General features: G+C 61.4%; 101 protein-coding genes, 2 tRNA genes and 2 pseudogenes. 53 read left to right on the top strand and 52 right to left on the bottom strand.

Features of this window, described 5'->3' with window-relative positions; all coding sequences use genetic code 11:
• Positions 1-117 precede the first annotated feature (117 nt).
• Positions 118-1,152, top strand: coding sequence for a hypothetical protein (locus RPF88_RS14000; RefSeq protein ID WP_063170191.1), 1,035 nt, complete (start codon positions 118-120; stop codon positions 1,150-1,152).
• On the opposite strand, the gene RPF88_RS14005 is transcribed toward RPF88_RS14000, so the two are convergent.
• From RPF88_RS14005 to RPF88_RS14015, 3 genes are all read right to left on the bottom strand, one after another.
• A complete protein-coding gene (locus tag RPF88_RS14005; protein ID WP_013532655.1) occupies positions 1,130-1,477 on the bottom strand; it encodes a DUF1491 family protein in 348 nt (115 codons plus the stop codon). The genes RPF88_RS14000 and RPF88_RS14005 overlap by 23 nt on opposite strands.
• A gap of 69 nt (positions 1,478-1,546) precedes the next feature.
• Positions 1,547-2,344: a peptidoglycan-binding domain-containing protein gene (locus RPF88_RS14010; RefSeq protein WP_013532656.1), complete on the bottom strand. Its 798-nt coding sequence runs from the start codon at positions 2,342-2,344 to the stop codon at positions 1,547-1,549.
• Positions 2,319-4,052: a sensor histidine kinase gene (locus RPF88_RS14015; protein ID WP_013532657.1), complete on the bottom strand. Its 1,734-nt coding sequence runs from the start codon at positions 4,050-4,052 to the stop codon at positions 2,319-2,321. The genes RPF88_RS14010 and RPF88_RS14015 overlap by 26 nt, the downstream gene beginning before the upstream one ends.
• A 535-nt stretch (positions 4,053-4,587) precedes the next feature.
• Between RPF88_RS14015 and RPF88_RS14020 the strand changes: the two genes are divergently transcribed.
• Positions 4,588-4,941, top strand: a complete 354-nt coding sequence (locus RPF88_RS14020; protein WP_013532658.1) for a DUF5330 domain-containing protein — start codon at positions 4,588-4,590, stop codon at positions 4,939-4,941.
• A 100-nt stretch (positions 4,942-5,041) separates the two neighbouring features.
• Positions 5,042-5,470 (top strand): SufE family protein, encoded by a 429-nt coding sequence (locus RPF88_RS14025; protein WP_013532659.1) that lies wholly within the window; start codon positions 5,042-5,044, stop codon positions 5,468-5,470.
• Positions 5,471-5,562: 92 nt separating this feature from the next.
• Here the strand turns inward: RPF88_RS14025 and RPF88_RS14030 are convergent, their stop codons facing one another.
• Together RPF88_RS14030 and RPF88_RS14035 are read right to left on the bottom strand one after the other, a co-directional pair.
• Positions 5,563-5,988 carry a MucR family transcriptional regulator gene (locus RPF88_RS14030; protein ID WP_013532660.1) on the bottom strand — a complete coding sequence of 142 codons (426 nt, stop codon included), beginning with the start codon at positions 5,986-5,988 and terminating at the stop codon, positions 5,563-5,565.
• 444 nt (positions 5,989-6,432) lie between these two features.
• Positions 6,433-6,801, bottom strand: coding sequence for a hypothetical protein (locus RPF88_RS14035; protein ID WP_013532661.1), 369 nt, complete (start codon positions 6,799-6,801; stop codon positions 6,433-6,435).
• A gap of 163 nt (positions 6,802-6,964) precedes the next feature.
• On the opposite strand from RPF88_RS14035, the gene RPF88_RS14040 reads away from it, so the two are divergent.
• From RPF88_RS14040 to RPF88_RS14050, 3 genes are all read left to right on the top strand, one after another.
• Complete coding sequence (locus RPF88_RS14040) at positions 6,965-9,088, top strand: S9 family peptidase (RefSeq protein ID WP_013532662.1); 2,124 nt, start codon at positions 6,965-6,967, stop codon at positions 9,086-9,088.
• On the top strand, positions 9,085-9,711 hold the full coding sequence (locus tag RPF88_RS14045) for a LysE family translocator (protein ID WP_013532663.1): 627 nt from the start codon (positions 9,085-9,087) through the stop codon (positions 9,709-9,711). The genes RPF88_RS14040 and RPF88_RS14045 overlap by 4 nt, the downstream gene beginning before the upstream one ends.
• A gap of 157 nt (positions 9,712-9,868) precedes the next feature.
• Positions 9,869-10,276 carry an SET domain-containing protein gene (locus RPF88_RS14050; protein ID WP_013532664.1) on the top strand — a complete coding sequence of 136 codons (408 nt, stop codon included), beginning with the start codon at positions 9,869-9,871 and terminating at the stop codon, positions 10,274-10,276.
• Between the two features lies 1 nt (position 10,277).
• Here RPF88_RS14050 and RPF88_RS14055 read toward each other — a convergent pair whose 3' ends face one another.
• The 4 genes from RPF88_RS14055 to RPF88_RS14070 all read right to left on the bottom strand — a co-directional run bounded on the left by RPF88_RS14055 (position 10,278) and on the right by RPF88_RS14070 (position 13,416).
• The gene (locus RPF88_RS14055; RefSeq protein ID WP_013532665.1) at positions 10,278-11,225 is read right to left on the bottom strand and encodes a cytochrome c; all 948 of its coding nucleotides are present in this window, start codon (positions 11,223-11,225) and stop codon (positions 10,278-10,280) included.
• A 9-nt stretch (positions 11,226-11,234) separates the two neighbouring features.
• Positions 11,235-11,675, bottom strand: a complete 441-nt coding sequence (locus tag RPF88_RS14060; protein WP_013532666.1) for a c-type cytochrome — start codon at positions 11,673-11,675, stop codon at positions 11,235-11,237.
• A gap of 156 nt (positions 11,676-11,831) precedes the next feature.
• Positions 11,832-12,431 (bottom strand): superoxide dismutase, encoded by a 600-nt coding sequence (locus tag RPF88_RS14065; RefSeq protein WP_013532667.1) that lies wholly within the window; start codon positions 12,429-12,431, stop codon positions 11,832-11,834.
• A 106-nt stretch (positions 12,432-12,537) separates the two neighbouring features.
• Positions 12,538-13,416, bottom strand: coding sequence for a branched-chain amino acid aminotransferase (locus tag RPF88_RS14070; RefSeq protein ID WP_024505546.1), 879 nt, complete (start codon positions 13,414-13,416; stop codon positions 12,538-12,540).
• 157 nt (positions 13,417-13,573) lie between these two features.
• Here RPF88_RS14070 and RPF88_RS14075 point away from each other — a divergent pair, with 157 nt between their 5' ends.
• Both RPF88_RS14075 and RPF88_RS14080 read left to right on the top strand, forming a co-directional pair.
• Positions 13,574-14,236 carry a haloacid dehalogenase type II gene (locus tag RPF88_RS14075; protein WP_013532669.1) on the top strand — a complete coding sequence of 221 codons (663 nt, stop codon included), beginning with the start codon at positions 13,574-13,576 and terminating at the stop codon, positions 14,234-14,236.
• Between the two features lie 170 nt (positions 14,237-14,406).
• A complete protein-coding gene (locus RPF88_RS14080) occupies positions 14,407-15,231 on the top strand; it encodes a L,D-transpeptidase (RefSeq protein WP_013532670.1) in 825 nt (274 codons plus the stop codon).
• A gap of 32 nt (positions 15,232-15,263) precedes the next feature.
• Here RPF88_RS14080 and RPF88_RS14085 read toward each other — a convergent pair whose 3' ends face one another.
• Positions 15,264-16,811: a helicase HerA-like C-terminal domain-containing protein gene (locus tag RPF88_RS14085; protein ID WP_013532671.1), complete on the bottom strand. Its 1,548-nt coding sequence runs from the start codon at positions 16,809-16,811 to the stop codon at positions 15,264-15,266.
• A gap of 329 nt (positions 16,812-17,140) precedes the next feature.
• Between RPF88_RS14085 and RPF88_RS14090 the strand changes: the two genes are divergently transcribed.
• The 3 genes from RPF88_RS14090 (at position 17,141) to RPF88_RS14100 (ending at position 20,987) form a co-directional block, all read left to right on the top strand.
• Positions 17,141-18,583 (top strand): methylmalonyl-CoA mutase subunit beta, encoded by a 1,443-nt coding sequence (locus RPF88_RS14090; protein ID WP_013532672.1) that lies wholly within the window; start codon positions 17,141-17,143, stop codon positions 18,581-18,583.
• Positions 18,580-20,703, top strand: coding sequence for a methylmalonyl-CoA mutase (gene scpA / locus RPF88_RS14095; protein WP_013532673.1), 2,124 nt, complete (start codon positions 18,580-18,582; stop codon positions 20,701-20,703). The genes RPF88_RS14090 and scpA overlap by 4 nt, the downstream gene beginning before the upstream one ends.
• Positions 20,704-20,834: 131 nt before the next feature.
• The gene (locus RPF88_RS14100) at positions 20,835-20,987 is read left to right on the top strand and encodes a hypothetical protein (RefSeq protein ID WP_244514279.1); all 153 of its coding nucleotides are present in this window, start codon (positions 20,835-20,837) and stop codon (positions 20,985-20,987) included.
• A 32-nt stretch (positions 20,988-21,019) separates the two neighbouring features.
• On the opposite strand, the gene greA is transcribed toward RPF88_RS14100, so the two are convergent.
• Positions 21,020-21,493, bottom strand: coding sequence for a transcription elongation factor GreA (gene greA / locus RPF88_RS14105; RefSeq protein ID WP_013532674.1), 474 nt, complete (start codon positions 21,491-21,493; stop codon positions 21,020-21,022).
• Between the two features lie 121 nt (positions 21,494-21,614).
• Between greA and RPF88_RS14110 the strand changes: the two genes are divergently transcribed.
• Positions 21,615-22,991 carry a TIGR03808 family TAT-translocated repetitive protein gene (locus RPF88_RS14110; protein WP_013532675.1) on the top strand — a complete coding sequence of 459 codons (1,377 nt, stop codon included), beginning with the start codon at positions 21,615-21,617 and terminating at the stop codon, positions 22,989-22,991.
• On the opposite strand, the gene RPF88_RS14115 is transcribed toward RPF88_RS14110, so the two are convergent.
• Both RPF88_RS14115 and RPF88_RS14120 read right to left on the bottom strand, forming a co-directional pair.
• On the bottom strand, positions 22,984-23,988 hold the full coding sequence (locus tag RPF88_RS14115) for an asparaginase (RefSeq protein ID WP_013532676.1): 1,005 nt from the start codon (positions 23,986-23,988) through the stop codon (positions 22,984-22,986). The genes RPF88_RS14110 and RPF88_RS14115 overlap by 8 nt on opposite strands.
• A 25-nt stretch (positions 23,989-24,013) precedes the next feature.
• Entirely contained in the window at positions 24,014-25,180 is a 1,167-nt protein-coding gene (locus RPF88_RS14120) for an acetyl-CoA acetyltransferase (protein ID WP_013532677.1), read from the bottom strand.
• A 203-nt stretch (positions 25,181-25,383) separates the two neighbouring features.
• On the opposite strand from RPF88_RS14120, the pseudogene betI reads away from it, so the two are divergent.
• The 5 genes and pseudogenes from betI to betB all read left to right on the top strand — a co-directional run bounded on the left by betI (position 25,384) and on the right by betB (position 31,666).
• Positions 25,384-25,973: pseudogene (gene betI / locus RPF88_RS14125) on the top strand (choline-binding transcriptional repressor BetI).
• Positions 25,970-27,499, top strand: a complete 1,530-nt coding sequence (betC, locus tag RPF88_RS14130) for a choline-sulfatase (RefSeq protein WP_063167696.1) — start codon at positions 25,970-25,972, stop codon at positions 27,497-27,499. The pseudogene betI and the gene betC overlap by 4 nt, the downstream one beginning before the upstream one ends.
• The gene (locus tag RPF88_RS14135) at positions 27,499-28,500 is read left to right on the top strand and encodes a threonine/serine dehydratase (RefSeq protein WP_013532680.1); all 1,002 of its coding nucleotides are present in this window, start codon (positions 27,499-27,501) and stop codon (positions 28,498-28,500) included. Before betC ends, RPF88_RS14135 begins: the two co-directional genes overlap by 1 nt.
• Entirely contained in the window at positions 28,493-30,145 is a 1,653-nt protein-coding gene (gene betA, locus RPF88_RS14140) for a choline dehydrogenase (RefSeq protein WP_013532681.1), read from the top strand. Before RPF88_RS14135 ends, betA begins: the two co-directional genes overlap by 8 nt.
• A gap of 57 nt (positions 30,146-30,202) precedes the next feature.
• Positions 30,203-31,666, top strand: coding sequence for a betaine-aldehyde dehydrogenase (betB, locus tag RPF88_RS14145; RefSeq protein WP_013532682.1), 1,464 nt, complete (start codon positions 30,203-30,205; stop codon positions 31,664-31,666).
• Positions 31,667-31,674: 8 nt separating this feature from the next.
• Here betB and RPF88_RS14150 read toward each other — a convergent pair whose 3' ends face one another.
• Together RPF88_RS14150 and RPF88_RS14155 are read right to left on the bottom strand one after the other, a co-directional pair.
• Positions 31,675-33,915: a mannose-1-phosphate guanylyltransferase/mannose-6-phosphate isomerase gene (locus RPF88_RS14150; RefSeq protein WP_013532683.1), complete on the bottom strand. Its 2,241-nt coding sequence runs from the start codon at positions 33,913-33,915 to the stop codon at positions 31,675-31,677.
• Positions 33,916-33,926: 11 nt separating this feature from the next.
• The gene (locus tag RPF88_RS14155) at positions 33,927-35,447 is read right to left on the bottom strand and encodes a phosphomannomutase/phosphoglucomutase (protein ID WP_013532684.1); all 1,521 of its coding nucleotides are present in this window, start codon (positions 35,445-35,447) and stop codon (positions 33,927-33,929) included.
• Positions 35,448-35,648: 201 nt separating this feature from the next.
• Between RPF88_RS14155 and RPF88_RS14160 the strand changes: the two genes are divergently transcribed.
• From RPF88_RS14160 to RPF88_RS14180, 5 genes are all read left to right on the top strand, one after another.
• Positions 35,649-35,725, top strand: a tRNA-Pro gene (locus RPF88_RS14160).
• 538 nt (positions 35,726-36,263) lie between these two features.
• Positions 36,264-36,554, top strand: a complete 291-nt coding sequence (locus tag RPF88_RS14165; protein ID WP_013532685.1) for a hypothetical protein — start codon at positions 36,264-36,266, stop codon at positions 36,552-36,554.
• Positions 36,555-36,761: 207 nt separating this feature from the next.
• Positions 36,762-36,977: a hypothetical protein gene (locus RPF88_RS14170; protein ID WP_024503705.1), complete on the top strand. Its 216-nt coding sequence runs from the start codon at positions 36,762-36,764 to the stop codon at positions 36,975-36,977.
• Positions 36,978-36,983: 6 nt separating this feature from the next.
• Positions 36,984-37,424, top strand: coding sequence for a hypothetical protein (locus tag RPF88_RS14175; protein ID WP_063167694.1), 441 nt, complete (start codon positions 36,984-36,986; stop codon positions 37,422-37,424).
• Between the two features lie 223 nt (positions 37,425-37,647).
• The gene (locus RPF88_RS14180) at positions 37,648-37,992 is read left to right on the top strand and encodes a hypothetical protein (RefSeq protein ID WP_013532688.1); all 345 of its coding nucleotides are present in this window, start codon (positions 37,648-37,650) and stop codon (positions 37,990-37,992) included.
• Between the two features lie 33 nt (positions 37,993-38,025).
• Here RPF88_RS14180 and RPF88_RS14185 read toward each other — a convergent pair whose 3' ends face one another.
• The 4 genes from RPF88_RS14185 to RPF88_RS14200 form a co-directional block, all read right to left on the bottom strand.
• Positions 38,026-39,645 carry an ABC transporter ATP-binding protein gene (locus RPF88_RS14185; protein ID WP_013532689.1) on the bottom strand — a complete coding sequence of 540 codons (1,620 nt, stop codon included), beginning with the start codon at positions 39,643-39,645 and terminating at the stop codon, positions 38,026-38,028.
• 47 nt (positions 39,646-39,692) lie between these two features.
• Positions 39,693-40,817 (bottom strand): ABC transporter permease, encoded by a 1,125-nt coding sequence (locus RPF88_RS14190; protein WP_013532690.1) that lies wholly within the window; start codon positions 40,815-40,817, stop codon positions 39,693-39,695.
• Positions 40,810-41,733 (bottom strand): ABC transporter permease subunit, encoded by a 924-nt coding sequence (locus RPF88_RS14195; RefSeq protein WP_013532691.1) that lies wholly within the window; start codon positions 41,731-41,733, stop codon positions 40,810-40,812. The genes RPF88_RS14190 and RPF88_RS14195 overlap by 8 nt, the downstream gene beginning before the upstream one ends.
• Positions 41,734-41,897: 164 nt before the next feature.
• Positions 41,898-43,490, bottom strand: coding sequence for a peptide ABC transporter substrate-binding protein (locus tag RPF88_RS14200; protein WP_013532692.1), 1,593 nt, complete (start codon positions 43,488-43,490; stop codon positions 41,898-41,900).
• Positions 43,491-43,902: 412 nt separating this feature from the next.
• Between RPF88_RS14200 and RPF88_RS14205 the strand changes: the two genes are divergently transcribed.
• Positions 43,903-44,316 carry a TadE family protein gene (locus RPF88_RS14205; protein ID WP_174299092.1) on the top strand — a complete coding sequence of 138 codons (414 nt, stop codon included), beginning with the start codon at positions 43,903-43,905 and terminating at the stop codon, positions 44,314-44,316.
• Positions 44,317-46,098 (top strand): TadG family pilus assembly protein, encoded by a 1,782-nt coding sequence (locus RPF88_RS14210; protein WP_013532694.1) that lies wholly within the window; start codon positions 44,317-44,319, stop codon positions 46,096-46,098.
• A 10-nt stretch (positions 46,099-46,108) separates the two neighbouring features.
• Here the strand turns inward: RPF88_RS14210 and bglA are convergent, their stop codons facing one another.
• The 10 genes from bglA to RPF88_RS14260 all read right to left on the bottom strand — a co-directional run bounded on the left by bglA (position 46,109) and on the right by RPF88_RS14260 (position 62,337).
• Positions 46,109-47,731 (bottom strand): beta-galactosidase BglA, encoded by a 1,623-nt coding sequence (gene bglA, locus RPF88_RS14215; RefSeq protein WP_013532695.1) that lies wholly within the window; start codon positions 47,729-47,731, stop codon positions 46,109-46,111.
• Positions 47,718-49,733 carry a glycogen debranching protein GlgX gene (gene glgX / locus RPF88_RS14220; RefSeq protein WP_013532696.1) on the bottom strand — a complete coding sequence of 672 codons (2,016 nt, stop codon included), beginning with the start codon at positions 49,731-49,733 and terminating at the stop codon, positions 47,718-47,720. Before glgX ends, bglA begins: the two co-directional genes overlap by 14 nt.
• A gap of 199 nt (positions 49,734-49,932) precedes the next feature.
• A complete protein-coding gene (locus RPF88_RS14225; RefSeq protein ID WP_013532697.1) occupies positions 49,933-51,561 on the bottom strand; it encodes an alpha-D-glucose phosphate-specific phosphoglucomutase in 1,629 nt (542 codons plus the stop codon).
• A gap of 3 nt (positions 51,562-51,564) precedes the next feature.
• Complete coding sequence (gene glgA, locus RPF88_RS14230; RefSeq protein WP_013532698.1) at positions 51,565-53,010, bottom strand: glycogen synthase GlgA; 1,446 nt, start codon at positions 53,008-53,010, stop codon at positions 51,565-51,567.
• 3 nt (positions 53,011-53,013) lie between these two features.
• Entirely contained in the window at positions 53,014-54,279 is a 1,266-nt protein-coding gene (gene glgC / locus RPF88_RS14235; protein WP_013532699.1) for a glucose-1-phosphate adenylyltransferase, read from the bottom strand.
• 51 nt (positions 54,280-54,330) lie between these two features.
• Entirely contained in the window at positions 54,331-56,544 is a 2,214-nt protein-coding gene (glgB, locus tag RPF88_RS14240) for a 1,4-alpha-glucan branching protein GlgB (protein ID WP_337122645.1), read from the bottom strand.
• 108 nt (positions 56,545-56,652) lie between these two features.
• Positions 56,653-59,121 (bottom strand): glycogen/starch/alpha-glucan phosphorylase, encoded by a 2,469-nt coding sequence (locus RPF88_RS14245; RefSeq protein ID WP_013532701.1) that lies wholly within the window; start codon positions 59,119-59,121, stop codon positions 56,653-56,655.
• 232 nt (positions 59,122-59,353) lie between these two features.
• Positions 59,354-60,136: an ATP-binding cassette domain-containing protein gene (locus tag RPF88_RS14250; RefSeq protein ID WP_023760533.1), complete on the bottom strand. Its 783-nt coding sequence runs from the start codon at positions 60,134-60,136 to the stop codon at positions 59,354-59,356.
• Positions 60,137-60,138: 2 nt separating this feature from the next.
• The gene (locus RPF88_RS14255) at positions 60,139-61,200 is read right to left on the bottom strand and encodes an ABC transporter permease (RefSeq protein ID WP_013532703.1); all 1,062 of its coding nucleotides are present in this window, start codon (positions 61,198-61,200) and stop codon (positions 60,139-60,141) included.
• Positions 61,201-61,359: 159 nt separating this feature from the next.
• Positions 61,360-62,337, bottom strand: coding sequence for a sugar ABC transporter substrate-binding protein (locus RPF88_RS14260; RefSeq protein WP_442921303.1), 978 nt, complete (start codon positions 62,335-62,337; stop codon positions 61,360-61,362).
• 267 nt (positions 62,338-62,604) lie between these two features.
• Between RPF88_RS14260 and RPF88_RS14265 the strand changes: the two genes are divergently transcribed.
• The 4 genes from RPF88_RS14265 (at position 62,605) to RPF88_RS14280 (ending at position 66,587) form a co-directional block, all read left to right on the top strand.
• On the top strand, positions 62,605-63,831 hold the full coding sequence (locus RPF88_RS14265) for an ROK family transcriptional regulator (RefSeq protein WP_013532705.1): 1,227 nt from the start codon (positions 62,605-62,607) through the stop codon (positions 63,829-63,831).
• The gene (locus RPF88_RS14270) at positions 63,831-64,277 is read left to right on the top strand and encodes an RbsD/FucU family protein (protein ID WP_013532706.1); all 447 of its coding nucleotides are present in this window, start codon (positions 63,831-63,833) and stop codon (positions 64,275-64,277) included. Before RPF88_RS14265 ends, RPF88_RS14270 begins: the two co-directional genes overlap by 1 nt.
• Positions 64,274-65,197 (top strand): carbohydrate kinase family protein, encoded by a 924-nt coding sequence (locus tag RPF88_RS14275; RefSeq protein ID WP_013532707.1) that lies wholly within the window; start codon positions 64,274-64,276, stop codon positions 65,195-65,197. Before RPF88_RS14270 ends, RPF88_RS14275 begins: the two co-directional genes overlap by 4 nt.
• Positions 65,198-65,444: 247 nt before the next feature.
• Positions 65,445-66,587: a DegT/DnrJ/EryC1/StrS family aminotransferase gene (locus tag RPF88_RS14280; protein WP_013532708.1), complete on the top strand. Its 1,143-nt coding sequence runs from the start codon at positions 65,445-65,447 to the stop codon at positions 66,585-66,587.
• A gap of 14 nt (positions 66,588-66,601) precedes the next feature.
• Here the strand turns inward: RPF88_RS14280 and cysQ are convergent, their stop codons facing one another.
• The 3 genes from cysQ to cysD are packed head-to-tail and all read right to left on the bottom strand — an operon-like array spanning position 66,602 to position 70,249.
• Complete coding sequence (gene cysQ / locus RPF88_RS14285) at positions 66,602-67,393, bottom strand: 3'(2'),5'-bisphosphate nucleotidase CysQ (RefSeq protein ID WP_063170189.1); 792 nt, start codon at positions 67,391-67,393, stop codon at positions 66,602-66,604.
• 10 nt (positions 67,394-67,403) lie between these two features.
• Positions 67,404-69,341 (bottom strand): sulfate adenylyltransferase subunit CysN, encoded by a 1,938-nt coding sequence (gene cysN / locus RPF88_RS14290; RefSeq protein WP_024503688.1) that lies wholly within the window; start codon positions 69,339-69,341, stop codon positions 67,404-67,406.
• A gap of 2 nt (positions 69,342-69,343) precedes the next feature.
• Positions 69,344-70,249, bottom strand: coding sequence for a sulfate adenylyltransferase subunit CysD (gene cysD, locus RPF88_RS14295; RefSeq protein WP_013532711.1), 906 nt, complete (start codon positions 70,247-70,249; stop codon positions 69,344-69,346).
• Between cysD and RPF88_RS14300 the strand changes: the two genes are divergently transcribed.
• From RPF88_RS14300 to RPF88_RS14310, 3 genes are read left to right on the top strand one after another with little or no spacing between them, the layout of a single operon-like run.
• Positions 70,248-70,736, top strand: a complete 489-nt coding sequence (locus tag RPF88_RS14300) for a hypothetical protein (RefSeq protein WP_127224166.1) — start codon at positions 70,248-70,250, stop codon at positions 70,734-70,736. The genes cysD and RPF88_RS14300 overlap by 2 nt on opposite strands.
• The gene (locus RPF88_RS14305) at positions 70,733-72,031 is read left to right on the top strand and encodes an O-antigen ligase family protein (RefSeq protein WP_013532712.1); all 1,299 of its coding nucleotides are present in this window, start codon (positions 70,733-70,735) and stop codon (positions 72,029-72,031) included. Before RPF88_RS14300 ends, RPF88_RS14305 begins: the two co-directional genes overlap by 4 nt.
• Positions 72,028-72,963 carry an NAD-dependent epimerase/dehydratase family protein gene (locus tag RPF88_RS14310; protein WP_337122653.1) on the top strand — a complete coding sequence of 312 codons (936 nt, stop codon included), beginning with the start codon at positions 72,028-72,030 and terminating at the stop codon, positions 72,961-72,963. The genes RPF88_RS14305 and RPF88_RS14310 overlap by 4 nt, the downstream gene beginning before the upstream one ends.
• Positions 72,964-72,998: 35 nt before the next feature.
• Here the strand turns inward: RPF88_RS14310 and RPF88_RS14315 are convergent, their stop codons facing one another.
• From RPF88_RS14315 to RPF88_RS14325, 3 genes are all read right to left on the bottom strand, one after another.
• On the bottom strand, positions 72,999-73,535 hold the full coding sequence (locus RPF88_RS14315; protein ID WP_013532714.1) for a sugar transferase: 537 nt from the start codon (positions 73,533-73,535) through the stop codon (positions 72,999-73,001).
• A gap of 122 nt (positions 73,536-73,657) precedes the next feature.
• Positions 73,658-74,593 (bottom strand): glycosyltransferase family 2 protein, encoded by a 936-nt coding sequence (locus tag RPF88_RS14320; protein ID WP_013532715.1) that lies wholly within the window; start codon positions 74,591-74,593, stop codon positions 73,658-73,660.
• A 93-nt stretch (positions 74,594-74,686) separates the two neighbouring features.
• Complete coding sequence (locus tag RPF88_RS14325; RefSeq protein WP_063167692.1) at positions 74,687-76,672, bottom strand: nucleoside-diphosphate sugar epimerase/dehydratase; 1,986 nt, start codon at positions 76,670-76,672, stop codon at positions 74,687-74,689.
• A gap of 565 nt (positions 76,673-77,237) precedes the next feature.
• Here RPF88_RS14325 and RPF88_RS14330 point away from each other — a divergent pair.
• From RPF88_RS14330 to RPF88_RS14355, 6 genes are read left to right on the top strand one after another with little or no spacing between them, the layout of a single operon-like run.
• A complete protein-coding gene (locus RPF88_RS14330) occupies positions 77,238-78,956 on the top strand; it encodes a sulfotransferase family protein (RefSeq protein ID WP_013532717.1) in 1,719 nt (572 codons plus the stop codon).
• On the top strand, positions 78,953-79,837 hold the full coding sequence (locus RPF88_RS14335; protein ID WP_013532718.1) for a class I SAM-dependent methyltransferase: 885 nt from the start codon (positions 78,953-78,955) through the stop codon (positions 79,835-79,837). The genes RPF88_RS14330 and RPF88_RS14335 overlap by 4 nt, the downstream gene beginning before the upstream one ends.
• A complete protein-coding gene (locus RPF88_RS14340; RefSeq protein ID WP_013532719.1) occupies positions 79,837-82,647 on the top strand; it encodes a glycoside hydrolase family 99-like domain-containing protein in 2,811 nt (936 codons plus the stop codon). The genes RPF88_RS14335 and RPF88_RS14340 overlap by 1 nt, the downstream gene beginning before the upstream one ends.
• Positions 82,644-83,438, top strand: a complete 795-nt coding sequence (locus RPF88_RS14345; protein ID WP_013532720.1) for an ABC transporter permease — start codon at positions 82,644-82,646, stop codon at positions 83,436-83,438. The genes RPF88_RS14340 and RPF88_RS14345 overlap by 4 nt, the downstream gene beginning before the upstream one ends.
• Complete coding sequence (locus tag RPF88_RS14350) at positions 83,428-84,879, top strand: ABC transporter ATP-binding protein (protein ID WP_013532721.1); 1,452 nt, start codon at positions 83,428-83,430, stop codon at positions 84,877-84,879. The genes RPF88_RS14345 and RPF88_RS14350 overlap by 11 nt, the downstream gene beginning before the upstream one ends.
• 32 nt (positions 84,880-84,911) lie before the next feature.
• On the top strand, positions 84,912-85,607 hold the full coding sequence (locus tag RPF88_RS14355; protein ID WP_013532722.1) for a class I SAM-dependent methyltransferase: 696 nt from the start codon (positions 84,912-84,914) through the stop codon (positions 85,605-85,607).
• On the opposite strand, the gene RPF88_RS14360 is transcribed toward RPF88_RS14355, so the two are convergent.
• The 8 genes from RPF88_RS14360 to RPF88_RS14395 all read right to left on the bottom strand — a co-directional run bounded on the left by RPF88_RS14360 (position 85,593) and on the right by RPF88_RS14395 (position 92,179).
• On the bottom strand, positions 85,593-86,375 hold the full coding sequence (locus RPF88_RS14360) for a sulfotransferase family 2 domain-containing protein (protein WP_064995165.1): 783 nt from the start codon (positions 86,373-86,375) through the stop codon (positions 85,593-85,595). The genes RPF88_RS14355 and RPF88_RS14360 overlap by 15 nt on opposite strands.
• Positions 86,376-86,547: 172 nt before the next feature.
• Positions 86,548-87,297, bottom strand: a complete 750-nt coding sequence (locus RPF88_RS14365) for a class I SAM-dependent methyltransferase (RefSeq protein ID WP_063167689.1) — start codon at positions 87,295-87,297, stop codon at positions 86,548-86,550.
• A gap of 94 nt (positions 87,298-87,391) precedes the next feature.
• Positions 87,392-88,279 carry a dTDP-4-dehydrorhamnose reductase gene (rfbD, locus tag RPF88_RS14370; protein WP_013532724.1) on the bottom strand — a complete coding sequence of 296 codons (888 nt, stop codon included), beginning with the start codon at positions 88,277-88,279 and terminating at the stop codon, positions 87,392-87,394.
• Positions 88,276-89,346 (bottom strand): dTDP-glucose 4,6-dehydratase, encoded by a 1,071-nt coding sequence (rfbB, locus tag RPF88_RS14375; protein WP_013532725.1) that lies wholly within the window; start codon positions 89,344-89,346, stop codon positions 88,276-88,278. Before rfbB ends, rfbD begins: the two co-directional genes overlap by 4 nt.
• A gap of 22 nt (positions 89,347-89,368) precedes the next feature.
• Positions 89,369-89,923, bottom strand: coding sequence for a dTDP-4-dehydrorhamnose 3,5-epimerase (gene rfbC / locus RPF88_RS14380; protein WP_013532726.1), 555 nt, complete (start codon positions 89,921-89,923; stop codon positions 89,369-89,371).
• Positions 89,924-90,805, bottom strand: a complete 882-nt coding sequence (rfbA, locus tag RPF88_RS14385) for a glucose-1-phosphate thymidylyltransferase RfbA (protein WP_013532727.1) — start codon at positions 90,803-90,805, stop codon at positions 89,924-89,926.
• A gap of 143 nt (positions 90,806-90,948) precedes the next feature.
• On the bottom strand, positions 90,949-91,437 hold the full coding sequence (locus RPF88_RS14390) for an O-antigen ligase family protein (RefSeq protein ID WP_244514278.1): 489 nt from the start codon (positions 91,435-91,437) through the stop codon (positions 90,949-90,951).
• On the bottom strand, positions 91,430-92,179 hold the full coding sequence (locus RPF88_RS14395) for a hypothetical protein (protein ID WP_244514277.1): 750 nt from the start codon (positions 92,177-92,179) through the stop codon (positions 91,430-91,432). The genes RPF88_RS14390 and RPF88_RS14395 overlap by 8 nt, the downstream gene beginning before the upstream one ends.
• Before the next feature lie 77 nt (positions 92,180-92,256).
• On the opposite strand from RPF88_RS14395, the gene RPF88_RS14400 reads away from it, so the two are divergent.
• From RPF88_RS14400 to RPF88_RS14425, 6 genes are all read left to right on the top strand, one after another.
• Positions 92,257-92,682, top strand: a complete 426-nt coding sequence (locus tag RPF88_RS14400; RefSeq protein WP_224674090.1) for a calcium-binding protein — start codon at positions 92,257-92,259, stop codon at positions 92,680-92,682.
• 49 nt (positions 92,683-92,731) lie between these two features.
• Positions 92,732-93,511: a thermonuclease family protein gene (locus tag RPF88_RS14405; RefSeq protein WP_244514276.1), complete on the top strand. Its 780-nt coding sequence runs from the start codon at positions 92,732-92,734 to the stop codon at positions 93,509-93,511.
• Positions 93,512-93,703: 192 nt separating this feature from the next.
• Entirely contained in the window at positions 93,704-94,414 is a 711-nt protein-coding gene (locus RPF88_RS14410; protein WP_013532730.1) for an SOS response-associated peptidase, read from the top strand.
• Positions 94,415-94,972: 558 nt separating this feature from the next.
• Positions 94,973-95,152: a hypothetical protein gene (locus RPF88_RS14415; RefSeq protein ID WP_013532732.1), complete on the top strand. Its 180-nt coding sequence runs from the start codon at positions 94,973-94,975 to the stop codon at positions 95,150-95,152.
• 11 nt (positions 95,153-95,163) lie between these two features.
• Positions 95,164-95,373, top strand: coding sequence for a hypothetical protein (locus RPF88_RS14420; protein ID WP_013532733.1), 210 nt, complete (start codon positions 95,164-95,166; stop codon positions 95,371-95,373).
• Positions 95,374-95,379: 6 nt separating this feature from the next.
• Positions 95,380-95,673 (top strand): hypothetical protein, encoded by a 294-nt coding sequence (locus tag RPF88_RS14425; RefSeq protein ID WP_013532734.1) that lies wholly within the window; start codon positions 95,380-95,382, stop codon positions 95,671-95,673.
• A gap of 22 nt (positions 95,674-95,695) precedes the next feature.
• Here the strand turns inward: RPF88_RS14425 and RPF88_RS14430 are convergent, their stop codons facing one another.
• Together RPF88_RS14430 and RPF88_RS14435 are read right to left on the bottom strand one after the other, a co-directional pair.
• Positions 95,696-96,721, bottom strand: a complete 1,026-nt coding sequence (locus RPF88_RS14430) for an NAD-dependent epimerase (RefSeq protein ID WP_063167688.1) — start codon at positions 96,719-96,721, stop codon at positions 95,696-95,698.
• Complete coding sequence (locus RPF88_RS14435; RefSeq protein WP_158515784.1) at positions 96,721-96,873, bottom strand: hypothetical protein; 153 nt, start codon at positions 96,871-96,873, stop codon at positions 96,721-96,723. Before RPF88_RS14435 ends, RPF88_RS14430 begins: the two co-directional genes overlap by 1 nt.
• Positions 96,874-97,356: 483 nt before the next feature.
• On the opposite strand from RPF88_RS14435, the pseudogene RPF88_RS14440 reads away from it, so the two are divergent.
• A pseudogene (locus RPF88_RS14440) lies at positions 97,357-97,413 on the top strand (Fic family protein); the annotation flags it as partial.
• Between the two features lie 3 nt (positions 97,414-97,416).
• Entirely contained in the window at positions 97,417-97,929 is a 513-nt protein-coding gene (locus RPF88_RS14445) for a hypothetical protein (RefSeq protein ID WP_244514275.1), read from the top strand.
• Positions 97,930-98,021: 92 nt separating this feature from the next.
• Here RPF88_RS14445 and RPF88_RS14450 read toward each other — a convergent pair whose 3' ends face one another.
• On the bottom strand, positions 98,022-98,612 hold the full coding sequence (locus RPF88_RS14450) for a biotin transporter BioY (protein ID WP_027164125.1): 591 nt from the start codon (positions 98,610-98,612) through the stop codon (positions 98,022-98,024).
• A 117-nt stretch (positions 98,613-98,729) separates the two neighbouring features.
• Between RPF88_RS14450 and RPF88_RS14455 the strand changes: the two genes are divergently transcribed.
• Positions 98,730-99,638, top strand: a complete 909-nt coding sequence (locus RPF88_RS14455) for an MBL fold metallo-hydrolase (RefSeq protein ID WP_013532737.1) — start codon at positions 98,730-98,732, stop codon at positions 99,636-99,638.
• Between the two features lie 31 nt (positions 99,639-99,669).
• Here the strand turns inward: RPF88_RS14455 and RPF88_RS14460 are convergent, their stop codons facing one another.
• Together RPF88_RS14460 and RPF88_RS14465 are read right to left on the bottom strand one after the other, a co-directional pair.
• Positions 99,670-100,455, bottom strand: a complete 786-nt coding sequence (locus RPF88_RS14460) for a DUF1499 domain-containing protein (protein ID WP_013532738.1) — start codon at positions 100,453-100,455, stop codon at positions 99,670-99,672.
• Positions 100,456-100,535: 80 nt separating this feature from the next.
• Positions 100,536-102,164: a fatty-acid--CoA ligase gene (locus RPF88_RS14465; RefSeq protein WP_063167687.1), complete on the bottom strand. Its 1,629-nt coding sequence runs from the start codon at positions 102,162-102,164 to the stop codon at positions 100,536-100,538.
• A 182-nt stretch (positions 102,165-102,346) separates the two neighbouring features.
• Between RPF88_RS14465 and RPF88_RS14470 the strand changes: the two genes are divergently transcribed.
• Positions 102,347-102,703, top strand: coding sequence for a hypothetical protein (locus RPF88_RS14470; protein WP_013532740.1), 357 nt, complete (start codon positions 102,347-102,349; stop codon positions 102,701-102,703).
• Positions 102,704-102,850: 147 nt separating this feature from the next.
• Positions 102,851-103,240, top strand: a complete 390-nt coding sequence (locus tag RPF88_RS14475; RefSeq protein WP_013532741.1) for a DUF427 domain-containing protein — start codon at positions 102,851-102,853, stop codon at positions 103,238-103,240.
• Positions 103,241-103,275: 35 nt separating this feature from the next.
• Here RPF88_RS14475 and RPF88_RS14480 read toward each other — a convergent pair whose 3' ends face one another.
• From RPF88_RS14480 to ppdK, 3 genes are all read right to left on the bottom strand, one after another.
• A complete protein-coding gene (locus RPF88_RS14480; RefSeq protein WP_013532742.1) occupies positions 103,276-104,016 on the bottom strand; it encodes a polysaccharide deacetylase family protein in 741 nt (246 codons plus the stop codon).
• A 168-nt stretch (positions 104,017-104,184) separates the two neighbouring features.
• Positions 104,185-105,288 (bottom strand): glycosyltransferase family 9 protein, encoded by a 1,104-nt coding sequence (locus RPF88_RS14485; protein WP_013532743.1) that lies wholly within the window; start codon positions 105,286-105,288, stop codon positions 104,185-104,187.
• Between the two features lie 118 nt (positions 105,289-105,406).
• A complete protein-coding gene (ppdK, locus tag RPF88_RS14490) occupies positions 105,407-108,085 on the bottom strand; it encodes a pyruvate, phosphate dikinase (protein ID WP_013532744.1) in 2,679 nt (892 codons plus the stop codon).
• Positions 108,086-108,307: 222 nt separating this feature from the next.
• On the opposite strand from ppdK, the gene RPF88_RS14495 reads away from it, so the two are divergent.
• The 4 genes from RPF88_RS14495 (at position 108,308) to RPF88_RS14510 (ending at position 112,207) form a co-directional block, all read left to right on the top strand.
• Complete coding sequence (locus tag RPF88_RS14495; protein ID WP_013532745.1) at positions 108,308-108,652, top strand: VOC family protein; 345 nt, start codon at positions 108,308-108,310, stop codon at positions 108,650-108,652.
• 127 nt (positions 108,653-108,779) lie between these two features.
• A tRNA-Gln gene (locus RPF88_RS14500) sits at positions 108,780-108,854 on the top strand.
• A 221-nt stretch (positions 108,855-109,075) separates the two neighbouring features.
• A complete protein-coding gene (locus RPF88_RS14505) occupies positions 109,076-111,166 on the top strand; it encodes a glycosyltransferase family 25 protein (RefSeq protein ID WP_013532746.1) in 2,091 nt (696 codons plus the stop codon).
• A 168-nt stretch (positions 111,167-111,334) separates the two neighbouring features.
• A complete protein-coding gene (locus RPF88_RS14510) occupies positions 111,335-112,207 on the top strand; it encodes a phytanoyl-CoA dioxygenase family protein (RefSeq protein ID WP_164745819.1) in 873 nt (290 codons plus the stop codon).
• Positions 112,208-112,294: 87 nt separating this feature from the next.
• Here the strand turns inward: RPF88_RS14510 and RPF88_RS14515 are convergent, their stop codons facing one another.
• A complete protein-coding gene (locus RPF88_RS14515) occupies positions 112,295-113,194 on the bottom strand; it encodes a LysR family transcriptional regulator (RefSeq protein ID WP_013532748.1) in 900 nt (299 codons plus the stop codon).
• Positions 113,195-113,322: 128 nt separating this feature from the next.
• On the opposite strand from RPF88_RS14515, the gene RPF88_RS14520 reads away from it, so the two are divergent.
• Complete coding sequence (locus RPF88_RS14520; RefSeq protein ID WP_013532749.1) at positions 113,323-114,960, top strand: ABC transporter substrate-binding protein; 1,638 nt, start codon at positions 113,323-113,325, stop codon at positions 114,958-114,960.
• Positions 114,961-115,343: the final 383 nt, after the last annotated feature.

Raw genomic sequence — 115,343 nt, forward strand, 5'->3', positions numbered from 1 at the left:
GGGTTAACGGAACGCTAACGGATCGTCGCTAACTTGATCTTTGTTCTTGGTGCTCGCGAAACCGACACAATCCCGGTCGAGCGCGCCAAGCTTGTGTCGAGTACGGGCGTATCCTTCGTGTCATCTTCGGACTTCAGGCAAATCGCGGTACGAAAAGACTCGGGAAAGGCCGAAAGGCTGTTCCGCGCCGCAGTGTCGGCGTTCTGCTCGCTCACCCGCCCTTCACGCCGCGAGATCGGCCAGCTCGAAGACCTGACGCTGCCGCTGTTCAATGACGTGTCCGTCGAATCCCGCCGTTACGTGGCAGCCGCCCTTTCCGAATGCGAATACGCACCCGCCGCCCTGGTGCGCCGTCTTTGCGAGGAACCGGTCGACATTGCCGCGCCGTTGCTCATCCGCTCACGCGCCGTCAGCGACATCGATCTCATCGCCCTGATCGGGCGACATGGCCTGCCGCATGCGCGTGCCATTGCGCGCCGCAAGGGCTTGAACCCGACCATTGCTGACCTGATCAGGGCCCTCGAGAGGCCAACCCTGGTGCGCGCGCCGGACCCGGATGCGAACGCCGCTGGGGCAGACAAGATCGCGCCAGCGAGCGCGGATACCGCCTCCGGCGAGCCAGCCCGGGAACAGACACTCGGCATCGCGGCCGAGAATGCACGGCGCAGGCTGCGCTCGATGATGCGCACCGGCGACGAGAAGACAGCGACCGCCGAGCCTTTCAAGGGCGCCGACACCTATATGAAATTGCGCGAGACAGCGCTGACGGGAAACGCCGCGTTCTTCCAGACCGCGCTCGCCGATGCGCTCGACATCGATTTCGAGACCGCGCGATCGCTCACCGCCAACCAGAATTATGCCTCGCTGCTTGTCGCCTTGCGCTCGCTCGACCTCAGCGAAGACAGGGCCTTCCTGGTCACGGTTGCCGTCTATCCCAGCCAGTTCCCGCACCCGCAGGCTATCCGGACTTTCCTCGACCGCTACCGGCTGCTGCATCGCGAGGCGGCCCAGGACAAGATGCGGTCGTGGAGAGCGGAAATCCTTTCAAGGGTGGTTCGCGGCGCAGCACCTGCCAACAGCGATACACGCACCGCTTCGAACAGCGACGATGCGGCGGCTTCTTCCGGCCTCAGGGCGTCTTCACGGAAATAAGCTCCTCGACGGGCACGGCACCGGCCTCGATTTCGACCACCCAGATGTCGGGATCGAATTTTTTCTCCCGTTCCAGCCTGGCTTCGAGCACCGCGGGATCGTCACCAGCTCCGAGCAGAGTGAAAAACCGGTCGTCGGGCTTGGCCGAATCATAGCTTGTCTGCGGCGCCGGCCCGAACAGGGCAACCTCACCCAGCCTGCCCCGCGCCAGCACGAACACAGCGCCGGCCTCGGTCGCGCCACGCTTGACCACGGCGGCAAATCCACCGGCGCCGAAAATCCGGCGCAACAGGGCCGAAACCCACAGATCCGATGTGACGCGCATGAGAGAGCTCCCGAAACTGCCGGTTCTCTATCGATATTTCCGCCGCTCGGCGAGCCGTCGTTTCGGCCGTCAGTTGGTCAGGCCGATCTCGCGCATCTTGACATAGACGATCTCATCGGGCTCGCCGGTCTGCGGCAGCCCGAACAGCGACTGGAATTCCTTGATCGCCGCCTTTGTGCGCGCGCCGACGACACCATCCAGCTGCATGTCGTCATTGCCGAACGCCTTGAGCCCGGCCTGGATCTTGACGATGCGGGCATCGGGCGCTTGCGTCGCGGCATCCGCCTGCCCGGAATTTGTCTGTCCCGAACCTGTCTGCAAAGACACCGGAACGGCGGCCGGCATATCCGGGCGCGGCTGCGGTCTGGGCACGACGGAAGCTGTCTTCGGCGTCGCGCCCAGTTGATCGAGCAGAAGCGCGTCGATCTCGCCGGACGTGTTGAGCCCGACCTTCTGCTGATAGTCCTGGATGGCCTTGCGGGTGTTGGGTCCGGAAATGCCGTCGACCGTCCCGGAATAGAAATCGAGATCCTTCAATATGCCTTGCACCTGCTCGACAACCGGATCGCCCTTGATCGGTGCCGGCGCGCCGGATGGCCGCACGATGTTGAATGTCGTCTCCGGTTCGTCGGGCGTCGCGTGCGGAAAGCCCGCAATGCTGCGGGTCGCAAAAAATGCGCCGGCATGCGGGAAAGGTTGGTACCACAAGGCATTGGCCGAGACATAGAACAGCGTCACCAGGAACGCCGTCGAGCCGCCCACCAGGACAGGATTGCGCGAGATCATGCCGCCGACGGCGACAGCGCCGTCCTGAAAGGCATTGCTGCGGCGCTTGACCGCCTTAGCCGGTTTTGCGGAGCGAGCCATCTCTGTCCCCTTTCGCCATCGCCACAGGCATGGTCAGCACGCCGGTCTTCTCCGCCTGATGTCCCTTCGGTCCGTTCACCGGCAGGCTGATGGTCACCGTGGTGCCCTCGCCTGGCATGCTTTCGATGGACATCGTGCCCTCGTGCAGCGCCACCAGGCCCTTGACCAGTGAAAGGCCAAGACCAGTCCCCTCGAAACGGCGGGTATAGTCGTTCTGGATCTGCATGAAGGGCTTGCCGAGATTGGCGAAATCCTCCTCGGCGATGCCGATGCCGGTGTCCCTGACCCAGAAATGCAGGCGCGAACCGATCCGCTTGGCGCCGACGACGACGTCGCCGCCGTCGGGAGTGAACTTGATCGCGTTGGAGACCAGGTTGATGAGCATCTGCTGCACGGCGCGCTGATCGGCATTGATGTCGCCGGCGTCCGGCGCGATCTGCGCCTGCAGATCGATGTTCTTGGCCTGCGCCTGCAGTTGCATCATCGACTGGCACATATCGACCGCCTCCGCGAACCGGAACGGCTCGGGTTCGGTCGCATAGACGCCCGATTCAATCCTGGACACGTCGAGTATCGAGGTTACGACGGCGAGCAGATGCTGGCCCGAATCCCGTACCAAGCCGACATATTCTTTCTGGCGCGGATCCTTGAAGGCGCCGAACATCTCATGCAGCAGCATATCCGAGAAGCCGATAATGGCATTTAACGGCGTGCGCAGTTCGTGGCTGACCACCGCCAGGAAGCGTCCCTTCGCCACCTCGGCGGACGCGGCCGCCTCATTGGCTGCCGCCAGATCCTCGCGCAACCGGGCGATCTCGTCATTCTGCCTCAGGACGAACGTAAAGACATCACCCTGTTCCTCACCACGCACGAGATCAAGCGAGAACGGCCGGTAATTGTCGGCCGTCAGGCCATTGCCATTCTGAGGCAGCCGGATGCGCAATTCGAGCCGGCGCGACAGTGCGCCGTCGCGCATGTCGGCCATTGCGCTGAGATAGGAAACGCGATCCGACAGATGGACGCGATCGAAGAGGCCGTTTCCGGACAGCAGTTCGGGCGGCAGTTTCAAAAGCGTGCGCGCTTTTGGCGACGCGTCCAGGACCTCGCCATGACGGGCGACGCGCAAGACCACCGCATCGATGATGTCTTCGAGCCGGTCGGCAGTGTCGAGCACATCAGCCGCATCGGCCGTGTTTTGAAATGCCGATGCGCGCGGGATCAGTGTGAGCGTCCAGGCCAACGGCACCAACCAGTGCCACGCCGCGATCTGCGCTCCTGCGAACGGGAATACGGTTCCAGCCAAAGGCTGAGCCAAGATGGCGACAGCGGCCGACACGGCTCCCCACAGCGCCGCCCGCCGCGAAGCGCCGATCCACCAGGCTTCAAAAGGCAGCGCCACGACAAGCATGGCGACAGGCGAACTCAGCCCGCCCGCGGCGGCAATGAGACTGCCGAGAGAAATGCCGGCCAGCACCAGGGCGACCCAACTCGCTATCGCCATCTTGCCGGTCGCCGCCACCAGCAAGGCGACGAACCAGCACAGGCCAAAGGCGGCGAAAATGGCGGCCATGGTGACGGCGACGCCCATGCCTGAAGTAACCAGCGTGACCGCGGCACCGGCGACAAAGAAAGGAGCGGCGAGCATGACGCCGATAAAGCGGCGCTGGCGCTCGCGGTCGCTCCGCCCAAGGATGGACGGATGGACCATACGTTCGCAACCGGCCGAAATCGCGCCAGGCAATTCAACGTATCTGGCCTTGATTGAACTCAACTCAACGCACTCGCACTTGTCGTGGACAGCTCTGCTTTGCAGATGGTTCTGGTTGGCTTTGAAACTCGCATCCAGCGTTTAAGGAATGGATAAGGCAGGGCCGACCAGGGCCCGGCCTGCGGCAAATATCGGGATGCCGGCGGCCGAAAGCACGGACAAATGCAGCCATAGTAAACGGAGAGTTATCCGCCGACTGCACCCATCGGCCGGGCGCACTCGGCACCTGGACTTCCCTATTTCAAGAAAAACACAGGGAAATCATGGGGATATATGGTTATTTGTTGTTAAGGAAAATTGCTCGGATTTGAGACAAGTCGATTGCAGAACGGTTCGTTTCGAATTTGCCTAAAATTTGAGGAAAATTCTCTCTTTGCCCGCAAGCCGTCCTTTGCGCCTGTGTGCCAAAATCCTGCCTACAAAAGAGGTCATGCCATATGGATGCATGATCCGGTCACGACGAGAGGGCAAGGGCATGGTCTTCCTCATAAGAATGGCTTTCTGGTTTTCGCTGGTGCTGCTGGCGCTGCCATTGAGTGTCGGCCCCGATGAAGCGGGGCATGAAAGCGTCGGACCGATCCAAGCCTTGTTTGCGGCACGCGAAGCGGTTGGCGATATCGCCGGCATTTGCGAACGCAAACCCGATGTCTGCGAGACCGGCAAGTCGGCGATGCACACCATTACCGCCCGCGCCAAAGAGACCGCCAAGATCGCGGCAGCGATGATGGACGACAAGTCCGCCGCCGGCCCCGACACGTCGACGATGACCGGCAGCGTGCCCGAAGGAATCGTCTTGCCCGAGACCGTCAACCTGCCGCCTCAGAATTAAGCCGTTTCGACGGCGCACCGCGGGCTGTCTGCCCTCTCGACGCCCGCGGTGTCCTTGTTTTTTCCGTGACGCGGAGCCGCCGCGTGACTATATCCCAGACATGACCACGACGATCCAGACGATCCGCGACGACTTCTCGTTCCTCGAGGAATGGGAAGACCGCTATCGTTATGTCATCGAACTCGGCGAGGCGCTGCCGCCGTTTCCGGACGAGCAGCGCAGCCCCGCCAACAAGGTGCCGGGATGCGTCAGCCAGGTCTGGCTGACCACTGAACGCGGAGCTGGAGCCGATCCTGTCATCACCTTCTCCGGCGATTCGGACGCTCATATCGTGCGTGGGCTGGTCGCGATCATGCTGGCGCTGTTTTCCGGCAGGACCGCCAGCGAAATCCAGAAGACCGATGCGGAAGCGACATTGAAAGAACTCGGCCTCGACGAACATCTGTCGCCGCAGCGCGCCAACGGCCTTCGCTCGATGGTCAAGCGCATCAAGCGCGACGCCGAGGCAGCGCTCAAGCAGACCGCCTGACGCTTCCCGACCCGATCCGCGCGTCGCGGCTCGCAAAAATCAAACGGCGCCCGAAGGCGCCGTTGATGTCGATCCGATCTGGCTGGCAGCAATTACCGCGCTTTGCGCTTGCGGCCGAGACCCATCTTCTTGGCGAGTTGGGACCGGGCAGCTGCATAGTTGGGTGCAACCATCGGATAGGTAGGGTCGAGGTTCCACTTTTCGCGATACTGGTCCGGCGTCAGGTCATAGTGGGTCATCAGGTGGCGCTTCAGCGACTTGAACTTCTTGCCGTCTTCAAGGCAGACGATGTAGTCGTCATGAACCGACCGCTTCGGGTTGACCGCCGGCTTCTGCTTGTCGGCAGGCGGCTGTTCGGCGGTTCCGCCCACACGCCCGAGTGCGGCATGGACATCGGATATCAGGTTCGGCAGTTCGCCGACCGGCACGGGATTGTTGCTGACATAGGCGGCCACCACATCGGCGGTCAATTCGATCAGCGCATCGCTGTTTCTGGAAGGTGTTTCGACAATATCCATGGTCTTCGGTCCCCAACAAGAGTTACATCGATCTGCGCCCTTTTTTACAAGCAGGGCATCGCACGAATTTTGTGCAGGTAGAGTTTCTACGATTCGTGTCGCGGGCACATCAATGAGCGTGCAGACCAAGTAAGTCAATTCACCCCTCGCGCTATATTGAACGATATTGATCAAATGTTCCGCGATCAGCTTCAATCTTTCGTGCATTGTGTAATTTATCGATATTTCGCGTTCCCGTCGGCGGCAGCTGACGCAACGTCAGATCGCCGTTACATTCGTGGCAACTCACGAAACGGGTTTTAATGTTTGATCTTGCTTGGCTATCGCTCGAGAAATATTGGTTGTTCGCATTTGCCCACAAAACCACAGGTTGCCGTGGTCATACACAAGCAATCAGGCGACATGCCAGTCATCCGACCGATCGGCTGATTGCTGCCGCGTCAATCAATGCGGGATGATGTATTTGCCATAGGCCCAGCCGGTGACGAAATTGCCGTTCTGGACCGGATCATGCCAGACTTCGCACCAGCGATAGCGAATCTTTTGTGCCTGCTTCCATGCCGGCTGGTTGGCGATGTCGAGCAGGTTTATTCCGCCGGTGCATCGCCCGGTCATCTGCAGAACGGTACCGTTCGGATATCCCGCCTGCTTTTGGGATGTGCCCGAAGGGTATTTGCGTACATTGAGCGTGTCGCCGAACGGGACATTGGCCACTTGCCAAGCCGCGAATACGGTCGCATGAGACTGGCCGGCAAAGCCCAGAGTTAGCGAAGCAACGGCGAAAGCCGCAGCAGTCCGAGACCAAATAGTCATCATCTCTCCTCCCGGCTCATCTCCTGGAGCCGACACAACCCATACGCTCCGGCTCTTGAACCTGCCCTGATCGGCGTGTTCATTTGCCATTCAAGATACTTCTCCATTCGAGATGGCCCTTCAAGATACTGGCCCATTGAAGATACTGGCAAAGCGAGATGCAATGACCAAGACATCCATATTTCCGATCGTCAGCCCGCCAACGCCCGAGAAGCGGCCGGTTTCCGACACGCATCACGGCATCACGCGAACCGACGACTATGCCTGGCTACGGGCCGACAACTGGCAGGAGATGTTCCGCGACCCGTCATTGCTCGATGCGGGGATCCGCGCAGAACTCGAGGCGGAGAATGCCTACCAGTCGAAGCTGATGGCCGACACGGTCGAACTGCAAAAGCAGCTTTTCAAGGAGATGAAGGGCCGTATCAAGGAAGACGATTCTTCCGTGCCGATGAAGGATGGGCCCTATGCCTACGGCTCGTCCTTTAAACTTGGTGGCGAGCAGCCGCGCTATTTCCGCATGTCGCGCGACGGCGGCGCCGAGCATATCCTGCTCGACGGCGATGCGGAGGCCGCGGGCAAGGCCTATTTCCGTCTTGGCGGTGTCGACCATTCGGCCGACCACGCCAAGCTGCTATGGGCATTCGACGACAAGGGCTCCGAATTCTACACGCTTCGCGTGCGTGACCTTGCCGATGGCAAGGAGCTTGCCGACCAGATCCCCGACACCGGCGGTTCAGGCGTCTGGAACGCAGGCAATGACGGCTTCTTCTACACCCGTCTCGATCCCAACCATCGCCCGTCCAAGGTACTCTTCCATGCGCTGGGCGACAGCCCGGACAGCGACCGGCTGATCTATGAGGAAACCGATCCCGGCTTCTTCATGAATGTCGACGGCACCCGCAACAACGAATGGATCATGATCGGCATCAACGATCACGAGACTTCGGAATACCGCCTGATGCGCGCCGACGATCCGTTTGCCGAACCGAAACTGGTGTCGCCGCGCGAGGTTGGCCTTCAATACGAGCTGGAAGAAGGCGGCGATATCTTCTTCATCCTGACCAATGCCGACGGCGCCAAGGACTTCAAGATCATGACGGCGCCGGCGAGCGATCCCGTGCGCGCCAACTGGCAGGAACTGGTGCCGCACGAGCCCGGCCGGCTGATCCTGTCGGTGATCGGCTTCAGGGACCACATGGTCCGGCTCGAACGCAAGGAAGGCCTGCCGCGCATTGTGGTGCGCGACCGTATCAGCGGCGAGGAGCATCTTCTGTCCCTCGACGAGGAGGCCTTCTCGCTCGGCCTGTCGGGTTCCTATGAGTACGACACCGAGATCATGCGCTTTTCCTACTCGTCGATGACGACGCCCGCGCAGGTGTTCGACTATAACATGCGCACCCGCGAGCGGGTGCTGCTGAAGACCCAGGAAGTGCCGTCCGGCCATGATGCGGACCATTATGTCACGCGGCGGCTGATGGCGCCGGCCAGCGATGGCGAACTGGTGCCGATCTCGCTTTTGCATCATCGCGACACGCCGCTGGACGGATCCGCACCTTGCCTGCTTTACGGCTACGGCTCCTATGGCATCACCGTGCCGGCCGCCTTCAACACCAACTGGTTCTCGCTGGTCGACCGCGGCTTTGTCTTCGCCATTGCTCACGTTCGCGGCGGCAAGGACAAGGGCTATGGCTGGTACGATGACGGCAAGCGGGAGAACAAGATGAACACGTTCACCGATTTCATCGCCGTCGCGCGCCATCTGGTCACCGAGCGTTACACGGCGCATGACCGTATCGTCGCGCAAGGCGGTTCGGCCGGCGGCATGCTGATGGGTGCCGTCGCCAACATGGCGCCGGATTGTTTTGGCGGCATCGTCGCCGAGGTTCCCTTCGTCGATGTGCTCACCACCATGCTCGATGCGACCCTGCCACTGACGCCGCCGGAATGGCCCGAATGGGGCAACCCGATCGCGTCCGCCGACGACTATCGGACGATCGCTGCCTATTCGCCCTACGACAATGTCTCTGATCACGACTATCCGCCGATCCTGGCGCTGGCCGGTCTCACCGATCCGCGCGTCACCTATTGGGAACCGGCCAAATGGGTGGCCCGGCTGCGCGACCGCAAGAGCGGCGACAATCCGGTTCTGTTCAAGATCAATATGGATTCCGGCCATGCAGGCGCTTCCGGCCGGTTTTCGCGGCTGGAAGAGATCGCCTACACCTACTCCTTCGCGCTGAAAGTGATGGGCAAGGCGCAGCTTACGGGAGCAACCAACAAATGATCGACCTGACCACCCTGATCGCCTACATCGCGGTCGTGCTCGGCTTCGTCTTCATTCCAGGCCCCGCCACCCTGCTGACGATCGCCCGGGCAACGAGTTCCGGAACCAGGGTCGGCATCGCGACGGGCGCCGGGATCGCTGCCGGCGACGTCTTTCATACCGTCATGGCCATGATCGGCATCTCGGCGATCATCGCCGCGTCGGCGACGCTGTTCAGCGTCATCAAGTACATCGGCGCGGCCTACCTGGTTTATCTCGGCATTCGCGCGATCATCGAGAAAACACCGGCCAACCCGGCGGCCGGTGCGCTCGCGATCTCCGCCGGCAAGGCGTTTCGACAGGCTGTCCTGACCGAAGTGCTCAACCCCAAGACCGCTCTGTTCTTCCTCGCTTTTCTGCCTCAGTTCGTGCGGCCTGAAAACGGATCGGTGATGCTTCAGATGGCCGCGTTGGGGGTCATCTTCGTCATACTGGGCCTTTTCAGCACGGTCGTCTTTGCCGTGAGCGCTGGCCGGCTCGGCACGTTCCTGCGCCGAAATCCGTCGGTGTTACGATTGCAGGGCAAAGTTGTCGGCGGCATCTACTGCGCTTTGGGCGTCCGTCTGGCGCTGCAGCAACGCTGACTCTGGACGATAATCGACGCACCCTTTCCAGAGGGCTGGGTGTCAGGACTTTTTGAAGCTCCCGTCGCTCATTTTCACTCGCAATTGCGACGACCGCGCGCTACCCAGTGCGCGGCTTTTCCCGGCCTGACAGCCTCCAATCGCGTAAAGGTTCATTATGCTGCTCGTCGACGTCTATCTCGACAAATCACCCATCCAGGGAATCGGCGTCTTTGCCAAGAACCACATTCCTCGCGGTACTCTGATCTGGAAGTTAGACCCAAGGTTCGATCGGCTCATCGAGGTCGAGACTTATGAGCGGGCGGCCGGCCCGGTGAAGAGCTATCTCGACCGCTACTCCTATCCTGACCGCCGCGATCCGAACTACATCGTCTTCGAAGCCGACGACGCGCGCTACATGAACCATGCCGACGAGCCTAATTGCGACGTCTCCTCACCCGAGGAGAGTTTTGCGCTGCGCGACATCGCGCCTGGCGAAGAGTTGACCTGCAACTACAACCATTTTTTCGAAACGGGCTTCGATTTTCTCGGTGACCGCCACCTGTCATCCGCAGACTCGATCTAGACTAGTTCGCCCTCTTGCGGGCCGGATAGCCGTTTGGATGCGCGGGTATCGCCTTGAGATAGGCGGCGATGGCAGCACGGTCCTGCGGCGCCAGCTCGGCCATGTTTCGCTGCACGTCGACCATGGCGCCGCCGACGGAATCAAAATCGGGCGTGAAGCCGGTTTCGAGGTAGTTGGCGATGTCGGCTTCCGACCAATCGCCTATACCGCCCTCGCCCGATGTGATGTTCGGCACGACGCCGCTGCCTTCGGCAGCCACCGCACCGGCCAGCCACACGTTCTTTTTCGTACCACCTGCGAGGTCGCGCGGCGTGTGGCATTCGCCGCAATGACCCGGCCCCTCGACCAGATAGCGGCCGGCCATGACCGGATCGGGCGTGGCAGCGGGAAATGGAACGACAGGCTGGTCGCTAAGATAGAGCAATTTCCACAGGCCGATGCCGCGACGAATGTTGAAGGGAAAACCGAGCGAATTTGCAGGCGCCTTGCCGGCGACGGCCGGCAGCGTCTTGAGGAAGGCATAGAGATCGCCAATGTCGACCGGATTCATGCGCGCGTAGGACGCATAGGGAAACGCCGGATAGAAGTGTCGGCCCGAAGGCGACACGCCCTTCAGCATGGCATTGGCGAGGTCCTCGACCGACCATGCGCCGATGCCGTCCTTGGCGTCTTGCGAAATGTTGGGCGGCACGAAGGTTCCGAACGGCGTCTTGAGCTCGAGACCGCCCGCGAGTTGAAGCCGCGCATCGCCCTGTGAGCCCGGCTTTGCATGGCAGGATGTACAACCGCCGGCAAAAAAAATGCGCTTGCCCCTGGCTGCGTCGCCAGGACCGAGCTTGGCCAGGGTCTCCCTGTCGAGCCTCACCGGCGCCGACCCGACCCACCCGGCAACCGCGCCGACGCCGCCGAGGATGACGATGGCGCCGACGAGTTTCTTTAGCCAGGGCATCGCCCGCTATCAGCCTTTTTTCACCCGGTAGGTCTGGTGGCAGGTGCCGCAATCGGAGCCGATGGCGCCGAATTGCGCCTTCAACGCATCGACGTCGGCAGGAGCGGCAGCGGCCGCTGCCTTGACGTCGGCGACATATTTGGCGTTGGTGGCCTTGAAGCCGGCCATGTCTTCCCAGATCTTCGGCGACGCAGTGGTATCGCCGCCTGTGTCGCTGCCCGCCGGAAACAGCGCGTCGACGTCGACTTTCTCGGCATTCGCATGCAGCGCCTGCAGCGCCGTCAGCACCGCGGCGGCATCAAACGGCTCCTCGCCCTTGACCACTTTCGACAGGCCGCCGACGATCTTTCCACGTTCCTTCATCAGTGCCTGCCGGTCGAGGATCGGGTCGGCAAAGGCCGCCGAAGCCGCGAGTGCGAGCATAGAGATGGCGATAACAAGCTTTCTCATTCAATTGGCTCCATGATGAAGGCATTTCGGGACAGGACGTCAACGGATGTTACAGAGGGAAAATTCCCTTCCCCCTGATGATTTTTGCCGGACCTTTGCTCTTGCGGGACGCAGAAAAGAAAAGCCCCGGGTGATACCGGGGCTTCTGGAAATCGATCACTTCGCCTTTTCGTACAATTCCAGGACATGGTCCCAGTTGATCAGGCTGTCGACGAACGCCTCGAGATATTTCGGCCGGGCGTTGCGGTAGTCGATGTAGTAGGAGTGCTCCCAGACATCGACGCCGAGGATCGGCGACGCGCCATGGACGAGCGGGTTTTCGCCGTTCGGTGTCTTGGAGATCGCCAGCTTGCCATCCTTGACCGAGACCCAGGCCCAGCCGGAGCCGAACTGTGTCGTGCCAGCGGCAATGAAGTCGGCCTTGAACTTGTCGTAGCCGCCGAGATCGCTATCGACTGCCTTCTGCAAGGCGCCCGGCAGCTTGTTGCCGCCGCCGCCTTTCTTCATCCACTTCCAGAAATGGATGTGGTTGTAATGCTGGGCGGCATTGTTGAAGAGGCCGGCATTCTTGCCGAACGACTGCTTGACCACCTCTTCGACCGACAGATCGCCCAAGCCGGCCTCGGCGGCGAGTTTGTTGCCGTTATCGACATACGCCTTGTGGTGCTTGTCGTGGTGATATTCCAGCGTCTCTTTCGACATGTAAGGCTGCAAGGCCTCATAGTCGTAAGGCAGAGCGGGCAATTCAAAGGCCATGGATAGTACTCCCTCGTGGAAAAATCCGGTGTCGATACCGGAGTAAGATAGGTCTGGAATGGGTTGGGACAACTCCGGATGAAGCGTCGATCGCCTTTTTATCCGCTCAAACAGCAGAAGTCGAATGCGCCCAATCCCAATAGAGTTCGCGCGCTTTTTTGGCCACCGGCCCGGGTTGCAGATTGCGATCCTCGATGCGCGTGATCGGCACCACCTTGGAATGGTTCCCGGTCGAAAAAATTTCGTCTGCTTCGAGGAAATCGCGCACCGACAGCGTCTTTTCCGTGGTCCTGAAGCCATATTCGCCGAGCAGCGCTATCGTGCGCGAGCGGGTGATGCCGGATAGGAAGGTGCCGTTCGGCGCAGGCGTAAAGACGTGGCCATCCTTGACCAGGAAGATGTTCGAGGTTCCGGTCTCGGCGACGTTGCCCAGCATATCGAGCACCATTGCGTTGTCGAAGCCGCGCATCTTGGCTTCGAGAATGGCCCTACCGTTGTTGGGGTAAAGGCAGCCGGCCTTGGCGTTGGTCGGCATGGTTTCAATGGTCGGACGCCGGAACGGCGACACGGTCACCGAAAAGCCAGTCGCCGGAATCATCGGTGATTCATAGAGGCAAAGGCAAAAGCGCGTCGAGGCGGGATCGGCCGGCACGCCCATATAGCCGCCATGCTCGGCCCAGTACATCGGCCTGATATAGACCGCCGTCTTGCCGTCGAACTTCTTCAACCCATCCCATGTCAGCCCGACGATCTTGTCGGCGCTCATGTTCGGCTTCAGGCCGAGCGCAATCGCCGAGGAATTCACCCTGGCTGCGTGGAAGTCGAGATCCGGCGCCACGCCTTCGAACCAGCGGCCGCCGTCAAAAACGCTGGTGCCGAGCCACATGGCGTGGCTGCGCGGCCCCAGAATGGCGACGTTGCCTTCGTGCCAATCACCATCGACGAAAGTCCATGTCGTGGATTGCGCCGCAGCCGCCAGTGTCATCATCTCGTCCCGTCTCAATCGGTCTCGTGTGACAGCCATTGGAAGATGCTTTGGCGGGCGCCGTCAACCGGCATCATGGAGTTTTGTTGAGGCCAGTGCCGGGGCGCAATGCAATCAAAGCTTGCACCTTGTCGCGCCTGCCCTCAAAACTGCTGTCATGCAATACGCCGCCTATGTCTTCGACGCCTATGGCACGCTGTTCGACGTGCATGCCGCCGTACGCCGTCATGCCGACCGGATCGGGCCGGACGGCCAATTGCTGTCCGAGATCTGGCGCGCCAAACAGCTCGAATATTCCTGGGTGCGCACGCTGATGGGCGCCTATGCCGATTTCTGGCAACTGACCGAACAGGCGCTCGATTTCGCCTTGCGCAAGGTTCCCTCGGCCGACCCCGGTCTCAAGGCGATATTGCTGGATGCCTATTGGCGGCTCGATTGCTATCCGGAAGTGCCGGCCGTGCTCAAGGCGCTCAAGGCTTCGGGAGCGAGGCTGGCGATCCTGTCCAACGGCTCGCCCGAAATGCTGCAGGCGGCGGTCAAATCCGCCGCGCTCGACCAGGTTCTGGACGATATCTATTCCGTCGATACGGTGCGGCGCTTCAAGACCGATCCCGCGGTCTACGACATGGTCGCCACCGGCCGGCGCCTCTACCCCGGCGCGGTTTCCTTCCAGTCGTCCAATCGCTGGGACATTGCAGGCGCCACCAAATTCGGCTTTCGCACGGTGTGGATCAACCGCTCCAACCAGCCCGAAGAATACCGGGACTTCCCACCGGCCCTGATCCTGCCGTCGCTCGAAGCCCTTGTGCCCGGCAGCTAAGAGACCTGTGTCTCTGGCGCCACAGTAGCAGCCTGGTCACAGCTTCGCCTTTCTTTGCCCACGTTCGGGCCAGAATCGGAACCGCCTATCGCCCCAGGTGTTGTCAGGCACCCGCGTAACTGTCGGCGAATTCACGCTTTGTTGCGATTTGAGACTTAAAGAAGGCAACCATGTCCATAACCGAAATCGAATCTTTTCGCCTGAGCCGTCGCGGCTTTCTCAATGCCGCAGCCCTGGGCGCCGCTTCGATCGCGGTTTCCGCATGCGCCACCACCGGGCCGGGTCCGGTCGAGCCGCCGCCACCAACCTATGTCGAGCCGCCTCTGGCGGACTATGTGACGATGTATGCAGCAGTCAGCGACGGCGGCTTCGATTTGCCGGCCATCCCAGTCGACAAGATCGATCCGCAATTCCTGCGTCAGATCGTTCCCGACCCGACGGGACAGAAGCCGGGAACCATAGTCGTCGATACGACCGGCCACTTCCTTTATCTGGTTCGTCCAGGCGGTCAGGCGATACGCTACGGTGTCGGCCTTGGCCGCGCCGGCTTCGAATGGTCCGGCGACGCCGTCGTTCAGTGGAAGCAGAAATGGCCAAAATGGACGCCGCCGGACGAAATGATAGCCCGCCAGCCGGAACTGAAACCCTACAGCGCCGACAATGGCGGCATGCCCGGCGGCCTGAAGAATCCGCTCGGTGCACGCGCGCTCTATCTGTTCCAGGGCAATGTCGACACGCTCTACCGTCTGCACGGCTCGCCGGAGTGGCGCTCGATCGGCAAGTCGGTGTCGTCAGGCTGCGTGCGTCTGATGAACCAGGACATTATCGACCTCTATGATCGCGTGCCCTCGAAGACGCCGGTCATCGTGACCAGCGACGCCAGCCAACCCATGGTGGCGACGGCCAACCGACAGGCGATCCCGATCGATGCCGGCGTGCCGGACGGTTCGGTGCTGCTTGGACCGGTCAAGGCGATCACGAATTCGATTTTCTGAGCTGACTAGGCAGCGGCGCCCGCTGCCTCCAGTCACCGCCCGCGCGACAAGCTCCCCAGAATGCCGCGCACGATTGCCCGACCGACCGAGGAGCCGACCGAGCGCACCACCGACTTGATCGCCGCCTCTGCGACCGTCTGGCGGTTGGACGGGCGCGGTGCAGATGTGCGCCTGCCACCGGATTGCGGCGCGGGATCGTCATTGCCGAAGCCCGGAATGGTCCAGCGCGAGCCGCCGCTGCCGGCCTGCTGGGCCTGCTCTTCGGCATCCTGCGCGTCCTTGGCCTTTTTCTGCAGCATTTCGAAAGCCGATTCGCGATCGACGGCCTGATCGTACTGGCCGGCGACCGGGCTTTCCTGGATCAGCTTTTGCCGCTCAGCGGCCGTTATGGGCCCAAGCCGCGAGGATGGCGGGCGGATCAGTGTCCGCTGCACCATGGACGGAACACCCTTGGCTTCCAACGTCGAGACCAGCGCCTCGCCAGTGGCAAGCTGTGTAATGGCGGTCATGCAGTCGAAATCGGGATTTGGCCGGAACGTTTCGGCCGCCGTCCGGACTGCCTGCTGCTCGCGCGGTGTATAGGCGCGCAGCGCGTGCTGGACGCGATTGCCGAGCTGGGCCAGGACTTTTTCAGGGATATCCAAAGGGTTCTGGGTGACGAAATAGACGCCGACGCCTTTCGAGCGGATCAGTCGGACGACCTGTTCGACGCGATCGATGAGCACCTTGGGTGCTTCGTCGAACAGAAGATGGGCCTCGTCGAAGAAGAACACCAGCTTCGGCTTGTCGGGGTCGCCGACTTCCGGCAGCACCTCGAACAGCTCCGACATCAGCCATAGCAGGAAGGTCGCGTAGAGCCGCGGATTCATCATCAGCTTGTCGGCGGCAAGCACGCTGATGGCGCCGCGTCCGTCGCGGGTGGTGCGCATGATATCGGCGATACGCAGTGCCGGTTCGCCGAAGAAGTTTGCGGCCCCCTGCTGTTCGAGGACCAGCAGCGTGCGCTGGATAGCCCCGACCGATGGCTTCGTCACGTTGCCATAGCGCGAGCCGATCTCGTCGGCGCGCTCGGCGATGTTGGCGAGCAGCGCCTGCAGATCCTTCATGTCGAGCAGCAGCAAGCCTTCCTCGTCCGCCAGGCGGAAGGCGATGTTCATGATGCCTTCCTGCGCCTCGGTCAGGTTCATCAGGCGCGACAGCAACAACGGCCCCATTTCCGAGACCGTGGCGCGGATCGGATGACCCTGCTCGCCGAACAAGTCCCAGAAGATAACGGGAAATTCCTGGAAGTCATACGGATCGAGCTTGACCTGTTCGGCCCGCTTGACGAGGAAATCCTGTGCCGTGCCCATCATCGCGATGCCCGACAGATCACCCTTGATGTCCGCGCAGAACACCGGCACGCCGGCGTTGGAAAATCCTTCGGCCAGGATCTGCAAGGTGACGGTCTTGCCGGTGCCGGTGGCGCCGGTCACCAGGCCGTGACGATTCCCATATCGCAGCAACAACTGCTCGGCACGCTGATAGCTGTCGTCGGGCTTTCGGCTGGCGCCGATGAAAATACTGGTCTCGTCAGCCATATGTCCGGTCTCCGCAAACTGATGTGTCTAAAGCCAGTGGCCTTGCCGCAGGTATAGTGAGGCCATTGCACAGCGACAATGCCATTCGTCCAAATCGGGGCCATTCGTCCAAATCCGGGCCATTCGCCCAAATCGGCCCCATTCGTTCAGATCGGGTTTTTGGAGCTTGCGGATTTTGCCGCTGTTTGGCAATCGTCGTCCACGCGGACTGACCTATATCTGATGGATCGAATCCGGTCTCTGAAAGCGCATTGCATTGCGATATCGGACCGGGGACCGTAGACTGAACCGCTCCCGGCTGGTGCGGCCGCATGAAACGAGGAGGACGGATGGGCGCCGGAGCCTTGATCCAGGACGTGGAACCCGAGAACGCCGAGCGTCAGCGATGGCTCGCCTTGGCGGAAAAGGCATTGGCAGGCGCTTCCTTCGAGGAAAAGCTGGTCTCGCACAGCGATGACAACATCCGTATCGAACCGCTCTACGACCGCAGCACCGCGGCGGAACCGATCGTGCGTACAAACCCGAAATCGCCATGGATCGTCAGCCAGCGCATCGACGATCCGGACATCGACCGTGCCAGAAGCCAAGCGCTGGAGGATGTTGCACAGGGTGCCACGGGATTGTCGCTGGTCTTCGAAGGGGCGCCCAACGCGTTCGGCTACGGCTTGCCGAGAACGGCGGAGGCGCTGGAGGCGGTGCTGGACGGCATACCGCTCAACCGCATCCAGGTTCGCATCGACGCCCATCCCTGGAGCCGCGCCGTGGCCGACTGGCTGGTCGCGTTCCTGAGCAAGCGGCGATCGGACCCGGCAAAGCTCAACCTCTCCTTCGGCATCGATCCAGCGGCGATCTTCGCGGGAACCGGTCGGCTGCGCATGTCGATCGAGGCGCTGCAGGCCTCTATGCCACAGTCGCTGGCGCACTTCTTCGCGATGGGCGTTCCGGGCGTGCTGCTGGAAGCTGACGGGCGCGTGTTCCACAATGCCGGCGCCACGGAAGCGCAGGAACTTGGCATCATGCTGGCTTCGGCTGTCTCCTATCTCAGAATGTTCGAGACGGCGCGGCAGCCGCTTGTCTATGCCGCACCCCATATCGGTTTTGCGCTCAGCGTCGACCAGGACCAGTTGCTGTCGACGGCCAAGATGCGAGCACTGCGCAGGCTATGGGCGCGGGTGCAGGAGGCTTGTTCGATCCCGACATCCACCGCCAATATCCATGCCGAGACGTCGTTTCGCATGATGACGGCGATGGATCCGGAGACCAACATCCTGCGCACCACCATTGCATGCTTTGCCGCGGCGTGCGGCGGCGCCGATTCGATCTCCATCCTGCCGCACACGATCGCGCATGGTCTGCCGGCGGGTTTTGCCCGTCGTGTTGCCCGCAACACGCAGCTGATCATGGCCAATGAAAGCCATATCGATCATGTCACCGATCCCGCCTATGGTTCCGGCGCCGTCGAGGCGTTGACCGCGGAGTTGTGCGAGTTGGCGTGGACGGAATTGCAGACGATCGAAGCCGAGGGCGGTGTCCTGTCCAGCCTTCAGGACGGACGCATCCAGAAGCGCGTCCACGCAGCTGCGGAGCAGCGCAATGCAGCCTACCGCACAGGCCAACGGGCCATCATCGGCACCACGCTCTATCCATCGAAAGACGAACGTCCGGTCGAGACGCTGGCGGCGGAACGGCGGCCGGCCTTCACCGAAGGCGTTGCCGTCTGCGAGGCGCTGTTTCCAGTCCGCATCGACCAATCGATCGGAGCCGGCTCTTGATCCCGGACTTCGGCCAGATCGGCTGGGTCCCGCCACGCCGCGCTCCCGTCGAGGTCAAAGGCCAGCGGACCACGCCGGAAGGGCTCGTCGCCAAGCATCTGTACAATCAAAGCGACCTCAAGGGGTTGCCGCATCTCGACACCTATCCCGGCCTGCCGCCCTTCGTGCGCGGCCCCTACCCGACCATGTATGTCCAGCAGCCCTGGACCATCCGGCAATATGCCGGCTTCTCGACGGCCGAAGAATCCAATGCATTTTACCGACGCAACCTTGCCGCCGGCCAGAAGGGCCTGTCGGTCGCCTTCGATCTCGCCACGCATCGCGGCTATGACAGCGATCATCCGCGCGTTGCCGGCGATGTCGGCATGGCTGGCGTCGCCATCGATTCCATTCTCGACATGCGGCAGCTCTTCGACGGCATTCCGCTCGGCGAGATGACGGTATCGATGACGATGAACGGCGCGGTGCTGCCGATCATGGCGCTCTACATTGTCGCGGCGGAAGAACAGGGCGTTGCGCAGAAAGATCTCGCCGGCACCATTCAGAACGACATTCTGAAAGAGTTCATGGTCCGCAACACCTACATCTATCCGCCGAAACCCTCGATGCGGATCGTGTCGGACATCTTCTCGTACACATCGAAGAACATGCCGAAGTTCAATTCGATATCGATCTCCGGCTATCACATGCAGGAGGCCGGCGCGACGGCCGACCTTGAACTCGCCTATACGATCGCCGATGGCATCGAGTATGCCCGCGCCGGCGTCGCGGCGGGCCTCGACATTGACCGCTTTGCGCCGCGCCTGTCCTTCTTCTGGGCCATCGGCATGAATTTCTTCATGGAAGTCGCCAAGCTGCGGGCCGCGCGCCTGTTGTGGGCGACCCTGATGCAGAAGAATTTTTCGCCCAAGGACGAGCGCTCGTTGTCGCTGCGCACCCATTGCCAGACTTCTGGCTGGTCGCTGACGGCGCAGGATCCCTACAACAACATTGTCCGCACCATGATCGAGGCAATGGCTGCAACGCAGGGCCACACCCAATCGCTGCACACCAATTCCTTCGACGAGGCGATGGCGCTGCCGACCGACCATTCGGCGCGGATCGCCCGCAACACCCAGCTCATCCTGCAAAAGGAATCCGGCACCACGCGCATCATCGACCCGTGGGGCGGTTCGGCCTATCTTGAACGGCTGACGCATGATCTGGCGGCGCGCGCGCTTGCTCATATCGAGGAGGTCGAGGCGCTCGGCGGCATGGCGGCGGCGACCGAACAGGGCATTCCCAAGCTGCGCATCGAGGAAGCTGCCGCGCGCACGCAGGCGCGGATCGATTCCGGCGAGCAGATGCTGGTCGGCGTCAACGCCCATCGGCCCGAGACCGACATCGAGGTCGACGTGCTGAAGATCGACAATGCCGAGGTCAGGGCCCGGCAATTGTCGAAGCTGCAACGGCTGAAGGGCACGCGCGATGTCGCCGCCGTCGAAAGCGCACTCGATGCGCTGACCCGTGCCGCGCAAGGCAATGAAAACCTGCTGGAATTCGCCATCCGAGCCGCGCGCGCCAATGCAACGGTCGGCGAGATTTCATTCGCGTTGGAAAGGGCGTTTGGGCGCCACGTCGCTACGGTGCAGACCATTTCCGGCATCTATCGCAAGGCGCTTGGCGATCATCCCGTGGTCGACGGGCTGCAGGACAAGCTTGACGCCTTCGAGAAGAAGACCGGCGGCAAGCCGCGCATTCTCGTCGCCAAGATGGGCCAGGACGGCCACGACCGTGGCCAGAAGGTCATCGCTACGGCCTTCGCCGATCTCGGCTTCGACGTCACCGTCGGCGCGATGTTCCAGACACCGGATGAGATCGCCAGGCTGGCGGTCGCACAGGACGTCCACATCGTCGGCGCCTCGTCGCTGGCGGCGGGACATTTGACGCTGATCCCGGAACTGCGCGACGCGCTTAAAAAGCTCGGCCGCGGCGACATGCTGATCGTCGCCGGCGGCGTCATCCCACCGCAGGACTATGACGCGGTGCGGCAAGCCGGCGCTGCGGAAATCTTCCCGCCGGGCACAGTCATTCCAGAGGCAGCGGATCGCCTGCTGGACCGCCTGCTGGCCACGGACTAGGACTGCTGCATCTCTGAAAAGGTTGTGCTAGACTGACACTGCAACCAAGGTGCGGTAACCGTGAAGACGACCATCCACAAGCTCGACGACGGATCAGATGCCCTGATCTTGCCACGGGAATGCTGGACAGCTTGAATCTGCAATCGGGCGATCAGCTCCAGATCATCGAAACTGATCACGGCATCATTTTAAGACCGGTGGCCGACAGGTTCGAACGGCAGATGAAGGCCGCGCGCGAGGTCATGGACAAATATCGGGTCGGGCTTCAGAAACTCGCCAAATGACGCGCCAATCAGTGCGGCGGATTTGAGACGTCCTAGCTCTCGGAGAGCTTGACGATTTCCCATTCCTTGCCGTTGACGCTGGCCAAGTCGCCGATCTTCTTGCCGAACAGGGCGACAGCCATTGGCGAAACATGCGAAATGCTGCCCTTGGTGGGATCAGCCTCGTCCTCGCCGACGATCTTCCAATGCACCTTCTTGCCGTCATCGCTCTCGATCGTGACGCCCATGCCGAAGCGCACAACGTCACTGCCCGGCTCCGGCACCGAGAGTTCGGCGCTTTCGCGCCGGGCGGTCCAGTAACGCAGATCGCGCGACACGACCGCTATGCGCTCGCGGTCGGCTTTGCGTTCGGCCTTCGCCAGTATGTCGCGCAGATCGGCCAGATTTTCCTCGATCTGCGCCAGGCCGCGTTCCGTCACCAGATTGCGATGCTGGCTGACCGGCCGCTCACCGACACCGGCGATGGCATTTTCGCTGTCTTCCTCGCGGGTGAAAGCTCTGCTCATTTCCTGAACTTAGGCCCGCAGAGGCTGCTCGACAAGCCATTGTCGTTTCCGTCCAGAGGAGAGGCAAACCGTCTGGCACGATTCCTGCGACGCCAAGGTTGAACGCTGGGATTCTGTGCCGATGTTGAACAGACGAACGCTGCTGACTGGAACCGCCGGCTTTGCCGTCATGGGCCTTGCGCTCGGCAAGGCGGTAGCCGCAAGCTTGAGCGGCATCGAGAAAGCCTCGATGCGCGGCTCGATCAATGCCACCGAACTCGGCGTGCAGCCCGGCACATCAGACGATCAGAGCAAGGCCTTCGCCAAACTGCTGCGTGACGCAAACAGCCGCGACATGCCGGTGTTCCTGCCGCCCGGCACCTATGTCGTCTCCAATCTTTCGCTGCCCGGCCGCGTACGTCTTTCCGGCGTGCCGGGCGCGACGCGCATCGTTTACGGCGGTGACGGCCACCTGTTCATGGCCGAACAGGCCGACCATATCGAACTTAGCGGACTGGTCTTCGATGGTGCGAACCGTGCGATGGGCGATTACACGCAAGGGCTGCTCGATCTGCGCCGTGTCGCGCACCTCGCCATCGACAATTGCCAGATCACCGGCAGCGGCAAGAACGGGCTGGCGCTGGAACACGCGATCGGCCGGATCGAGCGCTGTGAGATATCGGGCGCCGCCGATGCCGGCATCTATTCGGTCGAAGCCGGCGGGCTGGCCATCACGGGCAACACCGTTTCCGACTGCGCCAATGGCGGCATCCTCGTACACCGCTGGCAGGTGGCCGAAGACGGCACCATGGTCACCGGCAACCGCGTCCAAGGGATCCAGGCACGCAGCGGCGGAACCGGGCAGAACGGCAACGGCATCAATGCCTTTCGCGCCGGCAATGTCGTCATCTCGGGCAACATCGTCTCGGACTGCGCCTTCTCGGCCATCCGCGCCAACAGCGCCAGCAACCTGCAGATATCGGGCAACACCTGCTCGCGCTCTGGCGAAACGGCGATCTATTCCGAGTTCTCGTTCGAAGGCGCCATCATCAGCAACAACATCGTCGACGGCGCCGCCAACGGCATCTCGATCGTCAATTTCAACGAAGGCGGCCGCATGGGCGTCTGTTCCGGCAACATCGTGCGCAATCTGTCGACCAGCGGCCCCTACCCCGCCGACTCGCCGGGATTTGGCGTCGGCATCGGCGTTGAGGCCGACACCACCGTTTCCAACAATGTCATCGAGAACGCGCCACTCTATGGCATGCAGATCGGCTGGGGCCCGTACCTGCGCAATGTCGTCGCCACCGGCAACATCATCCGCAAGGCAGGAACCGGGATCGTCGTATCCGTGGTCGAGGGCGCCGGTACGGCCGTCATTTCAGACAATGTCATCGACGGCGCGCTGAACGGTGCGGTTGTCGGCCAGCGCTGGGCGGAGCCCGCGACAGGCGATCTCGCCTCGTCAAACGGTAGCGGCTACGCGCATCTGACCGTCGAGCGCAATCACGTCACTTGAGAGTTGCCGTCGGCCTCAGCGCTCCGACTTTGGCACCGTTGCGATTTTCGATGGGCGTGTTTGCCAATTCGAGCAGCTTCGCCGCCAAGGCCTCGTCGGCACGCAACAGTTTGGCAAGGACGGCGGCAACCATGGCTTCGCCGGCGCGGCCGGCGCCATCATCGCATTTGAGTGCGATGCCGAGGCCAAGTTCCGGAATTGCGGCACAATGGACGCCTTCGGCGCCGCCCTTCGTGAAAATCCGCCCTGGTGCGGCCTCCATCAACGCGACGTCTTCGCGGCCGCTGCCGGAAACGAAGAAGGGCTCGGCCATGCAGGCGGAAAGCAGCCGCTTTGCAGCCTTGGCTCGCTCTGGGCCAAAACCTGATGTCGTGGCCATGCGGGCAAAGCCGAGCGCGAAGCTCCTGAGCGGCACCGCGTAGGTCGGGATCGAACAGCCGTCGATGGCACGCTGGTCCTCACCATGGACAGCGCCCGTCACCGACTGCATGGCGTCGCGCACCATGTCCTGCAGGCCGTGTCCCGGCTTGACATAGCCGCGATGCGCAATGCCGGCGTGGACGCAGGTGCAGAGGAAGCCGGAATGTTTGCCGGAACAATTGTTGTGCAAGGCGTTCGGCGAGCCGCCGGCGCGGGCGAGCGCAATCTCGGCGTCATGATTGGATGGCCAATGCGTGCCGCATTCGAGCGCCGATCCGTCCAGCCCAGCCTTGGCCAGCATGGATCGCGCAAGGTCGACATGTGCCGGCTCGCCCGAGTGGGAGGCGCAGGCGAGCGCCAGTTCGCGGTTGCCGAAACCATAGGCATCCGCCGCCCCGCTTTCGACCAACGGCAAGGCCTGGATCGCCTTGACCGCCGAGCGCGGAAACACCGGCTTGGCCGTATCGCCGATCTCCCACACGGGCTTGCCGTCGCCATCGAAGACCGCGACTGAGCCGCGATGCGCGCTCTCGACGATCGCGCCGCGCAAGACTTCGATCAGAACCGGATTTGTCATGTCACCTCCCGCAAATGCGGGCGGTTTATCTGATCCGGTCGAGAATGGAAACGTAGTTGGCGACCGCCGCACCGCCCATATTGAAGATGCCGCCCAGTTTTGCGCCCGGCACCTGGATGCCGCTGGCCTCACCGACAAGCTGCATGGCGGTCAAGACATGCATGGACACGCCAGTGGCGCCGATCGGATGGCCCTTGGCCTTCAGCCCGCCGGACGGATTGACCGGCAGGCGACCATCCTTGGCCGTTGTGCCGTCCAACGCCAGCTTCGCCCCCTCTCCCGGCTTGGCAAGGCCCATCGCCTCGTACTCGATCAGTTCGGCAATGGTGAAGCAGTCATGCGTTTCGACGAAGGACAGATCGTCGAGCGTCACGCCGGCCGATTTCAGCGCCCGGTTCCAGGCCTGCTCGCAGCCTTCGAAGGTCAGAATGTCGCGCTTCGACATCGGCAGGAAATCCTGCACATGTTCGTTGGCGCGGAAGGCAACGGCACGGCGCATCTTCAGTGCCGTGGCGGTGTCGGCAAGGATAAGGGCGGCGGCGCCGTCGGAGACCAGCGAGCAGTCGGTGCGCTTCAGAGGACCGGCAACGAAGGGGTTCTTCTCGCTCTCTTGGCGGCAGAACTCATAGCCGAAATCCTTGCGCATCTGCGCATAGGGATTGTCGACGCCGTTCTTGTGGTTCTTGGCGGCAATCATGGCCAGCGCATCCGACTGATCGCCATAACGCTGGAAATAGGCCTGCGCGATCTTGCCGAAGACGCCGGCGAAACCCGCGGGTGTCTCGCCGTCCTCGGGCAGATAGGACGCCTTGAGCAGGTTTTTGCCGATCTCCGGCCCCGGCGTCGTCGTCATCTGCTCCGCGCCGACCACCAGCACGATGCGAGCGGCATTCGCGTCGATGGCGCGGATGCCTTGGCGGACCGCCGCCGATCCGGTGGCGCAAGCGTTCTCGACACGCGTCGCCGGCTTGAAGCGCAGCCGGTCGTCGGCCTGAAGCACCAGACTGGCGGTGAAATCCTGCGCCGAAAAACCGGCGTTGAAGTGGCCGAGCACGATCTCGTCGACCTCGTCGGGACCGATGCCGGCATGGTCGAGCGCGTCCGTTGCCACCTTGACGATGAGGTTTTCGAGCGTTTCGCCCTCAAGCTTGCCGAAGCGCGAATGCGTCCATCCGACGATGCATGCGGTCATGGCGGTCTCCATCCTTGGCGCCGGCCTGGCATGTCGGCTCACGGCGCATTTCGCATCTATTGTTCAAAGATAAACAATCGTGCCGGTTTCGTGAAGGGCTGGAGGCGTACAATCGCTTGGTACAGCCGAGATCGCGGCCGATTTTTTTGTTGATTGACGCGTCAATAAAAAATAATCCTGTTCTCTCAAAGGATCATGGCGAGATGCCGAAAATCGGAATGGAACCGCTGCGCCGCAAGGCGCTGATCGACGCGACGATCTCGGCGATCGGCGAGCGCGGTTCGCTCGACGTGACCATGTCCGAGATCGCCGGACGCGCCGGCGTGTCGTCCGCCCTTGCCCATCATTATTTTGGTGCCAAGGACGAGCTGCTCTTGGCGACGATGCGGCACATACTGGCGGAGCTTACAGCCGATACGTTGCGCGCCCTTGGCTCGGCCAATAGCGCGCGCGAAAGGGTCTCGGCGGTGGTCGCTGTCAATTTCTCCGACATCCAGTTCCAGCCGGAAACCATCGCCGCCTGGCTCGCCTTCTATGTCGAGGCGCAGAAATCATCGGCCTTGCGCCGGCTGCTCAAGGTCTACGCGCGGCGGCTGCACTCGAACCTGATGAGCGGCTGACCGGGATCTTGCCCAGAGCCGAAGCCGACCGCGCCGCCGAAGCGACCGCGGCGATGATCGACGGGCTCTACATCAGGCGGGCGCTGAAAGACGGCGTGCCCGATGCCGCGACCGCGATCGCGCTGGTCGAGGACTATCTCGAAACCAAACTTGGCGAGCGGCGCAAACAGTGACAATGAAGCGAACCAATTTCCTGATCGTCATGGTCGACCAGCTCAACGGAACCCTGTTTCCGGACGGACCGGCGGAGTTTCTGCATACACCGCATCTGAAAGCGTTGGCCGCGCGTTCGGCGCGCTTTGCCAACAACTACACGGCCTCGCCGCTCTGCGCGCCGGGCCGTGCCTCGTTCATGAGCGGGCAATTGCCGTCGCGCACCGGCGTCTATGACAATGCCGCCGAATTCGCCTCATCGATCCCGACCTTTGCCCATCATTTGCGCGCCGCCGGCTACTACACCTGCCTGTCGGGCAAGATGCATTTCGTTGGGCCGGACCAGTTGCATGGTTTCGAGGAGCGGCTGACGACCGACATTTATCCAGCCGATTTCGGCTGGACGCCGGATTACCGCAAGCCCGGCGAGCGTATCGACTGGTGGTATCACAATCTGGGCTCGGTGACCGGTGCAGGCGTCGCCGAGATCACCAACCAGATGGAGTATGACGACGAGGTCGTGTTCCTGGCCACGCAGAAGCTCTATCAGCTTTCGCGCGAACAGGACGATGCGAACCATCGGCCTTGGTGCCTCACTGTCTCGCTGTCGCATCCGCACGATCCCTATGTCGCGCGCAAGCAGTATTGGGATCTCTATGAGCATTGCCGGGCGCTGGACCCGGAAACCGGGTTCATCGCGTATGACCAGCAGGATACGCATTCCCGGCGGCTGTACCACGCCAGCGACTATCCCTCTTTCGAGATCACACCGGAGCAGGTGCGTCGTTCGCGGCAGGGCTATTTCGCCAACATCTCCTATGTCGACGACAAGCTGGGCGAGATCCTGGACGTTCTCGAGCGTACACGCATGGCGGACGACACAATCATCCTGTTCTGCTCGGATCACGGCGACATGCTCGGCGAGCGCGGCCTGTGGTTCAAGATGAGCTTCTTCGAGGGTTCGGCGCGGGTGCCGCTGATGATTGCCGGCAAGGGCGTTCGCGCCGGGCTGATCGAGACGCCGGTCTCCAATCTCGACGTGGCGCCGACGCTTTGCGATCTCGCCGGCATCGACATCGCTGCGATCGCGCCGTGGACCGACGGCCAGTCGCTGCTGCCGCTCACCGAGGGCATCGAGCGCACCGCGCCGGTGTTGATGGAGTATGCCGCCGAAGGGTCCAATGCGCCTTTGGTGGCGATCCGCGACGGCAGATACAAATTCGTCCATTGCGAGCTCGATCCGCCGCAACTGTTCGATCTCGAAGCCGATCCGCTCGAACGGGACAATCTGGCCGACGACGCGGCCAATGCGGGCCTGGTGGCGGCATTCATGGACAAGGTCCAGACACGCTGGGACATGGCCGGCTTCGACGCCGCTGTCCGCGAAAGCCAGGCGCGCCGCTGGGTCGTCTATCCGGCGCTGCGCAACGGCGCCTATTACCCCTGGGATTTCCAACCCCTGCAAAAGGCGTCCGAGCGTTACATGCGCAATCACATGAACCTCGACAATCTCGAAGAGAGCAAACGGTATCCGCGAGGCGAATGATGTCAGACCTTCTCGTCCCCTCCCTTGACCATCTCAAGCAGGCCTATGCCGTCACCTCCAGGGCGACGCAGATCACGCCGCTGCTGGAATCGACGGCACTAGCCCGCGAGACCGGCGCCGCCCGCGTCTTCATCAAGCCGGAATCGCTGCAATGGGCCGGCTCATTCAAGGTGCGCGGCGCCTATTGGCGCCTGAAGCAGCTTTCAGTTGACGAAGCGAAGAAGGGCGTCGTCGCCTACTCCTCCGGCAATTTCGCGCAAGGGCTGGCGGCTGCCGGCCAGGCGCTTGGCGTTCCCGTCACCATCGTCATGCCGATCGACGCACCGGCCGCCAAGCGTGATGCCACGGCGGGCTATGGCGCCCGCGTCGTGCTGACCGACCATGGCGAGCGCGCGCGGGAGGAAGTCGCCGCCGCCAAGGCGCGCGAGATCGCCGAGACAGAGGGCCTGGCGCTGCTGCATCCATTCGACGATCCGGAGATCGTCGCCGGCCAGGCGGGCGCCGGCCTCGAAGCGCTTGACCAACTCGAAGCCAAAGGTGCCAGCGCCGACCTCTTGTTCTGCTCGGTCGGTGGCGGTGGGTTGATCGGCGGCGTTTCGCTCGCCTTCCATTATCTGTCGCCCGCCACAGAGATCATCGGCGTCGAGCCGGAAGGTTTCAATGGCATGGGCTCGTCGCTGGCGCATGGCAGCATCGAGACGATGCCGATCGGGCCGAAATCGATCTGCGACGGTTTGATGTCGCGACGGCCGGGCGATGCTCCGTTTGCCGCGGTCAAGACGGCGGGTGTTCACGGCATCACCGTCGACGACCAATCGGTGCGGCGCGCGATGCGGATCGCCTTCGAGCGCATGAAGCTGGTGCTCGAACCGTCGGGGGCGGCGTCGATCGCGGCATTGCTCGGCGGCAAGGTGGATGTGAAGGACAAGACCGTCCTTGTTGTGGCTACCGGCGGCAATGTCTCGCTCGCCGATTTCATGGCGCATATGAACCATGCTTGAAGCGGATTTCGTCATCATCGGCTCCGGCTCGGCCGGCTCGGCCATGGCCTATCGCCTGTCGGAAGACGGCAAGCATTCGGTCATCGTCATCGAATTCGGCGGCAGCGATATCGGGCCGCTGATCCAGATGCCGTCGGCGCTGTCGATCCCGCTCAACATGAGCCTCTACGACTGGGGCTTTGCCAGCGAGCCGGAGCCGCATCTCGGCGGCCGTGTGCTGGCGACACCGCGCGGCAAGGTTATCGGCGGCTCGTCCTCGATCAACGGCATGGTCTATGTGCGCGGCCACGCCCGCGACTTCGACCATTGGGCCGAAGAGGGTGCGGCCGGCTGGGGCTTCGCCGACGTGCTCCCCTATTTCAAGCGCATGGAGGATTCGGATGGCGGCGAGGATGGCTGGCGCGGGCACGGCGGGCCGCTGCATGTGCAGCGCGGCTCGCGTAAAAATCCGCTCTATGGCGCCTTCGTCGAGGCTGGCCGCCAGGCCGGGTTCGAACTGACGGAGGACTATAACGGTTCCAAGCAGGAAGGTTTTGGGCCGATGGAGCAGACCATCAGCGGCGGCCGCCGATGGTCGGCGGCATCAGCCTATCTGAAGCCGGCGCTGAAGCGCAAAAACGTCAGTCTGGTCAAGGGCTTTGCGCGGCGGGTGATCATCGAGAATCAGCGCGCCATCGGCGTCGAGATCGAAGCTCACAAACAGATTCAGGTCGTTAAGGCGCGACGTGAGGTAATCGTCGCCGCATCGTCGATCAATTCGCCCAAGATCCTGATGCTGTCCGGCATCGGTCCGGCCGAGCATCTGCGCGAAAACGGCATTCCGGTGGTGGCCGACAGGCCCGGCGTCGGCCGCAACCTGCAGGACCATATGGAGCTCTACATCCAGCAGGAATCATTGCTGCCGATCACGCTCAATTCGGTGCTGAATCCGTTCTCGAAAGCGCTCATCGGGGCGCAGTGGCTGTTCCTCAAGAACGGGCTAGGCGCCACCAACCATTTCGAAGCGGCGGCCTTCGTGCGATCGCGTGCCGGCGTCGACTACCCCGACATCCAGTACCATTTCATCCCCGCGGCAGTCCGCTATGACGGCAAGGCGGCGGCCAAGTCGCACGGCTTCCAGGCGCATGTCGGACCGATGCGCTCGAAGTCGCGGGGGTCGGTGACGCTGCGCTCGCCGGACCCGAAATCGAAACCGATGATCCACTTCAACTACATGTCGCATCCAGACGACTGGGCGGAGTTCCGCCACTGCATCCGGCTGACCCGCGAGATCTTCGGCCAGTCGGCGTTCGATCCCTATCGAGGCAAGGAGATATCGCCGGGCAGCCACGTGCAGTCGGACGACGATCTCGACATCTTCATCCGGGATCACGCGGAGAGCGCCTACCATCCTTGCGGCACCTGCAAGATGGGCCGCGCCGACGACGTGATGAGCGTCGTCGATCCGGAGTGCCGGGTCATCGGCGTCGAAGGATTGCGGGTCGCCGATTCCTCGATCTTCCCGCGCGTCACCAACGGCAATCTCAATGCGCCGTCGATCATGACCGGCGAGAAGGCATCCGATCACATCCTTGGCCGCACGCCGCTGGCGCCGTCCAACCAGGAACCATGGATCAATCCGCGCTGGCAGGCGTCGGACAGATAGAGCATGATCGTGTGACTGCACGATCCGCATGCCGCGAAAGACAATCTGGAGACTTCCATGCGCGCTCAGCCCACGGCATCGCACTATGTCAACGGACGCTACATCGAGGACGAAGGCGGCGCCCCGCTGCCGGTCATCTATCCGGCAACCGGCGAGACCATCGCCATGCTGCGTTCGGCAACGCCGAACGTGCTGGAACTCGCCGTCGAGGCCGCGCGGGCGGCGCAGCCCGCCTGGGCGCGGCTGAAGCCGGTCGAGCGCGGGCGCATCCTGCGCCGCGCCGCCGACATATTACGCGCCCGCAACGCCGACCTCGCTCGCATCGAGACGCTGGACACCGGCAAGGCGATCCAGGAAACGTTGGTGGCGGATGCGCCCTCGGCTGCGGACTGCCTTGAATATTTCGGCGGTGCCGTTGCCGCCTACAACGGCGAGTCGGTCGATCTCGGCGGACCCTTCGCCTACACAAGGCGCGAAGCGCTCGGCGTCTGTGTCGGCATCGGCGCATGGAACTACCCGATCCAGATCGCCGGCTGGAAATCGGCACCGGCGCTCGCCATGGGCAATGCCATGGTGTTCAAGCCGTCGGAAAACACGCCGCTGTCGGCGCTGGCACTGGCCGAGATCTACAGCGAAGCGGGGCTACCCGACGGCTTGTTCAACGTTGTGCAGGGCTATGGCGATGTCGGCGCCGGGCTTGTCGGCCACGATGTCGTCGCCAAGGTCTCGGTGACCGGTTCGGTGCCGACCGGCCGCAAGGTGCTGTCGCTTGCCGGCTCGAAGATGAAGCACGCGACGATGGAACTCGGGGGCAAGTCGCCGCTGATCGTGTTCGACGATGCCGACATCGAGAACGCCATTGGCGGCGCCATGCTCGGCAATTTCTATTCGACCGGACAGATCTGCTCCAACGGCACGCGCGTCTTCGTGCAGAGCGGCATCCACGACCGCTTTGTCGACCGTCTGATAGAGCGGACCAAGAAAATCCGCATCGGCGACCCGCTCGATCCCGAAACCCAGATGGGACCGCTGGTCTCCAAGGCGCAGCACGACAAGGTGGCCGGCTATATCGAGATCGGCAAGCAGGATGGAGCGACGCTTGCTTGCGGCGGCAATGTGCCTTCGCTGCAGGGCTTTCAGGGCGGCTTCTTCGTCGAGCCGACGGTGTTCACCGGCGTGACCGATGGCATGCGCATCGCCCGTGAAGAAATTTTCGGACCAGTGATGAGCGTGTTGAAATTCGACGGCGAGGACGAGGTGATCGACCGCGCCAACGACACCGAATTCGGCCTCGCTGCCGGCGTCTTCACGCGCGACCTGCCGCGCGCCCACCGCGTCATCGCCGAACTGCAGGCCGGCACCTGCTGGATCAACGCGTATAATCTGACGCCGGTGGAAATCCCGTTCGGCGGCTTCAAACAGTCAGGCATCGGGCGTGAGAATTCACTGGCCGCACTGGCGCTCTATTCGCAGCTGAAGTCGATCTATGTCGAGACCGGGGATGTGGCGAGCCCGTACTGAGGCTGCCCTTACGCCTTCAGGTCGGCCGTGCTGTCCAGATACTGGGTCAGCGCGCAGACCAGATGATAGAAGATGCTGGCCGGAACGTCCGATGCCAGTGAGCGGCCGCGCTCGTCGATGCGGTCGATCCACAGGCCGAGCGGCGCCGGGTCGATGTGCCAGCGGAACAGCCGGCCGACGCGCGCTTCGATCTCGGGCTTCAGATCGGGGCCGCCCGAGCCATCCAGTGCGATCGCCGCCTTCACGGCTTCGGCCTGCGGCCAGCTGCGCGATATCAGGTCGAGCGGCAGGCCCTGCCGCGAGACGGCGCCATAGGCAAGCCCGGTGGCGCGGTTGAGGCCATTGGCGATGGCCGAGGCGTAGAGTTTCCTGGCAAAGCCGCTCAACTCGGCCTGGCCGCTGCGCCCGGCGAAATCGACCAACAAAGAGGCCCATTCGAAATGGTGGCCAGGCTCGGTCCACGAGCCTTTCTCGCCGGCGGATGGTTTCCATTCGGCATCGAAATACTCGCCAAGCGTCCAGCTTTCCGGATCGAAGAAATGACTGCGGAAGAGGTCGATGATGCGCGCTGCGCGGCGCAGATGGGCGCGCTCGCCGGTCGCCTGGTGCCAGGCGAGGAAGGCCTCAAGCAGGTGCATATGCGGGTTGGAGCGGCGCTCGCCTTTGCCATCCGATGTCTCAAGGAAGCCGGTCATGCGGCTGTCTTCGAGATGCGCATCGAGAAAGGCGAAGGTTTCCTCGCCGAGGCGCAAGGCGTCGGGATTGCCAGACATATGCGCATGCGCCAGTGCCAGGAGCACGCAGGAATGATCGTAGGCATCCTCGGTGGCGTCGGCAACCGAACCGTCAACATTCAGCGTCCGAACCCAGCCGCCCTTGTCGGTGCGGCCCTTGCCGGCCATGAAGGCGATGCCGTGGCTGATCAGCCGGTCGGCCGGACCGTCCCAGCCGCGCGCCCGGGCAACGGCGAAGGCATAGACCTGCCTCGCCGTGGTGCGCATGCGCTTGGGCTTCATCAACGGCGAAGCGTCCAGGCCAAGCGCTTCGTGAAAGCCGCCATGGCGTTCGTCGACGCCCGATGTCGACCACAGCGGCAAGGTCTCCTGAAACAGCCAGTGATGCACGCGCCGCCGCCAGGCGCCGCTTTCGATGACGCGGTCATGCGCCGGCGTGAACCTGGTTTCCAGGCGACCCGATTTTTCGAGCTGCTCGACGATCTTCTTGACGTGTTGGCTGTGGCTGACCGGAGCGACGAAGGTGGCATCCGATGTCGAAACGATGGCGATGTCCTTCATGCCGATCGCCGACAGCAGGCGGCCGTCACTGCGAATGTAGGAATTCTCGCAATCGATGGCGACGACGTCGCCGATGATGACATTGCCCCGGTCGTCGGCGGGGCCGACATCGAGCAGCGACTGCCATGAGCCGAGATCGTTCCAGCGGAAGCCGGCCGGCACCATCGCGATGTCTTTTGCCCGCTCCATGATGGCGTAGTCGATCGAGTTCGACGGAATGGCGGCGTAGAGTTCTAGCGGCATGTAAAGGCCGGACAAATCCGATGTCGCTGCCTTGTACGCTGCTTCGGTGGCCTGCCAGATATCCGGCTGGAACGCTATGAAGGCATCACGCATGGCGCTGGCGCGAAAAAGGAAGATACCGGTGTTCCAGTAGAAATTTCCGGCCTTGAGATAGCTTTGCGCAGTCGCAAGATCCGGCTTTTCGACGAAGCGCGACACGTCGAAGATGCCGCCGCTTTCGGCCGCAACCTCGATATAGCCGTAGCCGGTCTCGGGCTGTGTCGGCCTGATGCCGAACACCACCAGCCGGCCGCTACGCGCTGCCTCGGTGCCGGCTTCGACGCTCTGCCAGAACTGGCGCGGGGTCGATATCTCATGGTCCGACGGCACCACCAGCACCAGGCTGTCGCCGAACTCGGACAGTGTGCGCAGCGTCGCCAGTGCGACGGCGGCGGCTGTGTTGCGCCCGGTCGGCTCGAACAGCGGCCCGCCGCCGGCGAGGTCGAGGCCGGCAAGATCGGCGTGAACGCGGTCGGCATGGCGCTCCGCGGCAATCAGGAAGATCGGCGTTTCGCCTTCCGGCCGGGCCGTCAGCCGGCGCAAGGTCTTGGCCAGCATCGAGCCGTCGCCGGACAGATCGTGGAACTGCTTGGGATTGTCCTCGCGCGACAGCGGCCACAACCGCGAGCCGACCCCGCCGCTCATGACAAAACTGACAATCCGCTCGGTCATTCAACCACCATTCAAAAGGTCTGGTTGTAGGCGCCCACCTCGGGGCTGCGGCGCAGCACGGTGTCGACAGCCTCGAACATCTCCCGTCGACGCTGCGACGACACCGGGCTTTCGACGACCACGACCAGTTCCGGCTTGTTCGACGAGGCGCGCACCAGTCCCCAGGTGCCGTCGTCCGCGACAACGCGCGCACCGTTGACGGTGATGAGGTCGGCGATCTTCTGGCCCGCAAAAACCGTTCCATCCCGCTTCATGGCCTGAAAGTCGGCAACCACCCGCTCGACAACGCCATACTTCACATCGTCCGCGCAGTGCGACGACATGGTCGGCGTGCCGAAGGTCAGCGGCAGCGCGCGGTATAGATCGGCCATCGAACTGCCGGGGCTGCGGTCCAGCATCTGGCAGATGGCAATGGCGGTGACCAGCCCATCGTCATAACCCCGCCCGATCGGCGGGTTGAAGAAGAAATGGCCCGACTTTTCGAAACCGGCGACGGCGCCAAGCTCGGCGACGCGGCGCTTGATGTAGGAGTGGCCGGTCTTCCAGTAGTCGGTGACGGCGCTGTTGGCGCGCAGCACGCTGTCTGTGTTGAACAGGCCGGTCGACTTGACGTCGACGACGAAGGTCGAGCCCGGATGCTGGCTGGAGATATCGCGCGCCAGCATCACACCGACCTTGTCGGCAAAAATCTCATTGCCCTCATTGTCGACGACGCCGCAGCGGTCGCCGTCACCGTCGAAGCCAAGGCCGACATCGGCTCCAGTCTCAAGCACCTTGTCCCTGATGGCATGCAGCATCTGCATATCCTCGGGATTGGGATTGTAGCGCGGAAAGGTGTGGTCGAGTTCGACATCGAGCGGGATGACCTCGCAGCCGATGCGCTGCAGCGCTTGCGGCGCGAAGGCGCCGGCGGTGCCGTTGCCGCAGGCGGCGACCACTTTCAGCTTTCGGGTGATGCGCTTGTCCTCGGTCAGATCGTCGAGATAAGTAGCGCGAAAATCGCGAACGAAATCGTAGGAGCCGCCGCCGACGAGATCGAAATCGCCGGCCAGTACAATCTGCTTCAGCGCGCTCATCTCTTCCGGCCCGAAAGTCAGCGGCCGCGCCGCACCCATCTTGACGCCGGTCCAGCCATTCTCGTTATGCGAGGCGGTGACCATAGCGACCGAAGGCACGTCCAGTGCGAACTGGGCGAAATAGGCCATCGGCGACAACGCCAGTCCGATGTCCCTCACCCGAGCGCCTGCAGCCATCAAACCGGACACCAGCGCCAGCTTGATGCCAAGCGAATAGGAGCGGAAATCGTGCCCGGTGACGATATCGGGACCGGCACCGACACGGCGGATCAGCGTGCCAAGCCCCATTCCGAGCGCCTGGACGCCATTCAGATTGAGCTCCGGCAGTTGCGCGGAGCCGGGATGGCCAAACCACCAGCGCGCATCATATTCTCGAAAGCCGGATGGCTTGATCAGCGCTTCGGTTTCGAACTCGAAACTGTTGGGCCGGGCGTCGCCAACGATGCTGAAGGACAAGACTGGAAAACTCCGAGTGGCGGAAATTACGAGTTGTCGAGGACTGCGGCTTAGCACAGAAGGCTTTAAGCCACGTTTATCCCAGGAGGGAATCCGAGCCTTTCGGGCTATGCTCGACGAAAGCCGATGAAATGCGACAGAAGTGCTGCCATGCCGCTTGCAGGAACGAAGTGTGGCGGCTATAAGCCCGCGGTCTGGTCACGGAGTGTAGCGCAGCCTGGTAGCGCACCTCGTTCGGGACGAGGGGGTCGCAGGTTCAAATCCTGCCACTCCGACCAGAAAAAACAAAGAGTTAGCGCATCCCGACTTCGGCGCTCCACCTGCCCCTCAAGCGAGATTACTCGCGTCTCCCCGCCGGCCGACAGCGATGCCTGTTGCACTGGACAGCAACCAGACGGTCAACCGGCCGCTTTATGCCTTCATACGTGCGCTCGCGGACAGATTCCGGAAAACATCTCAACTGGCACGCGCGTCCGGCTAGCGGAGGCCAAAAAAGCTCAAGATCGCTATCACGATGACCACAGCTCCAACGAGCCAAATGATATTGTTCATGATCTCTCTCCTGTTGCCTGGGGGAAGCCCGCGCCTCTGGCGGAGAACGCGGGCCGACCAGTCTTTGCCGACTGATCCGCAGCAGACACCAAATCGTGATCCCGGCTGCGAGAAATAAAACCATCAGGCACGTCTAATGTTCCGTCGTTGACGAGATCCGGCGATGACCAGTGAACGTTCGGGCCGATGCCGGACCACCGGAACCAAAGTGATCAGGGGCAGTTAATCCAATGAAGGGCTAATTAAGAAAATGGAGAAATTGCAATGAAAACAATGATCATGTGCGCGTTGGCGATTTCCATTGGACTGCCCGTCGTGGCTTCGGCAGCCGAAGCCGATGTGGTTGTTAGAACCCATCATCGACATCACGGCAGCGTCAAGATCATCAACGAAGACGGTCAGCGCTTGCACCACCGCCGCCATGGTACTGTGGCGTTCTACGACCATGGGCGCCGGCATCATCACCGCGATACCGTTGTCGTGACAGGTTCCGTTTCCACCCATCGCCACCACCATCGGCACCATCCCGTGGTGATCGAGAACGACGGGTACTGACCACAGATCTCCGGCCCGATTCTTGAAGGAATCGGGCCACGAGAGGCCCTTTGATCATGCTTTTGGCAGCACCGTCGGCAAGACAATTGCCCCTAGCCAGACTTAGGTCTGACCCCTGCCCGACCGAAGTCCAGGTTGGAAACGCATGCGCTTGCCCCAAATTCGGGGTGGCGGGCAAAAATGATCGATGAAACCAAGAGCAGCAGCATGTCGAACCGTGAGACCAAACGATCCGATGCCCTGAGCACGCGAGTAACAGAGATCAAGGCCAGGATGCAGCAAGCCCAGATTACCGAAGACGAGATGAAGACCTTCCAGAAGGTCGCGGCCATCATGGAGGGCGGCGAGGGCCGAATCGAGGTTGACGACCTGATTGCCGCGTCATTCCTCACCGACACGCTGCTGAACAGCCCGAAGCGTTAAGCGACCATGCCGACGATTAGCAGACTTTTTGATTCCCACGCCGATGCGACGCGGGTCGCTAGCGACTTGGTGGCGGCCGGAATTCCTCGCGTACAGATCGCGATCATCGGGCCTTACAATGACGAGACAGGATCTGTTTGGGTTTCCGCTTTGGGATCGGTACTGGGCGCTGCTGCCGGCGGGTTGGCATGTCTGAGCGTCGTTGCGGCAGTTGGCATCAATCCTGTTGCTGCGAGCGTATTGCCAACAGCGGTGGCTGGCGCGGTCTGTGGCGGCGTTGCCGGCGGTCTGTTTGGAACATTCGCCCTGCACGCCATGAAGGCGGATGATCAGGACGTGGCCGAGGGCGTCGTCCTGGTGACGGCGCATGTCGATGAAAATGACGCCGAGATCGCTCAGACAGTGCTCGGCGGTCCCCCGTCGACGTTGGTGGCCGAAGCAGCTTAGGAAAGCCGCCTCGACGTCGCCGGAACCGGCACTCTCCGTTTGCCAGCGATTGAACTCCACACCCGGCAGATAGCAATTCAGACTGGGGATGTTCCTGCCGTCGGCCCGCATGGCCGAACCCTGTGGCAGGTTGCTTCGCGGCCGCATATTTTGACGAAAAGGCCCGTCGGCTCTAGGGTCGATGGACCTGATGGAATGAGTGAAACGGCGGGCCGAGTGCGACATGAATTTGAATTCAACCACAGCCCCGCCCTTGATTCTTGTGATGACGCTGGTTCTCGTCGCTGGCTGTTCATCGCTCGGCAGAACCGTCGATCCGGCGAAATACGATTCAATGACGTGCACCGACCTCAACAGTGCGATGGGAGACGTCGCCCGTGACATCTCGCAAACGGCAATCACGCGCGGCAAGGTCGCCAACACCAATGTTCCACGCTGGCTGCTCGGCGGCTCACGCGTGAAGACCGCGGTAGCCAACCGTGAAACAGCCAGGATCGACCGGCTTAAGCAGCAACAGGATGCCATTGCCGCCGTGCGAGCGCGCAAGTGCCAGAGGTCCGCGAATTGAGCGGACAGCCAACGCCTCGGTGCAGAGCCCGGTTCAGGCGCTCAGGCGAAATCGCGTCACGTCGATCGCGGCGGCCATCAGCGTCTGTGTGTAGGCGTGCTGCGGATTGCTGAAGATCGCCTCGGTCGGCCCTTCCTCGACGATCTTGCCCTGTTTCATGACGATGATGTAGTCGGCCATGGCGCGCACGACCGACAGATCGTGGCTGATGAAGAGATAGGACAATTCGTGGTCCGCCTGCAGCTTGCGCAGCAGTTCGACGATCTGTTTCTGCACAGAGCGATCGAGCGCCGAAGTCGGCTCATCCAATACCACCAGCCTGGGCTTCAGGATCATGGCGCGGGCAATGGCGATGCGCTGCCGCTGACCGCCGGAGAATTCGTGCGGGTAGCGGTTGCGGGCGTTGGGGTCGAGGCCGACCTCGCGCAAGGCCTCGACCGCGCGTTGATCACGCTGCTTGCCCGAAAGGTCAGGCTCATGCACCAGAAGTCCTTCGGTGATGACCTGGCCGACAGTCATGCGCGGCGACAACGAGCCGAACGGGTCCTGGAAGACGAGCTGCATCTGGCGCCGCAGCGGCCGCATCGCCTGCCTGTCGGCTTGGGAAATGTCGCGATCGCCGAAACGGATGAGCCCGTCACTCGGCAACAGCCGCAGCAAGGCGCGGCCAAGAGTCGATTTGCCCGAGCCGGATTCACCAACGATGCCGATGGTCTGGTTGCGCTGCAGCCGGATCGAGATGTGATCGACTGCACGCAGCATCAGCGGTTCGCCAGCAAGAAACCCGCCGCCGATCCTGAACGTCACTTCGACATTCCTGCCTTCGAGCAGCACTGGGGCGTTGGCGGGCGGCGGCGCCTTGCTGCCGGTCGGCTCGGCCGCCAGCAGCATTTTCGTGTAGGCATGCTGTGGGTTGACGAAGATGGCCTCCGCCTCCCCCTCCTCGACAACCTCGCCCTGGCGCATGACATAGACCCGATCGGCAAAGCGGCGGACGATGCCAAGATCGTGGGTGATGAAGACGATCGCCATGCCGAGCTTGCGCTGCAATTCGGCCAGAAGCATCAGGATCTGCGCCTGTATGGTCACATCGAGCGCCGTCGTCGGCTCGTCGGCGATCAATATGTCAGGGTCGTTGGCGAGAGCCATCGCGATCATCACACGCTGGCGCTGGCCACCCGACATTTCGTGCGGATAGGATTTCATCCGCCGCTCGGGATCGGGAATATGCACCAGCCGCAGCAGTTTGAGCGCTTCTTCACGCGCCTCGGCGACATTCAGGCCCCGATGCCGGCGGATCGGTTCGATCAACTGGTTGCCGATTGAATAGAGCGGATCGAGCGAAGTCATCGGCTCCTGGAAGATCATGCTGATCTTGCGGCCACGGACCTTGTTGAGCTCGGATTTGCTGAGTGTTAGAAGATTGCGGCCACGATAGTCGACGCTGCCTGTCGCTTCGCCATTCGACGCCAGCAGGCTCATCGCCGCCATCATCGTCTGGCTTTTGCCGGAGCCGGATTCGCCGACCACGGCAACGGTCTCGCCCGATTTGACATGGATGTTTATGCCCTTGACCGCCTCGACGGCGCCGTCGAGCGTGCGGAAGCGGACACGCAAATCCTTGACGCTGAGGATCGTTTCGGAAGCAGCCATCTCAGCGGTCCCCCTCTTTATCGACCCGCATCTTAGCGATCCCCATCTTAGCGATCCCTCGGGTCGAGTGCGTCGCGCAGGCCGTCGCCGACGAAGTTCAGCGCAAACAGCGTCGAGACGAGGAAGAAGGCGGGGAACAGGAGCAGCCAGTTGGCGGTGCCGATGTTCTTGGCGCCGACCGAGATCAGAACGCCCCAGCTGGTCATCGGCTCCTGCACGCCGAGGCCGAGAAACGATAGGAAGCTTTCCAGGATGATCACCTGCGGCACCAGCAGCGTCATGTAGATGACCACCGGGCCGAGCAGGTTGGGGATGACGTGGCGCAGCAGGATGCCGCGCTGGCCGACGCCCATGGCTTCCGCCGCCTGGACATATTCCTGGCGGCGGATCGACAGTGCCTGGCCGCGCACGATGCGCGCCATGTCGAGCCACAGCACGGCGCCGACGGCCAGGAACATCAGCACGAAGTTGCGGCCGAAGAACACCACCAGCATGATGACGAAGAAGATGAAGGGCAAGGAATAGAGCACGTCGACGATGCGCATCATCACCTCGTCGACCTTGCCTCCGGCAAAACCGGCAGCGGCCCCGTAGACCACGCCGATGACCACCGCCACGACGCCCGCGAGCAGGCCGATGGCCAGCGATATACGCCCGGCCATCAGCGTGCGCGACAACAGGTCCCGTCCGGTGTTGTCGGTGCCGAACAGGAAATATTGCTGCTTGATCGAGGCGCTCATCGTCACTTCGAGACCGTCCGGCGACTTGCTCTCGATCTTGGTGTCGTCAAAGGCATCGGATCGGTCAAGATAGCGGATGTTGCGATCGTCGATCGGCCTGGTCGACTTGACGGTGACGAAGACCTGGTTGCCTTCCTGCCGCCATTCCTTGATGTCGACCCGCATGCGCTTGATCGCTTCGGTGAGCGCCGTCTCGATCATGTCGGCCTTCGGATAGGCTGACAGGCTTGGCGGCATGCGCACATAGTCGGCATAGATGGTGGTGTATTGATGCGGCACGAACCACGGCCCGAACACGCTGACGACACCGATCAGGGCAAGGTAATACAGGCTGAACATGGCGGCGCGATTGGCCTTGAGCCGCGCCCAGGCATCCCCCCAGAGCGAACGGCCGATGACGGTGGGGGCGACTGTGGCCGCGATGTCAGTCATAGCGCACCCTCGGATCGACGACCGCGTACATGACGTCGACGATCAGGTTGAAGACAATGGTAAAGATGGCGATCACCACCACCGTTCCCATCACCAGCGTGTAGTCACGATTGAGCGCGGCATCGACGAAATAGCGGCCGACGCCTGGGATGGAGAAGATCGTCTCGACGATGACCGAGCCGGTCAGCAGTGCCGCCGCCGCCGGACCGGTGAAGGAGACGATCGGCAGGATGGCGCCGCGCAAAGCATGCTTGACCACCACCGACCAGTCGGACAGGCCCAGCGCGCGCGCCGTGCGGATGTGGTGGGACCGCAAGGATTCGATCATCGAGCCACGCATCAGCCGGGCGACGATGGCGATCTGCGGCAGGGCGAGCGTCAGCACCGGACCGACCTTGTTGATGAAAGCGCCATCGCCCCACCCACCGATCGGCAGCAGCCTCCAGGTCAGCCCGAACAGGAGTTGGATCACCGGCGCGATGACGAAGGTTGGGATGGTGCTGCCGGCCGTCGCCAGCGCGATCACCGTATAGTCGCCAAGCTTGTTCTGATTGAGCGCCGCAATGGTGCCGAGCACGGAACCGAGCAGCAGCGCCAGGACAAGCGCCGAGGCGCCGAGCTGGACCGAAATCGGCAGCCCCTTGGCGAACAGTTCGGTGACGGTGAAATCCGGCATGTTGTAGCTCGGGCCGAAATTGCCGCGCAACAGATTGCCGAGATAGTGGACGAATTGCAGCCAGAGCGGGTCGTTGAGGCCAAACTGGGCTTCGAGATTGGCCCTGATCTCGGGACTGAGCCCCCGCTCCTGGTTGAATGGACCGCCCGGCGCGACGCGCATCAGGAAAAACGCCATTGTCACGATGACGAACAGCGTTGGAATGGCGGTCAGAAGCCGCCGTAATACGTATCGCAGCATCGGTGCCCCGCTTGATCCAGAGCCGCGCGCGTCCAGTTGGACGGCCGCGCTCCAGCTTTCAAATCTTCGCACCGACATTTGCCGAAATCGAATTCCGGTACCCGGGCCGATGCGATGGCAAACCATCGCCACCGCGCCTGGAAGGCGCGGTGGCTTGGCCAGGGTTAGTCCTTGCTGACGAAGCGCGACGGATGCACGTCCATCACGTTGTCGACGAAGCCATGCAGCTTCGAGGAGACGATATCGTGGTAGCTGTAATAGAGGAGCGGTATCTGGCCGACGTCGTCGACCAGGATGCGTTCGGCGTCGGCCAGTTCCTTCATGCGCTGTTCGGGGTTGCCCCCGGCGGCGGCCGCCTTGTCCATGGCCGCTTCATAGGCCGGGCTGTTGTAGTCCGAATAATTGTTGCCGCTGGCCTTGCGCGAGATGCCGAGGAAGGTTTCCGGATCCTTGTAATCGGCGATCCAGGCGGCACGTGCCAGATCATAGTTGCCCTTCTGCTCGAGGAAGGAGTAGTGGGTCTTGGTGTCGGTGTTGAGCAGCGTGACGTCGACGCCAAGCGGCTTCAGCTGTTCCTGGATCGCCACCGCAGTGTTCTTGTGGTTTTCCGACGTGTTATAGCGGATTTCCATCTTCAGCGGCTTTTCGGGCGTATAGCCGAGTTTCTCGAGGATCTTCTTGGCCGCATCCTCGCGGTCGATCTGCGGCATGTCCGCATATTTGGCCATTGCCGGCGTGTAGCCTTCGATGCCGGGAGGCACCATTGAATAGCCGGGCAGCATCGAGTTCTGCCAGACTTTTTCGGCGAGGAAGTCGCGGTCGATCGCCATCGAGATGGCATTGCGCAGCTCTACATTATCCCACGGCGCCTTGTCGGTCTTGATCGCATAATAATAGGTGCCGAGATACGGTCCAACGTGGATCTGGTCGCCAAACTTGGTCTTGAGATCGGCGAGCTGTTCAGTCGGAAGGTCGTCGTAGCTGTCCAGTTCGCCTGCCTCGAAGCGCTTCATCGCCGAAGAGCGGTCCTCGGTCGGGATGTAGTTGACGACGTCGAACTTGACGGTCGCCGCATCCCAGAATTTCGGGTTCTTGACCAGCTTCATATGATCGTTGGGAACCCATTCGGCCAGCGTATAGGCGCCGTTCGAAACGAGATTGCCGGGCTTGATCCAATCGGCGCCGAGCTTTTCGATGGAGGCCTTGCTCACCGGATAGGTCGCCTGGTGGGTCAGCATCTCCAGGAAGTAGGGCGTCGGCGCCTTCAGCGTGACCTCCAGCGTATTTGCGTCAATCGCCTTGACGCCCATGTCCTCAGGCTTGCCCTTCTTGGTGTTGACGTCCTCCGCACCCTTTACCGGATACAGCATCGAGGCGTATTCGGCGCCGGTCGCCGGATCCTCCAGCCGGTGGAAGGCATAGACGAAATCGTCAGCCGTAACCGGGCTGCCATCCGACCACATGCCGTCCTTGCGCAGCTTGAACGTATAGACGGTTCCGTCGTCCGAAACCGTCCAGCTCTCGGCGGCACCAGGAATGAGATTGGCCTTCTGGTCCTGCATGACCAAGCCCTGGAACAGGTCGCGCAGGACATTGGCTTCGTAAACCGTCGAGGTCTTGTGCGGATCGACCGACTCCGATTCAGCGGCGGTGCCCCTGTTATAGACGGTCTCGGCAAAGGCCTGCGTGTAGAACGTCCCGGCGGCCAGCGTCATCGTCGTGGCGAACACAGTCGCCTTCAGCATGTTTTTCAGCATGAAGTTCTCCCTGTCGGCGCCGCCGTTGGCGCGCCTATTAAGTGTTGACGCCCTGGAGCCGATATCTGACCCCTTTGAGCGCGCCGCTGGTTCCCGTCCTGCGGCTCGTGCCCAGACACTAACGCGGAGAATTTTTATTTCAACAGACTCTCTGGGTCACCCAAAGTAAGGCGGACGAAAGCTATGGTGTGGCCGCTGAAACACCAGCCGAAACCAAAAGCTTGACTTGGTTTCTTCACCTCGACGCTATTTTTCACCGCGAATCGGGAGCCATGCCAGTTTGCCGGAATGTCTTAATGCGTTCTTAAGCAACCTGAGGTTACATTACGAGTACCTTCTATACGGTTCGAGCTTCAGACGCGCGGCGGCTATGAGTAACGGAGCAAGTAAATTGCCCAAAATCCGTCAACTAATGCGGAACTTTCAAGAAGAGCGCGGTACCTCTGCGGTTGAATTTGCCTTGCTTTCACCGATTTTCATTCTTCTTCTACTCGGAATGGTTGCATACGGTATATACTTCGGCGCCGCCAACTCGATCCAGCAGATCGCAGCGGATGCCGCCCGCACGGCAATTGCCGGGTTGAACCAGACCGAACGTCAAACGCTCGTAACCAGCTTCGTCACCAACAATGCCGGCGGATATCCCTTCGTGGATGTCAGCAAGTTGACCTACCAGGCCAACGACAGCACGGCCGATGGAAGCCAGTTCGTGGTGTCCATCCAATACGACGCCCGCAACCTGCCGATCTGGAACCTTTTCCCGGGCATAGCCATGCCCGGGACCACGATCAGGCGCCAGTCAACGATCAGGGTCGGGGGCATTTGAATGCTGCTGCATGCGTGCAATGGGATCGGTCGGCTTGCCCGGTTGATGCTGAGTGACAGGAAAGCGAACTTCACCGTCATGGCGGCATTGAGCGCGCCGGTGGCGCTGGCGCTGGCCGCAGTGGCCATCGACGAAGCCTCGATCTACACCGAGCGCCGCGAAGCGCAGGCAATGGTGGATCTGGCGGCGATCACCGCCGCCTCGAACATGACCAATGTCAATACAGCGGTCGTTACCACGCTGACCGACAACGGCATGCCAGGGGTTGTCGTTCAAAGCTCGGGACAGACGATCGAGCCGGCGGTCGGCAAAACCGTCGTGACGGTCACGCCCGGGCGATATGTGGCATCCGGGGCCAATGTGGGCCAGCGTTTCCAGGCCAGCATAACCCCCTACAATGCCGTCCGTGTCACCCTGAAGAAGATCCCCGCCCGCTATTTCGCGAGTTCCCTGATCCCCACTCCCGTCATCGGCACCCAAGCCACCGCCAGCATGACGCCACAGGCGACATTCTCGGTCGGATCGAGGCTCGCCAGCCTCGATGGCGGTATCCTCAACGCGCTTCTCGGCGGACTGCTCGGCAGCAACATCTCGCTCAGTGTCATGGACTACAACGCGCTGATCTCCGCGGATGTGAGCGTGCTCTCCTTCGTGGACGGCCTTGCCACACAGCTGAACCTGACCGGCGTCTCGTATTCGGATGTGCTGGCATCGAAGGCGACCGTCGGCCAGATCGCCACGGCCATGGCCAATGTGCCTGGGCTTGGCAACACGGCCAAGGTCGCCCTGCAGACGATCGCGTCCAAGTCGACCAGCACGGTCCAGATCCCGCTCAGTCATCTGGTCGATCTCGGCTCCGTCGGCAAGTTGGGCCTCGGCCAAAGGCCCGCCGGCCTCGGCGTCGACGCCAGCGCCTTGGGAATGCTGACGGCCGCCGCCGGACTGGCAAACGGTTCAAAACAGGTCGACGTCGCCCTCGGAGCCACCATTCCCGGGGTGCTGTCGACCACGCTCGCCATCGCCATCGGCGAACCACCGCAATCCTCGCCATGGCTGGCGGTTGGAGAAGCCGGCACCGTGGTTCGCACCGCGCAAACGCGCATTAAGCTGCTTGTCACGGTCGGCGTCGGCAACCCAAACCTGGGCGGCGGTATCAGCCTGCTGTCGGTCAAGCTGCCGCTGAATGTCGAAGTAGCCTACGCCGAGGCCAAGCTGACCGACATCAACTGCCCGACCGGCCCCGACAGCCTGAAGGTTACCATTGCCGCGAAGCCCGGCATCGCGGCGGTGAACCTTGCCGCCAGCGATGCCGATAACAGCCCCACCGCCTTCGCGGATTTCAGCAACCCGCAGTCGTTCTCCGACGCCAACATCGCGGATGTCAGCCTCAATCTGCTGCTGCTAAAAATCCCGCTAATACTGGTGAAGGGTTCGGCGGGTGCCGACATCACCAACGTCAGCCCGACCAACCTGGTCTTCAACAAAACCGAGATCGCCGCCAAAACCATCAAGACGACGCCGACACGGGACATTACCCAGACGCTGACAACGTCACTGGTCGACAAGTTGTCGCTTTCCGTCAATGCGCTTGGTATCCTCGGGCTTGACGTAACGGCGTTGCTCGGCACCGTGAAGCCAGCTGTGACGACGCTTCTGAAAACCGTGACCGCACCAGTCGACACATTGCTTTACAATCTACTCGATACGCTCGGCGTGCATCTCGGCGTGGCCGATGTCCGGGTCACCGGCGCGACATGCGGACGTGCCGTGCTGGTGCAGTAACGTCGGGATATCAGTCGAGCCTGCCCAAAAAGGCTCCGAGCGCTGGCAGCAAAAGCTCAGTCTCGACGACCGCGGCATTGCCATCCAGCTGCGCAACCGCTCCGATGTCCCCCGGCAACGGCCAATTGGCCGGTCCTCCGGCGAAATTGAAGACACAGAGCAGTCTTTCACCGCCGCCGTCGCGGATGAAAGCGAGCAGGTCACCCTTGGCGTCGAGAAAGCGGATCGAGCCGGATATCAGCGCCTCATGCTCCCCGCGCAAGGCCAGCGCAGCCCGGTAGGACGCGAGCACAGAGACCGTGTCGGCATTCTGGACGTCAACGGCGCGAGCGCGATGGCTGGCCGGTATCGGCAGCCAGGGCCTGGCCGTGGAGAAGCCTGCATTGTCGGCGCCGGCCTCCCACACCATCGGCGTGCGGCACCCATCCCTGCCCTTGACGCCTGGCCAGAAGCGGATGCCGACGGGATCGCGCAGATCTTCATAGGCCAGCTCCGCCTCCTCCAGCCCGAGTTCCTCGCCCTCGTAGAGGCAGATCGAGCCGCGCAGGCAGGCGAGCAGCATGATCGAGAATCTTGCGACCGCGTCGGGCTCGCTGTCCGGCCTTGTCCAGCGGCTGACATGGCGCGCCACGTCATGGTTGGAGAAGGCCCAGCAGACCCAGCCGTCGGAGACGGCCGCCTCGAAGGCTTCGACGCAGCCACGCACATGCGCAGCCGAGAACTGCGGACCGAGCAGGTCGAAGGTGTAACACATATGCAGCTTGTCGCCGCCTGAAGTGTAGGCCGCGAGCGTCTGCAGCGAGCGGCCTTCATCGCCGATCTCGCCGACGGCGGCGCGGTCGTCATATTCGTCGAGCAGCGCCCTGAAGCGGCGCAGGAACGCCAGGTTTTCCGGCTGCGTCTTGTCGAACAGGTGCTCCTGGTAAAGGTAGGTGTTGGTCTCGCTGTTGGTGCCGGCGACGCTTGATGCCAAGGGTGGATTGCTGCGCAACCAGCGGTCGTGGACATAGTAATTGACCGTATCGAGCCGAAAACCGTCGACGCCGCGCTCCAGCCAGAAGCGCACAGTTTCCAGAAGCGCGTCCTGAACCTCCGGATTGTGGAAATTCAGATCGGGCTGCGAGGGGAGGAAATTGTGCATGTAATACTGCCGGCGGGTAGAATCCCATTCCCAGGCCGGGCCACCGAAGACGGAGAGCCAGTTGTTTGGCGCGCTGCCATCTGGCTTGGTATCGGCCCAGACATACCAGTCGGCTTTGGGGTTATCGCGGCTGGCGCGGCTTTCGACAAACCAGTCGTGCTTGTCGGATGAATGCGACAGCACCTGGTCGATGATGATCTTCAGGCCGAGACGATGCGCCTCGGCGACCAGCGCATCGAAATCCTCGAGCGTGCCGAACATCGGATCGACATCGCAGTAGTCCGACACGTCGTAGCCCATATCGGCCATCGGCGACTTGAAGAAAGGCGACAGCCAGATGGCGCCGACACCGAGCGAGGCGACATGGGCGAGCCTCGATGTGATACCGGCGAGATCGCCGCTGCCATCGCCGGTCGTGTCCTGGAAGGAGCGCGGATAGATCTGGTAGATGGCGCAACCGCGCCACCATCCCTTCTTGTCACTCGCCGCCATTGCGCTTCTCCCTTGTGCCGGCCTGCGCTCGTTCGATCATGAAGATCATCGTCCGCCCGGATATTGGCCGCGAGATATCCGCCGCATCCGGCGCTTCGATAGCTGGGGCCCAGAAGAATCCGTCTCGTTCAGGCAAGGTGAACATGCAGGCCCGGCGATCGCCGTTGACAAGCACCGCAAGACGGCGGTCGTCATCGCTGGCGCCACTCAGGACCATGACAAGACGGTGCCGCTGCGGATCCTGCCAGCTCTGTTCATCGAGCGGCGCGCCCGTCTCAGCAAGCCATGCGACGTCCGGTATCTCCGAACCTGCCGGCGGCTGGCCAGTGAGGAAGCTTGTGTCGGAAAGCGCCGGCATCGATCGGCGCAGCCTCGAGAGTTCCGCCGTGTAGCGCTCCAGCGCCTGGTCGCGGCCGGCCCAGTCGAGCCAGGTGATCTCGTTGTCCTGGGCATAGGCGTTGTTGTTGCCTTGCTGGGTGCGGCCGAATTCGTCGCCCGCGGTCAGCATGATGGTGCCGCGCGAGGCAAACAGCGCGGCGAGCAGAGCGCGCTGGTCGTTCTGGCGAGCCGCTGCCACGGCCGGGTTGTCCGCATCACCTTCCACGCCGTTGTTCCAGGACAGGTTTTCATTGTGGCCGTCGCGGTTCTGCTCGCCATTGGCTTCGTTGTGCTTGCGCTCGTAGCGCACGATGTCGGCGAGCGTCATGCCGTCATGGGCGGCGATGAAATTGACACTGCGGCTGGCGCCTTGCCCGTTCGCGGCAAACACATCTGACGAACCGGCGAGCCGGGTCGCCAGGGCGCCGACCATGCCGGCGTCGCCACGCCAGAACCGTCTTACATCGTCGCGATACTTGTCGTTCCATTCGAGGAAGGGCGCTGGAAAATTGCCGAGCTGATAGCCGTCGGGGCCGATGTCCCACGGCTCGGCGATCAACACGCGATCGGCCAGCAGTGCGTCATCGCGCATCGCTCTCAGCAGCGGCGCCTCGGCATCGAATGTGCCCTCGACCCGCCCCAGAATGGGAGCGAGGTCGAAGCGGAAGCCATCGACACCGGCATCCCTGACGAAATGGCGAAGCGTGTCGAGGACCATCTCCTGGACCACAGGATGGTCGCAAGCGACTGTGTTGCCGGTACCGGTGTCGTTGGCCAGCCTGCCATCAGGTGTGTGCCGGTAGTAGGCCTGGTTGTCGAAGCCGCGCAGCGACAGCGTGGGACCAAGCCTGTCGCTCTCGCCGGTGTGGTTGAAGACGAGGTCGAGGATGACGCCGATACCAGCCTGGCGCAGCACAGCGACCGTGTTTCGCAGTTCCATGATGCCGCCCGGCGCAAGGCGCGGATCGAGGGCCATGAACGTCACGGGATTGTAGCCCCAGGCGTTGCGCAGCCCGAGCGGCGGCAGATGCCGTTCGTCGATCGACGCGGTCACCGGGATCAATTCGACCGCGCCAACGCCGAGTTTTTTCAGGTGCTCGACGATCGCCGGTTGAGCAAGTGCGGCGACTGTTCCGCGCAATTTTTCGGGAACGTCCGAATGCAGCATGGTGAAGGCGCGCACCGGAATTTCGTAGACCAGGCCGCCGGCGCGGAAGAGCGGCGGCGCAGCCTGCACAGGCTTCGGTAGCGCAGCCGCGATCGCCTTCGGCATCAGCGACGCGGTATCGCCCCCCTCGCCCCGGCGATCGGCCAGCCGCCAGTCATAGGCATAAGGCCTGTCAATCTCGACGGCGTAGGGATCGGTCAGCAATTTGTCGGGGTCGAACCACAGTCCATGCTCCGGCGCATAGTCCCCGTCGGCGCGGAAACCGTAGCGGGTTCCGGAGCCAAGACCTGCAACGAACAGCGCGTGGACGCCCTCGCCTTCCCGCTGCAGTTCGAGCCGTTCGATTTCCCGCATGCCCTGCTCGTCGAAGATCGAGACCCAAAGCCGACGGGCGGCCTGCGACCAGGCGGCAAAGCGGATGCCTTCGCGGGTGACTGTGGCGCCGAGCTGGGTCATGCCCGCGCCTCACCTTCTCCCCTCGCGGGAGAAGGTGGATCGGCGCGCAGCGCCGAGACGGATGAGGGGTGTTGAAAGGAACGCGGCGTTAGTGATCTGGACATCGGTTTGCGCCAAGCTGGAGCACCCCTCATCCGACCGAGCTTCGCTCGGCCACCTTCTCCCACAAGGGGAGAAGGTGAAACGCGCGCAGCCACTCTCAAGTGATCACGCTCGGCTTGGGGCGGCCGGTATGGCTGTGAATCCCGGCAATATCGTCAGCCGCGGCAATCAGATCGGCAAGGGCGGCCTGGGTGTCGAGATCGTGCCGAGACTTGTCCGGCTCGTAGCGCTCGATGTAGACGCGCAACGTCGCGCCCGACGTGCCGGTGCCGGACAGCCGAAAGACGACCCGCGAACCACCTTCGAACAGAACCCTGATGCCCTGATGCTCGCTGATCGAACCGTCGACCGGATCGTGATAGGCAAAATCGTCGGCACTGGCGATTTTCAGGCCGCGCACGCTGGTGCCAGGCAGCGAGCCGAGCTTGGCACGCAGTTCGTCGACCAGCGCGTTGGCGCGGTCGCTCTCGACCTCTTCATAATCATGCCGCGAATAGTAGTTGCGACCGTAGGTCGCCCAGTGCTCGGTGACGATCTGCTTGCAGCTTTCGCCACGCGCGGCGAGGATGTTGAGCCACAAAAGCACCGCCCACAGGCCGTCCTTTTCGCGGACATGGTTGGAGCCGGTGCCGGCACTCTCTTCACCGCAGATCGTCGCCATGTCGGCATCGAGCAGATTGCCGAAGAATTTCCAGCCGGTCGGAGTCTCATAGATGCCGACGCCGAGTTTTTCAGCAACGCGATCGGCCGCGCCACTGGTCGGCATCGAGCGTGCAATGCCTTTCAAACCGGCCTTGTAGCCGGGCGCCAGACGCGCATTGGCGGCGAGCATGGCGACCGAATCCGACGGGGTGACGAAAATGCCCTTGCCGATGATCAGATTGCGGTCGCCATCGCCATCCGAGGCGGCGCCGAAATCCGGTGCGTCCGGTCCCATCATCTCGTCATAGAGGTGCTTGGCATGGACGAGGTTAGGGTCCGGGTGATGGCCGCCGAAATCCGGCAGCGGCTTGAAATTGCGGCAGGTGCCATTGGGCGCGCCGAGCCGGTTTTCCAGGATCTCCTTGGCGTAGGGACCGGTCACCGCGTGCATGGCGTCGAAGCGCATGCGGAAGCCGGACTTGAAGAGTTTGCGCAGGGCGTCGAAATCGAACAGGCTTTCCATCAGCGCGGCATAGTCCACGACCGGATCGATGATCTCGACCGTCATGCCGGCGGCCTTGACCGTGCCTGTTGTGTCGATGTCGATCGGATCGATATCGGCGATCTTGAAGCTCGAAATCGCCTTGGTCTTTTCGAAGATCGCGTCGGTGAGCTTTTCCGGCGCCGGGCCGCCATTGCCGGCATTGTACTTGATGCCGAAATCCTCATGCGGGCCGCCCGGATTGTGGCTGGCCGACAGGATGATGCCGCCGAAGGTCTTGTATTTGCGGATGACATGCGAAGCGGCTGGCGTCGACAGGATGCCGCCCTGCCCGACCATCACCTTGCCGAAGCCGTTGGCGGCTGCGATGGCGATGGCCTTCTGGATGACCTCGCGGTTGTAGAAGCGGCCGTCGCCACCGATCACCAGGGTCTTGCCCTTGAAACCGTCGAGCGCGTCGAAGATCGACTGGATGAAATTCTCGGCATAGTGCTCCTGCTGAAAGACAGGCACCTTCTTGCGCAGGCCCGACGTGCCGGGCTTCTGGTCGGAATAAGGCTTGGTGGGAACGGTCCGTATCATGCTTCAGGCAACCCTTTTCGAAAGCAGCGAACGATAGAGTTCGACGTATTTTTCCGCGCTCTTGTCCCACGACACATCGGCTTTCATGCCCTGGCGCTGCAGTGATTCCCAGACCGTCGGACTGGCATGGGCGTCGACGAGGCGGCGGATAGCGTGCAGCAAGGCGCCGCCATTGTTGGGCGCGAACTGGAAGCCGGTGGCGACGCCGGCAGAGACGGCAGCCTCATTGGCGTCGATGACCGTGTCGGCGAGGCCGCCGGTGCGCGCGACCACCGGCACGCAGCCATAGCGCAGGCCGTAAAGCTGCGTCAGCCCGCACGGTTCGAAGCGCGAGGGGATGACGATGGCGTCGCAGCCGCCCTGCATGATGTGCGACAGCCCCTCGTCGTAGCCGACGACGACGCCGATGCGGCCGCGATGCCTGGCGGCGGCGGCAAGCAGCGCGCCTTCGAGACCGGCATCGCCCGATCCCAGGATGGCGAGCCGCGCACCCGTCGCGACAATGCCGTCGACCACCAGCGCCAATATGTCCATGCCCTTTTGCCAGGTCAGGCGGCTGACCACGCAGACGATCGGGCTGTCATCGCGCTCAAGGCTGAAGCGATCCTCCACGGCAGCCCTGTTGGGTGCGCGCGCCTTCAGCGTGCTGCCCGTGTAGTTGGACACCAGATGCTTGTCGGTTTCCGGATCCCAGATGCCGGTGTCGATGCCGTTGACGATGCCATGGAGATCGCTGGAGCGCATGTTGATGAGGCCGTCGAGGCCCATGCCGAATTCGGGCGAGCGGATTTCCTGCGCGTAGGTCGGACTGACCGTGGTGATCGCCCAGGCGGCCTGCAGGCCCGCCTTGAGGAAGCCGACACCACCATAATATTCGACGCCGTCGAGCGCCATCGCCGCCGCCGGCAAGCCAAGCTCGCCGAAAATGCCGGCGCCGAACTGGCCCTGGAAGGCGAGGTTGTGGACGGTCATCATCGAAGGCACGCCGACCGCCTTGCCATAGCGCATATAGGCCAGCGTCATCGCCGACTGCCAGTCATGGGCGTGCACGATGTCGGGCTGGTAGCCCGAGATGGCGCCGCCGGCGATGTCGCCGCCGACCTGGCTCAACGCCGCGAAACGCCGCCAATTGTCTGGCCAGTCGACGCCGGTCGCATTGCCATAGGGGCCGCCGGGACGGTCGAACAGATGCGGCGCATCGAGCACGAACAGTTCGAGCCCGGCGAGTTGGACGGAATGGACAGAGGCCTTGCCGCCCTGCAGCAAGGGGTATTGCAGAACCGCCCGCTTTTTCTTGAAGGCAGCCATGACGGTCGGAAAGCCGGGCATGAGCGTGCGCACGGTCACGCCCTTGGCCGCCAAGGCAATGGGCAGCGCGCCGGTCACGTCGGCAAGCCCACCGGTCTTGATGAGCGGGAAAATTTCCGGCGTGACCGACAGAACCTGCATGCGTCAGAGCCCCAGCTTGTCGATCATGTCCTGGGTGACCAGGCAGATGCCCTTTTCGGAAACGCGGAAGCGCTTGGCGTCGAGAATAGGATCTTCGCCGACCACCAGCCCTTCCGGTATCCTAACACCATGGTCGATGACCACGCGCTTCAACTTTGCGTTCCGGCCGACATGAACGTCGGGCAGCATGACGACTTCTTCGAGCGTCGAATAGGAATTGATGCGCGCGCCGGTGAAGATCAGGCTTTTTTTCAGCGAAGCCCCCGAGACGATGCAATCGCCCGAAACCAGCGAAGACACAGCCGAACCGCGGCGGCCATCCTCGTCATGCACGAACTTTGCCGGCGGCTTCAATTCGGCATAGGTCCAGATCGGCCAGTCGCGGTCGTAGAGGTCGAGTTCCGGCGTGATATCGGTCAGGTCGATATTGGCTTCCCAATAGGCGTCGACCGTTCCGACGTCGCGCCAGTAGGCCTCGTTCTCGGCGGTCGAACGGACGCAGGACTTGGCGAAGCGGTGCGCGATCGCCTTACCGTGCTGGACGATATAGGGGATGATGTCCTTGCCGAAGTCGCGGCTCGAGCCCGGCTCGGCCGCATCGCGGCGCAACTGCTCCATCAGAAACTTGGTCTTGAAGACGTAAATGCCCATCGAGGCCAAGGCAAACTCCGGCTTATCGGGAATGCCGGGCGGATCGGCGGGCTTTTCGACGAAGGCGATGATGTTGTCCTTGCCATCGACATGCATGACGCCGAAGCCGGTGGCTTCCATGCGCGGCACTTCGAGGCAGCCAACGGTGACGTCGGCATTGGCGTCGACGTGCTGGCGAAGCATCATCTCGTAGTCCATCTTGTAGATGTGGTCGCCAGCCAGGATGACCATGTATTCGGGTCCGTAGGCCTCGATGATGTCGATGTTCTGATAGACGGCGTCAGCCGTGCCCTCATACCACTGCGTTTCCGAGACGCGCTGGCTGGCCGGCAGGATGTCGAAGCTTTCGTTTCGCTCTGGGCGCAGGAAGTTCCAGCCGCGCTGCAAATGACGGATCAGCGAATGTGCCTTGTACTGGGTGGCAACGCCGAGGCGTCGAATGCCGGAGTTAAGCGCGTTGGAGAGCGCGAAGTCGATGATGCGCGTCTTGCCGCCGAAATAGACGGCCGGCTTGGCACGCCGGTCGGTCAGTTCCTTGAGGCGGCTGCCACGGCCGCCGGCCAATACATAGGCCATGGCATCGCGCGCCAGCGGCTGGGTCCGTTTCAAGTCTGCCATTTCTACCCTCCCAAGTACTCGATCTCGACATGTTACTCAGTGTCGATGGGTTCAGTCGGCGACGAGCTCGAGCATGATCGTGGACAGCGGCGGCAAGAGCATCGTCGCGGCGATGCTTCCTTCCTCCGCCCGTGCCTCGACCATGCCGCCATTGCCCTTGCCGGAACCGCCATATTCAGAAGCGTCGGTGTTGATGATCTCGCGCCATTTGCCTGATGTCGGCAACGGCACGCGATAATTATCGCGCGGCACCGGCGTGAAATTGGAAATGACGGCCACCGGGCTGCCGCCCGGCGCGCTGCGCAGCCAGGCAAAAACCGAATTCTGGCTGTCGTCGACGATCAGCCAGGAAAACCCTTCCGGTTCGCAGTCGCGGCCATGCAGCGCCGGGCGCGAACGGTAGAGATAGTTGAGATCGCGCACCGTCTGCCAAACGCCGCGATGCGGCCGGAATTCAAGCAGGTTCCAGTCGAGCGCGCGCGCCTCGCTCCATTCGCGGCGCTGCGCGAACTCCTGCCCCATGAAAAGCAGCTTCTTGCCGGGATAGCCCCACATGAAAGCGTAGTAGGCGCGTAGCGTCGCAAACTTCTGCCAGTCGTCGCCGGCCATCTTGCCAAGCAACGTGCCTTTGCCGTGCACAACCTCGTCATGCGAGAGCGGCAGCACGAAATTCTCCGAGAAGGCGTAGGTCAGGCCGAAGGTGAGGTCGTTGTGGTGGTGCTTTCGGAAGATCGGCTCCTTGGAGAAATACTCCAGCGTGTCGTGCATGAAGCCCATATTCCACTTGAAGCCGAAGCCGAGGCCGCCTTCATGCACCGGTGCCGAGACCTTCGGCCATGAGGTCGATTCCTCGGCTATGGTCATGACGCCCGGATGATGGCCGTAGACCTCCTTGTTCATCTTCTGCAGGAAGCTGACCGCCTCGAGATTCTCGCGGCCGCCCTTCTCGTTGGGGATCCATTCGCCGGCCTTGCGTGAATAGTCGAGGTAGAGCATCGAGGCGACCGCGTCGACGCGCAAACCGTCGACATGGTATTTCTCGGCCCAGAACAGCGCATTGTTGACCAGGAACGACACCACCTCGCGGCGGCCGAAATTGTAGATCGCGGTGTTCCAGTCGGGATGAAAACCCTTGCGCGGATCGGCATGTTCATAGAGCGCGGTGCCATCGAAATTGGCCAGGCCATGCGCGTCGACCGGGAAATGTGCCGGCACCCAGTCGAGGATGACGCCGACGCCGGCGCGGTGGGCGCCATCGACGAAACGGGCAAAGCCGTCCGGGTCGCCAAAGCGGGCCGATGGCGCGTAAAGGCCGGTCGTCTGGTAGCCCCAGGACGGGTCGTAGGGATGTTCAGAGATCGGCATGAATTCGATGTGGGTGAAACCGGTCTCAACCACATAGGGGATCAGCCGGTCGGCCAACTCGTCCCATGACAGGAACGTTCCGTCGTCGCGAAGCTGCCAGGAGCCGGCATGGACCTCGTAGATCGAGATGGCTTCTCGCCGGTGATCGGCATTGCGCCAGAAATTGCGATGCGCCTCGTCGCCCCACTCGTGCGCCGGCGGCACCGCCACGACCGAAGCAGTAGCCGGACGCAGTTCGGATTTGAAGGCGAACGGGTCGGCCTTCAGCGGCAGCCTCACACCATCGGGGCCGATGATCTCGTATTTGTAGGGTCGTCCGGCACCGATGTCGGGTATGAACAGTTCCCAGATGCCGGTGTCGCGGCGGTCTCGCATGGTGTGCCGGCGGCCGTCCCACTCGTTGAAGTCGCCGACCACCGAGACGCGCCGCGCATTGGGAGCCCAGACGGCGAAATGCACTCCGGTGGCGCCTTCGTGATCAATGACATGGGCGCCGAGCTTATCGAACAGCCTGAGATGCGAGCCTTGGGCGATGTAGTAATCGTCCATCGGGCCCAGCACCGGACCGAACGAATAGGGATCGGTCAGCCACCAGTCGCCGCCGGCGTTCCTGGCATGATAGCGCAGGGGTTGCCGCTTCTTGATCGAGAGCTTGCCTTCGAAAAAGCCGCTATCGTTGCGCCTGGACAGTTCACCCGCGATGGTGCCGGTCAGCGTGTAGGCGGTGACGAATTCGGCATTCGGAACAAAGCACCGGGCATACAGGCTCTTGCCGACCTCATGGACACCAAGGACGGCGAAGGGATCTCCGTGCGTGCCGGCAACAATCGCCGCAACATCGCCGGCTGGCGCCAGTCCATCCGGCCCGCTTGTCGCAGCGGTCGCGCGCGGCTTCTTCATCAGGCAGTGTCCCTCCCCGGGCACCAAGTGTTTGTTTCTAGTGATGTAAATCCAACATTCAAATTCACATCACCGGGACCACATTGTTTGCGGCCTCATGCAATCACATCAGACAGGCACGTTCCAGATTTCTTTCGCATATTGGCGGATCGTGCGATCGGAGGAGAACCAGCCGACACGCGCAACGTTGCGGATTGCCCGGGCGTACCAGTCGGGACTGTTGCGCCAGACCGCATCGACCTCACGCTGGGCGGCGGCATAGGCATCGAAATCGGCGGCAACCATGAACCAGTCGCTGTTGTAGAGACCGTTGATGAGATCGCGGTAACGCTCCGGATCGTCCGGCGAGAAGACGCCTGACGAAACAGCCGCAACCGCTTGCGCCAGCTCAGGCGAGCCTTCGATGACGGCGCGCGGATCGTAGCCGTTGTTGCGCCGCTCGGCGACCTCGGCGGTGGTCAGGCCGAAGATGAAGATGTTGTCGTCGCCGACGCATTCCTTGATCTCGACATTGGCACCGTCGAGCGTGCCGATGGTCAGCGCACCGTTCAGCGCGAACTTCATGTTGCCGGTGCCCGACGCTTCCATGCCGGCGGTCGAGATCTGTTCGGACAGATCGGCGGCCGGCATCATGATCTCGGCAAGGCTGACATTGTAGTTCGGCACGAACACCACCTTCAGCAGACCGCGCACGGCCGGATCGCGGTTGATGACCTTGGCGACATCGTTGGCGAGTTTGATGATCAGCTTGGCATTGTGGTAGCTGGGCGCCGCCTTGCCGCCGAAGAATTTCACGCGCGGCATCCAGTCGCGCTCGGGATGCGAGCGGATCTGGTCGTAGAGGGCAATCGCCTCGAGGATATTCAGAAGCTGGCGCTTGTATTCATGGATACGCTTGATCTGGATGTCGAAAAGCGCCGAGGGATCGACCTTGATGCCGAGCCGGTCGGCGACGAGGTTGGCCAGCCGCGCCTTGTTGGCTCGCTTGACGGCGGCGAACTTGTCGCGAAAGGCGGCATCGCCGGCGAAACCGTCGAGATCCTTGATGGCGTCGATGTCATCGAGAAAGCGGTCGCCGATCGCCTCGCGGGCAAGCGACGTCAGCCCGGGATTACACTGGATCAGCCAGCGCCGCGGCGTGATGCCGTTGGTCTTGTTGTTGATGCGATCGGGATAGAGCTTGTGCAGATCGGCGAACACCGTCTCCTTCATCAGGTCGGTGTGAAGCGCCGAAACGCCGTTGATCGAGTGCGAACCGACAAAGGCCAGATTGCCCATGCGCACCCGGCGGTCGCCATTTTCCTGGATCAGCGAGATGCGGCCGATCTGCTCGTCCGAGAACTGGTTGGACGCACGCGCCTCCAGAAGCACTTCAGCGTTGATGGCATAGACGATCTGCATGTGGCGCGGCAAAAGCCGCTCGAACAGCGGCACCGGCCAGCTTTCCAGTGCCTCGGGCAGCAGCGTGTGGTTGGTGTAGCCGAAGGTGCGCTGGGTGATGTCCCAGGCCTGATCGAAGTCCATGCCGTGGACGTCCATCAACAGGCGCATCAACTCCGGCACAGCGATGGCCGGATGGGTGTCGTTCAGGTGGATCGCAGCCTTGTCGGGCAAGGACTTCAGGTCGCCATATTGGCTGAGATGGCGCTGAACGATGTCCTGCAGCGATGCGGTGGAGAAGAAATATTCCTGCCGAAGCCGCAGTTCCTGCCCGGCCTTGTGGGAATCGGCGGGATAGAGCACGCGCGACAAGGCATCGGCCTTGTTGCTTTCGGCGAGCGCGCCGATGTGGTCGCCGGCATTGAACTTGTCGAGCAGGATCGGATCGACCGGCATGCCCGACCAGAGCCGCAGCGTGTTGACGCGGTTGGCCCGCCAGCCGACGACGGGCGTATCATAGGCGACGGCCAGCACATGCTCGGTCGGCTTCCAGACATGGCGTTCGAGGCGTCCGTCCTTGGAGGTGATCGATTCCACCGAACCGCCGAAACCGACCTCGAACGAGCGCTCACGGCGTTCGAATTCCCACGGGTTGCCGTGATCGAGCCAGGTTTCAGGCAATTCGACCTGCCAGCCGTCGTGAATCTCCTGGCGGAACATGCCGTTGGCATAGCGGATGCCGTAGCCATGCGCGGGAATGTCGACGGTCGCCATGCTTTCCATGAAGCAGGCCGCAAGCCGCCCGAGGCCGCCATTGCCAAGTGCGGCATCCGGCTCGAGTGCGGCGATGAGATCGAGATCGACGCCCAGGGACGACAGGGCCTCGCGCATGTTGTCCATCAGGCCGAGATTGGAGAAGGCGTCGCGCATCAGGCGGCCGATGAGGAACTCCAGAGACAGATAATAGACGCGTTTTTCCTTCTGATCGTACGCCTCCTTCGTCGCCTGCATCCAGCGATCGACGATCCGGTCGCGCACGACCTTGATCGAGGCGGTCAGCCAGTCGTACTGGGTCGCAACGGCGGTATCCTTGCCGACCCGGTATTTGAGGGCCACCAAGACTTCACGTGCGAGTGTCTTGGGATCAGGATTTTCGAGCAGTGGAGGAAGGGGTTCGGATGTCATCGCGCTCGTCATGATGCCTCTCGTGCGGTTGCCATGATCATACCGGCTTTCATCGCTCCTCCCAGCCCATGCTAGCTGATACCGCTATATATTCAATCGATTTAAACATGCCCGAACCGGCATGCCCCCTGCGGCAATTTGGCAATTCGCAAGTGTGACGCGCCAAGACGGTCGCGCGACGCGCTTCAAATTCCTGTTCCGTGCCTGCCGTGCCGCCAACCCTCCAGCACTTGGGCGACATGTATCAGGCCGCCAGCGCTGCCTCGGGCGGAACCTTTGCTCCGGTCATGAAGGCCACGGCATCGGACATCGTATATTGCTTGGGATCGATGACGCAGAGGCGACGGCCGAGCCGGTGGATGTGAATGCGGTCGGCCACTTCGAACACATGCGGCATGTTGTGCGAGATCAGCACGATCGGCAGGCCGCGCTTCTTGACGTCGAGGATCAACTCGAGCACGCGGCGGCTTTCCTTGACGCCAAGGGCGGCCGTCGGCTCGTCCATGATCACCACACGACTGCCGAAGGCGGCCGCGCGCGCCACCGCAACGCCCTGCCTCTGGCCCCCCGAGAGCGTTTCCACAGCCTGGCTGATGTTCTGGATGGTCATCAGGCCAAGCTCGGTAAGCTTGTCGCGGGCGCGCTTTTCCATCGCCGGACGGTCGAGCATACGCAGCCAATCGCCCAGAAAACCCGGTTTGCGGATCTCGCGGCCAAGGAACATGTTATCGGCGATCGAGAGCGCCGGCGACAGTGCCAGATTCTGGTAGACGGTCTCGATGCCGGCTTCGCGTGCCTCCATCGGCGATTTAAAGGCGACGGGTTTGCCTTCAAGCCGGATCTCGCCTTCGTCGGGCACGGCCGCGCCGGAAATCGCCTTGATGAGCGACGACTTGCCGGCGCCGTTGTCGCCGATGACGGCGAGGATTTCGCCGGGATAAAGGTCGAAGTCGGCATTGTCGAGGGCGGTGACACGGCCATAGCGCTTGATCAGGCCACGCGCGGTGAGGATGGGCTCCTGGGTCATGGTCATGCCGACACCTTTCTGATCCATTGGTCGACTGCCACGGCGCCGATGATCAGCACACCGGTGAGCAGCACCTTCCATTGCGGATCGGCGCCCAGCATGTTGAGGCCCATGGAAACGACGCCGACGATCATCGCGCCGAACAGCGTGCCCAGGATGGAGCCGCGTCCGCCGAAGAGGGAAATACCGCCGATCACCGTCGCGGTGATGGCCTGCAGATTGTAGTCGGTGACGGCAGCCGACGGCGAGATCGAGCCGTTGCGGCCAATGGAGACCCAGGCCGCGAAAGCGGCGATCAGGCCGGCCAAGGTGTAGACCGTCATCAACACCTTCTTGGTCTGGATGCCCGACAGCTTCGCCGCCTCCTGGTCATCGCCAACGGCGTAGACATGGCGGCCCCACGCCGTGTGATTGAGCACGTACCAGAGGATCATCACGAGCAGGACCGTGGCAATGACGCCGAGCGTCAGCACCGCAGTGCCGACCTTGAAGCTGATGGCAAAGAGATGCAGCAGCGGCGCCTGGGTATCGACGTCGGTGTCGCGGATCGTCTCGTTGGCCGAATAGATGAAGTTCGTGGCCATGACGATGTTCCAGGTGCCAAGCGTCACGATGAAGGGTGGTAGCTTCATGTAGGCGACAAGCACCCCGTTGAGCAGCCCGCAGGCGGCGCCGGCGGCAAGCCCGATCGCCACTGCGAGCGCGCTCGGCATGCCGTAGGAGACCGCGCAATTGCCCATGATCACCGCTGAAATCACCATGATCACACCAATCGACAGGTCGATGCCTGCGGTCAGGATGACCAATGTCTGCGCAGCCCCCAGAATGCCGATGATGGCGATCTGCTGCAGGATAAGCGTCAGCGTGTAGGACGAAAAGAAACGCCCACCGATGGTGATGCCGAAGACGATGATCGCCAGAACCAGGACGATCAGCGGCACCGCGGCCGGCGTCGAATGCAAGAAATGCTGGATACGCTTGACGGCCGATTTGTGCTCGTCAAAAGCAGCAACGCTGGTGTCGCTGCTCGAGAGAACCTTCTCGAATTCCTGAGCTTGAGCCATGTTTTCTCCCCGTAGGCTTCAGCCAAACGCCGACGCCAGTCCACGCCTTTCCGGTCTGCTGCCGGGATTGTTCGCGGTCACGCGAGCCATCGTCCACCCGAAGCAGCCGGGGATCAAGCCCCGACCGCTCAGGTTCCTTGGATGCCGGTCAGAACGGCATCAGCCCCAGCACTTGGCGAGGCCTTCCTTGGTGTCGATGGACTTGACGCCGGTGGCCGGCTTGTCGGTCACCAGGTTGACGCCGGTGTCGAAGAAGTTCTTGCCTTCGGTCGGCTTCGGCTTGGTTCCGTCCTTGGCAAAAGCGGCGATCGCCTCGATGCCGAGTGCAGCCATCTGCAGCGGGTATTGCTGCGAAGTGGCGCCGATGACACCTTCGGCCACCGACTTCACGCCGGGGCAGCCGCCGTCGACGGAAACGATCAGCACCTGGCTTTCGAGGCCGACAGCCTTGAGCGCCTGGTAGGCGCCGACAGCGGCGGGCTCGTTGATGGTGTGGATGACGTTGATGGTGTTGTCCTTCTGCAGGAGGTTCTCCATCACCTTGCGGCCGCCCTCTTCGTTGCCGTTGGTGACGTCATGGCCGACGATGCGCGGATCGGTCTCGTCGCCGATCTTGTTGGGATCTTTTACATCGATGCCGTAGCCCATCATGAAGCCTTGGTCGCGCAGCACGTCGACAGTCGGCTGCGAAGGCGTCAGGTCAAGGAAGCCGATCTTGGCGTCCTTGGCCTTGTCGCCGAGCGTGGCGGCGGCCCAGGCCCCGATCAGCTTGCCTGCTTCGAGATTGTCCGTCGCGAAGGTCGCATCGGCGGCGTCGATCGGATCGAGCGGCGTGTCGAGCGCGATCACCAGCAGGCCGGCATCACGCGCTTTCTTCACGGTCGGCACGATGCCCTTGGTGTCGGATGCGGTGATCAGGATACCCTTGGCGCCATCGGCGATGCAGCTTTCGATCGCCGCGACCTGGCTCTCGCTGTCGCCGTCGATCTTGCCGGCATAGGTCTTGAGGTCGACGCCGAGTTCCTTGGCCTTCGCGGTCGCGCCTTCCTTCATCTTGACGAAGAAGGGATTGGTGTCGGTCTTGGTGATCAGGCAGGCGCCGACACCGGCCGCGGATGCGGACGAGGCAAACGCCATCAGCCCCAGAGCCGCGGCGGCAAACACGGTCGATTTCAACAATTTTGTATTGGTCACGATTTTCCTCCCAGTGGAACCATTCCGATGCCGGCCAACCGGCACCTGCAGCGCATCCAACGAAATTCTCCCAGCGTGGACGCTGCCTTAACAGACACCAGGCCGAAGCCCGTGTCAATAATTAAATCACTCTTATTTATTATTGACAGCATTGCTTCGTTCACCCATTCTGGCCCAAAAGCATTGAGGGGAAACGACGGGAGGAACAGGGTGGAAACGGCCATTGCGAGGCACGGTTCGCCCGAGGTGAATGACAGTCTCATTCACCGCGGCACCAACCAGAGCGGCATGCGCGACCACAATGAGCGGTTGGTGCTGTCGCTGGTGCGTCAACACGGCAGCCTGGCAAAATCCGACATCGCCCGCATGACCGGACTTTCGGCGCAGACGGTTTCCGTCATCATGCGCGAGCTGGAGGAAGAAAGCCTCCTGCTGCGTCAGGCGCCGTTGCGCGGCAAGATCGGCCAGCCTTCCATCCCGATGGCGCTCAATCCCGAAGGCGCTTTCTTCATCGGCCTGAAGATCGGCCGCCGCAGCGCTGAACTGGTGTTGATCGACTTCCTTGGCAATGTCCGTTCGATGCTACAGCATTCCTATCGCTACCCGGCGCCGCGCGAGACGGTGGACTTCGTCAGCAACGGCATGCGGCAGATGCGCGGCGAGCTGACGCCCGCGCAAGACAAGCGCATCGCCGGGCTGGGCATCGCCATGCCGTTCGAATTGTGGAACTGGGCCGATACCGCCGGCGCCCCGCGCGACGTGATGGACGAATGGCGTCACCGCGACATCAGGGCCGACATCCAGGCGCAATGCGATTTTCCGGTCTATTTGCAGAACGACGCCACGTCGGCCTGCGGCGCCGAACTCGTCTTCGGGCAGGCGGGCGCTGCGCGTGACTTCGTCTATTTCTATATCGGCGCCTTTGCCGGTGGCGGCATTGTGCTGAACGGCCGGCTTTTCGGCGGCCCGACCGGCAATGCCGGAGCGCTCGGCTCCATGCCCGTGCCCGGGCCGGACGGCAAGCCGACCCAACTGATCGATGTCGCTTCCATCGCCATGCTCGAAAAGGCGCTCAATGCGCGCGGCATCGAGGCCTCGCATCTGTGGACCTCGCCGGACGACTGGGGCGAGATCGGACCCGAACTCGACGGCTGGATCGCCAGCGCCTCAAGGGCGCTCGCTTACGCCATCGTCGCCGCATCCTCGATCATCGATTTCGAAGCGGCGGTGATCGACGGCTGGATGCCGAAGGCGGTGCGCCGCCAGCTGGTCGACGCCATCATTGCGGCAATCGCCACGATCGACGGCGAAGGCTTGAAGCTGCCCGCCATTCGCGAGGGAACCGTCGGTATCCATGCCCGGGCGCTCGGCGGCGCCAGCCTGCCACTTTCCGAACGCTTCCTGATCGGCTCGACGACGATTTCCAGGAGCGCCTGATGCTGATCGGAATCCCGGCGCTGCTCGGTCCGGAGCTTCTGGCGATCCTGCGCGGCATGGGCCATGGCGACGAAATCGCCCTTGTCGACGGAAACTATCCGGCGGAACAGCAGGCAACCCGACTGGTACGCGCCGATGGCCACCCTCTTATCCCGGTACTCGATGCGATATTGAGTGTCCTGCCTGTCGATGACGCCGTGCCGGAGGCGCTGTTTCGCGCCTCGGTCCGAGGCGATCCCTCGCTTGCCGATCCTGTCCATCATGAGATCGAAGCGATCTGCGCCAAACGGGCGCCAGGCCGCAAGGTGGTTGCGCTGGCCGGTGCCGACTTCTATGCACGGGTCAAATCGGCGCATGCCATCGTCGCGACAAGCGAGCCGCGGCTCTACGCCAACATCATCATACGCAAGGGCGTGATCTATCCGCCGGAGACCAAGAAGCCATGATCCTCTGCTGCGGCGAAGCCCTGATCGACATGCTGCCGCGCACGACGACAGCGGGCGAGCCGGCCTTTGCGCCTTATGTCGGCGGCGCCGTATTCAACACGGCAATCGCACTTGGCCGGCTCGGCGCGCCGGCCGGCTTCTTTTCCGGCCTGTCGTCGGATCTGTTCGGCGGCCAATTCCGGGATGCGCTTGGGGCGAGCAAGGTCAGTTCCACCTATGCACACACCTCGCCACGGCCAACCACGCTGGCCTTCGTCAAGCTCACCAACGGCCAGGCGACGTACACTTTCTATGACGAGAACACCGCCGGACGCATGCTGACGATCGACGATTTGCCGCAGCTCGGCAACGAGATCGAAGCCATGCTGTTCGGCGCCATCAGCCTGATTTCCGAGCCGGCCGGCAGTGCCTATGAAGAGTTCATGCGGCGCGAGCATGAAAGCCGCGTCATGATGCTCGACCCCAACATCCGGCCGAACTTCATCCCGGACAAGCCCAAGCACCTCAAGCGCATTCGCACCATGATGGCGATGGCCGACATCGTGAAACTGTCGGACGAAGACCTGAACTGGTTCGGCGAAGCCGGCTCGCATGAGGATGTCATCCGCAACTGGCTGGACCGCGGCCCGAAGCTGATCGTCGTCACCCATGGCGGCGAAGGCGCGATCGGCTACAGCAAGGAGCACGCCGTCACGGTGATGCCCGAAAGGGTCGAGGTGGCGGACACGGTCGGCGCCGGCGACACGTTCAACGCCGGCATCCTCGCCTCGCTGCACGAGCAAGGCCTGCTGACGAAGGCGGCGATTTCCGGACTGTCGGAAGACGCCATCCATAAGGCGCTGGCGCTCGGCGCGAAGGCGGCGGCAGTGACCGTGTCGCGGGCCGGCGCCAATCCACCCTGGCGACATGAAATCGCCTGAGCAACGCTCAACATAAGTTGAGCCCAATCGATCACTTTATGTTTCGCAGGGGCTCTTTCCAAGGCTATAAGGGCGGGATGGCGCCCGACGAAGCCCGGATTTCCGGCATCTGACTGACATTCGCCGGGAAAACTGGTAACGGACTGCGACACTTCCGCAATTTAGGGCTCCGCCTGCCCGGCTTTCTCGGCAAGCGCAACTCTGGTACCAGCGGCCGATTATCTGGCTAACCCATTTTGAGGCCGACATGCAGTTCATCGATCTTGGCGCGCAGCGCGAACGAATCCGCGACCGGCTGAAGGCCGCGATCGACCGTGTCGTTGACGAGGGCCGCTATATTCTTGGCCCGCAAGTCACCGAATTCGAGAACAAGCTTGCCGCCTATATCGGTACCAAGCATGTCGTGGCCTGCGCCAACGGCACCGACGCGCTGCTGTTGCCGCTGTTTGCAGCCGGCGTCGGCCCGGGTGACGCGGTGTTCGTGCCGAGCTTCACGTTCGCCGCCACCGCCGAAGTGGTGGCGCTGGCCAAGGCCGCGCCGGTGTTCGTCGATGTCGACCCGCACAGCTACAACATCGACATTGCCAGCCTCGAAGCGGCCATTGCCATGATCAAGAAGGAAGGAAGGCTGAAGCCGAAGGCAATCATTCCCGTCGATCTGTTTGGCCTTGCCGCCGATTACGAGGCGATCATGGCGATCGCCAACCGCGAAGGCCTGATGGTGATCGAGGATGCCGCCCAGTCGATGGGCGGTTCGCTCGACGGCAAGATGTGCGGCTCCTTCGGTGCGGTCGGCTCGACCAGCTTCTATCCGGCAAAACCGCTTGGCTGCTACGGCGACGGCGGCGCGATGTTCACCAATGACGATGCGCTGGCCGAACAGCTTCGCTCGTTCGCCTTTCATGGCAAGGGCGAGACGCAGTACGACAATGTCCGCGTCGGAATCAATTCGCGGCTCGACACGATACAGGCGGCGATCCTCATCGAGAAGCTGGCCATTCTCGAAGACGAGATGGTCGCCCGGCAGGTCGTGGCACAGCGCTATGCCGATGGGCTTGGCGACGTCGTTACCGCCGCCCGCAATCTGGACGGCAGCCGTTCGGCCTGGGCGCAATACGCCATCGAGACGCCGAAGCGCGACGGGCTGAGGGCGCATCTCGGCGAAAAGGGCATTCCGTCTGTCATCTACTATGTGAAGCCGCTGCATGCCCAGGTCGCTTATCGCGATTATCCGCGCACGCCGACCGGCCTTGCCGTTTCGGAAGACCTGCCGAAGCGGATCCTGTGCCTGCCGATGCACCCTTATCTCAGCGAAGCCGACCAGGACCGCATCATCGAGACGATCCGCAACTATATAGGCTCGAATTCGGCGCAGGCAGCGGCCGAGTAAGCTACCGGGCCTTCTCAGGCGGGGCTGACCCCTGCCCCGCCGCTGGCAATGAAATGCGGATTGGCGAAATCCTCGTCGTCGCTTTGCCGGCGCTTCCCATAGACCAGAGGCTGGCCATCGAGCGTGCGCGTCATGCCACCGGCGGCGCGCAGGATGGCGTCGCCTGCCGCCGTGTCCCATTCCATGGTGCGGCCGAAGCGCGGATAGACATCAGCCTCGGCACTGGCGAGAAGGCAGAATTTCAAGGACGAACCGACCGAGACGATTTCGGCGGCACCAAGGTCGCGAATATAGGCCTCGGTTTCCGGCGTGTTGTGGGAACGGCTGGCGACGACGGCCAGAGGCGCCACGGCCCTTCTCACCGAGATCGGCCGGCGGCCGACGATCTGGTAGCCGCCATCGATTTCGAGAGATTCCGCCCTTCCCGGCAGGCCGGAAAAGAAGCGGCCCGCGCAGGGCGCAAAGACGACGCCGACTTCCGGCACGCCATCGCGAACCAGCGCTATGTTGACGGTGAAATCGGTGCGGCGGTTGACGAATTCCTTGGTGCCGTCGAGCGGATCGATCAGGAAGAAAGCCCCATTTAGGTCGGGCGGCACGATACCGGCGGAAGCTTCTTCCTCGGCCACGCAGGGGATATCGGGAAATGCGGCACGCAGTCCGGCGAGAATGATCTTTTCGCTCTCGCGGTCCGCCTCGGTCACCGGCGAGGCGTCGGACTTGCGGTCAACCGCACAGCCGGCGTGGAACACGCGCATCACCTCGCGCCCGGCCGACAAGGCCAGGCGCTCGAAGATTTCAAGCATCAGCCTGTCGTCAGATGCCGCCGCCGCTATCGTATTGGTCTTCGGCAATGTCGCGCTCGTTCAGCCAGTGTTCCAGGGCGTCGACCATCTCTTCGGCCGATTTGCCGAGTGTCTGCAGATGGATCTCCGGGGTTTCCGGCGCTTCATAAGGGGAATCGACGCCGGTGAAATTCTTGATCTCGCCATTCAGCGCGCGCGCATAGAGGCCCTTCGGATCACGCCTGGCGCATTCCTCGAAGGGCGTATCGACGAACACCTCGACGAATTCTCCGTCGGCCATCAATTCACGTGCCATGCGCCGTTCGGCGCTGAACGGCGAAATGAACGAAACAATGACGATCAACCCGGCATCGGCCATCAAACGCGCCACCTCGGCGACGCGGCGGATGTTCTCGACGCGATCGGCATCGGTAAAGCCAAGATCGCGATTGAGACCGTGACGGACGTTGTCGCCGTCGAGGATATAAGTATGACGGCCGGTGGCGAACAGCTTCTTTTCGAACAGGTTGGCGATGGTCGACTTGCCGGATCCCGACAGCCCGGTGAACCAGAACACGGCGGGCCGCTGGTTCTTCATGTCGGCGCGCACGCGCTTGCCGACATCGAGCGACTGCCAATGGATGTTTTCGGCACGACGCAGCGAGTGCAGGATCATGCCGGCGCCGACCGTGGCGTTGGAGATGCGGTCGATCAGGATGAAGGCGCCGGTTGTGCGGTTTTCGGCGAAGGGATCAAAGGCGATCGGCGTCCGCGTCGAGATGTTGCAGATGCCGACTTCGTTCATTTCGAGCGACTTGGCCGCTTCATGGGCAAAGTCGTTGACGTTGATCCGGTATTTCAGATCGGTGACGGTGGCGCTGGTCTGGTCGGTCTCGGTGCGCAGGATGTAGGAGCGGCCCGGCAGCAGCGCATGCTCGTCGAACCAGACGATGTTGGCGGCGAACTGGTCGGCGACCTGCGGCCGTGCGGCAGGCGAAACCAGCATGTTGCCGCGCGAGATTTCGACTTCGTCGTCGAGGACGAGCGTGACGGCCTGTCCGGCAGCCGCCTGGGCGAGATCGCCGCCATACGAGACGATCCGCTTGACGCGCGAGGATTTGCCCGACTTGGCGACAACGACCTCGTCGCCGGGCGCAACCGAGCCGGAAGCGACCGTGCCGGCAAAGCCGCGAAAGTCGAGATTGGGACGATTGACATACTGGACCGGGAAACGGAACGGCAGTTCGACCATCGCTTGGTCGACCGACACGGTTTCGAGATGCTCGATCAGCGTTGGGCCGGAATACCATTCCATGCTTTCCGACCGACGGCTGACATTATCGCCATAACGGGCCGACATCGGGATCGGCACAATGGTCTGGAAGCCGAGATCGCGCGAGAATTGCCCGTAGTCTTCGACGATCCGGTCGAAAACCGTCTGATCGAAATCGACAAGATCGATCTTGTTGACGGCCAGCACGACGTGGCGGATGCCGAGCAGCGAGGCGATGATCGAATGTCGCCTTGTCTGGCGAAGCACACCCTGCCGGGCATCGATCAGCACGATCGCCAGGTCGGCGGTCGAGGCGCCGGTGGCCATGTTGCGGGTGTATTGCTCGTGACCAGGTGTGTCGGCGACGATGAATTTGCGCTTCGGCGTGGCAAAGAAACGGTAGGCGACGTCGATCGTGATGCCTTGCTCACGCTCGGCCTCGAGGCCGTCGACCAGCAGTGCGAAATCGATGTCGTCGCCCGTCGTGCCATGCTTGCGCGAATCGCGTTCGAGCGCGGCGAGCTGGTCCTCGAAAATCTGCTTGGTGTCGGACAGCAGGCGCCCGATCAGCGTCGACTTGCCGTCATCGACCGAGCCGCAGGTCAGGAAGCGCAGCAGCGACTTCTTCTCCTGCGCCGCCAGATAGTCGCGAACGCCGTCGGTGGGGGCGAGGCTCTTTGCCATGATGTGGCGCATGGTCAAAAGTACCCCTCGCGCTTCTTCTTTTCCATCGAGCCGGCTTCATCGCGGTCGATCAGGCGCCCCTGCCGTTCGGATGTCCGTGCCGTCAGCATTTCGCCGACGATGGCTTCCAGCGTGTCGGCCTCCGATTCGATGGCGCCAGTCAGCGGATAGCAGCCAAGCGTGCGGAACCGCACGAGCCGGTTCTCCACTGTCTCGTCGGGGCGGAGTTTCATGCGCTCGTCGTCCCGCAGGATCAGCATGCCGTCGCGTTCCACCACCGGCCGTTCCTTGGCGAAATAGAGCGGCACGATCGGGATACTTTCCTGCAGGATGTACTGCCAGATATCCAGCTCGGTCCAGTTCGACAGCGGAAAGACGCGGATCGATTCACCCGATGCGATGCGGGTGTTGAATATCTTCCACATTTCGGGGCGCTGGTTCTTCGGATCCCACACATGCTGGGCATTGCGGAAGGAAAAGATGCGCTCCTTGGCGCGCGATTTCTCCTCGTCGCGACGTGCGCCGCCAAAGGCCGCGTCGAAGCCGTATTTGTCGAGCGCCTGGCGCAGCGCCACGGTCTTCATGACATGGGTGTGGGTGTTCGAACCATGGTCGAACGGATTGATGTTGTCGCGCACGCCGTCTTCGTTGACATGAACCAGGAGATCGAAGCCGAGTTTCTGCGCCATCTGATCGCGAAAGGCGATCATCTCGCGGAACTTCCACGTCGTGTCGACGTGAAGAAAGGGAAATGGCGGCTTGGCGGGATAAAACGCCTTCATCGCCAGATGCATCAACACGGATGAATCCTTGCCGACCGAATAGAGCATGACCGGCTTGGCAAAGGCGGCCGCAACCTCGCGGAATATATGGATGGACTCGGCCTCAAGCCGCTGAAGATGCGTAAGCGCTGTTGTCATGGACCGTGGGCGTTCTTTCGTATTTCCAACAGAAGACCTGCCTCAAATCATCGAGCTTTTGCGCCCGGTTCGAGCCTTGTTTCTGGACAATCTTCCTCGTGCCGGCGTTCTAGCAGATCGCCGTTGTCAAGAACAATGCAAGACTGGCCCGGCCGCACATGGTTCGAGAATGAATTTTCCACAGATACCATCAAACCCGGAAATTCCTGCCCGCAAGCTCAACAACCGAGAAAACGCGGGGAAAATATTGCTTGAATGGCCGGCTACGGCTTTCAAGCGACTTCCCTTGGCCGACCGTCGCCTGCCGCCGATTTTCGGTGGCAATCCACCAGATACACTATCGAAAACGGGGGGCGGCCGCTATACCAGCTTCGGCAGCGGGCAAGCGCGTTATGAGGCATGGGCAATTTCGAGGCGAGCGCATTCAACTTCGCTAAACAAGATCCGCCGCATGACACTTGCCGAAAACAGCGAGCCCGAAAATTGAACCGGCTTTCATCCCTCACACAGCAATTCTCGCCTTCGCGGATCAACAACTACTTCTCCATCCTTTGCTTCTTTTTTCCACCGGTTCTGGGGTCGGTGGTCAGCTTTGTGTTCAATTGCGGAGGCCTTTCGTCCGCCCTGCTGATTGCTTTAGGGAAAAGGCGCTTCAACGCCGACCGGCCCATGATCTGGATGACGGTCGCGATCTATGCCTACTGCGCCGCCAATCTCCTGGCGTCCATCGTCAACAACTCGTTTGTCCGGGATGCGCCGCATCTTATCCCGCTCGTCACCTTCCTGTTTTTTCCCGTGTCCTATTCGACCTGGAGCAACACGCAGAAAACCACGCTTGCCCGCATCGTCGTGCTTTCCAGCATGGCCGCCTGCTTTGTCGCGCTGCTCATGGCCGTCATCCAGCAATATTGGATTGGCGTCAGGGCGGAGGGGGGAGCCGGAAATCCGATCGTCTTCGCAACCGTCGTCTGCCTTGCCGTGGTGACGTGTGTGGCTGGCGCCTTGTCCAGTATTGAGCAAGCCCGGACACCCCTCTTCTACGCGACACTGGCCGGGACGATCGCCGTCATCTATTCCGGCTCGCGTACCATCTGGCTGGCACTGCTGATTGCCGGCATAGCCGTCATGTTGATCAACCGGCACAGGCTCAGGGGCAGGAATGCCGTTCGCCTGCTGCTGCTGCTGGCGGCAGTCGGCGTCGTGATCGCCGCTTCCAGCTTCCAGGCGATATCCGGGCGGGTCGACTTTTTGCGCTCCGATTGGGGTGCGCTTGGAGCTAGCGGCAACTACGACACCTCGTTGGGAATACGTGTTGCGCTTTGGGAGATCGGCCTCAAAGCATTCCATGACATGCCACTGTTCGGGCACGGTGTGGGTGCAACCCAGCTTCTGATCAAACAGGGCTTTCATGAGCAGTTCGCGATGGACACAGGCTTCAACCATTTCCACAACGGCTTCCTGACCGCCTTGGTGCAAGCAGGAATTCTGGGCGCCGTGACGCTGGCAGCGATCTTTATCGTTGCCGCTGGAAATGCCGCCCGGGTCTTGCGAAGCAGCAGCGATCCGAACGAGCGGTTCGGCGCCACCATGATTGTCGTCGTGGTGATCACCTATCTGACGGCCGGAATGACAGGCATCCTGGTCGGCCATGACATTCTGGACTCGGTGCTGATGGTCTTCCTGGTGAGCGGAACATATCTCGCCTCCGGACGTCATGTTCCTTTGCTGGACGAACCGGCACTTGCACCAGTCACGCAAGACCTGTCTCGGGCAAGGCCATGAAGGTTCTGGTCACGGGCGCGACAGGTTTCATCGGGCGTCTTGTCGTGCGCCACTTACGCGAAGCCGGTGCCGAGCTTCGCCTCGCCTCCCGCCATCCCGAGAGGCTTGGTTCGGAGAACGAGACTGTGCCGATGCCCGGCTTCGATGCGCCGGCCGCCGCCTTCCTGGAACTGACCCGGCATATGACTGACGTCGTCCATTGCGCTGGCCTCAACAATGATCGGGGAAATGCAACCGAAGCCGATTACCAGGCGGCCAATGTGGAACTGAGCGCAAGGCTGGCGCATGCAGCGGCGGCCCAGATAAGCGGACGTTTCATTCATCTCTCCTCGATCCGGGCGGTGATCGGCGCGCACGTCAGCGCAACGATCGACGAGGACACGCTTCCTGCCCCACAATGCGCCTATGGACGCTCGAAGCGCGAAAGCGAGATCACGGTTTTGGACGCCTATGCGTCGCATGGCCGCTCCGACGCCGCCGTGTTGCGCCTGCCTCCGGTCTATGGAAGTGGCATGAGGGGAAATCTGGCAACGCTGATGCGCCTTGCCGATACGCCGCTGCCGCTGCCGACTGGTGCCTTGACCGGAATCCGTTCGCTGATGTCTTCCGAGGCCGCGGTGCGAGCAGTGTCGCACCTGCTCAGCCATTCCGGGCTGCTTCGCCCGATCTATGTCGGCGCCGATGTGCCGCCGGTCGCCCTCGACGCCGTCATCGCCGTCTTTCGCAGAGGTTTGGGGCGGCCTGTGCGCCTGATGGCGACGCCGGCCGGGCTGATACGGCCGGTGGTGGCCGCACTCGGCAGGCGGGCGTTCTGGGACAGCCTGACCGCGACACAAATATGCGACCCCGCCCTGCTGGTATCGCAGGGGTGGACGCCCGAAGCCGGCACGCTTGAGCGGCTGGCCGAGCTGGCGCGGCTCAGCAGATCCTGACTTTCTTGCTTGACCATGATCTTTTCATGGTCTGCTCAGCGGTAGAGCGTTCCAAACAGGATCCGAAGATCGAGCCAGAACGACGCGGTGCGGAGGTAGGCAGCATCCGTTTGCGCCAAGAGCTCCGGGTTAGACATGTCGATGCCCCTGATCTGGGCCAGGCCGGTTATGCCCGGCAGCGCCGCCAAAACCCCCAGCCGCCTGCGACACTCGATCAATTCCGTCTGGGTCGGCAGGCAGGGCCGCGGCCCGACCAGGCTCATTTCCCCCTTCAAGACGTTCCAGAATTGCGGCAGCTCATCGAGCTTGAACTTCCGCAAGACCTTTCCAACCGATGTCACGGAATCCGCCGGCGCCTCATGCGAGGGTAGCGACGGCGTCCCGACATACATCGTGCGCAACTTGTGGCAGCGGAAAAGCCGACCGTCACGGCCGACCCGCACCTGTGAAAAAATAGCCGGGCCCGGCGACGATGCCCGAACGGCAAGGACGGTGAGCGCCAAGACAGGAGATGTCGCCACCAGCAGCAGAGCCGCACCGGCAAGATCGAAGATTTGCTTGGCTGCCTTCATGAACGGCCGATAGTGCTCCCTGCCGAAGTCCCGAGGCAATGCCGCAGGCCAATGCCGTCAATCCGGTCGACGTAGCATGAGCCGATCTCTTGACCAAGCGCGCCACGCAGCCGTCGCAATGTTCAGATGCGCCCCAGGACGAAGGCGAGATAGAGCCCCAGGTTTCCGGAAACGGTCTGCCGATAGACGCCGCTTCGGCGCAAGCCTGCCAAGCGGCGGAAAAGGCCGCCGTCGCGCCCGCGGGTGAAAAGGTCGAGGCACACCATCGCGTCCTCGGTCAGGAGGTCGCGATTGACGGCAAGACCGTCAAGGTTGAGGTCCGTCCAGCCGGCGAATTCCCCCTTAAACAGGCGGCCAAGCCGGGACACCCTTGCTTTCCAGGATACGTTGGCGCCGACCAGGTTTGCCGCATGCTGCCGGTAGCGCACCAGCGGCCGCGGATCGTAGCGGACGATGCCGCCGGCGGCGGTCACGATGAGATAGGCCCACCAGTCGTGGCTGACGAACCCGGTCCGCATGCAGGCCCTGGCCAGCAGGTTGCGTGCCGCTGCGTTGAGCAGGATGGTGTTGCCGCCGGCGATGCTTTGCACAAGCGCGTTGCGAAAGGTTGGCGGCCGGGCAAACAAAGGCGAATGGCCGACAAGGCTTCCTGTTTCCGTCATGGTCGCGGTTCGCGAACAAAACATCAGCGGGATTTTCGCATCCTGGGTCCGCATCCAGTCGATAGCGCTCTCCAGCCTGTCGGGCTCCCAGATATCGTCCTGGTCGCAGAAGGCATAGCAGTCCGCCTCGATGCGTCGATCGACGATCATGGAGCGGAAATTGGCGGCGAAGCCTTGCCGCGGCCCCTCGACGAGCGTCATTCGACACTTGGGCCGCCAGCGGGATTTCCATGCCTCGATGATGGCGGTCGTGCCATCGACGGAGCCATCGTCGGATATCCACAGGTCGACCAGAGGGTGCGACTGCTCGAGCAGGGACTGCAGCTGCTCCTCGATGAAGGCGGCGCCGTCTTTCGTGCCCATCAGGACCGCGATGCGCAGATCATCTTTGCTCACGAGCAAGATCGCTTTCTGATTCTGATTGGATCTATCTCTTTGATTTGGCGCAATTCCCAAAGGTAAGCGCCGTGCGCTTTTCCCGGAATTGTTCTAGGTCGCCTGCCCGGCCGTCTTCGGAATCGCGTCTTGACGTGCACTTGCCCTGGCCTTCTTGGCGCGGTCGAGACCTGCCAATGCGGCGAGCGCGGCAGCCTTGTCCTGGTTTTTCGCCGACTGCTGCAGCGCCGTGAGCGCGACCTGGACATCCGACCATTCCACGACGTCCGTGCTGAGGCCGAAAATCTTCGAGATGCCGAGTTCGACGAGTTCCTCGTCTTCGCCATGCAGCGTTTCGTGGAGTTTTTCACCCGGCCTTATGCCGGTGAACCGGATCGCGACGTCCTTGTATGGGCTCTTTCCGGACAAGCGGATCATCGTTTCGGCCACTTCAAGGATCGGTACCGGCTTGCCCATGTCGAGCATATAGACGGCATAATCGTCTCCGCTCTGCCGCGACGCGGCATCGGCCGCCGACATGATGACGAGATCGACGGCTTCGGCCACGGTCATGAAATAGCGTGTCATGCGCCGGTCGGTGATGGTGACGGGCCCTCCGGCCTCGATCTGCGCCTGGAATATGGTCGCCACCGAACCATTGCTGCCGAAGACGTTGCCGAACCGCACTGCAATGAACTTGGTGGCCGGGCGACGCCCGCTTGTCTCGCCTGCCGGCGTGCCATGCAAGGCGCTGATGATCTGTTCGGCGGCCCGCTTCGTCATGCCGAGCACTGACGAGGGATCCACCGCCTTGTCGCTCGATATCAGGACAAATTGCGCAACCCCGCACTTGGCGGCGACCTCGGCACAGACGAGCGTTCCGAAGATATTGGTCTGGATGGCCGAATCCCAGTTTTCCTCGAGCAGCGGAACATGCTTGAGGGCCGCGGCATGAAAGATGATGTCCGGCCGGAATTCCGTGACGACACGCGTTATCTGGCGCCGGTCCGCGACATCGACGATGCGGACCTTGAGGCGGTCGTGGTCCTTCTCGTCAACATACTGGCTCAGCTGGAAAATGCCGAACTCGGAGTTGTCGGCGACCAGCACCGCCTCGGCTCCGAGTTCCAGCGACCGCCTGACCAGCGTCTGACCGATAGAACCGGCACCGCCGGTCACCAGAACGCGTTTGCCGCCGACAAAGGCGCCGATACGCTGGATATCGGACGCGACCGTCGGCCGGCGCAGGATCGTTTCCATCTCGACGGTGTCGAGAACCAGCTTTCCGTGCTGTTCCAACTCCGAAAGGCCTGAGAACTGCACCACATTTATGTCGCCGTGCCGGGCAATGCGCACAAGTTCCGAATAGTCCTCGATTTCGTGCTCGGCGCCGCTGCCGAAAATCAGCAAGTCCAGGCTCTTGGTGCCGGTCGCATAGTCTTCCAGGACATCGATCAGGCGCGGCATTGTCGCCACCACGGGAACACCTTGAATCCGCGTGCCCAACGGTGCGCCGCGCTCGGTGGCCATGATGCCTGCGATGGAATAGTCCGCCGGTTGCGCCGTGCGCGTGAAGCGAATGATCAGGTCGGCCTCGCCGAGCCGGCCGACAAACAGAGCGCGCTTGGCCTGCTGGTCGGTCTTGCGGCTCAGAATCCCCCAGCTCGCGCCGTCACGCAGGAAGCGGTAGAACAGCCGGGGTGCCGATATGATGGTGAAGGAGACGAGGAAGAAGACGATGAACTGACGCTCGTTGAGCCCCGCCACCGGCCGGTAAAAACGCAGCAGCAGCGACGCCATGTAAAGAGTGAACGTCAAAATCGCGCAGCTCTTCAGGATGTTGAAAAAGTCCGGCGTCGAGGCGAAGCGCCAGACAGTGGTGTAAAGGCCACTGTAGCGGAACAACAAATGGCTGATGACGACGATGCCCGCCCATGTCGCCAGACCCTCGTTGGAGAACGCTTCGAACGAAAGATTCGACCGCGAAAGAATAAGGCTGAGTGCCACGGCGACCAGGACCATGACCACGTCCTGGACCATGATGAAGGCGCGCCGCATCTGTGGCCTGAGCCCGAACACAGCTTCTAGATGGGAATTCATTGGACGGCACTAGACTCCAGGCTCAAGGGCATCGACACCAGCGAAGTGCGAACACGAAGATACTTCGCGATCAATCACCTTACCCACGTGCCATCCCCGACCCCCGCCGTCCTGTATCGCATACTGCGGGTGCGAGGGCATAGCCAGAGGTTTTTTCGGACAAGAGCGTGAATACGAGTAAGCTTGACGCCCTGTTACTGGATCGGTGGAGTCCGATCGGTGCGTTGCGATTTGGACACTGCCGCCGCGTCAGCGTTGTTTCGGTTTTGCCGCAATTGACTCTGCTCTCGACCTCGCTACGACGCAACTGGTCGAAATGGCTATGAAGGCCAAGTTTGCGGGTCGAGTGCGTGCAGAGGACAAAGCTACCAGAGGTGGGGCGCGGGCGCGCCACATTATAGTCATAACATGTCGCGACATGATGGCACGCTGGCCATTTCCATACTGGGACGGCCTTCAGAGACGTAATGACTCGGTTGCAGCTTCCAAAACCGGCGTAGAGTACAGGCAAGGCTCATGATCGCAGAAGCCAGCTCTGTGGCTTGCCCATCCATGGGATACAATTATGGCTGTTGCCGCGACGACAATGAAGAGTTCGAAGTTAAAGCGAGAAAGCCAGGGCGAGCGCACCTGCTTGATGGTTCTTGGCATGCATCGGTCCGGCACCAGCGCGTTGGCCGGCGTGCTTCAACTGCTGGGTGTTGCTCCACCAAAGAACTTGATTCCCGCCGACGAAAGCAACCGGACAGGTTATTGGGAACCATTGCATCTGGCCCTGCTGAACGAGCAGCTCTTGCTCGAACTTGGTAGCCGGTGGGACGATTGGAGGCCGGTCCGGGTCGAGGAACTGTCGGCAAGCCGGTTAAGATTCTACCACGACGAGATCGCTCGCCTACTCGATGGCGAATATGGCGGCATGCCAACGATCGTGCTCAAGGAGCCGCGGATTTCGCGCATTGTGCCGATCTATCAGCAACTGCTTACATCGCTCAGGTACAAGACTGACTATGTAACGATCACTCGCAATCCACTGTCGGTCGCCAAATCGCTGGCAAAGCGCGACGGAATGGATCTGGGATTCGCCTCCCTCGTTTGGCTGAACTACGTTCTGGCCTCCGAGAGAAGCACTAGGAATTCACCTCGTGTCTTCTTGTCGTACGAGTCGATGGTTCGAGATTTCGGGCCTGCCCTGGAGAAGATCTCAGAACGATTTTCGATCGAATGGCCGCGCAAGATTAGCTCTGTCGAGAAAGAAATTGCAGCTTATCTGTCGACTGATCACCAGCACCATCTGGCGAGCGTCGACTTGCTCATGGCTAATGATGGCGTGCCGGATCTGGTCAAGCGAGCCTATGTTGCCATGCTCGACCTCGAGGAAGACGCGTCTTCGCCAGCAGCGACCGCCGAACTCGATGCAATCTATGACGAATTTGAGGACAGTTGGCTGCCGGCTGGCCAAGTCATGTTTGCCGAATTGCTGGCGCGTGAGACCAAGGCGCGCCTCGCGCCGACAACCGATTACGCCGCCACAGAGTTAAGACTGGTCGGCAATGTCCGGGCGCTGATGTCTCAAGTCGATCAACTTAGCGCGGAACGCGATGCGTTGAAATCAAAGATCGTAGCGATGGTTGAGGACCAGAACCCAATGGAAGGGCAGGCGGTCGAGGGTGAGATAAGAGCAGAGCGACTGAAGTCAAGCGAGTTGGCCACCGAGTTGGCCACAAGGATCGGTGAGATTGCGAGCTTGAATGCCGAACTCTCAACGCGCTCGGCGCAACTCGCAGATTCGAGACAGGAAATCGCAAGGTATGTCAGCCAGATGTCAGCTCTCCAGGCAGATTTGAGATCGCTCACCGAGCAGTACGACAGCCGGGGCCTGGACGTTTCGACCCTGAGGGACCAAGCAGAACAACTGCGATTGGAGATCGCCGCCAAGTCAAGCGAGTTGGCCACGAGAATCGATGAGATCGCGAGCTTGAATGCCGAGCTCTCAACGCGCTCGGCACAACTCACAGATGCGAGACAGGAAATCGCAAAGCATGTCAGCCAGATGTCAGCTCTCCAAGCGGATTTAGGATCGCTCACCGAGCAGTACGACAAGCAGGGCCTTGACGTTTCGGCCCTGAGAGGCCAATTGGCGGCCGTGACGGAAAGCCTTCAGGCAGCGGCGCGCGAGCTAACGCTTATCCACGAGAGCAAATCGTGGAAAGTTGCGAAAGCATTGTCAAAGCTTGCTTTGCCGATCCGAAAGATTGGCGCAGACACACGAGGCACGGATAAGTGAGCGCAAAACAGAAGACATCAGCAGATATCTACGTTTTCGATGTCGACCCGAATTCGGACACGGCTGCGGCAAATGTGTTGCGGTTAGTCGGCAGGGATAAGGATGTCCTCGAAATCGGCGCCGGACCGGGGTCGATCGCCAAGCCACTGATAGCTCTGAACGGCTGTCGGGTTACCGCGCTCGAATATGATCCGAACTGCATTCCGATCCTGAAGAGCTTTTGCGTCGACGCGGTCCAGGGCGATCTCAACACGCCAGGATGGGGCGAGGTCTTCGGTGAGCGACGCTTCGATGCCGTCGTCATCGCGGATGTGCTCGAGCATCTGGTCAATCCCTGGGAGACATTGAGGGAGGTCACCCGCTATCTGCGGCCTGGCGGCAGCGTGGTCTCGTCGATCCCCAACGCCAATCATGCCGCAATGATGGCGATGATGCTTGATGACAATGTCGACTACCGGGACTGGGGCCTTCTCGATCGCACACATATCCGCTTCTTTGGCGCCAAGAACCTTCAGCACCTCTTCCGCCAAGCCAATCTGAAGATCGTCGACGCGCTCTTTGTCGTGCGGACGCCCGAGATGACAGAGTTCGCCGAGAACTGGAAGAAAACGCCCGAACAAGTCCGGGCAGCTTTGGAACTCGGCGCCTATTCGCAGATCTATCAGACGGTCGTGAAGGCAGAACTGGCGAACTCGCCGAAGAATGAGTTTGTCCTGCTCGATCGCGCGCCCCCGAAAATCGGCAAGCCTGTTTCGAATTTGCCGTTTGTCCCGCCGCCACACTATTCGCCACAGCAGCGACCGACGTTCAGAACGATGGTTGGCCGCATGCTCGGCCCGACCGGCCGTCGCATCGTGAAGTCGATCCTGAGCATGCGATAATGGCGCTGCGTTATGTTGCCTACTATCTGCCGCAGTTCCATCCGTTCCCCGAGAACGATGAATGGTGGGGCAAAGGGTTCACCGAATGGACCAACGTTGCGAAGGCGGAGCCGCTCTACGATGGCCATAATCAACCGCGCTATCCGACCGATTTCGGCTACTACGACCTTCGCGTCCTGGACACCATCCGCGATCAGGCCGAGGTCGCTAGGGAGCACGGGATCGACGCTTTCTGCTTTCACTACTACTGGTTCGACGGCCACCGGCTGATGGAGAAGCCGGTCGATGCTTTCCTGACCGACAAGAGCATCGACATGGGCTTCTGCCTGTGCTGGGCGAACGAAAACTGGACCCGCCGATGGGACGCCGCCGAGCACGAGGTTCTAATCGCGCAGACCTATGGTCCGGATTGGGAGTTGCGCTTCATCGAAAGCCTCTTTCCCTATTTCAAGGATCCCCGCTATCTGCGGGTCGATGGCAAGCCGTTGCTGGTCGTCTACCGGCCGCAGCATCTTCCTGACGCCAAGGCCGCAGGTAAGCGCTGGCGGGAGCATTGCCGCAAGATGGGTATCGGCGAAATTCACATCGTGAACGCGCTCGTTCACGGCAATAACGACTACGAGCAGTATGAGTTCGACGCAGGCGTCGAGTTCCCGCCGCACAACATGAAATTCCATGGTGTGAAGGAGATCGTGCCGACCTATAAGCCATTCGAAGGCTACCCGGTCGAATATGCCAACGTTGCGCGCGATTTCCTATCGAGGGACCATAGCCGCAAGCGGATCTATCGAACCGTTTTCCCCGATTGGGACAATACGGCCCGGGTAAAGAATCGCTCATTGATCGTTCTTGGCTCCACCGTTGCAAATTATGAGCGCTGGCTGCGGGGATCGAGTTCGCTGACGCGCGCCAATCGCGCGGAAGGCGATCAACTGGTCTTCATCAATGCTTGGAACGAATGGGCCGAGGGATGCTATCTCGAACCAGACCGGAGACACGGCCGGGGGTTCCTGGAGGCCACGCTTCGCGTGAAAAATGGCATGTCGATGGTTGACGATATTTACGACGTTGCGCCGGAACGCGTGCGGTTCGAACTCAGGCAGCAATTAGCGGCGATCCCCGAGGAAGCCAGGGACGCCGAAATCGCAAAGCTCCGTGCCGCAAAAATCCGGGAAGTCGCTGACCTCGATGGCAAGGTGACTTTGCTCAAGCAGGAAGCCAGCCGCTTGCAGTCCGGGAATGAAACCGCTCCTGAGCCGCAGCGCGAAATCACGGAAACTGCGGCGAGAAGCATTCAAAAGGCGCGGGACGCCCAAGCGGTTGAGCAACCTCAGCCGAAGCTGACGACGACGAGCCCGGCGGTCCTGACGATGCCTGAACCCGGTTCGATCAAGGTGCCCCTGAAGTTCAGGGTGGCGCACCGGCTTTACGACAGGCCAATGATGTTCAAGGCCGTCCGCTTTGCCTATCGTGCCGCGAAACGCGTGGTTAATCCGTCCTCTGCAACCGAGCCGGCGCAAAAAAAAAAAGTAATCGCTGATCTCCCGGACCAGGTTGCGATGGCCTCTAGTCGTCACCAGTTGGAAGGGCACGATGTCCAGGAGGTTTCGCTCGAATCCATTGGCAGGGTGGCGTCGAGCAAACAAGAAATGCTCACTTCGAACGAGGATTGCATTTGGACCGCGTTCTCTCCCTGCAACGTCGAGGCTGAACTAGCTCCGCGACTGCACGTCGCGAAAGGCGTGGTCAATGGCGACGAATTCGCTCGCATGCTGAAGACGGTTCCCTATGAGGCAGCGCCATTGCGGTTCGGTCGGTTTCACAATTGTGTGGCGCATCCGATCGCCGTGGCTCTCGTCACCCGGAACAACCAGGTCATCGCCGAAACGATGCGCATCTACCGCTATGTCAGGTCGCAAGTGACAGAGCTTGAATATTTGGTGGAAGACGATGCAGGCGCGCATCTGAAGGCTGAAACAGCGACCGAGATCGATGCGGACGTGATCATTCCCATGCACTACTCCCAAGCGTTCGGCCATGTGGTCTTTGATATGGTTCCACAATTGTTGGCGTTTCGTGATGAGATCATTGCTGAGCGGTTGCGTGTTGTCCTGTCGACGAAAGCGCCAAAATGGTTGATCAGGATGCTGTCGGTCTGGGGCTTCCTTCCACACCATTTTCTTATCCTCGACGCGGCCAGCACCGCTGTCTACAAGTTCCGTTCGGCCATTGTCTCCAATGCTCTGACCACGTTCACCACGTTCTTCCCGCATCCGGAAACAGCCGATCTGATGTCGCGAACGCTCGTGCTTCCCCCGGCGGTTCAAGACTATCGTGCCAGACGGATATATCTCGGGCGTTCAAGCGAAACCACAAATTCCGGTAGGACGATAGCCAACGAAGCCGCGCTTCAGGCTGCGCTGGTCAAGCGTGGTTTCAAGGTCATCGATCCGGCCGTGCTGGCTTATTCGGACCAGATCGACCTTTTCACAGATGCCGAAATTATCGTCGGAGCGCATGGGTCCGCCTTTGCCAACCTGATATGGTCGAAGGCGGGAACGGTGGTTTTCGACTTGATGCCCGACGCCTGGATCAATTTCTGGGGTGCCGGCGGCGGAGTAGTCGAATTATGGATCAGCCGTATCTGTGCCCTGAAGAAGTTCGACTACAATGTCATATTATGTGACTCTAATGGATCATCTGAAACGTGGCAGCCAAAGACCTATGCCATGCAGTCCACGGTTGACGTTGAAGTGGCCATGGACCACATCGATCAGGCGATAAAAGAGCTACACAAGGCCACCCGATGATTAGTCAGCGCGATTTTCAGGTCTTGTCCAATCTTGTTCGCAGGGACGTGAGCAGCAGGTTCAAGGGTTCGTTTTTCGGGATTGGTTGGGCGCTGTTAACGCCGTTGCTCACCCTTTCCGTTTTCACCCTGATGTTTGGCTCCGTGTTCGGCGTCAAATGGGCCGCCGCAGGTGCCAACCAGAACCACTCCGTCGGATTCTTTGCGCTTGCCCTGTTTTGTGGCCTCATGTTTTTCAACTTCTATGCCGAGGTTCTGTCCAAATCGACGGGGGCTATATTGAACAACGCGACCTTCGTGAAAAAGATCGTCTTTCCGATCGAAATTCTGCCGGCGGTGGTCACCGGTTCCGCGATGGTGCAACTCGGAATCAGTCTGGCCGTGCTGCTGGTCTTTACCCTGATCATAACCGGAAGCCTGTCGCTCTATATCTTGCTCGCTCCCCTTACGATTGTTCCTTTCGTCCTGCTGGTGCAGGGAATTGCGTGGGTCTTGGCCTCTCTGGGGGTCTATTTTCGCGACATCAGCCAGATGATCGGTCCGGTTCTGACGGCGTCCATGTTTCTCTCGCCCATGTTCACGCCCCGAACATCGATGCCGGAATGGCTTCGGCCCTGGGTGGTTTTAAACCCGCTGACGGTGCCGATCGAAAATTTCCGTGCCGTCGTCCTCATGGATACCCTGCCTTCATGGTGGGCGCTGGCCGCCTATTTCTGCGTTGCCTTGATCGTCGCGCTGCTAGGCAGGCTGTTCTTCGAGAAGACACGAGGGGGATTTGCCGATGTCATCTGAGCGCGATAGCCGGCCCTTTGCGATCAAGGTTCGCAACGTCACCAAGCGATACACGATGTTCGAGCGGCCGGAAGACCGCTTCAAGCAGATGATCGTGCCGCGATTGGAACGTTTAGTGGGCATGCAACCCCGCCGCTATTACAAGGACTTCGCGGCTCTCAACGACATCTCCTTCGAACTCGGCCACGGCCAAGTGATTGGCATCATTGGCCGTAATGGATCGGGAAAATCCACGCTGCTGCAAGTGATCTGCGGAACGCTTCCACCGACCAGCGGTACGGTTGAAGTCAACGGCCGGATCGCGGCCTTGCTTGAACTCGGTGCCGGCTTCAATCGCGAATTCACCGGGCGTGAGAATGTCCACCTCAATGCCTCCATTCTCGGCGTCCCACGGGAGGAGATGGCCTGGCGTTTCGAGCAGATCGAAAGATTTGCGGAGATCGGCGACTTCATCGATCAGCCCGTCAAGACCTATTCGTCCGGCATGTATATGCGACTTGCCTTCGCTACCGCGATCAATGTCGATCCCGACATCCTGGTCGTCGACGAAGCGCTTGGGGTGGGCGATGAGGCGTTCCAGCGCAAATGCATGGCCCGCATCGAGCAGATCAAGGACGCCGGAGCTACTATCCTGTTTACCTCGCATGGCGCCCAGACGATCATTCAATTGTGTACCAGCGCAATTCTCATCGATGGCGGCGAGAAGATATTGGAGGGCACACCCAAGCGGGTGGCCAGCCAATATCAGCGGCTTGTCAATCTTCGTGGCGAAGAGGCCAGACAAGTGCGTGAAGAGATCAAGACGCTTGCCGGCACTAGCGATTCGGACGGCCCGCCGGTGATTGGCAATCATGCACCAGCGACGAAGTTGCCGACGCAGAGACCCGAACAGTCGGAGATCGTTGATGATGGTTTTTGGGACCCTGCGCTTACCAGCCAGACCATCACGCCCTATGAAGAGACTGGTGGGCGCATTGCCGACGTGCGGATTGTCAACACCGGTGGGGAAATGGTCAACGTGCTGACCCAAGGCTGTGTCTACGCGGTGCAATATACCTTCACTGCAACCACGGACGTCGACGATCTCGCGTTTGGCACCCTGTTCAAATCCCCTTACGGTGTGGAACTGTGTGGGGGAAATACTGATCGGGTGCCGGATCTTCGGCTGAAGAGCTTAGGGGTAGGCGAGTCTGTGCAGGTCAACTTTGAGTTTAAGTGCCTGCTACGGGCCGGAGTTTATTTCATCAACGTTGGAGCGATGGGGAATGCAAATTTTGAAAGACAATACCTTCATCGCATACTTGATGCCGTGATCTTCAAGGTTATGCCGGCCCCGGATGAGATTGACTACGGCTTCTTCAGCCTGGGAATGACCTTCAAGTTGACCCCCGCTGATTTGACCTCGGACACGCCCCTAGTTCGCAAGATTGCAGCCGCCTGAATTTGTTCCGCATCCATTCGGGGCACCGTTCGATGACCAACGATCAAAGACTTCCAAGCGCTTATCATCGCACGGACGCCATCGCCCGAGCGATGGAGTCAGGCGACCATCGCCAGATCATCGGTGGAATGTGGGATGAAATCGGCCGCTTGCAATTCGACTTGCTGGTCGATAATGGCCTGCAGCCCCGTCACAGGCTGATTGACCTTGGCTGCGGCAGTTTCCGGGGCGGGGTCCACTTCGCCAATTATCTTGACGCGGGTAATTATTTCGGCGCGGACATAAATGCTAGCATCATGGACGCCGGATACGACAGGGAACTGGCGCCGTTGGGACTGGCCAACAAAGTGCCGCGGGCCAATCTGCTGGTGACCGGTGATTTTGACGTTGGCAAATTGGGTACCACGTTCGACTACGCCTTGGCCTTGTCGCTGTTCACGCACCTGCCAATCAACCTCATTCGAACTTGCCTTGAGAAGCTTCGGCCGACAATGGCGACTGACGGTAGGTTGTTCGCGACTTTTTTTGTGTGTGATGATGGCCTGCCATTGTGGCGGCCTATCTCACATCCGAGAGGCGGCATAACCACTTACGGTGACGCGGACCCGTATCATTATAAGGTCGCCGACATTGAGTTTATGGCGGGATCGACAGGCTGGCACATCGAAAGAGAAGTTCGCTTCGATCATCCTCGAAGCCAGCGCTGCTTCGTGCTAGCCACGGCGTGACGCACGCCGTGCCCCGTATTCGGCAACCGCCGCAGTACCATCTCTATGGGTTTGATACGCTGACGCCCGCCATCGGACCGCCCAGCCGTAGAGTTGCTGATCGATCTCGGTCAACGTCGCCAACAGGTCCAGGGTCGATGACGGCAGTTCTTCTCGCATCGTTCGGACCGGCGCTGCGTTGATCCGGAAAACGTTCGACGATGTATCGCCAAGCGCGGCGAAGATTGCGGCGTTGTCGGCCTCGAAATTCTCCACCAGCCCAACGTAATCGAAGCGAGCTAGGTTGGCTTTGGCCCGATCGAGGAGCTCGTCCGGCGGCAACCCGCCTGGCTCGATATCGCTCTTGCCGACCAACGAGGCGCCCCAGCCCGACGCCAGTTGGCATGCTTGATGATTCCACATGTGCGAAGCGAACTTGGAGTCAGCCGTCTCTCCTGCCCGAAAGAACATTTCAGCATCGTTGTCATGTGCCAACGTATTGATTTCATACTCATCTCTCGTCGCGCCACGACAGTAGCTGTAATATGAAAGCAGCCGTTCAACGGGATCCCGGAGGAAGGTAAAGCTGTAACGTCCCGTCATGAAGCGTTCAGCGTAATCGAAACCGAAATGGCCGGATACCATCATCAAGGGTTCGAGTTGTTCCGGTGTGCGGCTGAGATAATCGCCGTGCATGCAGCAATTTTCTCGACCATACAGCTCGGATGCCTTTGCAAGTATGGACGTCCCGGCGGTCTTCTGAATATGAAGGAATAGAGCAGGTATCATGCAGGTATCACATCCAGATAACGGAAAAGTGAAAACCTACTTGCGCTGACAGCGTCGCAGAGTCAATTGGGCTGTCGCCTTTCGAAAAGATGCGATCTTCCGACTTATAGGAGCGGGCGCGCGGGGGGCAGACGAGACCAACCCAGTCACCCGCTCGGCCATCGCTTCCATATCAGGAACTCTTTCCGCATCCGTCGAACGGCCGGTGCCTTGCCGCGATATTGAGCGCCGTTTCACGAACGATTTTGACCGACTTCCAATAGTCGTCATACTCGTCCCGATTGTCAGCTTTGAATGTCTTCAAGATATCATCATAGGCGTCCTGCAGAACCGTGCTCTCGGGGTTGAGATTGGTAACGACGACCAACCCGGTCGGCGCGCAGTCCGTGACAGTCACGGATAGATCGGGACGATACTTCAGCAGGGTGGGAACTACCTTCCATACGTCACCTGCCCACCACCCTGGAAAGTTGTTGTCAGCAGGTTCGATCGCCGTTTTCATATCCCTGGTGGTCATCTTGTAGCCGGGAGGGAGACAGTCGTGCAGCAGAATGATTGAGCCTTCCGCGCACTCTCTTTCGGTGTTGATGAAGTCGCGCAGGAGGAACTCGAACAGATGCATGCCGTCTAGAAAGGCCAAATCTACAGGCTTGCCCAAAATCTTGCTCGGACGCGTTTTCTTGAAAAAATCGTCGCTGGTCTGCTGATAGAGAAAGCAGCGGGGCTTGGAGCCAATGATGTTCTTTGCACAGACAAAGTAGGGATCGACCGCTACCGTTTCACACTTGGCCAGCTCAAGAGTATTTCCAAACTGGACTCCAACTTCGAAATAGGATCGCGGCCTTAGGGCCGAGTGGATATCGGCGATCGTCTCTAGGTAGCTTTTCCCGACGACATCTGGTCCGTGGTTGGCATCCTTCATTCGCAAGTACTCCAGGCGAGTCGATATTGATCTGTGTGGTTGCCGCTCGTATCATCGTGGCCTGACACTGCAATTAGATGACTTTGGCAAGGTCCTACAAACGGGCCGTCAGCCGCTCAACCACCTCGTCGCACGCGGTGTACCAAGATCTGCACCGCCAGCCGAACGTAGCGGCCATTTTACCGCAGTTGAGGCGTGAATTCGCAGGACGTTTCGCCTTCGTCGGATAGTCTGACGTCGAAATGCCGCGCACCGCAGCGTACGGCCTGCCCCTTTCCAGACTCGTTACGAAGACGCGCTGTGCAAACTCGGCCCAATTTGTGTCGCCGTCGCCCGCCACATGGTAGACGCCCCACTCCGCAAACTTCAGGTCCGCCTTGAGGTGCCGCGCCATATGAAAGATGCCGTCGGCGATATCAAGTGCCGATGTTGGATTTCCCCACTGATCGGCCACAACCGAAATCTCGTCGCGGTCAGCGGCCAGCCGCAGCATGGTTTTCACGAAATTCTTGCCGAACGGGCTGTAGACCCATGCCGTGCGCAGGATCAGATGGCGCGGATTGGCCGATGCAACCGCCTGTTCGCCGGCAAGCTTGGAGGCGCCATAGACGCTGCGCGGTGCAGTGGCGTCGGTCTCGACATAGGCGCCATGGGCGGTGCCGTCGAAGACATAGTCGGTCGATAGATGGATGACGGGAACGCCAAGCAGCGCCGCCGCTTGCGCCACCTTGCCGGCGCCGACGGCGTTCACCGCGAATGCCAGATCGGGCTCGTCCTCGGCCTGATCCACCGCCGTGTAGGCGGCAGCCGACACGACGATATCCGGCTTCACGGCCGCGATGGCTTCGATCACCGTGTCGGGTCTTGCAAGGTCGAGTTGCGGACGGCCAATGGCGATGACCTCAACGCCGGCGGCCGCCTGGGCGGCCTCCAGGAGGCTTGCCGCGACCTGCCCGTCGCGTCCGGTGACAACCAGCCTCACGCCGCCCCCTTGCGTGCTTCGCCCAGCCGTTCACCGGCGTAGCGCTGCTCGCGGATCGGTCCCCACCACCATTTGTTGTCGAGAAACCAGTCGACGGTCTTGGCGAGGCCGCTGTCGAAATTCTCATTGGGCGTCCAGCCCAGGTCCCGGCCTATCTTCGAGGCGTCAATGGCATAGCGGCGATCGTGACCGGGGCGGTCGGTGACGAAGGAAATCAGGTCGCGATAGCTCTTGCCCCCTGCCCGCGGCCGCCTGCTGTCGAGCAGATCGCAGATCGTCTCGACGACGCCAAGGTTCGTCCGCTCGGAATTGCCGCCGACATTGTAGCTTTCGCCGGACAGTCCCCTGGTCGCGACAAGTTCCAGCGCGCGTGCGTGATCCTCGACGAACAGCCAGTCGCGCACATTGGCGCCGGCGCCATAGACCGGCAGCGGCTTTTCGTCGAGCGCATTGAGGATGACCAGCGGGATCAGCTTTTCGGGAAAGTGATAGGGTCCGTAGTTGTTCGAGCAATTGGAAAGCACGACCGGCAGGCCATAGGTTTCGTGCCAGGCCCGCACCAGATGGTCCGAGGCCGCTTTCGAGGCGGAGTAGGGCGAGGATGGCGCGTAGGGCGTTTCCTCGACGAACATGCCGCCATCGAACGGAAGATCGCCAAACACCTCATCGGTCGAGACATGATGGAAGCGGAAATGGCTCTTCCTGTCCTCGGGCAGGCCGCGCCAGTACTCCAGCGCGGCATTGAGCATCTTGTAGGTGCCGACGATGTTGGTCTCGATAAAAGTGCCCGGCCCATCGATCGAGCGGTCGACATGGCTCTCGGCGGCAAGGTTCATGACGATGTCGATATCGTCGCGCCGGAGGATGTCGAGCACGGCCCTTTCGTCGCAGATATCGGCCTGCGCGAAGCGATAATTGTGTGCGTTCTCGATCGGCCGCAGCGAGGCCAGGTTTCCCGCATAGGTCAGCTTGTCGAGATTGGTCACCCGATAGGCCGGGTTGGCGCATAGATGCCGGCATACCGCCGAACCGATAAAGCCAGCACCGCCCGTCACCAGAAAATTCATGCCGCTGTCCTCAAATAACCCATCAGGCGAACACCTCGGCGGCAGCCAGCAGCGGCGCCTTCAGGTCCTTGTCCGAGAGCTGGAACCCGCCGGTCAATGACGGCCATTCGATGCCGATGGCGGGATCGTCGAAACGGATCGACCGGTCATGCGCCTGCGAATAGGTATCGGTCACCTTATACAGGACCTCGGTGTCGGGCACGAGCGTCACGAAGCCGTGCGCGAAGCCTTTCGGCACCAGAATCTGGTTGCCCTTTTCGGCCGACACTTCGAGAGCGACCCATTTTCCGAAAGTTTTGGAGCTGCGGCGAATGTCGACCGCAACGTCGAGAATGCTGCCCCGGATGACGCGCAGCAGCTTGTCCTGGGCGCGCGGCGCAAGCTGATAATGAAGCCCTCGCAAGACGCCCGCCGCGGCGGAATAAGAATGATTGTCCTGCACGAAAGCCAAGTCTATGCCGGCCTGCGAAAAGCGCTCGGCATTGTAGGTTTCGACGAAGAAGCCGCGCGCGTCGCCATGTCGCTTCGGAACGATTTCCAGAACGCCATCGATGCCAAGGGGCCTGACTTCCAGCACCTAGGCCTCCGACAGGTCGACGACACGCCGGCGCAGATAGGCGGCATATTCGTTCTTGCCCAGGTGATCGGCGCGACGCAGAACCTGGTCCACAGTCAGCCAACCCTGTTCAAAGGCTATCTCTTCGGGACAGGCGACCTTGATGCCCTGGCGGTGCTCGATGGTGCGCACGAAGGACGAGGCCTCATGCAGGCTGTCATGGGTGCCGGTGTCGAGCCAGGCATAGCCGCGCCCCAACCGATGCACATGCAACTGGCCGCGCTCAAGGTAGACGTTGTTGACCGCCGTGATCTCGAGCTCACCGCGCGCCGAGGGACGGATGGCAGGGGCGATGTCGACGACATCGTTGTCATAGAAGTAGAGACCGGTGACCGCCCAGTTGGATTTCGGCACCTGCGGCTTTTCCTCGATCGTCAGCGCCGTTCCCGTGGCCTTGTCGAAGGAAACCACGCCATAACGCTGGGGATCCTCGACATGATAGGCGAACACCGAAGCGCCCTTTTCGCGCGAGGCAGCGTCGCGGCAAAGCTGCGACAGCCCATCGCCGAAATAGATGTTGTCGCCGAGGATCATCGACACGTTGTCCTTGCCGATAAAATTGCGGCCGATGATGAAGGCTTCCGCCAGCCCGTTGGGCTGCGGCTGCTCGGCATAGGACAGGTCGAGCCCGAACTCCGATCCATCGCCAAGCAGATCGCGAAAAACCGGCAGGTCACGCGGCGTCGAAATGATCAGAATCTCTCGGATACCCGCGAGCATCAGAACGCTCAGCGGATAATAGATCATCGGCTTGTCGTATATCGGCAGAATTTGCTTAGAGACTGCTAATGTTAGTGGATAAAGACGCGTTCCACTGCCTCCAGCAAGGATAATTCCTTTCAAGAAGCTCTCCTTGACATGCCTGAACCCCCCGGCCCTAGCCGCCCGTGCTTAGGTTCCATGCACTGGCTTGTCAATCTCGGCGTTCGTCAAATGACTGGGTCACGATCCGGCGCCAATCCATGGCCAATTCAGGCGACGCATTGCTATCGTCTTGCCAGGGCCGGCCTGACGGGAACAAGCAGATTGTCATCATGGGCGGCGGTCGACTCGCCTCTCTGGCTCAGCCGCTCAGCAAGTCCCTTGTGAAAGATAACGCCATTCATATAGGCGAAGGTCATCGCCAGTGCCGCCGTTCGCAAGGGATAATCGACCAGAGAATGAACGAGCAGAAACGATACTGAGAGAAACGCCATTTTCTGCAGCGGATCTCGCCGTGCCGTAACGGAAAACGCAAAAAGCAATATCGCGTAAGCTGCGACCAGAAAGACAACAGGAGCGCCACCTTCAAGTGCCAATTCCAGATAATCATTGTGGGCGTGATTGACGTAGGGCTTGAAGATCATCTCTCCCTTTTCGTAAATCTGATAGACCTTCGGAAAACTCCCAAAGCCGACGCCCGTCGCCCAGTTCTCTTCAATTCCCGCGATCGTCGTGCGGGCAAATTCGGCCCGTCCAAAGGCCGGGTCAACCACTTCCGCATCGATCTTCGTCCACGCCCCCGATCGTGTAGAGTGAAAGCCCGATGAAGACAGCGGGTATTCCATACCCGCCCAGCCTCGAGCGCGCGGACAGAAAGACGACTGATACCATGGTGATCGCCAGCCCTATCAGAATACCGGCGCGCGAACCGGCGGCCAGAAGCAACAGCAGCAGCGTTATCAAGCCGAGCGACCCGGACAGAAGGTGCCCGCGAAACAGGCCGTAGTAGACAACGAAGGGGATGGAGACGAAGAGCAAAGCTGAAAAATGGTTCTGGTTGGCAAACAGTCCCGCATTGATCGTGAACGGCAACAAACCCTGTATGGCAACCGTATCGGAGAGTGAATACTGGATCGCCGCAGCCAATCCGTTACAGATGACACCCATGAAAAAGAAGGGCAGAAGGCCGTAGACCTGATCTGGGCGCAAGCGGGTGACGCTCAGAAAGAATGCAGCCATCGCCACGAAATACAACAGACACTCGATCGTACGTCCCACGCCGACACTGACGAAACGCAGCCCGGTTTCACCGCTCAGCCACGGATTTGCAAGTAGAACCTCAGGCCGCAATCCGCTCAACAGGGCGGCAGGCAGCGGCACGATTTGAAAACAGAACACGGCCCCTTTGAATTCGTCGATCTCCGAGACCAAAGCAAGGGTTTCAGGGGTGATTTGCAGGAAACCGATCTTCATGGCCATACCTAAAAAAATACCCAAAAATACCCAATAGCTCAAGAATCGACCTTACCCAATAAAGCACTCCCGGCGCCTTGTATGGGAAACGCCCAGTCACAAGGCAAACGGATTAGAGAGTGGATTCGACAACAAAATTCAAAAGGTGCATGATGGGTTTGGTGTCGGGGGATACCTTCATGAATTGGCGTTGGTTTTCGACCGCAACAGTTGTTGCGTTCATCTCAGGCTGCACTGCCGACTATTTGAATAATTATGACTCGGTGACGCTCGCTGCCGGCGATGCGAACCGCTCAAATATGCTTTTGCAAACTGTCGATCCGTTCAATCCGAATAGCCAAAACACGCGTATTGAAGGCGACGGAGCGCGCGCGGTGGCAGTCTTCAACGGATACCGAGGTGCGACCCGAGCCCGTAGCGCTGATTTGGACTGTGCAGGCGGCAGCGGAAACAATGCAGTGGTTGCCCCTGGGGTGCAGATCACAGGCTCTGATCCTAACGGGCTCGATGGTGATCGCGACGGCATTGGGTGCGAGGGAAAATAGGTTGTCTCGAACAAGGAAAGGAGGGCTAGGCTGGCTCGCAGTCATTGCGTTGGCCGCGTATTATTATCCCGTTCCGTACCAGAGACCGGGCATTACCTCGCCAAATCCAAAGGCCACCGTTGAGATCAGACCGGAGGCCAGCAATCTCACCCAGAGCGTTACACGGCAGGTCGAGGAACCGGCCGCACCCAGTCAGCAAACCAACGGGGAAGTGCTTCAAGGCCGCGCATCGGCAGTTGATGGCGATACAATTGAGATCAATGGGACGCGCGTTCGGTTCAACGGCATCGACGCACCCGAGTATGATCAACAGTGCGAGGATGCGAAGCACTTTCGGTATTCATGTGGATGGCAGGCCAAAACTTCCCTCGAAAAATTCATGGCTAAATCGAAGCCCTTACGATGCGAGTTTGTCACTTGGGATCAATACGGACGCTTCGTTGGCAATTGCTACCGGGCGGACGGAGCCGACGTGGCGGCCTGGCTCGTCAAGAATGGGCTGGCCCTCGACTGGCCCAAATACAGCCATGGCGGCTATGCATCCCAACAAGCGGTCGCCAAGGCTGCCAAGCTCGGCCTGTGGAAAGGCTTCTTCGAAGACCCATGGACGTGGCGCGCCGAGCACGCCGAAGATACGCAGCCCGCGGCCAATCAGCCTCTCGGTATCATAGGCCGTCAGGCTCAGTCACAAGGCTATTCGTGCGAGCCTCGCCGTAAATGCTCTCAGATAAGCTCTTGCGCTGAAGCCCAATGGTATCTCAGCAACTGCTCATGGGGCGGCAGGCTGGATCGCGATAGTGACGGGATTGCGTGCGAAACGCTTTGCTAAATACCGAGAACGACGGAGGACTGGTCAGTGGCCCAACAGTCGAGAAATTCCGGTTTGGAGCCCCTCTTTCTCTCTTTTGGTCGGTACGGGTACACTGGTTTGATCCTACGGTGATCTATTACCGGGGCTAGTCGCAACAGGATATCCCCGTTGGGGCTTGCTGATCGGTTCGCTGCTAGGCACATTCACCGCATGTGCAATCTCTACAACATCACCACGTCACAAGAGGCGGTCCGCCAGTGGACCCGGACTTTGCGGGACATCCTAGGCAACCTTGAACCGTCCGTTGACATCTATCCCAACCAGCCCGGCCCAGTGGTGCGTAACGCCCCTGAAGGCCGTGAGCTAGCCAATCTCCTGTGGGGAATGCCGACGCCGGCCGAGCGCGTCAAGGGCAAGGCTGACTACGGCACTACCAACATTCGCAACCCGCAGTACAGCCATTGGCAACAGTATGTCGGCGTCGAGAACCGTTGCGTGGTGCCGGTAACAAGCTTCGCAGAGCCCAGCCCAACTCCCGGCGATAAAGACCGCGAGACAGGCATTCAGCGGAACTATTGGTTCGCGCTCAATGAGGACCGCCCGTTATTCTTCTTCGCTGGCCTCTGGACGCCATGGCATGGGGTCCGCAAGGTAAAGGACGGCCCCGGCGATTTCGAGCTTTACGGTTTCATGACGACCGCGCCCAATGCCCTCATCAAGCCGATCCATGAAAAAGCTATGCCGGTGATCCTGAGGACGCAAGAGGAAACAGAGACTTGGCTGACAGCGCCATGGTCGGAAGCGAAGCGGCTACAACGCACAGCGCCGGATGATGCTCTTGTGATTGTCGAGAAGCCTGCCACACAGATCAAGTTTCCCGAGCAGGCACCAGTACCGCCAAGCCAAGGCTCGTTGTTCTAGATGGCTGGCCTTCGGATACTCTCGGACGTTGCACCGGGCCTTGCGATTGCCATCTTTCTTACAATCTTGGTCGTGATGTTTTTTCGTCGTAAGCGGCGCTAAGCAAATCGGCGGCACGTGATTGAAATGTTGGGCTGTTAGCGCCAGTTATTCATCCCTCCAGATCACGCGTCGTACCATGCGGATTTCAACAAGTCGCCTCACGCGTATCTTCATGCCCTCCGATGCGCTTGGCAGCAGAATGTCCACATCAAGCTCGCGGCGTTTGCAGCGCTCGCAGCGCATGTGCCGGTCAACGTCCCAAAACGGAATGTCCCCCACCAATTTGGCGAGGTCCCCGGGGAGATAGTGGCGTGTAATGTTGCAGTTGATGCACCGGACACGGATTAGCTGACCAACCTCATGCGCTCGGCACAGGGTCTGGACAAGGCGGCGCGGTCGTCTGCTCTGTTCCGGCATAGCCAAAAATAGGAATGAGTTCCTCGCCGAGTCAATTCACTCTTGACATTTATGTTCCCTTTTTGTTCACTACGCCCATGCAGCGTATGGAGTAATGCCATGGATCGAATTGTGACACTGAACAGCCGCCAGGAGGCTGCCCTCCAGGCCCACGCCGAGGATTTCATTGCAGTCCACAAGGGTGATGTGATGAAAGCGCTCAAGGAAATGATCGTGCTCAACGGGCACCTTCAGGAACGACTTGACGCACTCACCCCGCAGCGCCGCGCGACGCGTTAGGAGTAGGCACCATGGGCACAATGCACTTCGACACCGAAGCCAAATCCGAACTGCACTCTGAAGCGGTGAAGCTGATCGCCCGCTACGACAGCCCTCTTGAGACCGTGAAGGCGCTCATGGCCTACAACTGTGAGCTTGAGACCCAGATACTCGCCATCGCCCATCGGCATCCGGGGATAGTTTCAATCGGGTACGATCCTACTCCGCCTGTGCTGGAGTGACCTTCAATGAGCCGCCTGATCTTTGCAGGAGAGCTTGAGAGCGCCGCCGACCAGATAGCGGACATATCCCGCGCCGACCTTCAAATTGTACTTCGTAGGGCCGCCCTGATGCTTAGAAACGTCGCCGGTGTCGATCTGGGCACGAGAACAGACGAATTACTTTTTGGAATCGCAGCGGAGATGGAAGTTTCCAAGTCCGATTTGATCAAAACGATCGTCAGCGACTGGCTAATTGCCAATGCTTATCTGCCTGTTCCGCTAGAGCTTGACGAAGGCAACGAGACACCATTTAAAATCTGAGCATGAAACCCGGCGTCTTCCGCTATGCCCGCGCAAAATACGCCTTGTACCACTCGACGAACCGCCCGACGCCCTCGGTCACTGTCGTCGTCGGGCGGTAGCCGACCGCCTGCTCCAGCGCCGAGGTGTCGGCGAAGGTATCGGGCACATCGCCGGGCTGCAGCGGCAAGAGTTCGACGATGGCTTTGCGGCCGAGCGCGTTTTCCAGCGCCTCGACATAGGCGGTCAACTTAACCGGGTTGTTGTTGCCGATGTTGAAGATGCGCCAGGGGGCGCTGCTTGTGGCCGGATCCGGACGGCTGGAGTCCCAGGCGGCATTGCCCGTGGCCGGGCTGTCGCTGGCACGGATCACGCCTTCGGCGATGTCGTCGACATAGGTGAAGTCGCGCGTGTGGTTGCCGTTGTTGAACAGTTTGATCGGCTCGCCAGCAAGGATGTTTTTGGTGAACAGGAACAGCGCCATGTCCGGGCGCCCCCAGGGGCCATAGACGGTGAAGAAGCGAAGCCCGGTCGTCGGCAGCCCGAACAGATGGCTGTAGCTGTGCGCCATCAGCTCGTTGGCGCGCTTGGTCGCGGCGTAGAACTGCAGCGGGTGGTCGGCCGGACGATGCTCGGAAAACGGCATGTCGGTGTTGGCGCCGTAGACACTCGAGGTGCTGGCATAGGTCAGGTGCGCGACGGCGCTGTTGCGGCAGGCCTCCAGCATGTTGGTGTAGGCGATGATGTTGCTTTCGACATAGGCGTGCGGGTTTTCCAGGCTGTAGCGAACCCCTGCCTGGGCGGCGAGATGGATCACCCGGTCGAATGCGTGGTCGGCAAAGCAGGCGTCGACCACGCTCTTGTCGGCGAGATTGCCGCGGATGAAATGGTAGCCGGCATTGGTCTTGCGGCTCGCCTCGTCCAGGAGCCGCAGTCTCGCCTCCTTGATTTCCGGATCGTAGTAGTCGTTGACGTTGTCGATGCCGACGACCTCGTCACCGCGCTCCAGCAGCCGCTTGGCTACGTGATACCCTATGAAGCCGGCCGCGCCGGTGACCAGAACCTTCATCAGAAGCGCCCATCCGTGACATGCCTGGGAAACAGACCCTTGATGTCGTAAATGACGCCGGGGGTCTTGCAAAGAGCCTGCAGGCCGTCGACGCCCAGAGCGCGGAACTGCCTGTGGCCGACGGCCACGATAACGACGTCAATGTCCTTCATTCCTCAGGTCCGGACAATTTTCCTCAAAGGCCACCCCCATCACCAGAATCCGACTGCCAACGACCAAGAGCTACGACAGCGCGGCTGCTCCAGCAAGCATCTATTTCTCGGATCAACAGTGCGGGAACTTTTGATCAACAGCATTGCTTTATGCGATTGAAAAGATACCGTCTGCAACGCACCAACGCCGAACGATAGGGCCAATAATGCGATGTAATTTCCAGCACCGCTTCGGCGATCAACCCCTTGGCAAGTCGCCTGGGAGCCGAGACAGATCGATCTAGAGAGCGGAGATATTGCGTTCCGAAGCAGCTGTATGTTGGTGTCGTCGGGACGGCAACCTAATCAGATGCGTATGGCCGGCGGAGGGTACCGATCATCGGCCATAAGATCGGCCAAACATCCGGGCAAATTCGAAATATATCTTTATAATTACGTATTTAGCAGAAGCCAAGATCGGCCAGACATGGAAGAAAGCGTTTCAACTACATTCACCCGTTCCCCGACGGCAATGGCCGCGTCAGCCGTTTGATGAGCCACGCCATGGCCCATGAGGCTGGGATCGCCGCGCACGGGCTGTGGTCGATCTCACGCGGTCTAGCGCGCGGCGTGAAAAGCCGCACGGACTACAAGCGCATGATGGATCATGCCGATATGCCCCGCCAGGGTGATCTCGACGGACGGGGCAACCTCTCCGAGCGCGCACTCGGCGACTTTACGCTATGGTTCATGCAGGTGTGCATCGATCAGGTGAACTTTATGACCGGCTTGTTCGATCTCGACACGCTCGCGAAGCGGCTGCGTCGCTACGTCGAGCGCAGTGGCCTCAAACCCGAAGCCGCCCGCCTCCTGGAGGAAGCGCTAATGCGCGGCGAATTTGAACGCGGCGAAGCGTCTCGCATTAGCGGACTACCCGAACGCACGGCGCGTCGCGTGTTCAATGAGGTGATCGCGCTCGGTCTGTTGGCGTCGGAAACACCCAAAGGTCCGGTGTCGATACGCTTTCCGGCCAACGCATTGGATTCACTGTTTCCGAAGCTGTTTCCAGAAACCTAAGTGTGATTACTTGGCAGACGCCACGCTGAAATCCGCCAATCACCCCACGCCAGCCAAGGCTTGATTGCTCAAGCCGCTGGTCTGCTCGGGCTTCAGCCGCGCTTGAGCAGCGTCCAGACGGCCGGCACCAGGCTTGCCGCGAGAGCCACCTTGATCAGGTCGCCGACGATGAACGGCACGACGCCGAACTGCCACGACTTTTCCGGACCGATGAGCAGCGCCAGCCAGGCAAAGCCCATCGCCATCATGACGACTTCGCCAACCAGCATGGCGTTGAAAAGCTTGATCGGATGGCGGTCCCAGCCGCGATCCGCCGCCCAGCCGACAATGGCCGCCATGACCACGAAGCCGGCGAGATAGCCGCCGGTCGAGCCGAGCATGTAGGCAATGCCGAGACCCTTTTCAGGCGTGCTCTGGAAGACGGGGAAGCCCATGGCGCCCTCGGCCATGTAGAGCAGCAGGGTGGCGACGCCGAGACGCATGCCGAAAGCGGCGGCAATCAGCAGCACGGCCAGCGTCTGCATCGAAATGTCGACCGGCCCGAGCATCACCTTGGTCTTGGCCGACAGTGTCAGCACAAGCGTTCCGGCGATGGCCAGGAAAAGCTGCGTTGCCAGCCGCGCCGCGCCGCTTTGCGGCAGAGCCAGAGAAACAAGCGGACGCATCGTAGTTGCAATTGCCATGGTATTTCCCCAATCCGATTGCCGCTACCAGATGTTCGCGGCCTCACATCCTCCTATATTGGCTTGCGTGTTATGCGGCAATCGGTTTTGCCGTTTCCCCAAACAAGGCACCGATGCATGGCACTGAAGTTCGAGACCGGCTTCGACCCCCTCTATGGCCAGGGGGTGAGCGTCGCGCCCGATGTCCAGCGCATCACGGCCCGCAATCCAAGCCCTTTCACCTTTCACGGCACCAACAGCTACATAATTGGCCGCGATACGCTGGCGGTGATCGATCCGGGGCCGCATGACGAGGCGCATCTGCGGACCCTGCTCGAAGTGATCGCAGGCCGGCCAGTCAGCCATATCTTCGTCAGCCATACGCATCGCGACCACTCCCCGCTGGCGGCCCGGCTGAAAGAGCGCACCGGCGCCATCGTGCTGGCCGAGGGGCCGCACCGGCCGGCAAGAGCCCTGCACATCGGCGAGACCAATGCGCTCGACGCCAGTGCAGACATGGCTTTCGTTCCCGACATCGCCCTTTCCGACGGCGAGGCGGTCGATGGCGACGGCTGGTCGATCAGGACGGTTCTGACCCCGGGCCACACCGCCAATCATGCGGCATTCGCGCTGGAAGGAACCGGCATCCTGTTTTCGGCCGATCATGTCATGGCCTGGGCAACCTCCATCGTCGCCCCGCCGGATGGAGCGATGGCCGATTACATGGCCTCGCTGGACCGTCTAATCGACCGCGAGGACCGCTTGCTGCTGCCCGGACATGGCGGGCCGGTGACGGCACCGCGCGCTTTCATGCGCGGGCTGAAGACGCACCGCAAGATGCGCGAGCGAGCCATCCTGGAGCGGGTCAGAGAAGGCGACCGGACGATTCCCGACATGGTCAGGGCGATCTACAGGGATACCGATCCGCGGCTGCATGGCGCCGCCGGATTGTCGGTGCTTGCCCATCTCGAGGATCTGACGGCGCGCGGTCTGGTTGTGACCGATGCCGCACCGGCCATCGACGGCATTTTCACGCCGGCCGGATAGGCAACGCAGCCCACTGCCAAGTGCCCGTGCCTCACTCGGCCGGCGCGGCGCCAACCTGACCGGCGACTTCCTGGTCGAGCTCGGCAAGGAAATCGACAATACGCGCGGCATTGTCGCCAAGGTCGTAGCGACCGTAGCGGGACGCCGACCGCATGTCGACGATGACCGTATCGCCATCGTCCGTCACGCGGATCGCCACATCGGCGGGAAGGCCGATCACGAAGCCCTTGGCGACGGCGGTGATGGTCACCTCGCTTTGCCCGGCGAGATCAGGATAGGGTTCCGATAGATCCCAGTCGCGCCGGTCGAGTACGGTTTCGACGGCATTGACGACAGTCTCGAACGGCAGGTCGTAGCTGCGTGCGCTGACCAGCGGATAGCTATCGGTCTGCAGCCGCTGTTCCCCAGGCGTCGACGGCGCAAGCACGTTCATATCCTTCTTGCGGTCGCTCACGTCGAGCGCCGGCGGTTCGTCGAAATCCGTCGAGATGTCCCTGAGCGGCGGATAGATCGTCGCCCAGTAGGCGGCGACGCCGTAGGGTGCGAGCACCAGCAGCGCCAGCAGCGCGCCGACCGTCAGGTCGCGACCGCCGCGGTCGCCGAAATTCCAGAGCCGCGAAAAGGCAAACCCGGCAAACAACAGCGCCATCGCCGCCAGCAGCGCGACAATGCCGAGCACCCACAGAAAGACAGGTGTTTCGACGAGATCGAAGCGATGGCCGACAAAGACCGTCAGCAGCAGCACCAACGAAAAAGCGGCCGTGCGCCGCGACCATCCGGCCGCCCTCGACGTTTGCCGTTCAGGAATACTTGCCATCGATTGCCGCACCACCCCAACCCGAACGGAGACTTAGAACCTTTTTGCGATGCCATGAAGCCGAAACATGCGACATCGCGTCAATCCGTCGGCAGGCGATAATCCTTGAACTGCTGGCGCAAGGTGATCTTCTGGATCTTGCCGGTGGCGGTGTGCGGAATTTCACCGACGAAGGCGACATCGTCCGGCATCCACCATTTGGCCACCTTGCCGTCCATGAAGTCGAGAATATCAGCCTTGCTCGGTTCCTTGCCCGGTTTGCGGACGACGACCAGCAGCGGCCGTTCGCCCCATTTCGAATGGTGGACGCCGATGGCTGCCGCCTCGGCGACATCGGGGTGACCGACAGCCAGGTTCTCGAGGTCGATGGTCGAAATCCATTCGCCGCCGGACTTGATGACGTCCTTGGCACGATCGGTGATCTGCATATAGCCGCCCGCGTCGATGTGGGCGACGTCGCCGGTATCGAACCAGCCGTCCCCGTCGAACTGCTCCACGCCGGCGCCGCCATAATAGGCACGGGCAACGGCCGGCCCACGCACTTTCAGGCGGCCAAATGTCTTGCCGTCCCAGGGTTGCGCATTGTTGTCGTCGTCGGTCACCTTCATTTCGACGCCGAACGGCGGATAGCCCTGTTTCTGCTGGACATCGAGCCGGGCTTCGCCCTCAAGACCAGCATAGTCCGGCTTCAGGGTGCACAGCGTGCCGAGCGGCGACATTTCGGTCATGCCCCAGGCATGGATGACCTGGACATCGTAGTTCTGCTGAAACTTCGTCATGATCGCGCGCGGGCAGGACGAGCCGCCGATGACGACCTTATTGAGATAGGGAAGCTTCTTGCCGGTCTCCTCCAGATGCTGCAGCAGCATCATCCAGACGGTCGGCACGGCCGCACTGAAGGTCACCTTCTCGGTATCGAGCAGTTCATAGATCGAGGCGCCGTCCATCTTGCAGCCGGGCATGACCAGCTTGGCGCCGATCATCGGCCCGCTCTGGCCAAGGCCCCAGGCATTGGCGTGAAACATCGGCACGACAGGCAGGATCGTGTCGCGCGACGACAACCCCATGGCGTCGGGCATGGCGGCGATCATGGCGTGCAGCACGTTCGAACGGTGGCTGTAGACGACGCCCTTGGGATCGCCCGTGGTCCCGGAGGTGTAACACATGCCTGCGGCGGTGCTTTCGTCGAAGGTCTTCCAGGCGAAGTCGCCATCCGCCTCGTCAAGCCACTCTTCATAGGCGACCACATTGGGCAACGTCGTCTGCGGCATGTGTGCCTTGTCGGTCAGCACGATCACCTGTTTCAGCGACTTGACGGCGCCGGCGATCTTCTCGAGCAGCGGCACGAAAGTCAGGTCGACGAAGACTGCCTTGTCCTCGGCATGGTTCATGATCCAGACGATCTGCTCGGGAAACAGCCGCGGATTGAGCGTGTGGTAGATGGCGCCGATGCCCATGATGCCGTACCAGGCCTCGATGTGGCGGGCGGTGTTCCAGGCCAGCGTCGCGATGCGGTCGCCCAACCCATAGCCGTCGCGCTCCAGCCGCTGGGCGACCTTCAGGGCGCGACGATGGATGTCGGCGTAGGTGGTGCGCACGATCGGCCCTTCGATCGAGCGTGACACGATCTCGCGCATGCCATGCTGCCGCTCGGCATTGTCGATGAGCTTATGGCAAAGCAGCGGCCATTCCTGCATCAGTCCCAGCATTCGGTCCTCCCTCACGCTTTTGCGTTGTGCTTTTTGTCCCATTGTGGAGCGAACCGACGGATTGTCCAGCCGCCAATACGGCCGAGCACTGCATTGGGAACAACCGCCACAATCCGGCCATCGTCGGCGTTAAGCTTCGTTAACGGGCAAAGGGGTGCGATTGGCGACTGAAAGAGGTTCGCATGGACGCGCAGCTCGACGACAAGGCTCTCGAGAGTACGCTTGCCGAAAGTCTGGCCGATCTGGTGCCGGACACAAAGACTGTTTCCGAAGATGAATTTGTTGAAGTTGTCGGCGGCGCGCTGGAAGCGGTCGGCGGCACGTTGCTGTTCAAGATGTGCGTCCAGAACCAGGGCGAGGACCAGCACGTCGCAGCCGCGTCAGTCGGCGATGGCGGAAACCGCCAGTTCCTGCTGCTCACCTTGCCGACCGGCGGTGGTTCCCTGAAGGTCGAGACCGTATCGAGAAGCAGCAACCCGGTCGCCGGTATTGCTGCCGCCTATGCGGGTCTCATGGACGTGTTCAAGGCCGCTGCCTGACAGCTGACGACAAGTATCGAGGATATTCGGAGGCGCGATCCGGCAGTGCCGGCCTGGGCAGGTGTTTGCGTGTTGCATGGCGACGGCAGGCCTTGAACAATGCGTTTGCGCGACACATCTCAAAGTCGACGCAAGGAGAGCCGCCGCATGGATCAGATCGCCAACCCCGCACCCGGTTTCCAACGCAACCCGGACAAAATCATCACCATCGAGCCCTATGCCGGCACCGTTACCGTGCGCGCCGGAGACGTGGTCATCGCTTCAACAGCGAAGGCCAAGGTGCTGACCGAAGCTCCCTATCCGGCGGCCTTCTACATTCCGTTCGCCGACATCGATTTCGGCAAGCTTGGCCGCACCGACCACTCGACCCATTGCCCCTACAAGGGCGATGCAAGCTATTGGAGCGTGCTGCCTGCCGGCGAGACCGGCCAGAACGCCATGTGGGCCTATGAACGGCCTTTCGACGAGATGGCTGAAATCGGCAACCACGGCGCATTCTACGCCAGCAAGGTCACGATCGAAGCCAAACCGGACTGAGCCAACGCCGAAGCGGGATACGCTCGGCTGGCCACTCACTCCGTGGTGCCGTTATTGCCGATGCCCTCGGCATCGTCGAGCCGCACAAAGGTCAAGCCCTTGGCCTTGAGCGCCAGCAGCCCCTGCACCACGCCTTCGCCTGCCGCATGGGTCGGCTGGTTGATATGCGAGATAATGACGTCGCCGTCCTTGGCCGCCGCGATGCGCCGCGCGGTTTCCTTGGCGCCGAGCAAGGAGCCGCCGTCGCCGTTTATCGAGAATCCCGCGACCTTGAAGCCAAGCTTGCGGATCATGGCGATTGCCGACGGGCTGTATTCGGCGGTTGCGCCACGAAACCATTTCGGCGCCGGCTCGCCGGTCCCGGCAAGAGCGGCGGCCCCCGATTCGACCTCGGCCAGCACCGCATCCGGGCTGCCGGCGCTGCGGATGCCGTAGATTTTCCGCGGCGTGTCGACCGCCGGGATGTGGTGACCGCCGTGATTTTCCAGTTCGAACAGATCGGGATGCGCCCGCATGATCTCGACGGCGGCGGCGTTTCGCTTCAGCCAGATGCCGGTCACGAAAATGGTGGCGGGGATCTTGTTGTCCACCAGCGCCGAAAGGATCCGGCTGTCGGTCTGTCCGCCGCAGGCATCGAGCGTGAGTGCCACACGGCCGGCGCCGCTCGCCTGCGGCCTGATGTGCAGCGTCGGCTCGACGAGCGGCGCGGCATGGCCGGCGGATGCCATCGCCAACGACATGGCGATCATCCAGAGATTTTTTTGCAGCAGGCGCATCAAACCGATTTCCTGACCCGTCATTTCAAGCAGGCATCCCAAAGACCCGCATGAAGGCGGAAATCAGGATGATGCATAGCAGAAAAGCGCTCCACGCGACAATGTGACCGTGCCTGTGGCGAAGGGGTCATTCCACCGCGTCGAGAGTCGTGCATGCGACCCATGATCTCAGATGACGCATTCCAGCTGCATTTCGGTGCGCGAAAGAACCTCGCGCACCGCGTCGACCACCGGCTTGACTTCCAGGCCCCAGACGCAGCATGCCTTGCTGGGATCCGGCGCGCGGCAAAGGTCCTCGGCCATGCAGGCGCAAGGCATCGGCGGCTGGAGCGAGATGCTGGGCACGCCGACGGGACCCCAGCGCGACGGCTCCGTCAGACCGAACAGCCCGACAACCGGGGTCCCAGTGGCTGCCGCCATGTGCATCGGGCCGCTCTCATTGCCAAGAAACAGCCGGGCCTGTTTCAGCACCGCCAGCAGGCTTTCAAGCGACAGGTCACCGACGAGATTGACGACCGGCGGCGCGGTCCTGGCGACGATGCGTTCGGCGATCTCGCGCTCGTCCGGGCCGCCCACCAGGACGACGTCCAGGCCGGTCTCGCCGGCAATCTCGACGATCGCTGCTGCAAACCGCTCCGGCTGCCAACGTCGCCCCTCGAAGCTTGCACCCGCATGCACGGCGATGAAGGCATTTGGCCGCAGATGGTGTTTATCCAGGAGCGCCAATGCTTTCGCCATCTCCAATGGCAGCGGCTGAAGGTTCGGAATCACCGTGCGAAGTTCAATGCCGAGCGCTTCGAGCGGCGAGAGGTAGCGGTACAGGAAATGCTGGCCATCAAAGCCGTAGGGCTTGGCAAGGACGTTGGCGGGCTGCCGCTCCAGCATACGCAAGGGTCTTTCGGAGGGATTGTATCCGACACGGGTCTTTGCGTGGACGAGCCCGGTGAGGATGCGCGACGTCTTCGAATCGGTCAGGTCGATGGTCAGGTCGAAGCGGAAGCGGCGCAACGCCCGCACCATGGCGTAGAGCTCCTTCCCGCGCTCCAAGGGCGTGCCGCGCATGCGGTCGCGCCTGAATGCGACCACCTCGGAAGCGATACCATGGGCGATCACGAAGCTCTCGAAGCGGGCCTCGCACAGAAAGACGATGCTGGCGCCGGGGAATTCGAGCCGCAGGTTCTTGGCGAGCGCCGAGGCGAGGACGAGATCTCCTATGAACTTGGTTTGAATGACCAGGATCGAGCGGAGCGGCGCGGGAGAGATCTGCAGCATCTGTTTCCGGGAGCAATTTGCGGATGGCCGCAAATTGGGCAGGAACAATGTCGAGATTACGCGGCGCGGCCAGCACGTTCGCGTGAATTGTCTTACAAAACGGTAAGCTGGATGGATCCTATCCGCGGCCTGTTTTCGCAACCAGCACCGCTGCCTGCGCTGCCGCCAGCCTGGCGATCGGCACGCGATAGGGCGAACAGGACACGTAGTCGAGGCCGACCTCTTCGCAAAAGCGGATCGAGGCCGGATCGCCGCCATGTTCGCCGCAGATGCCGAGCTTGATGTCGGGCCGCGTCGCCTTGCCCTTTTGCGCGGCCATGCGCACCAGTTCGCCGACGCCCTCGATGTCGAGCGAGACGAACGGGTCCTGATCGATAATGCCCTTCTGGCGGTAGGTTTCCAGGAACGAGGCCGCATCGTCGCGCGAGATGCCGAAGGTCGTCTGGGTCAGGTCGTTGGTGCCGAAGGAGAAGAATTCGGCTGATTCTGCAATGACATGCGCGCGGATGGCGGCGCGGGGAAGCTCGATCATCGTGCCAGTGAGATAGTCGATCTTGACCCCGGTTTCCTCCATGACGCTCTTGGCAACCGCATCGATGCGCGCCTTGACGTAGTCGAGTTCCTTCACCAGGCCGACGAGCGGCACCATGATCTCGGGGACCACCAGGGCGCCGGCCTTCCTGCCGGCCTCCACGGCCGCCTCGAAAATGGCCCGTGCCTGCATCTCGGCGATCTCGGGGTAGGAGACGGCCAGGCGGCAGCCACGATGGCCGAGCATCGGGTTGAACTCGTGCAGTGCCTCGGTGCGCTGCCTGAGCTTGTCGGGCGACACGTTCATGGCGGCGGCGACCTCGGCGATTTCAGCCTCGGTCTTGGGGAGGAATTCGTGCAGCGGCGGATCGAGCAGTCGGATCGTCACCGGCAGGCCGGCCATGATCTCGAACAGTTCGAGGAAATCCGAGCGCTGCATGGGCAGAAGCTTGGCGAGTGCGGCGCGCCGGTCCTTTTCGGTGTCGGCCAGGATCATCTCGCGCATGGCGACGATGCGGTCGCCGTCGAAGAACATGTGCTCCGTGCGGCAAAGCCCGATGCCTTCGGCGCCGAAGGAGCGCGCCATGCGCGCATCGAGCGGTGTTTCGGCATTGGTGCGCACCTTCATGCGCCGCACCGCGTCCGCCCATTCCATGATGGCGGCAAAATCGCCTGACAGTTCAGGCTGCAGCATGGCAACCGCGCCCTTCAGCACCTGGCCGTTGCCGCCATCGATGGTGATGATGTCGCCTTTGCGGAAGGTCTGCCCCATCGAGAGCAGCGTGCCGGCCCTATAGTCGACGCGCAGCGAGCCGGCACCCGAGACGCAAGGCTTGCCCATGCCGCGCGCCACCACCGCGGCGTGGCTGGTCATGCCGCCGCGCGTGGTCAGGATGCCTTCCGCCGCATGCATGCCGTGGATGTCTTCGGGACTGGTCTCGATGCGCACTAGGATCGCCTTGCGCCCTTGTGTCTTCAAGTCCTCGGCGTCAGCTGAGGAAAAGACGATCTCGCCGGTAGCGGCACCGGGCGAGGCCGGCAGTCCGATGCCGATGACGTCGCGCGCGGCCTTGGGGTCGATGGTGGGATGCAGCAACTGGTCGAGCGAGGCCGGGTCGATACGGGCAACGGCTTCCTCTTTCGTGATGAGCCTGTCGCGCGCCATCTCGACGGCAATTTTCAGCGCCGCCTTGGCGGTGCGCTTGCCGGAGCGGGTCTGCAGCATCCACAATTTGCCGCGCTCGATGGTGAATTCGAGATCCTGCATGTCGCGGTAGTGCTTCTCCAGACTATCGGAGATGGTGACGAAGGACTGGAACGCGTCAGGCATCAGCTTCTGCAGCGACGGCTTGTCCGAGCCTGCTGCGATACGCGCCGCTTCGGTGATGTTCTGCGGCGTGCGGATGCCGGCAACGACGTCCTCGCCCTGCGCGTTCACCAGGAACTCGCCATAGAGCATCTTTTCGCCGGTCGATGGGTTGCGCGTGAAGGCAACGCCGGTGGCCGAGGTTTCGCCCATATTGCCGAACACCATGGCCTGGACGTTGACCGCCGTGCCCCAGCTTTCGGGAATATCGTGCAGGCGGCGATAGGTGATGGCGCGGTTGTTCATCCAGCTCGAGAACACGGCTGATATCGCGCCCCAGAGCTGCTCATGCGGATCCTGCGGAAACGGCCTGCCAAGCTCTTCCTCGACTTTGGCCTTGTAGAGCGCGATGACGCCCTGCCATTCGAGCGCCGTCAGTTCGGTGTCGAGCTCGTGCCCGAGCCCGCCCTTCTGGTCCTCCAGGATTTCCTCGAACACTTCGTGGTCGAGACCCATGACGACATCGGAATACATCTGGATGAAGCGGCGGTAGCTGTCATAGGCAAAGCGCGCATCGCCGGAATCGGCGGCCAGCGCCTCGACCGTCTCGTCGTTCAGGCCGAGATTGAGGACGGTGTCCATCATGCCGGGCATCGAGGCGCGAGCGCCAGAACGCACCGACACCAGCAGCAGTTTCGACGGGTCGCCGAACCGACGACCGGTCAGCCGGCCGATGTGATCGAGCGCGACCGCGACATCGGCTTCCAACCCGGCCGGATAAATACGGCCGTTGGCGTAGTAGGCGTTGCAGACCTCCGTGGTGATGGTGAAGCCCGGCGGCACCGGCAGCCCCAGGCTGCACATCTCGGCTAGGTTGGCGCCTTTGCCGCCCAGGAGATTCTTGTCGCTGGCACGGCCCTCCGCCGCACCATCGCCAAAGGTGAAAACCCATTTGGTCATGCATCGCTCTCCGGTTGCAGGAGATTGGAAAGATTGGCGAAACGGAAAGTTCCGCCGGTCCGCCCTTGGAGCGATATGATGCTGCAGTGCGAAAGGCAAGGCGTCGGCAAAGCCGCCCGGCCACTACAATCGATTAAGCAAAGCCGTGCCTCAGGATGCGGCAAAAAGGTTTGCTATGCCGGGGATTCTGGAGTAGAACATACAGTGAACAAAGAGGTGGCTATGAAACTGTCCGGAAAACTCGACTATCTGGAAATGCCGGCTACGGGCGGAACGCTGGACCGGCTGAAGGCCTTCTACAGTTCCGCCTTTGCCTGGTCGTTCACTGACTATGGGCCGACCTATTCGGCCTTTGCCGAAGGCCTGGACGGGGGTTTTCAGGCCGACGCCGCCGAAGCGCCATCGAAGCCGCTGCCGGTGCTGTACAGCAGGGATCTGGAGGCGACCCTCGAGGCTGTCGAAAACGCCGGCGGCACGGTCGTCAAACCGATCTTCGCGTTCCCTGGCGGCCGCCGTTTCCACTTTGCCGATCCGGCCGGCAACGAGATGGCGGTGTGGTCCGAATAGCCAGCTGGTGCCGTCTGGTGGCGTTGCTTTTGCTGCCCAAACAGGCGTTCTCACCACCATTCATGGGGCATTGTGCTTTTTGGCTGCTCTGCTAATAACGCGCCGCACAAGCGACTCTGACGGCAATTGGGGCGTCGCCAAGTGGTAAGGCATCGGTTTTTGGTACCGACATTCCCAGGTTCGAATCCTGGCGCCCCAGCCATCCCGCTCAGGTCCGTTCCGGACACTTAGGACCGAGAGTACCTTTGCGATCTTCCATGAAGCCGATCGGCTAACAGTTCGATTGTGTCATAAATTCAGATGAGCCAAAGCCGTCGCGGCAAATTCAGGTCTTGCACATGATCTGGATAGTGTCGCCTTGAACATCTCCTTCTTTCCATACATAGGTCGGCCGGGTGGGTGGCGGCTCAACATGGAACTTCAATGAACCTTCCTATCTTCGCCATCAACCTCGATCGCGAGACCCAGCGCTGGAGCGAATTGCTCGCCAGCGCCGAAGCGGCAGGCCTGACCTTGCAGCGCATTGCCGCCGTCGACGGCCATGCGCTTGCCAAAGAGGCCTGGACGGAGATCGATCTGCCAGCCGCACGCAAGCTGAGCGGGCGCGACATCCTTTCCGGCGAATATGCCTGTTACCGCAGCCATATCCAGGCGCTGGAAACGTTCGTGGCCGGTGGCAGCGCCCATGGCCTGATCGTCGAGGACGACGTCCTCTTCAGCGAAGACACCATGCGGCGCATCGAGGCCGTCATCGCGGCGGTGCCGGATTTCGACGTCATCAAACTGATCAACCATCGCATCAGCTTCTTCATGCGCGCCGTCGAGACGGCGGAAGGCGACGAGATCGGTCGTGCGCTGCATGGCCCGCAAGGCTCGGCCGCCGCCTATCTGGTGACGCGGGAGGGCGCGCAGGGTCTGTTGTCGGCGCTCGCCGTCATGAAAATGCCATGGGACGTCGCGCTCGAACGCTTTTGGGATACCGGTCTGAAGGTCTATTCGGCCCGCCAAAACGTGCTTGGCTTCGCCGCCAGCAGCGAGATTTCCGGCATAGCCGGTCCCTCGGGAAGCTACAAATCCGCAAGGTTGGGGGGGCCGAGCCGGCTACGTGCCGGGGTGTTGCGGGCCAGTGACGAGCTGCGCCGCCTGCATCACGTCCTGCTGCGGCCCCCTTTGCCGCGAGATACCCTGGACTATGCCAAGGACAACGCGCCGCGCCACACCTTGCTTCTGTTGCTTGCGGCACTCGCCGTTCTCGCCATGGTTTCCGCGGTGTGGCGCGAGGCAGACACCTACCGCTATGCGGGCCTGGCGCTGGCCCTGGTCGCGGTCATCCGCTGGTTCAGGGTGGATTTGTGGACCTACAGCAAACCACTGATCGGTTGGGTCGGCTTCCTGTGTCTGGGCTGGTCGCTCTATGTCTTCATCCGACTGGCGATCGTCTATTTCGGCACCCACCAGTTGGGTGGCGCCGAAGGCATTTACATGTTTCCGCTGTTCTATGCGACGACCGGATTCGCCTTTCTGCTGTTTGTCAGGCAGCCCGCACGGCTGGTCCTCTGGTTCATGATCCTCAGTCTTGTCTTCCTGGCGGCGGACACCGCCTGTTCGAACATGTTTCAGGATATCCAACCGGCCCCGTGGCTTTTCAACAATCCCATCCACGCGTCGGTGGCGGCCGGTTTCATCTTCCTCTGCACGCTGCAATTCATGGCTTACACGGCCCAGAGAACGGACCTCGGGAAAGCAACCAAGAACCTTTATTGGGCGCTGTCGACAGCCGTCCTGCTGCTTGCCGTCGTCAATATCATCGAGATGCGGTCAAAGGGCGTGTGGCTTGCGCTTGCGCTTGCGCTGCTCCTGTTGACGGTCATGACCCTGGCGAGAGGCCATCGCCGCGAACTGTTGGTTTCGGGTGGCGTGCTGGCGATCGTGGCGGCCGGCATTGTCGCAACACACAACATCTTCTCGTCCACCGCCGGCGACACCATGACCTTCGTCAAAACCCTGGTTCCGGATGTGTTCAGGCATGGCGTCCTTCCCGCATTCGACCGCGCCATCGCGAGCGATGCGGTTCCGCTTGCAGCCAAGGAAAGGCTGATGCTGTGGGCGGATGCGATCGATATCTGGAAACGCCACCCGATCTTCGGAGCCAGTTCCAGCTGGCTGACCGAGTGGGAGAACAGAACCTATCATCCCATGATCTTAAACGTCTTCCACAATGGTTATCTGGAAATTGTCGTGCGCTATGGTGTGGTCGGACTGGCGTTCTTTGCCTTTCTCTACACCTGGTCGGCCAGGCAGGTTCTGCTGGCCATGCGAGCCAAGCTTGTCGCTCCGGCCGCATGGTCCTGTTACATCTCCACACTGGTTTTCTTCGCCCTCAGCATCCTTACCAATTCCAACAACCGGCTGGCCATGGGTGAGGCCTTCATGTGGTTTGCCGCGGCGTTCGGCTTCTATTGTTTTTATGTTCGCCAGCAGAAGAACCTTGTCGCGCCGCGAACCTATTTTTAGGGCCTGCCGGCGCAGCACGTATCTGATCAGCCGGTTGCGGCCAATGCACCTTTGAGGCCCCGCTCAATTTCCCGATAATCGGGAAAGTCGATGCCAAAATCCACGGCTTATCGCCGGCAACCCGTTTGTTACGATCGACACAGATCACAGACGGGGGTTGTCACGGATATGCTGACGGACAGGCAGGCACGCGAAGCGGTGGAGCAGTACCGCGAGGAAGGATATGCGGTCGTTCGACAATTCGTCGACGGCGACGAGATGATCCGGCTGAAGAAGGAAACCGATGCGGTCTATGCCGATGGCCTCAAGCATCACGCCACTTTCCGGCACGGCAACCTGAATTTCCAGATCCTGCCTGAATCGGACTTTGGCCAACGATATGTGCTGCAGGCTTACTGGTTTTCCTGGATCAATTCCTATTTCGAGCAGTTCCGCCGCAATCCCGACTATCTGAAGCTGCTCGAGGGTCTGATCGGCCGCGACATAAAACAGATCGCCCAACAGCTGCACTGGAAGCCGCCCGGCGCCAATGTCACGGGTTATCGCTTCCACCAGGATCTGCGCTTCCGTAACCAGGCCGCCTTCGACAATGTCGCCGACGCCACCGTGACAACAGGCCTCGCGGTCGATCGGGCGACGCTGGACAATGGCTGTCTTCAGGTCGTGCCCGGCAGCCACAAGCTCGGCTATCTCGGCCTGTCGGACGAGGGAACCGGCGAGCTGATGAAGGGTCTGACCGCCGAAGAAGAGTTGCGCAAGGTCGGCATCGACCCGGCGACCATCGTTCCGCTGGTGCTGGAGCCGGGCGATCTTGCTTTATGGGGGCTGCTCACCGTGCACGGCTCCTCGCCCAACAGGTCACAGCACGACCGCGCCTTTGCACTGTCCAGCTATGTGCGGGCGGATACGACGCAACGTGGCGAATGGGCGTTCAGGGACGGTGTTTCGGTGCCGCTCGGCAAGACGCCGGCACTGTGCAAATACGAAAAGCTCTTCGAGGAGCCGGGACCGATGTACGACACCACCGCCTGGTGGAAATGACGCTGCCGCGTCGGGCGACGGGGGCAGCAGGGGCCTGGCGTTCGCGCCAGGCCCCCTGACGGCGTTGGCCGGCAATCGGGCAGCATTTCAGGCGGTGAAGTCGGCCGACAGTTCGCGGATCAGGAAATCGACGAACGCGCGCACCTTGGCCGCAATATAGGTGCGGTGCGGATAGAGTGCGTAGATCGGGCTGGAGCCGGGGCGAAACTCATCCAGCTGCACTTCCAACCGGCCGTCGCTGATCGCAGCATCGACCAGCAGGCTGGGCAGATTGCCGATGCCGAAACCGGCGGTGGTCATCTGGTAGGCGGCCTCGACGCTGTTGGTCGAGATGCGCCCGCCGACAGCCGCATCGAAAGGGCCGTCTGGTCCGATGAAAGGCCATGTGCCAAGCCGCTTGGCGAAATTGCTCAGCACGCAGGAATGGCTTGCCAGCTCATCCGGGTGGACCGGGCGGCCGTTTGTGTCCCAATAATCGGGCGTGGCGCAGACATAGTTGCGAACTTCCCCAAGCCGGCGGGCAATCAAGGCGGAATCGGCCTGACCGCCGAAGCGGATGGCGACATCGTAGCCTTCCTCGACAATGCCGACGACATAACGCGCGGTGAGGTCGAACTCGATCGTGGTGAGCGGGTTCTCTTCGAGGAATTTCGGCACCAGCTTGGTTATGCGCGTGTGGCCCAGAACATTGGAGCAGGAAACCCGGATCAGGCCGCGCGTCTCCTTGTGAAGGCCGCGCGTCGAATCCTGCAGTTCGGAAATGTCGTCGAGCAGGATGCGGGCACGCGGAGCATAGTCGCGGCCCGCCTCTGTGAGGCTGAGGCGCCTTGTGGTGCGATTGATGAGCCGGACGCCGAGGTCGTCTTCCAGTTCCTTGATGGTGCGGCTGACGGCCGTCGTCGACATGTTGAGATCGCGCGCCGCCGCCGACAGGCTGCCCAGCAGGCAGACCCGATCGAACACCCGCATCGCCGTCAGAAGATTCATCTTGCCTTCCCCTCGCCGTCGCGGCCCCGCCGCCATCCGCTGCGTCTTGTAGAAAACAGCGCCCAGCAACGACGCGGCAAGGGCATTCCACCGAATTTGGGCGTAAAATCAACAATGGGAGAACCGATATGACATCCAGACCTCTTCATCCGGCGATCGGCACATTTGCGAAAGGCGCGAAGAGCGGCGCGCTTGGCCGCCGCGAGTTCCTGGCGTTGGCCAGCGCCTTCGGCGCCAGCACGGCGATTGCCTATGGGCTCATCGGTCAACCGGTTCCGGCGCGGGCCGAGGAAGCCGCCCAACCCAGAAAGGGCGGCGTGCTGCGTGTTGCCATGCAGGTGATGGAGCTGGAAGACCCGCGCAAGTTCAAGGTTTCGCAGATGGGCAACATCGCCATGCAGTTTCTCGAACCGCTGGTGCGCTGGAAGCCGGATTTCACCTTCGAGCCGGTGCTGCTGCAGAGCTGGGAGATCAATGCGGACGCCACGGAATATGTGCTCAAGGTGCGCCCAGGGGTGAAGTGGTCGAACGGCGACGATTTCACCGCCACGGATGTCGCCTTCAACATCACGCGCTGGTGTGAGAAGGATGCCGCCGGCAACTCGATGGCGGGGCGCATGACCGCCCTGATCGATCCCGACACCAAGGTGGCGCGCACTGGTGCCATCGAGGTTCGCGACGACCACACCCTGGTCCTGAAACTGTCGCAGCCCGACATCACCATTATCCCTGCGATGACCGACTACCCGGCATTGATCGTCCACCGCACGTTCAATCCGAAGGCAGCGCCACTGTCGGCCAACCCCGTTTCCACGGGTCCATTCGAGCTTAAAAAACTCGATGTCGGCGTTGCTGCCTCGGTGCGCAAGCGGCCGGACGGGTCGTGGTGGGGCGGCGAGGTGTTCCTCGACGGCATCGACTGGACCGACTACGGCACCGACTCGGCCGCCACCGTCTCCGCTTTCGAATCCGGTGAGATCGACCTGAACGGCCAGACGCAGTCCTATGACGTCGCCATGCTCGACAGGCTGGGCCTGAAGAAAAGCGAGATCGTCACTGCCGCCACCCTGGTCTCGCGCTGCAACGTCAACGCCAAACCCTATGACGACAAGCGCGTGCGCAACGCCATACAGCTTGCGGTCGACAACGAAGCGGTGCTGCAACTGGGCGCCGACGGCATGGGCATCGTCGCGCAGAACGATCATGTCGGACCGATGCATCCCGAACACGCCGACCTGCCGCCGATCAAACGTGATCCGGCCCGGGCCAGGGCATTGCTCGAGGAAGCCGGCCAGCTCGATTTCGAGTTCGATCTGATCTCGGTCGAAGCCGACTACCGCAAGGAAAGCTCCGATGCCGTCGCCCAGCAGATGCGCGACGCCGGCTTCAAGGTGAAACGCACCGTCATCCCGGAATCGGCGTTCTGGAACCACTGGACGAAGTATCCCTTCGCGACGACCAATTGGAACGCCCGACCGCTCGGCATCCAGACCTATGCGCTTGCCTATCAGACCGGTTCGGCATGGAACGAGACGGGGTTCGCCGATCCAGACTTCGATGCCAAGGTCCACAAGGCCAATTCCATCGCCGATCCGGAGCAGCGCCGTGTGGTAATGAAGGAACTCCAGGTCATGCTGCAGGATTCCGGCATCATCGTTCAGCCTTACTGGCGAAAGCTGTTCTGCCATATGAAACCTTCCTTGATGGGCTACCAGATGCACCAGGCCTATGAGCAGGATTTCACACGGGCCTGGCTCGCCGCCTGATCGCGGACGACCCCTCCGACAGGGCGGCGCATTTTCCGGCGCCGCCCTCAGAGCAGTTCACCGTTTCACGGAAACGGCGAGCTGCTCTAACTCTTTGTTTTGAGGCAATTTTGGCCGGAAAACCGCTTCACACTTTTCCTAGAATTGCTCTGGCCTGCTCACCGGGGACGTTGCGCCGAAGCGTCGGCCTCAAGGGCGTTCGAGGGGCAGTGCGGGCTTTGTATCGGGCATGATGCGCAGATGCGCCCACACATGCCCTGCCTTGTCAGGTCGGCCGGGATTGCAGGCCGCCACACCGGACCGGCTGGCACATCAAGTGTGTGAAACATTCTGGTTTCTGCCTCTGTCATCATCTAGCTCCGGTTCATGGCTGGAGCTTACTT

The organism is Mesorhizobium sp. ISC11 (genome assembly GCF_037162595.1).
In the GTDB taxonomy this organism is placed as follows: Bacteria; Pseudomonadota; Alphaproteobacteria; order Rhizobiales; family Rhizobiaceae; genus Mesorhizobium; species Mesorhizobium ciceri.

Bases quoted from the DNA above. Each gene is read 5' to 3' on its own strand.
- glgA (WP_013532698.1), bottom strand. From the start codon at position 53,010: ATGCAGGTTCTGTCGGTCACGCCGGAAATTTTCCCGCTCATCAAGACC.
- RPF88_RS14365 (WP_063167689.1), bottom strand. From the start codon at position 87,297: ATGAAGGATGCCAACCACGGACCAGATGTCGTCGGGAAAAGCTACCTA.
- RPF88_RS14035 (WP_013532661.1), bottom strand. From the start codon at position 6,801: ATGACTATTTGGTCTCGGACTGCTGCGGCTTTCGCCGTTGCTTCGCTA.
- RPF88_RS14135 (WP_013532680.1), top strand. From the start codon at position 27,499: ATGTCAGACCTTCTCGTCCCCTCCCTTGACCATCTCAAGCAGGCCTAT.
- RPF88_RS14300 (WP_127224166.1), top strand. From the start codon at position 70,248: ATGGACCGTGGGCGTTCTTTCGTATTTCCAACAGAAGACCTGCCTCAA.
- RPF88_RS14060 (WP_013532666.1), bottom strand. From the start codon at position 11,675: ATGAGAAAGCTTGTTATCGCCATCTCTATGCTCGCACTCGCGGCTTCG.
- betB (WP_013532682.1), top strand. From the start codon at position 30,203: ATGCGCGCTCAGCCCACGGCATCGCACTATGTCAACGGACGCTACATC.
- RPF88_RS14465 (WP_063167687.1), bottom strand. From the start codon at position 102,164: ATGCTGGGACTGATGCAGGAATGGCCGCTGCTTTGCCATAAGCTCATC.
- RPF88_RS14340 (WP_013532719.1), top strand. From the start codon at position 79,837: ATGGCGCTGCGTTATGTTGCCTACTATCTGCCGCAGTTCCATCCGTTC.
- RPF88_RS14115 (WP_013532676.1), bottom strand. From the start codon at position 23,988: ATGACAAATCCGGTTCTGATCGAAGTCTTGCGCGGCGCGATCGTCGAG.
- RPF88_RS14225 (WP_013532697.1), bottom strand. From the start codon at position 51,561: ATGATACGGACCGTTCCCACCAAGCCTTATTCCGACCAGAAGCCCGGC.
- RPF88_RS14200 (WP_013532692.1), bottom strand. From the start codon at position 43,490: ATGCTGAAAAACATGCTGAAGGCGACTGTGTTCGCCACGACGATGACG.
- RPF88_RS14075 (WP_013532669.1), top strand. From the start codon at position 13,574: ATGCAATACGCCGCCTATGTCTTCGACGCCTATGGCACGCTGTTCGAC.
- glgC (WP_013532699.1), bottom strand. From the start codon at position 54,279: ATGGCAGACTTGAAACGGACCCAGCCGCTGGCGCGCGATGCCATGGCC.
- RPF88_RS14505 (WP_013532746.1), top strand. From the start codon at position 109,076: ATGAACCTTCCTATCTTCGCCATCAACCTCGATCGCGAGACCCAGCGC.
- RPF88_RS14045 (WP_013532663.1), top strand. From the start codon at position 9,085: ATGATCGACCTGACCACCCTGATCGCCTACATCGCGGTCGTGCTCGGC.
- RPF88_RS14020 (WP_013532658.1), top strand. From the start codon at position 4,588: ATGGTCTTCCTCATAAGAATGGCTTTCTGGTTTTCGCTGGTGCTGCTG.
- RPF88_RS14355 (WP_013532722.1), top strand. From the start codon at position 84,912: ATGACCAACGATCAAAGACTTCCAAGCGCTTATCATCGCACGGACGCC.
- RPF88_RS14165 (WP_013532685.1), top strand. From the start codon at position 36,264: ATGAAAACAATGATCATGTGCGCGTTGGCGATTTCCATTGGACTGCCC.
- RPF88_RS14110 (WP_013532675.1), top strand. From the start codon at position 21,615: ATGTTGAACAGACGAACGCTGCTGACTGGAACCGCCGGCTTTGCCGTC.
- RPF88_RS14460 (WP_013532738.1), bottom strand. From the start codon at position 100,455: ATGGCAAGTATTCCTGAACGGCAAACGTCGAGGGCGGCCGGATGGTCG.
- RPF88_RS14175 (WP_063167694.1), top strand. From the start codon at position 36,984: ATGCCGACGATTAGCAGACTTTTTGATTCCCACGCCGATGCGACGCGG.
- RPF88_RS14090 (WP_013532672.1), top strand. From the start codon at position 17,141: ATGGGCGCCGGAGCCTTGATCCAGGACGTGGAACCCGAGAACGCCGAG.
- RPF88_RS14510 (WP_164745819.1), top strand. From the start codon at position 111,335: ATGCTGACGGACAGGCAGGCACGCGAAGCGGTGGAGCAGTACCGCGAG.
- RPF88_RS14195 (WP_013532691.1), bottom strand. From the start codon at position 41,733: ATGCTGCGATACGTATTACGGCGGCTTCTGACCGCCATTCCAACGCTG.
- RPF88_RS14480 (WP_013532742.1), bottom strand. From the start codon at position 104,016: ATGCGCCTGCTGCAAAAAAATCTCTGGATGATCGCCATGTCGTTGGCG.
- RPF88_RS14270 (WP_013532706.1), top strand. From the start codon at position 63,831: ATGCTGATCGGAATCCCGGCGCTGCTCGGTCCGGAGCTTCTGGCGATC.
- glgX (WP_013532696.1), bottom strand. From the start codon at position 49,733: ATGACCCAGCTCGGCGCCACAGTCACCCGCGAAGGCATCCGCTTTGCC.
- RPF88_RS14040 (WP_013532662.1), top strand. From the start codon at position 6,965: ATGACCAAGACATCCATATTTCCGATCGTCAGCCCGCCAACGCCCGAG.
- RPF88_RS14330 (WP_013532717.1), top strand. From the start codon at position 77,238: ATGGCTGTTGCCGCGACGACAATGAAGAGTTCGAAGTTAAAGCGAGAA.
- RPF88_RS14280 (WP_013532708.1), top strand. From the start codon at position 65,445: ATGCAGTTCATCGATCTTGGCGCGCAGCGCGAACGAATCCGCGACCGG.
- cysN (WP_024503688.1), bottom strand. From the start codon at position 69,341: ATGCGCCACATCATGGCAAAGAGCCTCGCCCCCACCGACGGCGTTCGC.
- RPF88_RS14325 (WP_063167692.1), bottom strand. From the start codon at position 76,672: ATGAATTCCCATCTAGAAGCTGTGTTCGGGCTCAGGCCACAGATGCGG.
- RPF88_RS14030 (WP_013532660.1), bottom strand. From the start codon at position 5,988: ATGGATATTGTCGAAACACCTTCCAGAAACAGCGATGCGCTGATCGAA.
- RPF88_RS14455 (WP_013532737.1), top strand. From the start codon at position 98,730: ATGGCACTGAAGTTCGAGACCGGCTTCGACCCCCTCTATGGCCAGGGG.
- cysD (WP_013532711.1), bottom strand. From the start codon at position 70,249: ATGACAACAGCGCTTACGCATCTTCAGCGGCTTGAGGCCGAGTCCATC.
- RPF88_RS14055 (WP_013532665.1), bottom strand. From the start codon at position 11,225: ATGCCCTGGCTAAAGAAACTCGTCGGCGCCATCGTCATCCTCGGCGGC.
- RPF88_RS14065 (WP_013532667.1), bottom strand. From the start codon at position 12,431: ATGGCCTTTGAATTGCCCGCTCTGCCTTACGACTATGAGGCCTTGCAG.
- RPF88_RS14070 (WP_024505546.1), bottom strand. From the start codon at position 13,416: ATGACACTGGCGGCTGCGGCGCAATCCACGACATGGACTTTCGTCGAT.
- glgB (WP_337122645.1), bottom strand. From the start codon at position 56,544: ATGAAGAAGCCGCGCGCGACCGCTGCGACAAGCGGGCCGGATGGACTG.
- RPF88_RS14180 (WP_013532688.1), top strand. From the start codon at position 37,648: ATGAATTTGAATTCAACCACAGCCCCGCCCTTGATTCTTGTGATGACG.
- RPF88_RS14150 (WP_013532683.1), bottom strand. From the start codon at position 33,915: ATGACCGAGCGGATTGTCAGTTTTGTCATGAGCGGCGGGGTCGGCTCG.
- RPF88_RS14435 (WP_158515784.1), bottom strand. From the start codon at position 96,873: ATGAAGGACATTGACGTCGTTATCGTGGCCGTCGGCCACAGGCAGTTC.
- RPF88_RS14255 (WP_013532703.1), bottom strand. From the start codon at position 61,200: ATGGCTCAAGCTCAGGAATTCGAGAAGGTTCTCTCGAGCAGCGACACC.
- betA (WP_013532681.1), top strand. From the start codon at position 28,493: ATGCTTGAAGCGGATTTCGTCATCATCGGCTCCGGCTCGGCCGGCTCG.
- RPF88_RS14080 (WP_013532670.1), top strand. From the start codon at position 14,407: ATGTCCATAACCGAAATCGAATCTTTTCGCCTGAGCCGTCGCGGCTTT.
- RPF88_RS14245 (WP_013532701.1), bottom strand. From the start codon at position 59,121: ATGACGAGCGCGATGACATCCGAACCCCTTCCTCCACTGCTCGAAAAT.
- RPF88_RS14410 (WP_013532730.1), top strand. From the start codon at position 93,704: ATGTGCAATCTCTACAACATCACCACGTCACAAGAGGCGGTCCGCCAG.
- RPF88_RS14315 (WP_013532714.1), bottom strand. From the start codon at position 73,535: ATGAAGGCAGCCAAGCAAATCTTCGATCTTGCCGGTGCGGCTCTGCTG.
- RPF88_RS14425 (WP_013532734.1), top strand. From the start codon at position 95,380: ATGAGCCGCCTGATCTTTGCAGGAGAGCTTGAGAGCGCCGCCGACCAG.
- RPF88_RS14445 (WP_244514275.1), top strand. From the start codon at position 97,417: ATGGCCCATGAGGCTGGGATCGCCGCGCACGGGCTGTGGTCGATCTCA.
- RPF88_RS14010 (WP_013532656.1), bottom strand. From the start codon at position 2,344: ATGGCTCGCTCCGCAAAACCGGCTAAGGCGGTCAAGCGCCGCAGCAAT.
- RPF88_RS14345 (WP_013532720.1), top strand. From the start codon at position 82,644: ATGATTAGTCAGCGCGATTTTCAGGTCTTGTCCAATCTTGTTCGCAGG.
- cysQ (WP_063170189.1), bottom strand. From the start codon at position 67,393: ATGCTTGAAATCTTCGAGCGCCTGGCCTTGTCGGCCGGGCGCGAGGTG.
- RPF88_RS14005 (WP_013532655.1), bottom strand. From the start codon at position 1,477: ATGCGCGTCACATCGGATCTGTGGGTTTCGGCCCTGTTGCGCCGGATT.
- RPF88_RS14420 (WP_013532733.1), top strand. From the start codon at position 95,164: ATGGGCACAATGCACTTCGACACCGAAGCCAAATCCGAACTGCACTCT.
- RPF88_RS14120 (WP_013532677.1), bottom strand. From the start codon at position 25,180: ATGACCGCATGCATCGTCGGATGGACGCATTCGCGCTTCGGCAAGCTT.
- RPF88_RS14310 (WP_337122653.1), top strand. From the start codon at position 72,028: ATGAAGGTTCTGGTCACGGGCGCGACAGGTTTCATCGGGCGTCTTGTC.
- greA (WP_013532674.1), bottom strand. From the start codon at position 21,493: ATGAGCAGAGCTTTCACCCGCGAGGAAGACAGCGAAAATGCCATCGCC.
- RPF88_RS14415 (WP_013532732.1), top strand. From the start codon at position 94,973: ATGGATCGAATTGTGACACTGAACAGCCGCCAGGAGGCTGCCCTCCAG.
- RPF88_RS14085 (WP_013532671.1), bottom strand. From the start codon at position 16,811: ATGGCTGACGAGACCAGTATTTTCATCGGCGCCAGCCGAAAGCCCGAC.
- RPF88_RS14185 (WP_013532689.1), bottom strand. From the start codon at position 39,645: ATGGCTGCTTCCGAAACGATCCTCAGCGTCAAGGATTTGCGTGTCCGC.
- RPF88_RS14015 (WP_013532657.1), bottom strand. From the start codon at position 4,052: ATGGTCCATCCGTCCATCCTTGGGCGGAGCGACCGCGAGCGCCAGCGC.
- RPF88_RS14260 (WP_442921303.1), bottom strand. From the start codon at position 62,337: ATGGCGTTTGCCTCGTCCGCATCCGCGGCCGGTGTCGGCGCCTGCCTG.
- RPF88_RS14250 (WP_023760533.1), bottom strand. From the start codon at position 60,136: ATGACCCAGGAGCCCATCCTCACCGCGCGTGGCCTGATCAAGCGCTAT.
- RPF88_RS14350 (WP_013532721.1), top strand. From the start codon at position 83,428: ATGTCATCTGAGCGCGATAGCCGGCCCTTTGCGATCAAGGTTCGCAAC.
- RPF88_RS14430 (WP_063167688.1), bottom strand. From the start codon at position 96,721: ATGAAGGTTCTGGTCACCGGCGCGGCCGGCTTCATAGGGTATCACGTA.
- RPF88_RS14190 (WP_013532690.1), bottom strand. From the start codon at position 40,817: ATGACTGACATCGCGGCCACAGTCGCCCCCACCGTCATCGGCCGTTCG.
- RPF88_RS14170 (WP_024503705.1), top strand. From the start codon at position 36,762: ATGTCGAACCGTGAGACCAAACGATCCGATGCCCTGAGCACGCGAGTA.
- RPF88_RS14360 (WP_064995165.1), bottom strand. From the start codon at position 86,375: ATGATACCTGCTCTATTCCTTCATATTCAGAAGACCGCCGGGACGTCC.
- RPF88_RS14025 (WP_013532659.1), top strand. From the start codon at position 5,042: ATGACCACGACGATCCAGACGATCCGCGACGACTTCTCGTTCCTCGAG.
- RPF88_RS14470 (WP_013532740.1), top strand. From the start codon at position 102,347: ATGGACGCGCAGCTCGACGACAAGGCTCTCGAGAGTACGCTTGCCGAA.
- RPF88_RS14520 (WP_013532749.1), top strand. From the start codon at position 113,323: ATGACATCCAGACCTCTTCATCCGGCGATCGGCACATTTGCGAAAGGC.
- RPF88_RS14515 (WP_013532748.1), bottom strand. From the start codon at position 113,194: ATGAATCTTCTGACGGCGATGCGGGTGTTCGATCGGGTCTGCCTGCTG.
- RPF88_RS14210 (WP_013532694.1), top strand. From the start codon at position 44,317: ATGCTGCTGCATGCGTGCAATGGGATCGGTCGGCTTGCCCGGTTGATG.
- RPF88_RS14495 (WP_013532745.1), top strand. From the start codon at position 108,308: ATGAAACTGTCCGGAAAACTCGACTATCTGGAAATGCCGGCTACGGGC.
- RPF88_RS14275 (WP_013532707.1), top strand. From the start codon at position 64,274: ATGATCCTCTGCTGCGGCGAAGCCCTGATCGACATGCTGCCGCGCACG.
- bglA (WP_013532695.1), bottom strand. From the start codon at position 47,731: ATGGCGGCGAGTGACAAGAAGGGATGGTGGCGCGGTTGCGCCATCTAC.
- RPF88_RS14450 (WP_027164125.1), bottom strand. From the start codon at position 98,612: ATGGCAATTGCAACTACGATGCGTCCGCTTGTTTCTCTGGCTCTGCCG.
- ppdK (WP_013532744.1), bottom strand. From the start codon at position 108,085: ATGACCAAATGGGTTTTCACCTTTGGCGATGGTGCGGCGGAGGGCCGT.
- RPF88_RS14475 (WP_013532741.1), top strand. From the start codon at position 102,851: ATGGATCAGATCGCCAACCCCGCACCCGGTTTCCAACGCAACCCGGAC.
- RPF88_RS14050 (WP_013532664.1), top strand. From the start codon at position 9,869: ATGCTGCTCGTCGACGTCTATCTCGACAAATCACCCATCCAGGGAATC.
- rfbB (WP_013532725.1), bottom strand. From the start codon at position 89,346: ATGAATTTTCTGGTGACGGGCGGTGCTGGCTTTATCGGTTCGGCGGTA.
- RPF88_RS14205 (WP_174299092.1), top strand. From the start codon at position 43,903: ATGCGGAACTTTCAAGAAGAGCGCGGTACCTCTGCGGTTGAATTTGCC.
- RPF88_RS14485 (WP_013532743.1), bottom strand. From the start codon at position 105,288: ATGCTGCAGATCTCTCCCGCGCCGCTCCGCTCGATCCTGGTCATTCAA.